Genomic DNA, 84,459 nt, shown 5'->3' on the forward strand with positions numbered 1-84,459 from the left:
CTGTAAGTGCATTGTTTTGCAACATAATTTGCCCCACACCTTTAAGGTAGGGATCCCAAAAATATACTTTATCAGTTTCCATTATGATTTTTATTTAAAAAATTAAGTTATATTAGTCTATCTGCTAGAACAATACTAATGGGCTAACAATTCCGATAAGGAGTTGTCCTGTATTGTTGTTTGATAAGTTAAGAGTGTTTCGGGCATAATCGGAGAAGTTGTTATATCGTCCGACATAAGCTGCGAAAAGTTTTACATTGTAAGGCTTGTATATATGATATTCAAGAGCTGCTGTAAAACCCCATTGAGTTCTGATATGGTCGTCTGCATTAGCATCCGGATTTCCATCCCAATAATTGGAATTTGTCATACCCATAATTGTAGTACTCCATCTGGGTGCAAAGAAATATTCGGCTCTTACCCAATGTTCCATATATTTTACATCTTGAGCTCTGTGGGCAAAATTATATCCTAGTATATCACTTATGACTCCTGTATTATCTAAATCTTCGGTACTGTATTTGAAGTCATATTGTAATGTAAGATTAGGCAGCTTGAGCTGATTACCTAGTGCTAATAAATTCCAGTGTTGATTTTTAGCTAAATTATATATACTATAACTCCACATCGTACTGAATTTTTCGTCAGCAAAGTCTCCTTTCCAGTTTACAGTTCCCCCTAGAGGAGCTCTGGCGGCTTCTATACCCGGAGTTTCGCCATAGCGCATTTCAAACGATCGAGTATTGGAGTTTACTATCTGGAGTGTAAAGTTCTGGTGAGGTACGGCAGTCCAGCTGGCTTTAATACCCGACAAGAAGAAATCTCCATACTGTACCATATCATTATAGGTATACATGTATACCGGATTTATAAATAACTCATAACTACCCCATTCCGATAACATCTTACCGGCAGTAAGAGAAAAGTCAGGAGTTATAGCAAAGGTTGCATGAGCCAAATCTATAGAATGGTTTAGCCTGTCGGTAGTGTTTGCGTCCGTAGAGTTATTGGCATATCTGTCTCGAAAAGTAAAACTAATTTTATCGGTAATTTTTCCTGAAATTTCTAATCGAAATTCATTCATCTGGAATTTAGAATTGTCAAAATTACTATTCGTAAAATTAGTGTTTGATGCAAATCGCATATTTGCAATCATATTTACATCTTTAAAATACTTTCCTTTGTTCAGTGAAATAAGTGGCTGAGGCGAGTCTTCAGACTCAAGTCCCAAGCTTGTATCCTGTGCGAATGTGTAGTTGCACAAAAGGACACTGATAATTATTAAAATAATCTTTTTCATAAAATCATGTATTAATGTTTGTAATCAATCCGAAAAATATATTAGTTGTGAGACGTTAAGATTGTTGGTCACCAATTCCAGAAGAGCATCCCTGCTCCACAGATTGTAACTACCCCTCCTCCTATAGCATACGAGTAACGTTCGAGAACATTTGTTTTTATTAGGGAAAAACCATAGTACCCAAGCAAAACTATACTAAGCATAGTTGCTACTGTGGTTAAGGTGAAAGTCCCTATTATTAATGATATTTCGGTTACAGAGCGTGTAACGCCCGAATAAAAAAGAAGAGGAATAATCGGCTCACTAGGTCCCATGACAAAAATGGCAAGCAAGATCCAGGGAGTCACTTTTACTCTGTTCTGGGGATATACAGTTTCTCCGTGTTTATGTGTGTATACGTAGATATCATCACCATTATATACATCAAAATGCTTGTGAGGTTTGTTGGTATATGCTTTATATAATCCCCATACAAGGTATATACCTCCTAAAATAAAAACGCCCCATGCCGCTATATTTCCTCTGATATCCTGAAACCAGTCGAGTTTAGATAATTGCCAGCCGAGAACTAAAGCTATCAGCCCTATCAGAACCGAACTTAATACGTGTCCAATGCCGCACGCAATTGTCCACATAGCCGTAGTAAACAGAGACCACTTCTTTGCACGTGAAAATACGATGAACGGTAAATAATGATCGGGACCGGCGGCTGTATGAACAAAGCTGATAGCTACTGTTGTTAAGAGGAGAGTCAATAATTCGGGATTCATGATTTTTCAATTTAAAGACGAAACTTTCTTTTGAACTGTAATCAAGTCTTTCTCTACAGTTTGTAGATCTGGAGTATTTAGCCTCCATAGATATTTTTCTATTTCTCTGAATGAGTCGAATAGCTGTTCTCCTCCACTTCCAAGAATTCTCACTATTATAGAATTTGGTGCAGGTTGGGATACGCCATAAATGATACCTTCTTCGAGTGATAATAAATCGTGTATGTGTTCTGCCTGGCTGTTGATATCCCCATTCCGTGTGTTTACATGAAGGAGGGTAGCCTGATGAGTATAGCCTTCGAGTTGCCCTATCGAGTCTATATTCATTAAGGCAGGTTCAATCAGAATATTATCTTTTATTATCATTTTGTTGTTGTAATAAATCTCGGTAAGATTTTGAAACTGTTTAAAGAGGAACACTTCACCCGAAAGTTTTCGGCCACAAGTTACTATCTCACCATAAGTGAATATCGTCTCACTATCCATATATACACTGTTATGTGCTTTGAATATAGACTGTTCGTGAGGTACTATAGGGTGCTGTATATAGCTTATTTCACTTTTTTCATGCAGTTTAATAATCATCTTCTGACTGGCTCCATCCTTCATCTTGAAAAGTCGTTGATACGATTGAGTTTGAAGTTGAAGCCTTGCATTCTTTTCTGTTGTTATCTCGATATCATAATTATCATTATCGAGAATGCCCGGCGACGAACTCATTATCATAAGATAGAGAGCCGGATCGGGACGGTTTTCACCAACGTTTGCCAATCTGAAAGGACGGGTGAAATAAGTATCTTTGAGATACGTCCGTCCGTCTTTATGTCCTATTTTTAAGTCAAGTTTATTGATCATGGTATAAACGTTGTAAGAGATTTCTTTTTATTTACTTCTGTATGTAAACCGGGCAATGTCACTGAGGATAATTGCCCGATTTCTTCTATCTTGATTGCTTATCTGATTAAGCCTTCCGGCTCCGGTGTATTTTCAAGCAATGCGTATTTTTTGATCCATGCAATCACTGTATCCAAACCTTGTAAAGTCATCAGGTTTGTGAAAACAAAAGGAGCTCCTTTTCTCATCTTTTTAGAATCGCGTTCCATTACACCAAGGTCGGCAAGAACATAAGGTGCCAAGTCGATCTTGTTAATAACGAGAAGGTCTGATCTGGTGATACCCGGACCACCTTTTCTTGGAATCTTATCACCTTCGGCCACGTCGATAACAAAAATGGTGACATCAGCTAAATCAGGACTGAAAGTTGCCGAAAGGTTATCGCCACCACTTTCTATAAAGATGATTTGTATATCATCAAACCTGCGTGCCATTTCGTCAACCGCTTCGAGGTTCATACTGGCATCTTCACGTATGGCAGTATGAGGACATCCTCCTGTTTCTACTCCTATAATCCGGTCTTGTGGTAGTTGACTGTTTCTTGTTAAAAACTCGGCATCTTCTTTAGTGTATATGTCGTTTGTGATTACGCCTATGCTGTATTCATTCATTAATCTGCGTGAAAGGCGTTCCAATAGTGCTGTTTTTCCTGATCCTACAGGACCTGCTACACCAACTTTTACGTATTTTCTCTTGTTCATTTTTTTTATCTTTTAAAAGTGTCACTAAATCTTTAATATCTCAATTCTGTATATATTCTGATAATCTTATTTTCACATTACGACATGTATAATCTGGAGTATAGTCTTTCGTGTTCCATACAACGGATATCGAACCCAATATTGCAAAGTCCTACAAGGCTTCTGTCAAGTATTAATACCTGTGATACTGTTGATTGGATTACTTCTTGCATTTTGTATAAAATATCTTGTCCCGAAAGCTGACTCAGTGGAACGAGTTTTACCGCATTAGTAACCATTCCTACTGTTGCATTATAAAGGAAAGCGTATATAACTTCGTGAAGCGGAATTTCAAATAGGGCAGCATATAAACCGAAGGTAATTGAATAATGTCCTTCTGCATCTTGTGAGGCAATTGCTGCCTGATATTCCTTAATAATAGGAGACGTTATTTGTCTGTCGAATATCTTTTGAAGTCTTATCCCTAGTTTACGGCTGGCTTGTTTTATTTCGGAAGGAGCTTTCAATGCTGCGCATTCTTGGTCGAGAGCAATGAGTCCTTCTATATTATTGCTTAATGCAATCTCATACGCCAATTTTACAAAGGAAGCATCATTATAGAGTAGATTATTTGTAATCATGTTGTGGACAAACGTCTCTGTAGAGGCGTCGTCTTTTACAATTTTATGCTGCACATATGTTTCCAGACCATTAGAATGAGAGTATCCCCCAATCGGTAGCGTCGGATCACTTAAGTGCAGTAACTTCCCTAGATAAGCGTTCATAATTGCATCGTTTTAAGTAAATGAAAGTTTTTAATAATATACTTTCGAATTGTAACAGGCTATTGCTGCTTTGCCTACCAAAGCAATAAAAGGTTTTCTACCTTGTTATTTTCCTAATCCCATTATTTTTGAGAAAATAGAATTTCCTTCTCCGTGTGAATGTCCATGGCTGTGTGGCTGTACACTCGCATTTACTATATTCAGTAGTTTTTTATGTACTTTCTCTGTATGATATCCACTTGCGTTCAGCCATTTGAAAATAGGCTCTTCGTAAGGGATAAGTATTAAATCGTCCTGAATAAATACGGGTAAATGTTTATTGCCGATTTCGTAAGCTACACTTCCCATTTCTACCATATTGTGTGGTGTTACCTGTATGGCATCACAAGGAAGAATGTCAATGGCTATTATTTTATCTTCGTCCATATAAATTACATCGTCCTGACGAAGGCGTTGTCCTTCTTTCATAAAACGTATGGCGACTTCTGTTCCTTGATTGGTTTTGCGTCGTTGTATGCGTTTGTTGGCTTCGAACCATTCAACTTGGATCAATTCTACTCTGCGATTAGCTATCTCTATGTCTTTTAGGCTACCTAATATCTGTTCTATTACCATAATCGTTTTAGTCTTTAATACAGCTAATTGTTTATTGGTCGTATAATTTCTTCTTATGTACTCTGATCACGACATTCCAAAGTCATAAATGGAATTGAGATTTTTTAGTAACCGGAATGTTTAACTGCATTCCGGTTATTAATATCTACTTTATTCTGTTTTAGAATAAAAAATAGCGTTGTCCCAATGGAACCGTAGTTGCAGGTTCGCAAGTGATTTTAACACCATCTACTTTTACTTCGTAGTTTTCGGGATTAACTGTAATCTCAGGTGTCTTGTCATTGTGAATCAAGTCTTTCTTGGATACATTTCTACAACCTGAAACAGGAAGAAGTGTTTTTTCCAAACCATATCCTTGTACTGTTCCATTATCGTAAGATACTTTAGAAACGAAAGTGATGCACGATTTATTAATAGCTTTACCATACGCTCCAAACATATTGCGATACATAACAGGTTGAGGAGTTGGTATAGATGCACTTGGATCGCCCATACGTGCAGCAATCATCATACCGCCTTTGATAATTATTTCGGGTTTTGCACCGAAGAAAGCAGGTTTCCACAATACAATGTCAGCAAATTTGCCGGGTTCGATCGAACCTACATATTGAGAGATTCCTTGTGCTATAGCCGGATTGATGGTATATTTGGCAACATATCTTTTAGCTCTGAAGTTATCATTTCCATGACCTTCGTCTTCAGTCAATGCTCCCCTTTGTTTTTTCATCTTATCGGCTGTTTGCCAAGTACGGATAGTAACTTCACTGATACGTCCCATTGCTTGTGAGTCGGAACTCATGATGCTGAATACTCCCATGTCGTGAAGGATATCTTCGGCAGCAATAGTTTCGGGTCTGATACGTGAATCGGCAAATGATACATCTTCCGGAATAGTACGTTTCAAGTGGTGACAAACCATCAACATATCAAGATGCTCGTCTATTGTATTTACCGTGTAAGGACGTGTTGGATTAGTCGATGCCGGTAATACATTAGGGTACATTGCAATCTTGATAATATCAGGAGCATGTCCTCCACCTGCACCTTCGGTGTGGAAAGTATGTATTACACGACCATTGATAGCATTTATAGTATCTTCCAAAAATCCTGCTTCATTCAACGTATCTGTGTGGATAGCTATTTGAACGTCGTATTTGTCCGCTACTGTTAATGCTGTATCAATTGTTGCAGGAGAAGTACCCCAGTCTTCGTGAAGTTTCAAACCCAAAGCTCCGGCTTCTATTTGTTCGATTAATGGTCCTTCAGTAGATGAATTACCTTTTCCAAATAAACCAAAGTTCATAGGAAGTCCTTCCAAGGCTTGTAGCATACGTTCGATATGCCATGCTCCGGGAGTTACGGTTGTTGCATTTGTTCCGTCAGCCGGACCTGTACCACCACCGATCATAGTTGTTGTTCCGCTATATAAAGCGTGTTCAACTTGTTGAGGGCAAATAAAGTGAATGTGTGTATCAATAGCTCCTGCTGTAGCAATTAGGCCTTGTCCGCCATGAACTTCGGTTGAAGCACCAATAATCATATTAGGAGCAACTCCATCCATTGTATCAGGGTTTCCTGCTTTACCTATGCCTACAATTTTACCGTCTTTGATACCCAAGTCAGCTTTTACAATACCTGAGTGGTCTATGATGATGACATTGGTTATTACCATATCTAAAACTCCCTGGTCGCGTGTGGCTACACTCGATTGGGCCATGCCGTCACGGATAGTTTTACCTCCTCCGAATTTATTCTCTTCACCGTATACGGTATAGTCTTTTTCTATTTCGACAATTATCTCAGTATCGCCCAAGCGCACTTTGTCTCCTTTGGTTGGACCATACATTCCAACATATTTGGCTCTATCTATTTTTAGACTCATGGCTTATTTGTTTTTAAAGTTTTTACTTTTTAATAATTCAACACCGCGTTGCTTATTGTACTCAAGTGAAGTATCGCCATCTACTAAATTATTATTTCCAAATGCGCGACGTAGGCCTCCATAGACAACCAATTCTACTTCTTTCTCTTCTCCCGGCTCAAAACGTACAGCCGTTCCGGCAGCGATATTCAGACGCATACCAAAAGCTTTGGCGCGATCGAAACTCATAGCACGGTTTACTTCGAAGAAATGGAAATGTGATCCTATTTGTACAGGACGGTCTCCTGTATTCGTTACTTTTACTTTTGCAGTTCTACGGCCAACATTACATTCAATGTCCCCTTTTGCGATAAAATATTCTCCAGGTATCATAATTTTGAATTTAATTTGTTCAACGTATAGGGCTATGTACTGTAACTAGTTTCACCCCATCAGGGAATGTCGCCTCAATCTGTACATCGGGTATCATTTCTGCTATCCCTTCCATAACATCATTCTTAGTGAGCAGAGTTGCTCCATATTGCATCAGTTCTGCAACTGATTTTCCATCACGCGCTGCTTCGAGCAAGTGGCTCGAAATGTAAGCCACAGACTCGGGGTGGTTTAATTTCAACCCGCGTTGCTTACGCTTAGCTGCTACTTCTCCTGCTAGATGTAGCAACAGTTTTTCAGACTCTCTTGGTGTTAAATGCATAATAGGGTATTTTTTATTAATGTTACAATCAGAGTAAAGTTTTTTGCTAACTTAGAACTCTTTCTTGGCTGTTTATTATAACATTTTTTGAAAGATATTGTTTTCTTATATATTACTTTAATTCTTACATTTTGATTTATTTGTAGTCTTAATGATGTTTTTTTGTATTCTTATACTATTCTGGAATAGGATGCTTGATTTAAAAGGTTTGTTTTTTATATAGATGATAAATAATTAGTTAGGGTGTTTATTGCTTTTGTTTTTCTGTTCCAGTTGAGCTGAGTGTGCTGTTTTTATGTTTTGCAACATATTAGAAAGTAAAAGGAGTTGCTATCTTTTTGTTATTTCGTAACACTTATTGCTTAGCTAATTGTTTAACGTTTTAACTTTAAATAAAGTTAATAATTTTAAAAATGGTGTTTGTTGTAATAATTAACATTTATTTGCATATTTGTGGGTAAATTTGTATTTGTTGCTATGGCTAAAATTCAATTATTCACTTTATGTTCTAAATCTGAATTGTTCTTACTGTAGATACTCTCAATTAGTATCCATAATTCAATTAGTGCGATTAGAAATTATAGGCTACACGTGTTCTGAAAAAGAAAGGAGTACCTGGTGTGAAATGTATTTCCTCTACACTTGTGGCTTCATTTTGTAATCTGGATTCTGTCGCGAATTGGGTTTCTTTCCATTTTGTATCGAATAAGTTCTCTATGCTCATTCCAACGAGTAATCCTTTATATTGATAATTGAGATTAACATCAAATATGGCAAAGCCGTCTGCCATTATTGATTTGTCTTCGTTTGCAGGACGATTATTCATAAAGCGAAACCTTAAACTTCCCGAAAAACCATTCCAGTTATTTAAACCCAGTCCTGCTGTGCTTGTAAAATCAGGAGCCAGAGGTATATAATTTTCTCCTTTGGGCTCGTCGATACTGCGGGCAAAAGCATAATTGGCATCTACATCAAAGAATAACCAGTTGTTGAGTTGATAACGTATTCCGAGATCAGCACCCATTCTGCGGCTTTTTCCGCTGGGTTCTATAATTCCGGCATCGCCTACATATACAAACTCCTGTTCGGAATATAAATACCACAATGCACTGTTAACGATAAGACGAGGGATTGGTTTCCAGATACTACCAAGATCCGAACCGAAAGCCCGGGGAACCGTCTTCCGTTCTTTATCAGTAACAACTACACGAGTATCGTTAGAATGAAATCCGAGTCCTGATTTAAGATAGAATTGCAGATTATTATTTTCACTGTATATAAAGTTTAATTTAGGAGATACCAATGTTTTTTGAACACCTTTATTTTTATAAACAGTATCTAATCTGTCCTGATAATTAAATTGAAACTGATCTATTCTTAAAGCAGGTGCTATAGTTAATTTACCTAGCTCAAATTGGGCATTTGCATAGGCGAATATATTCGATTGGTCTATATCTCCAAGCATCACATGAGAAAGTGTAATGTAGCGTTCTTTAGTTCTCGATAACTCTGAGCCTTTGATTGCATCGGCACGAAATCCAACGCCTCCTTGTATAGAGGTTCTTACATCTCCCAGATCAAGAGTTTTTCCCCATTCGGTATTCAATCCAAAGATGTCTCTGCTTTCCTTTTGCCTGATCTGGTCTCCATTTATAGGATCTTCCAGAAAGAATGTAAAATTCGAATATAATTCAAATTTGTATTTGCTATAGAATGTGTTTGCTTTGAAGTAGGTATTGTCATCAATGGCTTTAAAATAAGCAGCATTGACATTCGTGCGTGAAGTATTTCCTCCTTCAGTGTCATCTACTGCACCGAACCAAGAGATAGTACCGTCATTTACAAGACGCAAAGGTATTTGTCCTGACGCATCCCACTTACTGGTGAAGTGAGAAACTGTTAAAGAGAATTTGCTGTTATCGTTGAATCTGGAAGTGTATTTCCCGAAAAGATTTATTCTTTTGAAGTGCTGAGGGGCGTCGAAAGGACCATCGGTAAGGAGATATTCGGTTGCTATATAAGCGTCTTGGTTGGCTTTGTCTTGATCCAGAATATTAAACATTCCGATGATGCGTTTAGTATTGAACTGTCCTAGCTCTACTCCTACAGTACTTTTATCAAGTTTTTCTTTTGTTTTGAATGCAACATAACCGGCTGTAGCAAAATCTCCTTTATCTGCATAATAAGGGCCTTTTCCGAAGTCTATTTTATCTACTGTTTCCGGTATTAGAAAGTGTAAGTCTGCATAGCCTTGTCCATGAGCATGAGATACCATATTAACAGGCATTCCATCTACCGATATGGCTATATCGGTTCCGTGATCAAGGTCGAATCCACGTAGGAACAACTGTTCGGCTTTACCACCTCCTGCATGTTGTCCAATAAATAATCCCGGTACTTTTCGTAGTATTTCCTGTGACGAGTTTACGGGAGTAACTTTGAGGTCGATGGCTGTAATGAAATTTAAGCCTGCAAGTTTGGGGTGTATGACAACTTCTTCGAGGCGAAGAACATCTTCATCCAGAATAACAGTTTCAGTTTCTGATATATTTGCTTTTATTTCGAGGGTTTTATATCCTAACCCTCCGATTGATAAGATGTCGTTTTGTGCAGTCTTGTCTAATGTAAATACTCCGAATTCATTGCTATGAGTGTGCTGATTTGTTCTGGCATTAAATATCTGGACTCCTTCAATTGGTTTGCCATTTTGATTTGTGATCTTGCCTTTAGCAATTTGCCCTGATGCTGTCACAGCAATTATCAAGAGTATAAATGTCAGAATTGCAGATTTCATAATGTTACCTTTTAAATATTCGTGTTATTCATAACAGATAAACATTATTTATTGTTCAATAAGTGAAATAAGTCTTAAAATTTCAGACTCAATAGCATTGGATTAAATTTAAAGTTTACAGAATGTTTGTTATTGATTGATCCTTCTCTGGAGCAGTAAAAGCAGGTTTTAGAGTATTGAAAGGAGCTAAAGACTAAACTGTTTATATTTTAATCAAAAAATACTAAAGTGTATTTAAGTTATTTATTTATAGTGTTTTGTGTTTTTTTAAAGATATAAGCCAAGCCTATTGAGATAATTAATTATGTTTTATAACATACTCATGCTGTGAACTAAAATAACCTTGTTGATTTAACTGTAGTCCAATTTTCAGATGACTTTTATAGAAGATTATATACAAAGCTTTTAGAAAATAGAATATACAAATATTAACAATCTGGAAGGTGTGATTACTACTTATGCTTAGGCTAAGAGAAGATAAGTTAATTCAGCTTTCTTTATCAAGTTCTTTGAGAAATAGTATCCGGAGATTATCTATATTCTATATAAAACTTATCTAGGTTTAGATCTTGCTTCTATTTTTTGTACTTTTATGTTATTCTTCGACAGAAATATATTTTAAAAAATGAAAAATAAAATACTATCTATACAAAGTAAGGTTGTATATGGTTATGTGGGAAATAATATTGCTGAGTTAGCAATACAATTACATGGATTAGACGTGATTTCGTTTCCAACAGTTTTTTTATCAGCACATACGGGGCATAGACCTATTCATGGTAAAGCTATATCCAAGGAATTCTTTGAAGACTTAATTCAAGGAATAGAGGAGATTGATGTACTGGACAGTATATTTTGTGCTGTTACAGGATATATAGGCTCTGAGGAAATTCTGCTTTCGTCCTCTGAGTTTATACAGAGAATTAAAAAAGCATATCCTGAAAAATTATATATTTGCGATCCTGTGATGGGCGACATAAATACAGGGTTGTATGTTCCCGAAAGTGTTGCCGCAAAGCTGATGGCTACTCTTATTCCTTTTTGCGATATATTGACCCCTAATTTTTTCGAACTTGAATATATTCTACAGCGTAAAATAACTACAATTGATGAGATTGCAGAGTCTATAAAAATAAATTCGCTTTTGAATAAAAAGATTATTATTGCAACGGGTTGTAGATTGGAAGATACACCGAAAGGACAGATTGAAACTATTGTTATAGACGGAGATAAGATAGAGAGGATTTATTCACACAATATAGATATTGATACTGTGGGAACGGGCGATCTTTTCACTGCTATCTTTGCATCCCAGTTGGCTAAAGGTAGAGATATTGTTGCCGCAACTATAATAGCTTCCGAGACAATATGCAGTGTACTTGGCTATATAGTAGAAAAAGGCATGGATGAAATGAATGCCGAATGTTTATTGAAATATATTAGAGAGTAAGCAAAAAATAATTAGAGTAAGGGTAAATATTTATTGTTGCATTTTATAATTATAACTGTCTCTTGTTATTATACATGCCAGAGTGATAAATAGGTCTGAGACCCTAGTATATGTAGGATAACATTTTTCCACTAAGCTGAATTAATGATATTTCGCAAAGCTTAGTATTATATTGTGCTTCTATAAGCCGATCTTCGGCTTCTAATAGACTATTCTGTGCTTCACGTAATTCAATACCTGATAGATCTCCTAATTTATAGCGTTCAAGAGCAATAGTATAATTATCCTGAGCGGTTTGAAGATTTTCTTTCTCAAGATTGGTAAGTTCCATGTTATTTTGGTATGCCATCCACATTTTAGAAAGGTCAGTTCTTAAAGAAAGTTCTACTTGTTGGTATTCCAGTTCTTTGTTTTGAACTTCTATTCTAGCATTTTTACGTTTACGCTCTCTATTAAATCCATCAAAAATATTGAATCCTACCGTCACTCCATAGTTGAACCCTAAATTTTTCTGACGGTCAAAAGAACCTACTTCATACATGTTTTGAGTAAACCCGTATCCTGCATTTACTTTTACATAGGGGAAATATTGGCTTTGTATTGCCTTAAGATCAAGAACACTTATATTCTTATCTTTTTTGTATAATTGGAGGAAAACATTTGAAGCCTGTAAGTTTTGCCAGATGTCATCTTTGTTGAGAAATGGATTAAAATCAATGATAGAATCTGTAATCAATAAGGGATGCTCCACATCGTCCATCGCCATCAGTTGATTAATCTGCACACGTGAAGTAAATATAACTTCATTCTGTTTAATCAGCATCGAGCTATCGGCATTGAAGTCGACTTTTGCCTGTTGCAATTCGAGACGTGATCCTGCTCCTATACTATAGCGGGCTTCAACTATTCTAAGACGTTCTCTCGAAAGTTTCACTGCATACCTTAGGTTGTTCAGCCTTGTCTTTTGCTGTATATAGTTGTAATATTCATTGGAAATATTTGTAACGAAATTCTCAATGGCTAGTCTTGTATTAAGGTCTCCTATTTGTTGAAGCTCTTTCAAACGCCCGTAATTAGCTTGAATATTAAATCCGTCGAAGACAGTCCAATCTAAATTAATACCGGCATTCAGAGCTTGATTATGTACGCCGTTATTTTTAGTAATGTCTCCCGAGGTTAAGCGTTGTTCCGTATTATTTACTGTACCCGAATAGCCACTATTCAAGTTTAGATAAGGCAAGTATCCGGCATTACCTATCGTTAAATTATTGTCAGCTATTTTTTCATCATTACGTATAATTCTGATTTGGTAATTCCGGTCTAAACCTATTTCAATGCAGCGTTTGAGATCGAAAACATCTTGAGCAAACAGACAATAAGGTAGTGCGAACAGTAGTATAATAATGTAATGTCTTTTCATAATTCCAAGAATTCAATTTAATCAAAGCTTTAGGCTTTCTCTTCATTTTTTTTAGGCTTCTTTGTTCTGTCAGTAGATATATATAAATACATTACAGGTACAATAAATACGGTGAGGAACGTGGAGATAGTCATACCTCCAATTACGGCAACACCCATTGCTATACGTCCGTTCGAACCTTCTGCAGTAGCTAAAACCAGAGGTAATAAACCCAGTATGGTTGCGAAACTGGTCATAAGGATAGGACGCAGACGTTGTACTGATGCCCCTTGAATGGCTTCGAGCCTACTCATACCTGTCTCTTGACGTTGGTTGGCAAATTCGACGATAAGTATACCGTTCTTGGCAACCAATCCAATCAGCATGATAATACCTATCTGACTGAATATATTCATGGTGATACCCCAGATGTACATAAAAAGTAATGCTCCGGCTATGGCTAGCGGTACGGTAAGCATTATAACCAGAGGGTCTTTGAAACTCTCGAACTGTGCGGCTAGTATAAGGAATATAAGTACTATAGCTAACAGGAATGCAAACATAAGACTTGATGAGCTTTCTCTAAAATCTTTAGAGTCGCCGGCTAATGCCGTACGGAAATTTTCATCAAGAGTCTCTTTTGCTATACGATCCATCTCGTTCAGTCCGGCACCGATCGTTACTCCCGGCGAGAGACCGGCGGATACGGTTGCAGAGTTGAAACGATTGTAACGATATAGTTGCGGAGGTGCCACACTTTCCTCCAGTTCTACTAAATTGTCTAGCTGAATCATACTGCCATTTAGATTTTTCAGATATATAGACTTCAGATCTAAAGGTGTATTTCGTTGTTGACGGTTGATTTCCGCTAATATCTGGTATTGCTTTCCATTCATGTAAAAGTAACCCATCCGTTGTCCGCTCAATGCATATTGAAGTGTTTGTCCAATATCACGTGTGCTGACTCCTAGTAAGGCAGCCTTATCTCTATCTATTTTAATTCGGGTTTCGGGTTTTGTAAATTTCAGATTTACATCAGCCATCTGAAATAAGGGACTTTCATTTACCTTTTGCATGAACAAGGGAATGAATTCTTCCAATTTCTTAATGTTAGGGGCTTGCAGAACATACTGAATAGGCATACTTGTGCGTCGTCCGCCAAAAGTAGATTGTTGTTGTACAAAAGCACGGGCTTCGGTTTCTTTCCTCAGAGGAGCCGAAAGTTCATCTGCTATCTCCATCTGACTTTTTTTCCGGTCTTGAATATCGGGCAATACAACAGTTATATTTCCGCCTCCACTTCGGGCACGCATAATATTCGAAACTCTTTCGGGTACAACAGAATCCACTATTTGAGATATTTTTTCTACATAATCTCTATAGAATTCGTAAGTTGCACCTTCGGGAGCGCTCACCCTTATGGATACTTGGGATCTATCTTCCAAAGGAGCCATCTCGGATGGTATATTTTTTCCAAGGAAAATGATTCCAATAAATGTTATTATTATAATAGGCCACACCAGAAATTTATGTGCAAGAAAATAGTTTAAACCTTTACTATATGCCGAGTTCATTCCTTTGAAGAAAGGATCGGTAACGCGGTAAAACCATCCGGGCTTGTCGTTCCTTTTTAGCAATTTGGTAGCTAACATGGGGGTGAATGTCAGAGCAACAAAGGATGAAATAAGTACTGATCCCGCAATAACCATACTGAACTCACGGAACAAACGACCCGTCATTCCTTCGAGAAAGACAATAGGGAAAAATACAGCTACCAATGTTATTGTTGTTGAGATAACGGCAAACAGAATTTCTTTTGAACCCTCAATACCTGCTTCCAAAGGAGCCATACCCTCTTCAATCTTGATATAAATATTTTCGGTGACGACAATAGCATCATCAACTACTAACCCCACCGCCAAAACGACGGCTAACATAGACAAGACATTAATAGAATATCCTGCAACATACATCACAAAGAAAGCTCCGATCAACGATATAGGAATCACCACACAAGGTACTAATGTAACGCGCCAGTCACGTAAAAAGAGAAATATAATGATTACTACCAGAAGGAAAGCTATATAGATTGTTTCTTCTACTTCGTGGATAGAGGTTCTGATAAATTTAGTGTTATCGAAGGCTATACCAAGCTGAACATCGTCCGGTAAGTCTTTTTTCATCTGCTCCAATCGGATCATTGTCTCATCTGAGATTTCTATCTGATTGGCTCCCGGTTGAGGGATGATGACGACACTTACCATCGGGATACCGTTTTTACGCATAATATTTCTTGGATTCTCGGTACCCAGTTCGGCTGTTCCTATATTCCCGAATCGAACAACATTATAGTTATCCTCTTTAATAACCAGATTATTAAACTCCTCGGGAGTTTCCATCAACCCCAAAGTTCGGATGGATAGTTCTATTTTGTCGCCTTCTATACTTCCTGAGGGTAATTCAACATTTTCCCTGTCGATAGCACTTTTTACATCCATCGGAGTTATTCCGTAGGCTGCCATTTTTACAGGGTCGAGCCATAGGCGCATAGAATATCTATGTTGCCCCCATATTTCAACCGCACTAACATTCGGAATGGTTTGTAGGCGCTCTTTAATGGTGAGCTCTGCAATCTCACTCAATTCAAGCAACGATCGCTTTCCGCTTTGAACGGTCATCTGTATGATAGGGTTTGCATCGGCATCGGCTTTCGATACAGTCGGAGGGTCGCAATCGTTAGGTAAATATCTTTGAGCACGTGAAACCTTGTCTCGTACATCATTGGCGGCTGTTTCGAGATCGACATTCAGCTCAAATTCTACCGTAATATTACTTGAACCCTGACTACTGCTACTAACAAGTGAACGAATACCGGGAATGCCATTGATATTTTGCTCCAAAGGTTCGGTTATCTGACTCTCTATGATTTCAGCATTTGCTCCCGGATAAGATACGCTTACTGTAATAATAGGATTATCTATATTGGGATATTCACGAACCCCCAAATATGTGTAACCGATCATCCCTAAGATAAAGATGATCAGCATAAATACCGTTGATAGAACGGGGCGTCGTATACTTAATTCCGAAATGGTCATATGGCTGTAAACTTTTGATCGTAATTTGAAAATAACAATTCAGCTATTTTTTCTGTAGATAAGAAACTACAACAAGATAATTGGTGATGCACTTCAATTTATATTATCAAGGGTAACAGGCATTCCATCCCGTAATTGCATAACTCCACTTACAAGAAGGGTATCTCCCAATTTTAGCCCGTCTAAGACCTGAATTGAAGAAGCTGTTCTCATTCCTTTTTTTAATTCTACCTGATGAGCCTTTCCTTCTTTATAGATATAGGCAATATCTCGTCCCATTTCGGCAACCGTTGATAAACTGGGAATAACCAACGTGTTTTTGATTTCCTGTAATTGTATTTCAATATTAGCAGAGTGCCCCGGCTTTAATTTTCCTCCTTCATTTTGGTAAATGGCACGGGCTTTTAAAGTAAGTGTCTGCTTGTCAAGATTGGACTCAATAGCATATACCGAAGCTTTATATTTGTTGAGGTCGTTATCCAAGGTGAAAATAAGGGGAGTTCCTGCCTTTATATCATTAGCTTGTCTTTCGTTGACTGAAAATTCAATTTTAAGAGGTGAGATTTTTGTTAGCTTAGAGATAATTGTTGAGGAGGTAGCGTAAGCACCTTCACTCACAAGGCGTAGTCCGATAACACCTGTAAAAGGGGCTCTTAATTCTGTCTGAGCTATTTTTGATCTTACCAGCTCTATATCGGCGTTTAATTTACCTAATTCGGTGTTTACCGATTCGTATGCTTCCAGACTTACTGCGTCTTTTGCCAGAAGTGATTTTTGCCGAAAAACACGATCTTCAGCCAGAGGTTTTTGGGCTTCTAGTTTTTTTAGTTCAGCTTGTAATGGACTGTCATTTACTTTGGCTAACAAATCTCCCTTTTTGACAGAGGATCCTTCTTTAAAATAAATTTCAGTGATTTTCCCTGAGGTTTCGAATGCTAAATCAACTTCTTCATCGGGAATCAATATTCCCTTTGTTCGAAAAACGTCATTAAGATTCTCAAATTTTAATATTACTGCATTTACATTCAGCGATCTTTGTTCTCTACTTCCTCCTTTATTGCTTCCTGCGATTAGAGAATCTCCTTCTTTTGAAAGTAACATGTTTTTTATATTGGGATAAAATGCCATTCCGGCAATTATCAATACAATAGCAATTATCAGTGCAATTTTAGCCTTTTTATTCATAAATATAATCAGTAAGGGACAAATATGTAACTAACGTAAGTTGTTTGACAAATATAAAAACAAAAGGTTTAATTGGGTATTCGATTTTATTACTTTATTTTATTATTCAGAGTTTATGTTCAAAAAGAAAAGGTATTACGAATATACTTTGTGCCTACATTTTGTGTTCTTTGTGATTTTTATGTTGAAAAAATACATAAAACAAAAACCGCCTGTTATCGGTATTGACAAACAGGCGGTATCATTTATTATATAAGTATATTACACTCCGCTAAAAGCCGAAAAACCACCATCTACAGGAAGAACCACCCCTGTAATAAAACTGGCGGCAGGGCTACATAGAAACTGTACAGCTCCGTTTAATTCGGTAATGTCTCCGAAACGATTCATAGGTGTTTTAGCTAAAACCTTTTGGCTTCGTTCAGTTAAAGACCCATCGGGATTGATAAGTACAGCCCTGTTTTGATCACCGATAAAAAATCCGGGAGCAAGTGCGTTTACGCGAATACCGTCTCCATATTTCAAAGCCATTTCAGTAGCTAGCCATTGAGTGAAATTGCTGATTCCTGTTTTTGCTACCGAATAACCGGGTACACGTGTAATTGCCGAATATGCAGCCATAGAAGAGATATTTATAATGCTTCCGCTTTTTTGTTCGGACATCACTTTTCCGAATACCATCGACGGATACACCGTTCCATTGAGGTTGAGGCTGGTGACTTTTTCCCAGTCTGAAATTTTCATATCGTGAAATGCTTGATCGGGTGCTAGTGTCGCTCCGGGCATATTTCCACCTGCTATATTCAACAGTATATCGATACGTCCCCATTTGGCAAGAATCTCCTGTGCCACTTTTTCTAGGCTTTCTATATCGAGCACATTACCTATAATTCCGATTGCTTCGCCTCCAATATCGGTCAATTCTTTGATTCTTACATCGAGTTGTTCCTGACGTATATCAATGGCTACTACTTTGGCTCCTGCCTCTACAAAACTTTTGGCTATGCTGCCTCCAAGAACACCTCCTGCTCCTGTAATAACAGCTACTTTTCCTGCAATACTAAATATTTCGTTCATCTTATTTTTATTTATTAGAGTTTATATTCATTAGAAACACAAGGAACATCATATTTTAAACGCAAAGACACAAAGACGCAAAGTCTTTTTGCTCCCTCTCAGTAGGAGAGGGTTGGGGTGAGGTGCTCTTTGCATTTAAGCTACATTATTTAATTTTCAAATCATCATTTACAACAGCCATTACACCATCCAGTTGTGCAAGGGCATACATACGCCCATAAAAAGAGTAACCGGGATTATACCCTTTTTCACCATCGTCCAACATCAAACGACCGTGATCTACACGCATGGGTAACGCCGGGTTTTCTTTCTCGAATACTCTGACTACATCTATCAAATGTCCTCTGCCTTCCAAGTGGGGAGCTTCTATAAAATTGCCATCTTTCAGAACGTCCGTACTGCGAAGGTGCACAAAGTGGGTGCGTGAAGCAAATTTTGCAGCCAGTTCGGGTACGCTGTTATGTATCCCTGAACTTAGAGATCCTGCACAGAATGTCAATCCGTTATGAGGATTATCAACAGCTTTCAATATCCAGCTTATATCATCTCCACCGGTCACGATACGAGGGAGCCCCAACATCTGATAGGGTGGATCGTCGGGATGCACACACATATTTACACCGTACTCTTCACAAACAGGCATTATCTGCTCTAGGAAATATTTCATGTTTTGGCGTAATGTATCACGGTCTATGCCATCATAGAGCGAAAGCAGGCGTTTAAAAATAGCTACGGGGTTTTTGTCTCCTTCTTTGATATTACCGTTTATAAAACCTTGTGTCTTTACGATAATGGTATCTATCAAAGCCTCTTTTTCGACTTCGGTTATCGTTTTGCCCAGTTCTTTTACCCGTGCTAATTCTTCGGGTGTGTAATCTTTCTCAGCACCTTCGCGTTGAAGAATATAGCAGTCGAAATAAGCAAATCGGGTTTTGTCGAAATAAAGGGACGAAGTACCGTCTTCCCAAGGATATTCGAGATCGGTACGAATCCAGTCTATTACGGGCATAAAGTTATAGCACACCGTTTTAAGACCTGCTTTGCCCAGATTTGCGAGACTTATCTTGTAGTTTGCGATCAATCTGTCTCTGTCTTCTCCTGCATATTTGATAGCTTCGCTAACAGGTAGGCTTTCTACTACCGACCATCGAAGCCCTGCATCTTCAATATATTTTTTCAGATCGAGAATAGCTTCTAAAGTCCAGACTTCGCCATTGGGTACATCGTGCAGTGCCGTGACTATGCCTTCTACTCCTATTTGCCTGAGCACCGGTAAGGTTATTTTATCTTTCTTACCAAACCATCTCCAAGTTTTTTCCATGATTTTAATAGTAATTATATAATGCTATATTTTTATTAGTCGTGCCAACCCTTAATTGTGATGCTTCATATCCAGTTTTATCTTTTTTAAATCTTCCAGTTTATGTACAGGTGGTTCTATATCGGAAGGGATAGGACGTTTAGAAAATGTTTGAAAATAAAGCAAACATGCATCTTTCCACCAAACGGCATCTTGTGATTGTATTTCTAATTTAGATTTTACATCATTGAAACGTTGTTCGTCGATATAAGGTTGCATTTGCCTCCATGTTTGCTGAAAGCTTCGGGTTTGTTGGACCCCCGAGTTGTATTTATAACACAACTCATCCCACATAATACGTCCGTTTTTCATTTTATAGCTCCAAGGTATATAATGGAACCAAAGTAGTAAATTTTCGGGACAACGGGAAGCATCATTATAAATTTCTTTCAGAGGTGAGAAATATTGAGAAACAGCGTTGCTTCCTGTAATAGAACGATCAAACCCAAGTCCGACAGAGTCGGCATTGTGATAGTACCAAGGCATCCAATCGGGTCGTCCACCCGGCACATCTCCCCAAGGTTCTGGTCCATAGTGATGCCCGAATGCGAAAATATGGTGTAAGCCCATCGGCATCATGTAATCGACAACAGCTTCACGAGATGCCAGCATGATATCTTTTACAGGATTAACGAAACCATTGTCTTTCGAAAAAGTCATCTTTATCCATTCATCCGCAATTTGTTTCGAGGTAAGTTGATGATCCCAAGCCAAACGACCGAATGCGTACCAATTGGATTGTGCGAAATGATGTCCGCACCAGTTGGTATCTTCGCCGATATTGGCAACGGCTGCAATAGCCGTCAGTTTATGAGGACGCAAAGTACCATCCGTTATTTTAGCAATAGTTGAGCCTTTTCCGTTGGCATATGTATCGCTATCGAGCGTTTCTTTGAATAGGGGTGCTAAATAAGCCAGATGATTCGAGAATCCGAGATACTCTTGTGTAATCTGAAATTCTACCATTTCGGGTGTTTTCTGCATAGCTCCAAACAATGGGCTGAACGGTTCACGAGGCTGAAAATCAATAGGTCCGTTTTTGATCTGAATGATTACATTATCGCGGAATTGTCCGTCCAAAGGCATAAACTCCAGATAGGCTTGTTTTGCCCTGTCTTCGTTGCTTGGGTTATAAACAAATGCACGCCACATAACAATTCCGTTATATGGTTTTAGGGCATCAGCCAACATATTAGCTCCATCGGCATGAGTACGCCCGTAATCTTGTGGACCGGGCAATCCTTCGGAGTTGGCTTTTACCAAAAATCCTCCGAAGTCGGGAATGATACTGTATATTTCTTTCGCTTTATCGTTCCACCATTTAATAACCTCTTTATTTAAGGGGTCTGAATTGGGTAATCCTCCCAATTCTTTAGGTGATGAAAAGTTGACAGCCAAGTATACTTTCAAACCATAGGGACGGAATATATCAGCCAAAGCTTTTACCTTATGAAGATATTCTTTACTCAGAATTTGAGGGCTTGCATTGACATTATTCAAGACCGTTGCATTTATTCCTATTGAAGCATTTGCACGTGCATAAGCTTCGTATCGGGGTGATAAAGTATTGGGTAATTCATCCCATTTCCAGAGCGAATATCCGGCGTAGCCACGTTCGACAGTTCTATCCAAATTGTCCCAATGATTGAGTATCCGAATATCATATTTTGGTTTCTCTACGATATTTATAGATGCTGATAATTGATTTGTTTGGATCAACCGCAGAAAATGGAATACTCCGTAAAGTACTCCTATATCTGTATTTGAAGCAATGGTAATACTTTGTTTGCCTCCTTTGTTTATATTTCGGATAATATAGCCGTCATTACCTAAATCGTCGAAATCTTTAGAGGATATAACAGAAGTAATGTTTTTACTTTTTGAAGTACCGATAACCAAAGAACCAGCGTCGGTTGTTTTACTTGTTTGTATGTCCTTTCCTTCAAAAGATTGCCATGCAATATTTAGCTCCTTAAGAGCTTTTTCTAAAGTTGGACTGGTTTCGTCCATCGTTACTGTCGAAAAATCATAAATAGCTTCAGGTGGAGTATACCTTAACCACAATTTGCTACCGTCTTCCGCAAAAAGCGAAGAAGAAAGTATAGCAAGAATAAAGGTGTTTATTATATATTTCATAAGCATTAAGGTTTTAGACCTGTTAAATTGAGAATAGTGGGCAGAGATTTGCCTGCCCATGCTATTAAGAAATTCTAGTTGTAGGGGCAGACCTGTGTGTCTGCCCGCTGTGGGTGAACACATAGGTTCACCCCTACTGAGAACTAGTCTTTAATATAAAAGGTATTTCCTGTAACCTGAACTTCTTTCTGAACCACTTGTTTTGAACTGATAGCTTTGCTGTCGGGCTGTTTTCCACCTACCGAAAGTAATACTTTTCCGTTTGAAACCTGAGCCAGATTTTCTTTGTCACGTCCTGCCATTTGCTTTGGCGTAACGGTAAACTCAACGGTTTTAGTTTCGCCGGCTTTTAAGTGAATACGTTTGAATCCTTGTAAAGCTCTGATTGGCGTTTTCAGTTTACTGTCCGGTAGAGAAACGTATAGCTGAACCACTTCGTCGCCGTCCATTTTGCCTGTGTTTTTCACATCTACCGAAATGGTGATATTGTCTCCAGACTTAATTGTTTCGGGTGCATTTTTGACTGTATATTCGAAAGTGGAATAGCTTAATCCATATCCGAATTCATACAAAGGAGCACCTTTGAAGTAGCGGTACGTTTTACCCGTCATATCATAATCGCTGAAAGCAGGTATTTGCTTGATGTCTTTGTAGAATGTCAACGGCAGACGTCCGGCAGGATTATAATCGCCGAAAATAATATCGGCTAAGGCTGTTCCTCCCTCTTGTCCGGGATACCATGCTTCGATGATGGCAGGCATATTCTCGGCTTCCCAATTAAATGCTAATGCACTACCGTTCAAAAATACCAATACGGTTGGTTTTCCTAATTTATGAATCTCACGAATCAGATCGGTTTGTGTACTTGGCAATTTTATATCCAAGCGGTCGCCACCTGAAAAGCCTTCTACTTTTACAGGCATTTCCTCACCTTCTAATAATGGGCTTAGTCCCATACAAAGCACTATCAGATCCGATGATTTAGCCAAATCGATAGCTTCCTGTTTTAAGTTCGGTTTTGGTGTACCCCAAAGCAGACGCATAATAGCATACTCAGTATTATCCTGAACGTATTCTAAGCGGACATTATAGGCTTTGCCACCTTCGAGTTTCATCAATTCGTATACTTTGCGAGGATGATGTACATCTTTCCATTTGGTTACTAAAGAGTCATTCAAATATAAATTAAATCCAGAAAAACCTTCACCACCTAAAGCATATTCACCCGATGTGGGAGGTACAAGTACCCCTGTCCATCGTACCGAGAATTGATCGTATTTCATATCTTTGAAAGGAGCAGTTGTCCACCAGATAAAATCTATATTCGGATCGACTTGTGTATGTGCAGCTTTTCCCTCCCATTTGATATTGGAGAAATATTCAGCTTTAAGACCCTTTTGCGATTTACTTGCATCCGTAAACAAGTATTCGGAAGGGATAGCTTCAAAGTAGGGGAGTTTTTCAGCTAAAGCACAACCTTGTGCGTATATCACTTCGGCATTCGGCAGTTTTTCACGTAATCCCGTTAATGGTGTTTTAGGTTTAGTAGGGTAGCCGTTGTAGTTTCCTAGCAGTACCTCCAAGTCATCTGCATTTGGTCCTATAACAGCTACCTTTTTCACATCTTTGCTGAAAGGCAAAAGATTATTTTCATTTTTCAACAATACCATTGATTTTCTCGCGGCATCTAACGATAAAGCCTGATGTTCTTTGCTTTCCACCACATCATAAGGTATTTGGGCATATTTTACATCTTTATCGTTATCCATCATACCTAGTTTAAATAAGGCTAGAAGTACACGGTGAACCGAAACATCTATTTCAGCTTCGGTAATTAAGCCTTGTTCAACCGCAGATACCAAGTGTACATAAGTATCACCGCAATTGAGGTCTGTGCCTGCTTTAACTGCCATTGCCGCTGCTTCTTCGGGGGTAGCTACTACATGATGAGCTTTTTCCTCATAAAAATCGCGAATTGCCCAGCAATCTGAAACTATATATCCTTTGAATCCCCATTTTTCGCGCAGCATACTTTCCAGAAATTTATTGCCGCAACACGGTGCTCCCCTGAAACTTTGATAAGCACACATCACCGAATATACATGAGCATCCTGTACGGTTCTTTTAAAATGAGGCAGGTATGTTTCTTCCAAATCGTAATCGTTAGGCCATACATCAAACGAGTGGCGCGTCGATTCGGGTCCGCTGTGTACAGCAAAGTGTTTGGCGGTAGCCACTAATTTAAGGTATTTAGCGTCATCACCCTGCAATCCTTTGATGAAAGGAACAGCCAGTTCAGCCGTTAAATAGGGATCTTCGCCGTATGTTTCCATTCCCCGTCCCCAACGCGGATCACGGAAAATGTTAATATTCGGAGTCCAGTAAGTTAATCCTTGATAAATGCCCCGTTTACCTCTCGAAGCGTATTCGTGATGTTTGGCACGTGCTTCGTCCGAAATGGCATCCGCAATACCGAACATTTCTTCACTATCCCACATGGCAGCCATACCGATTGCCTGCGGAAAAACGGTTGCTTTACCCGAACGGGCGACACCATGCAGGCACTCGTTCCAGAAATTATGGGCAGGAACACCCAGACGTTCTACGCCGGGACAATCGTACCGCAACATATTTACTTTCTCCTGTAACGTCATACGCGATACAAGATCGGTTGCTCTTTCTTCAAAAGAAAGAGAAGTGTCCTGATAAGGTTCAATCTTTTTGCTGTTGCATCCCGTTAATGTAAGGATGCTTAGTGCAAGCAAAAAAGGTTTTAAGTTTTTAAATACTTTCATAATTATCATTATTAAGGTGTGATACCTATTGTTATTTACTGTTTATATCTATATGAATAATAAAAAGGTCTGTGACCTTACCAATTATCTGTTCTGAATGGGCTGGAGGGAAGACTTTCTTTATTCCGTAAGTTAGCTCCTTCGGGATTATCTGCCCAAGCATATCTTACGGCAACGGGATTTTTCACTTTGTCGCTCGATACAATAATTTTATTTCCTTCAATTTTAGCATCTGCCCAAACAAATTGTTTGTCTTTTCCTGCAATAGCAAAGCCTTTGAGTTTTTCGTTAGCGGCAAAACCATTTCCGATTTCTTTAAATGAAAGAATTATTTTATCGCCTTCTATAACCATGTTATTATATACAGGTGCTGAACTTATAATCTTTTTATCTCCGTAAGCGATTTTCATGGCGGGAAGAGCCAGACGGTATCCAACCTCTTTTTTCTTTAAAGGATGAACATCGTTCCATTCCCCTAAATCTATGGTGACTGCCATTCCTGTATTTGGAATTTCTAGTACTTTAGATTGTGCCTCTCTTAACATAGCCCAATTGCTTTCGGAGGGTTGTTTCTCAACTTTCATAAAGTTGGGAAGCTGCGTTATAATGAATGGTAAATCAGGTTTGTTCCATTTTGTCCGCCAATCATTGATTAACGCCGAAAGCATGGTACTATATTCAGCGGGTCTGGATGTATTTGCTTCGCCTTGGTACCAGATAACGCCTTTTATAGGGTAATTAATCAATGGAGCTATCATGCCATTGTATAGCCCCATAGGGTTATACTGGAAAAATGTCTGGGGTTTTAAAGGACTCATTTCCGCCCCTAATTTATATTTCCATTCTCCTGTGAGGTTTATAAGTTCATCTCCTACAATAATTTGATACGGTTTATCTTCTACGAAACCTCCTTTTCCTATGGAATTAATAACACGTAGGGTTACGGAGTTTGTACCTTCGTGAAGAAGCCCCAAAGGGATAGTGTAAATACGGGGAGGGTATTGATAAGAAATTGTTCCTACAAATTCTCCATTGATGTATGTCGAATCGCTATCCACAATACATCCTAAACGAAGTACGGCAGGTTTACCGACCATCGAAGCGGGAACTTCAAAGTCTTTACGAAACCAAAATGATCCGTTTATATTTCCGACTCCTTTATCTGCCCAATATCCGGGTAAACTGATTGTTCCCCAATCGGACGTATTCAGATCACTTTTAAACCAATTGGATACGCCTTTATCATTTTTATTTAAAGTAGAATACCAATTGCTTTCCATCTTTTTTTCTCTGGTTCGAATGCTGTCTATATAGCCGGCTACCGCAAATTGATCGGCTATTTGTAAATAGGACGGGAATTGTTTTAGGGCATCTCTGCTAAGCCATGCTTCAACGGGCGATCCCCCTACACTCGAATTCAATAAGCCGATAGGTACTTTGTATTTATCATATAATTCTTTGGCAAAGAAGTAAGCGACTGCCGAAAAATCGAGTATATTTTCAGGGGTTGCCGATTTCCACGAACCGCCATTTATGTCGTCACTTACTCCTGTGAAGTTGTACTTTAAAGGAGTTTTCAAATGACGGATATACGGGTTGTTTATCAGACTGACTTCATCCTTATACAAATCTAATACCCTGCGGATAGGAGTTTCCATATTCGATTGTCCCGAACACAGCCATACATCGCCAATCAGAATATCATTGATCGAAATATTATTTATTTGCATCTGATATGGACCTCCTGCTTTTTGTGGAGGGAGCGTAACTTCCCATTTTCCGTTTGCATCGGCAGTCGTTTTGTATGACTTGTTCAAGAAGCTAATTTCAATACTTTCTCCTACCGAAGCCCATCCCCAGAGTTTTAGCTCCGTATCTCGTTGTAAAACCATACCGTCGCTAATCAGTGCCGGAAGTTTTACAGATGCTCTGCCGTTAACAACGCAAAATAAGGTGAGCAGCATTAAAAATGCTACCCGCCTCGTTGGTATATATTTATTTATGGTTTTCATTTTATTTTATTTTGATGTCTTACTTTCGGGTGCTCCCAGATAACTAGGTTTTAACCCACCTAGATCGAGCATTATTTTTTGTAAAACAATTCCGGGATCTAATACTCTGAATCGTATGGTATGCAACCCTGTTTTGTTAATTTTATGATTCGTCGTGGATTCAATAATGCTATTGGCAACCCAAACTTCTCTTTCCTTTTCAGTATACGTGTGATTGAAGTTTACTATTTGCTCTTCACTACCATCAATAGATACTGCATATCGCAAGCCTTTATTTGAATTGAAGTTGAGGGTAGGAGAGAGTAAAACAATCAAACGAGCATTACCTGTACTTGTCAGGTTAACATCATATTCCAGATATACGTTATCGCCTTCTTTAGGGATAGCAGTTACAGGAAAAGTAGTTATAGCCGAAAGTGTTTTTCCCAAATCAGGGATTACTTTCCACGATATATTATTTCCGTTTTTTTGACGTGTAAAATGTTCCGCTTGGATAGAGACATATCCATCCGCTTCGGTGAATATTTTCTCTTTGACCTCCATTGTGGTCGCAACATATTTAACACTAGGCATCACACTTTTTTGTGGTTGTTGCCAGTAGGTATATCCAATGCGTATCTGATCCATCATGTGAGCCCATTTACCACCCGAAATATTTTCGTTGTAATGTATTGTCAATAAAGAATCTCTTTCGAAGCATTCTTTAGCTTTATCCGCCCAATAATTTGCCTGAACATCTTGCTTTTCGGCATAATAACGGTTCTTAGCTACAGCAAAGTACATTTCATACAGGTTAGAACACGCATTGATGGGGAATAATACCAATTGATCGAAAGCGTCTTTGTAATTATTGGGAATCAGATTATATAAACGCATGGCATCTATAACCAAATTTCTATAATCGTTGACAACGGTTTCAAATTCATTGTAGTTTTCGAGGCTGTATGTTTTTTCGTTCAGCAATTCGGGTGTAACTCTGCGGTTGTATTTGGTATAAAGATTTATCAAACGAGCCGATTCTTTAGCGTATTTTTCACCGAATTGTTGTGCAGTCCATTGCTCTGTATGTTGTACCAGATTATCGGCATTGAATCGGTTGGGATTCCAAGCCATATTCAAGAAGAAACTGATAGGGTACTCCATTGGTTTAAGATCACCTACATTTACAACCCATATTTTATCGACACCATATTGATAAGTCAGGTTCATTTGTTCCCAGATACGTTGCACTTGGCTAACATTGAGCCATTTATAATTGCGAGGCCCGCCTACGTAATCGAAATGATAATACATCCCGTATCCGCCTTTGCGTTTAGGAGCATCGAGGTCGGGAAGTTTGCGAACGTTTCCCCAATTATCATCACATAACAAGAGCGTAATATCATCGGGAACACGCATACCCTTGTCGTAATAGTCCTGCACTTCTTTGTATAACGCCCATACTTGTGGAACTGTTTCCGCTTTTTTGCCTGTTACTTTTGATATAATATCTCGCTGATCTTTTACTATTTTTTGAAGCAGGTCGATATTGCTTTCTTCACTCATGGGTTCGTCACCATCGCCACGCATACCTATTGTAATGAGAGATTCCCAGTTCTTAGCCCGTTCTATACCAGATGTCCAGAATTTGCGGAGAACATCGCCATTTTTTGTATAATCCCAAGGACCTTCTCCACGTCTTTTCCAATCTTGTTGAGCTAATGCCATTGGTTCATGGTGCGAAGTACCCATCACGATTCCGTATTCATCTGCTAAAGGTCCGTTAAGTGGATCGTCATCATAAAAGGCACTTCCCCACATGGCAGGCCATAGGAAATTTCCTTTTAAGCGCAGGATCAGTTCAAATACCTTTTCATAGAATTGATGATTGTAACCTCCGAAAGTAACTTTGCTCCATCCGGTTAGAGCTGGGGCTTCATCGTTGAGGAAGATACCGCGATACTGAACGGCTGGCTCTTCTTCGGTATATGTTCCGGGTTTTACGTACAAGTCTTTTTTAGTTGACACAGGCACATCTGCCCAGTAGTACCAAGGCGAAACTCCTATTTGTGACGATAATTCATAGATACCGTATATTGTTCCCCGTTTGTCGCTGCCTGCAATTACTAAAGCGGCATCTACTCCGTCGATGGGATTCATTACGGTTTTTATGATATACTTTTCGTTTTTTCCTGTTAAGTCTTTTGCCTCTATTTTCCCTGTTTGTATCAGTTTGTCTATTATTGCCGATTTACCGACAGTACCGATAATTAAGGTAAATTTTGCAGCCCCTTGTTGGGGTGTGTTTCCTGTTACTTTCTGAAAATCTTCTTTCAGATCGTTTACCGCACGTAGTACACCTTTATAGTCCGAATCATCGGTCAGTATAGACATAGGCTTTCCATCAACAGCTAACGGAAAGTAAGAAGCATTTTTCTGTGTGAACACAAATTGTTCTTTATCTAAAGCTGATATTGTATTCGAAAAAACAAAAAACAGCAAAAATATAGTCAGATATAAATTTTTCTTAGTCATAATTTTTATTTATAATCATACAGTTTTACATATTGAATATTCCATTCACCTGTCGGAATACGCAAATGTCTACCCTGGTGGTTTTGATCTCCATTCATGCGGCGGAGCGGTATCATTTTTCCATCTTTGAATTCTACTTCGTCAATAAAACCGATTCCCGTTTCTGTACCGTCTTTTTTTGTGTTACCAAATGTAACGACTATGCCCGTTCCTGCCACAAGATATTCATTTTTTGAGAGTTCTATTATCAATGCCCCTGTTTCGGGCCATTTACTTCCATCTTTTGCCAATGGATTCCATCCTAATGTATAATCGTGTTTGAAAGTGAAGGTATAACCATTCCTTTCAACAGTACGTTCTTTTACTTCACTATCAAACCAAAATCCGTTTGTTTTGTTCTCTCCTTGCTTTTCTGCTAAGAGAGGTAATATTTGACGCAGAACTTTATAGCTCTTTGTCAGAGGATATTCTTCGGGATTTGCAGGGCTTTCTATAAAAAACGGACTGAATCCCATCGCATCGTGTTCACCGAAAGCATAGAAAACTCTTGCTGCATTCCCATCTTCCAGTCTAATTTCTGGTATGAATAAGGGATTGCCGTTTACTTGGTATTGTTTGCACCAATCGGTAAATCCGGGGTCATAAATATCGGGGGCGAGAAAGTCTATCGCAGGTGCCGATGCTCGCCAGATATCGAGTAGATGAGCCAAAGGCCCTGCACTCGGATAAGCTCCGGGTTTGCGTTCTCGACTATTCAATGCTGCGTTGAGATACATGGGTAAATTATAAGCATTTTTACCTGTTTGTGCTACTTCCTGAATAAACAAGCCGTAATTCCAAGCCATAAATAGTTCATCGGTTTCTAATCCTTCCCCAAAAAGTTCGGTCCATATCCCTTTTGTTTTAAAGCCGTTCTTTTCCCATCTCTCTAGAAGCTGAGGGCGAAGGCTTTGTTTATTTTTCACTAAATAATCGGTCAGTTGTTTGGGAACATCCGATGTAAATAGTTTATTGGCTTCCTTGCTGTAATCTCTTGCATCTTCGATCATGCCTATCTCATTTTCGACCTGTACCATAATAATAGTTTGCTGAGATTTATCGACTTCTGCCAAATGGTTCATAAAATGTTTGAATGCACGTTTGTCAATTTCCAGATTATTCTGATTAAAAGCACTTAATATTTCTAATGATTTTCCTGATTTAGTAACGGCTCTAGGGTATTTTAAATAATTTTCTTTTACCCACATCGGAGCATAGCAAGACATACTGTTTTTCCAGACTCCAAACCAGAGGAATACAATTTTGAGGTTGTGCTTCCGAGCCAATTCGATAGCACCGTCAACCAAAGTATAATCGTATTTGCCTTCTTCTGCTTCTATGAGTTCCCAATAGGCAGGTACAAGCATTGTATTCAACTGCATCTTTTGTAGTTTTTCCGATACCCGTTTCATATCCTCTAAGGAGGAAGCTGTTGAATTGCCTAATTCTCCACCAAGTATTAAGAAGGGGTTATCTTCGACTATTAATTGTGTGGCTGTACCTTTTTTTTGTAGATGTGGTATCTTCCGAGCTTCTGCAACAATAGTAAGAAGAAAGAATAAAGCAAAAGCTATACACTTTATCTTCATAGTATTATATTCTTTATGTAACGAGAAATAAGCCGGACGAAACGAATCGTCGGGCTTATTTATATGGTTTATTTATATCCCGGATTTTGATAAGTAGTCTTTTCTGCAGCAGTCATCTCCATTCCATTAAGCTGACCTGTGGGAATAGGACGCAGATAAAGGTATGGTTGAATGTCTCTGGTTACCTTCTCTAACTTATGATTTCCAACACCGGAACCACATATTTCATTACTGGAAGCATACTCTTTCCAGGTTTGAGTGCGTACCAGATCCCACCAACGATAACCTTCACCGAAGAATTCGCGTGAACGTTCAGCTAAAATGTAATCTATAGTGATAGTCGCAGGAGTTGCAGCAATCATAGCAGCACTATTGTCTTGTAATTTAGCCATATTACCATTGTTACTCCAACGCCACTTACCGGCACGTGCACGAAGTACATTCACCAACTCTCTGGCACTTTTACTACCTGTGGCTCCTTTTACTGCCGCTTCGGCTGCTACCAGATACAGTTCGGAGAATTTGGCTATAGGGAAAGGACGGGTGATACTACCGTTCGGTTGTCCGAGTCCGGTGCCATTGTCTGTTCGATAAGTGCCAAGCTTCCAAAGACTCGGATAAGAATAACGGCTTATGGCGCTTGGTGCTACTACAAAATCGGCTCTTCCCGGTAACACGCCGGCACCTACATTGCTTTTGTATTTAGAGTTAGAGTAGTCGATAGGCGTCGCAGGTTCTTCGTCAAGGAAAGTCAGGATTGCATCACCCGGATATACAGGCATACCATTTGCATTATAAAGAACCTCATTTTTTACACCAGCCTTGTTCCAGTTAGCACGGAAGGTTGTCACAAATGTTCCGTCGTAACGTGAATCATTGGCTTTATCGGCAAAAGTCTTGGTTATTGCACCTATGGTGGGGGCTATACGTGTCCATGGACGTCCGTAGGCTTGTGCTGCTTCACGCTGAACAGTTCTTATTTTAGCTCCGCTCCAATCAGCAGTAGTAGCACTTTCCATACCAGTATAATCCCATGTAACCATCCAAACTGCAAAATTTCCCGGAGATGATCCAGTACTGTATCCATGGTCTTGCTCACCATCGTAATATTGGCTTGCTTCAGTATGGTCGGCATATAGTAGCATTTCTTTATTCCGATCATTTTGTGCCAGATTAACATCATAATATGTGTCTTGCAAGCCATAAGGGCCGGGATTGGCAATAGCTGCGGTTGCTATGTCATAAGCTTGCTGATAATACCACTGGGGGTTATGATTGTCAGGATCAGTTCTGGCAGTCTCCGGATAAGTAGGTATGTTTTTTGGGTTTTCAAGCCACCAGCCATAGGTAAGATAAGCTTTGGCTAAAATCAAGCGGGCTAAAGTCTTGCTGACACCGCCGGTAACACGTCCTTTATCCGGTAAATCGTTTATTGCAATAAGCAAGTCCGGAAATACTGCCTTGGTGTATACTTCAGGAACAGTATTGCGGGCAGAAGTCCTGGTAGTAGAAGTGTTGAATTTCAACTCACCTGCTCCTAAATCCAAAGGTACTCCACCAAAAGTTTGTACCAGTGTAAAATAATCAAATGCCCTGAAAAATCTGGCTTCAGCAATTAGTGCTGCTGAAATAGTTTCTATTTGGGTACCATTTTCAATAATACCGCTGGCAGTGTTGATGTCATAGAATGCTCTTCCCCATAATACATCGGAACGGCTGCTGGATGGAGTAAGTGATCCCGTCCCCGAAAGATCCATATCATTGGCATTGTTATCAGCCAGACTCCCGTATGTATACTCATCAGTTGCGGCTTCACACGCGATAAGCCAATATCCGTTTCCATAAACGTAGCGTAGATTAGCATAAAGCGAGGTTACTCCACCAATAACACCATTTTCGGTTTTGAAAAATTCGGGTGTATAAATACCACGTGGAGTTTCATTCAGAATATCGGAACACCCTGTAAAGAGAGATGCTAAAAGAACTGTTGCGATATATTTTTTTATATGTATTCGTTTCATATCGGTCTTTTTTAGAATGTTAGATTTAAACCTATCAGGAAGTTACGTGTTGAAGGGGTATTTGTTCCTATAACCAAAAGACGTTTCTGGTATACGGTGGTAACTGCTTGATTTTCGTTACCAAGAGAGTTTGTTTCAGGATCCATTCCCGACTCATCATGATAGGGCGAAAATAGTACAAACGGATTTTGTATCGTAGAATAAATATATAATTTATTAATACCTAAATTTTTAGATAATTGAGGACTGAAAGTATACCCTAGTGTAATATTGCGTATTTTCAGATATGTTGCATCAAAATAGCCGAGGGTACTGCCATATTTGGGGTTGTCGTTATTTGTTATACCTCCGGGTTTAGGATATTTGGCATTGGTATTTTCGGGAGTCCAATAATCCACTTTCACATTTCCTCTTCGTCCGTTCAACATATTGAGATATCCTGTTGAAGAATAGAGGGAACTAATGAGGATTCCACCTCTCTGGAAAGCTCCGATGACGTTAAAGTCGAAGCCTTTGTAAGCGACACGGGTGTTGAAACCTCCTTGAAAATCAGGATTTACATCTATGACTTGTTTATCGGCATCTCCAATCGCTCTCTTGGGTGAACCGTCCTCGTTAAACTCGCCGGTATATTTCACTTTAATCATACCTGCATTTCCTCCGGGTTCCAGAATATCACGATATTTGTCTCCTTCTTGCCAAAGACCTATCTTCTCATAATCATATATTACATTAATAGGATGTCCCACAAACCACCAGTTATCTCTATCTTCTTCTTGTCTGGAGGTAAGTCCAACCAACTTGTTTCGATTAGTATAGAAATTGACGCCAACATCCCATGACCATCCATTGTGATTGTCTAATATAGTTCCATTAAGTGTAAGTTCAAATCCTTTATTTTGAGATTTTCCGATATTTGCCATATAACTGCCTACGCCTGTTGTTGCAGGTAGATTCACTCTAAACAAAATATCTTTAGTGTTCTGCACATAATATTCTGCACTACCTGAGATTCTGCCGTTTAGAAATGAAAAGTCTGCACCATAATTCCATGTTTCAGAATATTCCCAGCCTAAATTTTGATTTGGCAGCTCGGAAACATAGTACCCCACTGTATACTCATTCCCAAAATTGTAAGGTCTGGTACTTAGAAGTCCAAAGGTTTTGTAGGGATCTATAGATTCATTGGAAGTTTGTCCGTATCCAACTCTTAACTTCAAATTATCCATCCATGTGATACCGTCCATAAATGCTTCTTTCCTGATATTCCAGCCTGCAGATACTGCAGGATAAGTATGCCATTTATTCCCCTGGGCCAATCTGGAGGAAGCATCAGACCTAAATGCCACACTTACCATATAACGATCGTCGTAAGAGTACATGGCACGTCCCATCCAAGACATCAAACCACTCTGGTAATATCCCTGATTAGCGGGACTTACTGTAATTTCACCTGTCGCTTGTCCCAAATTGTAGAATTGAAAGGCGTCATCAGGAATACCCTTTGCCGACATCTGAGATTTGTTATATTGAGTTTCCTCTGCCGAGTATAATGCTACAACGTTTAGTGAATGTTTTTCTGAAAAAGTGCGGTCGTAAGTCACCAGATTTTCGACTGCCCAGTTAGTTGTATGTGAATTAGAGACAGTTGCTGTTGAGGGATTATTCGGATCGTAGCTGAATACACCTTCTCCCGTATAACTACCTGTATTGTTCTGGCGATAGTTTAAACCTAAGTTAAGCCTGTATTTCAATCCTTCCACACCCGGAATTTTTACTTCACCATATACCGTATTGTATGAACCAAATGCTCTGCCTTGATCTATCCATTTATCACCTAGGGCATTTATTGCATCTCTTGAATATGCCCATTGTTCGTCACCTGCCATTTTTACGGTTCTTTTCCATGTACCGTCTGCATTATAAGGGTTAGAGATTGGCGTAAGACTTAAGGTACCGTATGTACCCAAATTACCTCCATTGGAAACAGAATAGTTATTATTTGTGATGAACCCAAATTTCAAACTCTTGCCTATTGCCTGATCAAGTGTACCCCGCATTGAATAACGGGTAAAGTTTTGTTGAGGTATCAAGGCTTCATCACGTAAATAGCCAAGGCTGAAATTATAACTTCCCTGTTCGGTACCACCTAAAATGCTTAAATCGTGATTGGTTACCATACTGTTTTGATACAATAGGTCTTGCCAGTTGGTATTTACGTCATTCGATTCGTCTGGTCCATTTTGATATTTCCCTGCAAATTCACGTAGTTTGGCATACTCTTCTCCATTCATCATCGGATATTTGGAAAAAAGGGTTTTCAGTCCGACAAATCCATTGTAAGATACCGATGCTTTGGCTCCGGTTTGTCCCTTATTAGTGGTAATCATTAAAACTCCATTTGCTCCACGAGAACCATAAATGGCTGTTGCTGATGCGTCCTTTAGAATATCGATACTCTTAATATCACTGGGATTAATGTCGCTTATAGATCCTGGAAACGGAATTCCGTCCAATACAATTAGCGGATCATTACTAGCATTCAAAGAACGTGTACCACGAATACGGATTTGCATGGGTGACCCCGGTTTAGACGAGGTTTGAGACATGTCTACTCCGGCAAGGCGACCATATAGAGCCGACGAAACATCGGTGGCTGCCATTTCCTTAATGGCATCTCCTTTTATGGAAGCGACAGAACCTGTTACAGCCTCTTTACGCTGAGTTCCATAGCCGATAACTACCACCTGATCCAATACTCTTACATCTTCTTGTAGTACGACGTCAACTTTGGTTCTTCCTGAGACATCAATTGTTTGAGTAATGTACCCTAAATAAGAAAAGTCAAGTCTCGCTTTAGAGGAAACATTCAGTGTGTATTGTCCTTCCAAGTCGGTGACGATACCATTAGTTGTACCTTTTTCCACCACACTCACTCCTATAATAGGATCACCTTGGGCATCTTTCACAATTCCTTTTACAGATATATTTTGTGCAGACAACCACAGCGGAATAAAGAGGAATAATAACAAAACCCGTATGGGTTTCTTGATAATAATGTCTTTCATGATGTTGGTAATAAAATTAGTAATTAAGAGGTTACTCTTTTTTAGTTTTAAATAAGTATAGATTCTTAAAATGTGTCTATGGCATTTCTATTCATTCAGGTTTTTATTTAAATTATTTAACATTTTTCTTAACGTTTCGAAATTAGGAATAAATAAGTTATTGACTGCTCTAAAATGTATCTTGTTATTTTGATGCTGTAACATGTTTTGTATGCTTGTTACATTTTGTTTTGTATGTGTTACATCTTATTGTTTGTGATACAATAAGCTCTGTTTTATGAGACTTTATACACTATTTTTTATTTAATAATTAGATTATTCTTTATATTTGGTGCTATAGTAATTATGTATCCTTACGAAATCTAGTATCCCGCAATCCTTATCTTTTGACTTTATCATGAAGTAGAAAGGTTTGTTGTGGAAATATTGAATGAATCAATATATAACCAATGAAAAAATCTGCAATCTTAATACTAATTTTAATAAGTATTTTATTTAATAAGGGAATTACTGCCCAAAACCGTGAATATTATTCTACCGACAATGGATTATCTAACAGCCTTATCAATCAGATTTATCAGGATAAGAAAGGTTTTATCTGGGTTGCTACCGAATACGGTTTAAATAGGTTTGATGGTAGTAATTTTACGATTTATAAGCATATTGACGGAGATTCTACTTCACTTAAACATAACTATGTACGTACTTTGTTTGAAGATAGTTCAGGGAATCTTTATGTGGGAACTATATTAGGACTTATGAAATACGATTGGGCTACAGACTCTTTTGATGATATAAAGATGTATCGTGAAGGAAAGCTTGTACGCCCTCATGTAATTTCGATAATTGAAACTCATAATGGAGATATTTGGCTGACAACTTCGGGGCAAAGTGTTTTTATCCTGAAAAAGGGAACAGATAAGGTTTTGTCTGATCCTGCGTTAACAAAATCTCTCAGTAGTAGTTTTCTAAATTGTATTTTTCAGGATTCAAAGTTTAATATTTGGATAGGTTCCGAAAATGACGGACTCAACCGTTATGACCCCCGAACAAAGACAACCACTATATTTAAAGCTCCGCACGATATTAGCAGCAACAATATATCGGCTATCAAAGAGGATATGGAAGGCAATATCTATGTAGGCACGCTTACGCAGGGTTTGAATAAATACAATCCGCATACACAAACTTTTGAGACCATTTTATACAAGGGAAGCACGCAGTTTCTTGTAAACTCATTAATGATAAATAAAGAAGATCAGTTGTATATTGGAACTGACGGGCAGGGATTGATGCTATATAATCGAGAAAAAAATATAATAGAAGATTATGAAGTCAACTCTCCTCCTTTTGATTTCTCTAAAGGAAAGATACATTCTATTTTGCAAGACAAGGATCAGAATCTGTGGTTAGGAATTTTTCAGAAAGGAATAATTTTCATACCGGTTTTAGAGAATAAGTTTAATTATTACGGATATAAATCATTTAAGAATAACCCTATCGGTTCTAGTTGTGTTACTGCAATTTATAAAGATCGGGAAGGTATCACATGGGTCGGTACCGACAACGATGGTATCTATGGTATAAACAATAATGGTGTGCGGGTTGCTCATTTCTATCGGACGGCTTCTCCCCATTCGGTGCCTAATATTATACATTCTATTTTCGAAGATTCATCGGGCGATATTTGGTTGGGTTCCTATGCAAATGGGTTGGCTAAATTTAACTCGAAGACTGGATACTGTGAATACATTAATCGTTTTAGCAATGAAAGAGTGTACTGCATAACCGAAGAAAAAAATAAGAATCTTCTCATTGGTACATATGGTTCGGGCTTTTTTATGCTGGATAAACAAGGGAAAGAATTGAGCCAGTATGAAACTTCTAAGCAAGAGAATGACAGTCTTTCGATGGACGAATTATCAAATGACTGGGTTAATTATATGATTTGCGACAGTGATGGTTTAATCTGGATAGGGCATTATAAGGGGATTAGTTGTTTTGATCCATCCAGAAAGACATTCCTGCCTTACTTCGGCAGGAATAATTTACTTCCCGGTACTGTTGTTTTGTCTATACTCGAAGATAAAGCCGGAATGATATGGATAGGAACTTCCTCCGGCTTATATTGCTTTGATAAGCAGACTCAGCAGATGAAATCGTATACTACCAAAAATGGCTTATCGAACGATGTTATATGTGGTATTTTAGAGGACGATCAAAATAATATATGGGTAAGTACCTATAACGGGATCAGCAAATTTAATAGTAAGGATAATCGTTTTATCAATTATTATGCAAGCGATGGATTACAGGGGAACGAATTCACCCGGGCGGCAGTATTTAAGGATAGTAACGGAAAACTATTTTTTGGAGGTATCAATGGTGTGACAAGTTTTAACCCGAAAGAAATAGTGGAAGAAAAACGGGAGCTAAATATCTTATTAACGAACTTCTATTTATTTAACCAACCTATAAAGAAAGGGGATAAATCGGGAAATAATGAGATAGTCTCAACATCTGTTTTAGATGCCGACTTGTTTACATTATCATATTCGGATAATACATTCAGCTTTGAATTTTCGACTCTCGATTTTATTAATCCCGAACGGATATCTTACCAGTATATGATTGAGGGTTTAAACACAGAATGGATGAGTACTTCTCCCGGAATCAGTAGGGTAACATATAATAACCTGCCTTCGGGCACCTATACATTTAAGGTAAGGGCTTACGATAATGACAATTATTCACCAGTCAAAACTATTCGTATTGTTATTACTCCTCCCTGGTACAAAACGGTATGGGCATACGGTGCGTATGCACTTTTGTTTATTTTCCTTGTATATGGAATAGTCGGATATCTTTTTTCGAGGATTCGCTACAAACAGGAAATGATGGAAAAAGATCATGCTGAAAAAATAAGTGAAGCGAAATTGCAGTTTTTCATTAATATTTCGCATGAAATAAGAACTCCAATGACACTAATTATTAATCCGTTGGAAAAGTTGATCTCCGAAAATAAGGATGTTGATAAGCAAAAAGTGTATATGATGATTTATCGAAATTCGCAGCGTATACTTAGGTTAATCAATCAATTAATGGATATTCGTAAACTTGATAAAGGGCAGATGCAGCTTAAATGCCGTGAAACGGATATAGTCGGATTTATTGAAGATTTAATGCTGACCTTCGAATATCAGGCGAAACGGAGCAATATAGATTTTACATTTGAACATAAGGATAAGTTGTTGAAAGTTTGGATCGACCTGAATAATTTTGATAAAGTGTTGCTGAATATTTTCTCGAATGCTTTTAAGTATACACCCGAGCACGGAAAGATTACCGTAAAACTGACAACAGGTATAAACACTTCAACAAGAGGGCCGTTAAAAGAATACTTTGAAATTAGTGTGTCCGATACAGGTATTGGTGTTGATAAAGATAAAATAGAAAAGATATTCGAACGATTCTATCAGATAAATAACGATCAGACTAATTCTAATTTCGGTACGGGTATCGGCTTGCATCTTTCGCGTCTGTTGGTCGAATTACATCATGGAATTATCTATGCTGAAAACAGAACCGATAAGCGGGGAAGTCATTTTGTTATTCGTCTGCCTTTAGGTAATGCTCATTTCAATCAAGAAGAACTTCAGATTTTTAATGAAAGTGAAACGTTGCTTGAAAATCGTACGGCAATCAGAACTGAAACAAGTAATAAGTTTGAAGAAGAATTTGAAGAAGATTCCGGAAAACGTATTAAATCAAGGACAAGATATCGTATTCTGATAGTTGAAGACGAAGATGAGATAAGGCAATATATGAGAGATGAACTATCGTCTGAATACCGCATTAAGGAATGTAAGAATGGTAAAGAAGCTCTCGAATACATATTGAAAGAGAAACCCGATTTAATTATCAGCGATGTGATGATGCCCGAAATGGATGGTATTGCCCTTAGTCGCCGAATAAAGCAAAACATCAATATAAACCATATTCCTGTTATACTGCTGACCGCTAAATCGAAAACCGAGGATAAGCTCGAAGGGCTCGAAATTGGTGCAGACGCCTATCTGGTAAAACCGTTTAATACCGATATCTTAAAACAAACGATAAGTAACCTGATTGCAAATAGAGAACGGTTGAAAAGTAAATTTACAGGTAGCCAGCACCAAGAAGATAAGATTGATAAGATAGCGATGAAGTCTGCCGATGAAATTTTAATAGAAAGGGTAATGAAGGTTATCAATGCAGACCTTTCCAATCCCGATCTGAATGTAGAGATGCTTGCAAGCAGCGTTGGAATCAGCCGTGTACACATGCACCGAAAACTAAAGGAGCTTACCAATCAGTCGGCTCGTGATTTGATTAGGGGAATAAGGCTTAAGCAGGCAGCAGCCTTATTGATAAGTAAAAAACTGTCTGTTTCGGAAGTGGCTTATGCTACGGGATTTTCCAATTTATCCCATTTTTCTAATTCATTCAAAGAATTCTATGGAATGTCGCCTTCGGAGTATATTAATTCGAATTTTACGCAGGAATCTGATTAAGGTCGCAGACCTTCTTATTGCTTTGGCTGGGCATAACAATTAGAGACTGTTATGTTGATAAAATATCGCATTAAATATTTAACGCTACTTAATATAATAGGCTTCAAACCCTATTTGTAACAAATAGCAAAATAAATGTTACAAATGAAATAGCTGTGGTTTCGTATTGAAAAGGATGTGTAACAAATATTCTTTGGAAGTTATTGTACTCATTTTACATTTGCATAACATCATATTTGAATCATGTTATGCAGAAAATCTTAAAGCTAATACTTATCACCGCTATCGGTTTTCAATTTAATCCTTTAGTAAATACACCTGTTTCGGCACAAACCAATCAGGCTAAATTTGATTATTTTGAATATAAAGGCAATGACAGCCGATTCAACCGAAAAATCGATTCGAAGAATGAGTATTTTAATCCCATAGTCAGCGGATTCTATCCCGACCCCAGTATCTGCCGCAAAGGAAACGACTACTATATGGTACATTCTACATTCTCGTATTATCCGGGAGTACCCATACTGCACAGTACCGATTTAGTCAACTGGACACAGATTGGTTTTATATTGAACCGTCCTTCACAATTAAAGCTGGATGGCATCCGATTGTCGGGAGGAATATATGCACCCGATATACAATATAATAAGCACAACGATACTTTCTACATGATAACTACGAGTGTAGACGGTATTGGCAACTTTATAGTAAAAACAAAAGATCCGAAGCAGAATAATTGGTCTGAACCTATACCTCTTACCAATGTTGGAGGGATAGACCCGTCTTTGTTTTTTGATGATGATGGTAAAGCATATATTATACATAATGATGCACCCGAAGGAACTCCCGAATGGAACGGGCACAGAGCAATCTGGATACATGACTATGATACGCAGACCGATAAAACATTCGGAGAACGTAAATTGTTGCTTGACGGAGGGGTAGACCGCAGTACAAAGCCTGTCTGGATAGAAGGTCCTCATATTTATAAAGTAAACGGAAAGTATTATCTGATGGCTGCCGAAGGAGGAACAAGTGTAAATCATTCGGAAGTAATACTTCGTTCCGACAATGTAAAAGGTACGTATGTTCCTTATGAAAATAATCCGATCTTGACACAACGCGGTATGTCTGAACCACGCCCCGATATAGTAACCAGTGTTGGTCATGCCGATTTAATAGAAACTCCCACCGGAGAATGGTATGCCGTATTTTTAGGATGCCGCCCTTATGAGGGGAATCACTACAATACAGGACGTGAAACGTTCCTTCTGCCTGTAAAGTGGAAAGATGGCTTTCCAATAATTTTAGATAAAGCAATTCCTGTTCCCACTGTTGTGAAGAAAAAAGGACTTACCCCGAATAGTACAAACTACTTTACAGGTAATTTCACATGGCGAGACGATTTCGAGCTAAATACTTTAGCTAAAGAATGGTTACTTATTCGTCCCCCCCGTGGTGAATGGTGGAATCTGAAAGATGGTAATCTTATACTGAATGCTATTCCACGAAGTATTTACGATGTCGATAATCCTGCTTTTATCGGTCGCCGTCAGCAACATCTTATTTTTGAGGCAGAAACAGAAGTACAATTTACTCCTAAGAATTCTCTCGATTTGGCGGGATTGGTCTGTTATCAGAACGAGGTATTTAATTTTGTCTTCGGGAAAACAATAGAAAACAATAAAGAGGTATTAGTATTAGATCGTTCGGAAAAAGAAAGGAAACGTATAGTTCAAATTCCCATATCTGACGAATATCTACAAAGTCCTGTAAAACTAAAAGTTACAGGTGTAAATGATAAATATAGCTTTTTTGCCTCTTTCGATGCAGGAAACACATGGCAAACGGTTGCCGAAAATGTAGATGCGAAAAACCTGAGTACACAATCAGCAGGTGGATTTACAGGAGTAATGATCGGGATGTATGCCTCTTCGGCAAATGTAATCCCTGCATTGAAAGAGGTATATAAGGATGATTTTCAAATGGGAGTTGCTGTATCGATGAATCATCTTGTGGGTCAGGAGGCTGCCATGATAAAGAAACATTTCAACAGTTTAACGGCTGAAAACGATATGAAACCGGTAAACCTTTTGGTAAAGGGTGGGGGATACAATTATAAGAAAGCCGATCGTATTGCCAGTTTCGCTCGTGACAATAATATGAAACTGCGTGGACATACGTTAGTTTGGCACAATCAGACTCCCGAATGGTTTTTCTTAGATGATAATGGTAATCCGCTTGATTCAATTGCATTATACAATCGTATGGAGAAGTACATGACAGATGTAATGACTCATTTTAAAGATGATGTATATTGTTGGGATGTAGTGAATGAGGCATTATCCGATAAACCCGATGAGTTTTACCGAATCGACAGCCCTTGGTATAAGGCGTGCAAAGAAGCATTTATAGAGCGTGCTTTCAGAACAGCTCATCGTATTAATCCCAATATAAAATTGTTTTATAACGATTATAACCTTGTACAACCTCAGAAAAGAGAGAAAGCCTATCAATTGCTTAAACGTTTGAAAGAGGCAGGTGTACCCATTCATGGAGTAGGTATGCAGGGACATTGGAGTATGGATATCACCCGCGAAGATATTCAGAAGTCGATAGATATGTATTCATCCCTTGGTCTCGAAATTCAGATAACAGAACTAGACCTTACGGTTTATACTACTTATCATGGGGAAGGAGTGAAAAATCAAGTAAAGGAAACCCGTGCATGGACTCCCGAACTGGCTAAACAACAATCTGATATGTATAAAATGATATTTGAAGTGTTCCGTGCCAATAGAGGGAAAATCAGCAGTGTTACTTTCTGGGGATTGGCAGATAACTATACATGGTTGCATAATTTTCCTGTTCTGAATAGACGTGACTATCCTTTTGTGTTTGACACTGACTTAAATACGAAACAAAGTTTTTGGAATATAGTGGAATTTTAATTGTTAATTTCAGGTTTATGTTTTTGGTAGTAGGGGGTGTCCAATCTGGATACTCCCTATTTTATAAGATTATTTCGATAAAGCTTATTTTATTATATTTCGATCTTTAATCCTGCTCCCACTTCATGAATCGGAATGTGCTTATTTATGCGAATCAGTAGTTGAAAAGTTCTACAAAAAAGTGACACTGGCTACAAAAAGTAAACAATTAAGGTGACAAAGGTGACTGCTGAGTGTTACTTTTTACGTTTTTATAATCATATGTATATCAGTTATTAATGTTTTAAAAGGTTACAAAAGTAACAAAAGTAACAGTTTTTTCACGAGTTATTTTTTCCTTGTTTACTGTTCACTGATCTTTACATAGATAGATAAAATAATTTAACTACTGAATTAAAAACTGTAATTTTGAGGATTCAGCTCTAAATTAGATGAAGATGATTATAAGGAAACATACCGACACGGATCGGAAAAGGATAATGGAGTTATTGAGGTTAAATATACCCGAATATTTTTCGCCTAAGGAAGAAGAGGACTTGATGGATTATTTAGATAATCATGCCGATAATTATTATGTTGTTGAGGCAGATAATGTAATAGTGGGTTGCGGTGGCTTTAATTTATCGGAAGATGGCGAAACGGGAAAAATTTCATGGGATATTTTCGATCCCCAAATTCAGGGCAAAGGCTATGGAAGTGCATTGACGAAATTCAGAATTCAAAGAATTAAGGAAATCGAAGGAATCAAGATTATTTCAGTGAGAACATCACAATTAGTCTATCCTTTTTATGAGAAATTTGGCTTAGAGGTTAGAGAAATAGTAAAGGACTATTGGGCAGAAGGATTTGACTTGTATAGACTCGATTCAAATATAAATCTTATTTGATAATTGATAATCAGTAAAAAAACAGAATAAAGAGTTTCTCTTTTGGTGCAAACTTCTACCTTTGCTTTTATATGAAAAATTAACTGTTACATTATTATGATTACTGGAAAAAGGATAATGTTATTTTTACTATCTGTGGCATGCTCTTTACCGCAGATTTTTGCACAAGAAGCACGTTTGTTACGTTTCCCATCTACAAATGGGCAGGAAATTGTGTTCTCTTATGCGGGTGATTTATACAAGACACCGATTAATGGCGGAGAAGCTCAGCGTTTGACTTCGCATGTTGGTTATGAAATGTTTCCAAAGTTTTCGCCCGATGGTAAAACTATTGCTTTTACAGGGCAGTACGATGGTAATACAGAAGTGTTTAGTATTCCATCATCGGGAGGAGAACCACTTCGTTTAACCTACACTGCAACAAATAGGAGAGATGATATTGGTGACCGCATGGGACCTAACAATATTGTAATGACATGGACTCCTGATGGCAAAAATATAGTTTATCGTAATCGTATCAGTGACGGCTTTGTCGGAAACTTGAAGCTGGTTAGTAACCAAGGTGGATTATCGGAGGCTATTCCATTGCCTGAGGGGGGCTTTTGCAGTTATTCACCTGATGGAAAAAAGTTAGCATATAACCGTGTAATGCGAGAATTTCGCACATGGAAATACTATAAAGGAGGTATGGCAGATGATATCTGGATATACGATTCTGCGAATAAATCGGTTGAAAATATAACAAATAACGATGCACAGGATATTATGCCCATGTGGATTGGCGATGATATATATTTTATCTCCGATCGGGATCGTACGATGAATATTTTCGTTTATAATACCAAGACGAAGCAAACTTCTAAAGTTACTAACTTTACTGAGTATGACGTAAAATTTCCTAGTCATCATGGCAATACAATCGTATTTGAAAATGGAGGATATATCTATAAACTGGATGCAGGAAACAAGCAACCGGTTAAAGTAAACATCTCTTTATCTTCTGATAATATTTATGCCCGTAGTGAAATTAAGAACGGTGAAAAATATTTGAATGCAGCAAGTCTTTCTCCTGATGGAGAGCGCTTAGTAATTACTGCACGTGGAGAAGTCTTTAACCTTCCTGCAGATAAAGGTGTAACCAAAAATATAACACGCTCGGCGGGAGCACATGACCGTAATGCACAATGGTCGCCCGATGGCAAATCAGTAGTTTATATTTCAGATAAAACAGGTGAAACCGAATTATTTATACAGGATGCAACAGGATCGGAACCTGTACAACTGACAAAAAATAATGATACCTATATTCGTGATTTCAGTTGGAGTCCCGATTCTAAATCGATAGTTTATACAGACCGAAAGAACCGAATCAATCTGGTTGACATATCTACAAAACAAAAAGCTGTATTACTGACCGATCCTGTTAGTGAACCAAGTGGTGTAACTTTTTCTCCTGACAGTAAATGGCTTACTTATAGCCGTATGGAGTCTAACGAGTTCAATGCAGTATATGTGTTCAATATTGCAGAGAAAAAAGAAACAGCTATTACAGATAAATGGTACGAATCATATAGTCCGGCTTTCAGTAAAGACGGTAAATATTTAATATTCGCTTCTGCCCGTGATTTTAATCCGATTTATGGATCTAAAGAGTGGAATCATGTATACCCAAATACAAATGGTATTTATATAGCTCTTTTATCAAAAACAACACCTTCTCCTTTTATTGAAAAAGATGCACAAGTAAAAGTTGAAAGTAGTACTCCTAAAGCGGATGAGTCAAAAAAAGCACCATCCGAGAAGAAGGATTCTGCGACTGTTGTAAAAATAGATTTTAATGGAATAGCCGATCGGATTGTGAAATTGCCTCTTGAGCCTTTTTATTATTGGGGCTTTTATTCGGATGGAGCAAAAGTATATTATAATAAAGGAGGATCATCTTTTGTTTTTGATTTAAAAACTCAAAAAGAAGAAACAATAGCAGAAGGTGCTACTATACATATTGAGAATTACGATAAGAAAGCTCTGTTCTTAAAGAGTAAACAAGTATTTGTTACTAATATTCCGTCAGGGAAAGTAGACTTGAAAGATCCTGTTAATCTTTCTAATATGAAGATTACTACCGATTATCCTCAGGAATGGGCACAGATATTTAATGAAGCATGGCGTGTTTATCGCGATGGATTTTATGTGGAAAATATGCATGGCGTAGATTGGCCGGCTATCAAAAAGAAATATGCAGTGCTTTTACCCTATGTGAAAAATCGTCTAGACCTCAATTATGTTATAGGAGAAATGATTGGTGAGCTGAACTGTGGTCATGCGTATGTAAATCCGGGAGAAGTAGATCGTGCCGAGCGTATCAACACAGGATTGTTGGGTGCAGAGATTTCGAGAGATAACAGCGGATTTTTCCGTATCGAAAAAATTCTTCAAGGAGCATCTTGGAATAGTAATTTACGTTCCCCTTTGACTGACGCCGGAATAGAAGCAAAAGTGGGAGATTTCATTGTAGCAATTGATGGGATTCCGACTAACAGTGTGAATGATATGTATTCTCTATTAGTTGGCAAAGCAGGTGTTCCTACAGAGATTTCATTGAATAACAAAGCTCAACTGACAGGAGCCCGTAAAATAGTAATCAGTCCTTTGGCAGAAGAATATTCATTGTATCATAACGAATGGGTACAAAATAACCTTAAGAAAGTAGAGAAAGCCTCGAATGGAAAAATAGGTTATATCTATATTCCCGATATGGGAGTTGAAGGGTTAAATGAATTTGCTCGTTATTTTTATCCTCAATTAGATAAAGAAGGTTTGATTATAGACGATAGAGCTAATGGTGGTGGTAACGTTTCTCCAATGATATTGGAGCGTCTTGCACGTGAGCCTTACCGTTTAACAATGCGTCGTGGTTCAACCCGTATAGGTACTGTGCCTGATGCTGTTCAGGTAGGACCTAAAGTTTGCCTGATCAATAAATATTCGGCTTCCGATGGCGACCTTTTCCCTTGGGGATTCCGTGCTTTAGGTTTGGGTAAACTTATCGGTACACGTACTTGGGGCGGTATTGTCGGTATATCGGGTTCTTTACCTTTTATTGATGGAACGGATATACGAGTGCCTTTCTTTACCAGTTATGATGCTAAAACAGGACAGTGGATTATCGAAAATCATGGAGTGGATCCGGATATTCTGATAGATAATGATCCCGTTAAAGAATGGAATGGAGAAGATCAACAGCTAAATAAAGCTATTGAAGAGGTGATGAAAGATCTTAAAACCAGAGAACCTTTAAAACCGGTTCCATCTCCAAGAGTATGGAATAAATAAAGGGAATAGGAGTAAATATAAAATAGGCTTGCATGAAAATGTGAGCCTATTCTTTTATATATATTTCTCAAGACTTTTATAGAGTATATTTTCTATAAAACCGGATGTTTTAAAGGAATAAACAATATCGAACAAAATAATGTTTATCATTGTTTTAAATACAATAGAATTTTTTTTACAAAGCTATTTCCCTATATATTCATCAAAATTATGCGATTATGAAAAATAGAAATTTATTGATTGGTTGCTCAGCATTAGCTATAGGTGCAACTTTGGCTTTCGCTCTTAGTTCTTGTAAAACAATACCTAAGGGTGCTGTAGCTGTAAAACCATTCGATAAGGAGAAATATTTAGGAAAATGGTATGAGATTGCCCGTCTCGATTTTCGTTACGAGAAGAATATGAATAACACATCTGCTGAATATTCATTGAATGAAGACGGTAGTGTTAAAGTTGTTAATAGAGGATATAATTATGTAAAGAACAAAGAAGAAGAGGCTATTGGTAAAGCTAAATTTGTGGGTTCACCGGATGAGGCAAAACTCAAAGTATCTTTTTTCGGTCCGTTTTATGCAGGTTATAATGTAATTGCCATAGACTCCGATTATAAGTATGCTTTAGTTGCAGGCAAGAATCTTAAGTATTTGTGGTTACTTTCACGAAAGAAAACAATGCCCGAAAAGGTAAAACAAGCTTATCTAAAAAAAGCAGAAAGTCTGGGGTATGATGTATCTAAGCTCGTATGGGTAGAACACCGTAAATAAGTTTATTTATATTAAGTAGAGTGTGTTAAGTTTTATCTATTGATAATTGTTGCTGATAGACTGCAAAACTAAATAATATATGGACTATCTTTATATGCTAAAGATTGCATAACAAGATATTGTTGATACTGAAAAAATAGAAGTATGCTAATTATACTTCATCACGATAGTGTTAGATACGTCAATGTCTAGCACTGTTTTATTGTATTGACGAGTATTGTTTATGAGTAGTATAACTAATAAATAAACTAATAAATGTTGAATATAGGATGTCATTTGTCTATATCGAAAGGCTATGAAGCCATGGGTAAAGACGCTTTAAGTATTGGAGCAAATACTTTTCAGTTTTTCACACGTAATCCTCGCGGTGGCAGTGCTAAAGAGATAGACCCGAAAGATGCTGAGGCTTTGGCTCTATTAATGGAGGAAAATAACTTTGCCCCGATATTGGCACATGCTCCATATACATTAAATTTGTGTTCTGCCGAACCCAAAACACGACAGTTTGGTAGAGAAATGATGACTGATGATTTACGAAGGATGGAACAACTGCCCTGTAAACTCTATAATTTTCATCCGGGCAGCCATACTTCTCAAACAGTGGATGTTGCAATCGGTCAGATTATAGAAGCACTCAATAGTATTATAACACCCGAGCAAACTACAATTGTATTACTTGAAACAATGGCAGGTAAGGGTAGCGAAGTTGGCAGAACATTTGAGGAACTAAAGCAAATACTGGATGGCGTAACTTTACAAGATAAAATGGGCGTTTGCCTCGATACTTGTCATGTATACGATGCCGGTTATGATATTGTAAATGATCTGGAGGGGGTTCTTGCCCATTTTGATGCTATAATAGGATTGGAAAGATTATACGCTATACACTTAAATGACAGTATGAATCCCAAAGGAAGCGGAAAAGACAGGCATGCCACTATTGGAGAAGGTACCATAGGCTCAGAAACGATGAAGCGTATAATTAATCATCCAAAGCTGACTCATTTACCTTTCTATCTGGAGACTCCTAACGAGTTGGATGGTCATGCAAAAGAAATTAAATTATTGAAAGAGTTATATCAGACAACAGACTGCGCCACTGTAAAAGTTATCTGATAGATATATAAGTGACCAGTCAAAGTCAGTAAGGATATATTTTCAGTTTACATTAACTCTTTACGAAAAAGATATTGAAACCTTTTAGAACAAATCAAAGGACTTTGTTCTAATTGAGGCGTGAGTTGATTGTTAGTCAATAGTTCTATTAGGTAATATTAAAAGTGATATACCATCTCACCTTTAGCATCTATAAAACCATATTTTACATAAACGGATCTGCCTGCATCTGTAGCATTTAATAAGACTTTCTTATAACCTAGACTTTTAGCTTCATTCATTATTAATGAGAAAAGATGGGAAGCTATTCCTTGCCCCCGAAAGTTTGGTAATGTATACATATTGCTAATATAGCCCACTTTACCATCGGGGTAATCTCTATTGGGAGGCAACAGATAAAGAGTTAATCCGCTTGTTGCAGCAATCTCATTGTTGTCTAAAGCTATCCATGCCACAAAACTATTGTTATTAAGAGCATTTTCGAAGTATACTTTATTATTTATAAATAATTCTTCGCTATCTGTATTTGTACTGATGTTGTTTACTTCATTCAGAAAGTCAACTCTTGTTCTGGTCAGTAAAGAAATGTCATCTGTGGTAGCCCTGCGATATTCTATCATATTCTATTCAATATTTTATAATTATAAGATATAAGGAAGACTAAATATAGGAAGTTTTTGATAATTATTTTAAAAATTGCGACATAGGGTTGTCATAAACTCCATCTATTTTTGTTGTCGATAAGATAATAACTGAAATAAAAACAGACAGTCATGAAATTGAAATTACATTTCATGGTTTTCTCCTTAGAACGTTTTGTACGGTGGTATCTTTCTTTTTTAGATATAGCTAAAGTTTCGTATCCTAAGGAATTAAAAGAAATTATTAAGGCAAAAGTAGCTAGAGTGAAATTATAAATAGATTCTATAGTTTCACTTTAGCTACTTTTATATTTTAAGGTGTCACCCCTAATGCTGTATTTGTAACCCATGCCCATAGATTGGCAATCAACCTCGAAGCATCGCTATTGATAATACCCGTCGTATTCTGAATATAATTATTTGTATTTGCATTATTTCCTGCTAATGCACTAAAAAGGTCAATATCACCGACATAAACTATTCTTCTAGTATAATCAACACCTAACAGAGAGTTTCCGTGAGGTCCTCGTAAGATAGGTGTAATATTCGGATACGAAGTAGTATTAATTTCGCCATAATATACATCATAATTACGGAAACTAAACGGGTTGGTTATCGCCTTGTTCGGATAAGCGGTAAAAGGTCCCGTATTACTAAAATATTGTGTATCACTATTAAACTGCATCGGATAAGTTCCCTGTGTATCTACATAATAAGTTACATTGGTTATCCCTAAAGCATTCAACATATTTGCATTTGTATTTAGGTCATATCCTACAATCAATACCCTTTGAGGATTGCCGTTCAGCCAGTTGAGTGCTGCTGTTGCCCCAGCTGCATTCACATCAGTTACTGCCCCGGGTAAATTCATATAGAGAATATTAATATTAGCCAGAGTAGTAGCATTTAGAGTATGTGGTAAAACTGTACTTTCCGAAAAATTAAAGCCATTCATATTCACGCTGCCGGCCAATCCGAAATTAGCCGCCCTTGTAAGAATGCCTTTTAATCCTTGTGCTCTGGCATCAGCCGTTCCTATGGTCGGTCCGGCCCCCAGAAATGCAAAACCACTGCGTAAAGAGTATACATTCAGAACTGTATTATTAGGAATATTTTGTTGGAAAGGCACAGATATCTGTTCCCCATCCAGATTTTTGACTAAAAGGTTCCCTGTCCGTAATGAAGATGTTGTATTTTGAGTGGCAGTCCATTTAAGAGTGTCCCCTACGCCTGTAGTAGCACTAAACCAGCTTTGATTGCTGATACCTCCCCAAAGGCTACTGCTGGTCACCAGTGCATAACCTGCTCCTCCACTTGCTGATATGATAATAGGGTTTGGAGTAACTTTAAATCTGGGTTGGCTGATAGACAGTAATATACGCATTCCGTATGCTGAAATCAACACATGGTCGTTAAAAGGAAAGGGCAGTGTGTTCTCTGTTAATGCTGTAAATCGGATAGTTGCTCCTCCATTTAATTGTTCTACCCTGAATACGCCATTATCTAAAATCGTGGATGATGGTGATCCATCACCTGTTCCATCCGATTTAGACCATTCCATTGTATACTCGGATACATTTGTATTTACAGTTAAATCACTGAAAGATCCCGGAAGAGATCCGAGTATAACCGAACGGGAAGAAACTTCAAAATAGTAATTACCTTGGAAATTGAGGCTCATACTGTTTATATCCCAATCGAGTACTTGTGCTGTAATTCCCGTAGGCTTATTATTAGCTGCCTCGACAGCTGTTTCTGCTCCGGGCAGACTTATATCATTAACCCTAAATAAGTATTGATAATTGCGAAGTATCTGACCAAAAGGATTTGCAGATGATCCGGGATTAAAATCCATACGATAGTAGGTTATTATGGTACTACCATTAAAATAGCCTCCGATAACTACACAGGTTGCTTCGCTTAACTGATTCGCCACCGTTGGCGCTGCCGATTCGGGAAGATATAATTGAGATGTAGAGGATATATCAGTAGTAGTGGGGGTTATGACCGTTGTATGTATGTTAGCTAAGCTTCCTGACGGAATACTTGGGGCGGTAACCATTACATTTGACATGCTATCGGGTATAAGCTGTACAGAATTATTAACTCGGAAAGCTTGGATACTGACTAATTGAAAGTTCCCCGAGACATTACTCGCATCTACATCTATACGTGCTATAGTACGTAGAAGGCTAATACTGGTTATACTTCCAATGCTTCCGTTTAAACCGTTTGCAGACGAGTATACTCCAAACATCGGAAAATTACTGTTTATCCCACTAGATGCAAATGCAGAAGTTAGCTTTTCTCTTACAGCGGCTTTGCTATCTCCTATTGTCAGCGGATTGTTCACTATAATGTCATCTGCATTAGCCAGAAAATAAATATCTACAGGAGATGAGGTCGTTTGAAAATAGGTATTCAAAGTTGTAACTCCACCTGAACTATTGATGTTTTGAGGAATTGCGGTATATCTATATTCATTATTTTCGAATACCAGGATTGCTAATTCCTGAACATTACTTTCTGCATCGGTCTGGGCACGGGTTTGTAAAGAATTAGATATCGGAGAAGGAGACAGAAGTCGCAGAGTCACTTTAATTTTAGCTCCTTCTTCTATTCTGCTATCCATAGGATCAATATCCTGACAGGAACTGAAAAAAAGAGAGAATATAAATAATAAGCCATAAAAAAGATGTTTTATGGGATTCCTGAAAGCATACTTAACCCTTTCATCCAAACTATCGGATAAAAGATTGCCTTTCTTTGAAGTTGTATGGTAAGAAAGCATATTCTTCTTTTTTTGTATACTGTTCATTGTTTTTTTTAAGTCTTCTTTTTTCATTATTTAAGGTGTCACCCCTAATGCTGTGTTTGTAGCCCATCCCCATACATTACCGATTAATCTGGAAGCATCGCTGTTGATAAGACCTGTTATATTTTGTATATAGTTGTTTGGAGTGGCATTGTATCCTGATCCTGAGCTAAATATGTCAATGTCTCCAACGTATATAACTCTTCTGGAATAGTCTACCCCAAGTAAACAATTTCCATGAGGACCTTTTAGAATAGGAGTAATGGAAGGGTATGCGGCTATCGAAAGTTCTGCATAATTGGCATCATAATTGCGGAAACTGAATGGGTTTTTGATAGGGCTACCCGGATAGGATGTAAATGGTCCCGTATTACTGAAATACGTTGTATTACTATTAAACTGCATTGGATAAGTTCCTGCTACATCTCCATAATAAGTAATATTAGTTACTCCCAGAGCATTCATTATATTTGTATTTGCACTTAGGTCAAAAGCAACAATCATTACCCGCTTTGGATCTTCTTCGAGCCAAGTCACAGAGGCAGCAGCTCCCGCCGTACTGATCTCTGATATGCCACCTACCAGATTTATGTAAAGAATATTAATATTGGCAAGAACCGTTGCATTAAGAGCATGCGGTAGAACTGTACTTTGAGTAAAATTAAAACCGCCACAATTGACTTTACCCGACAAACTGAAATTTGCTGCGTTAGTGAGTATTCCTTTAAGACCTTGTGCTCTGGACTCGGCAGTATTTACTGCAGATCCCAGACCTAAATAGGCAAGTCCACTTCTTAAGGAATACACATTAAGAACAGTATTATTCGGTATATTTTGTTGGAAAGGTATGGATGCCTGTTCACCGTTCAAATTATTAACCACAAGATTTCCTGTACGTAGAGTCGATCCTGTGTTTTGCGTAGCAGTCCATTTAAGAGTATCTCCCACGGAGGCATTTGCAGTAAACCAACTTTGATTGCTGATACTTCCCCAAGGACTGCTGCTGGTGACCAATGCATAACCTTCACCTCCACTGGCTGATATGGTAATTGAACTTGGGATGACCCCAAAGGCTGTCTGTCTAATAGTTATAAATAACGATAAGCTATTATTGTCGTTGCTTCTCAGTAGTATATATTGTACAATATCTGTAGTAAGGCTGTTTGCTGTTAATGCAGTAACCTGAATACTTGTACCACCGTTTATTTGTTCTACACTGAATATACCATTATTTAAAGAGGTGGATGGTGTTCCCGTACCTATTCCCTCTGAGCTGGCCCATTGCATTGTATAAGTAGTGTTTGCATCAATAAGTGAGGTGTTTGTTGAACCTATGCCGGAAGCTAGAAATATCGGATTTTTAGAAATACCAAGATAATATTGCCCGTCGGTAACCATATTGGTGGTATTGCTATCCCAAACTATTATTGAAGAGGAAATTCCTGATGAAGAAGGATTCGTTGCTGCAGCTTCTGCTGTCGGATATCCAACAAGAGATACACTTTCTATATTAAATGTATACTGATAATTACGTAGGATTTGCCCAAAAGGATGCCCTGAAATTCCTGAATCAAAATCCATGCGATAGTAGCTTATTGTAGAACTGCCATTATAGTAACCTCCAATCACTACGCAAGTTGCCTGACTTACTTGATCAGCCTCCGAAGGAGCAGCCGATTCGGGTAAGTAGAGCTGAGATAAAGACGATGCCTCGGTAGTAGTAGGAGTGATTACCGTTGTATTTATATTGGCAGTACTACCCGATGGAATACTTGGTACAGTAGCAGAATTCGACTCTCTGCTTTGTGGTATAATCTGAAGCGAGTTGTTGGCTCGAAAAGCCTGAACACTGGCTAGTCGAAAGTTACTTGTAACAGCATTTGCATTAACATCAATGCGTGCAATACTGCGTAGGAAGTTAATGCCTGTAATGTTATTAGCAATTAATGCATCCAAACCCGAAGGTAAAGAATAGGATGCAAACATTGGAAAATTACCATTGATACCAGCCGCTGAAAATGTATTTTTGAGTTTTACAGCAACCTCACTCTCTGTATCTCCAACTTCCAGAGGTGGATTATTAGCGAGAATATCAGTTCCGTTTGCGAGAATAAAAAGGGTTACAGGAGAAGCTGTAGAATATAATAGTGCATTAAATTCAACATTTCCCGATGAAGTGGTAAGATTTTTTCCTGTAACAGTATATTGATAAGCTCCACTTACAAATACTACTATTTCAATATCATTAATCTCTTTTTCTCCAGATGTTTGTGATCTTAATTTGGGAATACTGAAATTAGAATATTGAATGGTGAAGCTGGCTTTTATTTCTTTTCCTTCTACTATTTTTCCGGTATTCAATGTTTCTTCTTGTTGGCAGGATGCTAACATGAAAATGAAAAATAAGGTATATGGAATAACTTTCATTTTATTAATTGATAAATGATTTATTACCTTAAATTTTCCACATAATATTTTGATTCGGTCAGAATAATACAATAATTGTTCGCAGGGAACAGATGCTCCCTTTGAATGTCGATTATATGTCAACATCTTGTATACGACAATTAATGCATGTGTAATATTCATCTGAATGATTTTTATAATATTTGTTATCACATTTAAGAAAACTCTGAGCTGCAAAGATTTTTTTCTTTCCTATTCAAAAGGTTACAAACAAAATAATAGTGTCTTGGCGACTTTGTGTTTAATATAAGATTTGTCGCTCATTGTTTTCAGTTTAGAGTTCTTGGTCTATATTTACTACACCCCATTGGCTTATTGTAAAGGAAACATTAATTCCTGCTCCTGTTCCCTTCAATATGATAAGAACTTGTAGTAGTTTTCCAGCCTCTAATTTGAAAGGATTTCCATCTGAATCTGTTCTGGCATTATATACCAGTGTTGTCCCCTTGTATATTTCTATTGTTATATATTCATCTGCCGAATGAAAGGTATTAAAAATAGGAGCTATAAAGTTTCCATTAGCCTCGAATAATGTATTAGGTTGGTAATTCACTTTTGTACCTGTCAATTCGGCCTTAAAGTCCATAGAATCATAAGTACTCTTAACTACGTAACTAAAATCGGTATCGTTGGTTCCAACCCATTCTTGCAAGCCTTTTGTAACGATATAGGCACTGGATATTTTACGGGTCAAATTTATTACATGTGTAATAGTTTGTCTGTTTTTTCCAGTCAGATCAATCTCTAAATAACCTTGAAAGAGATCAGCCGGAGAGCGAGCATAACGCATCGAGTTTATTCCTGTGCTTGTTTTAAGAGCTACTCTTGCATCATTTAATGATGAGCCTACATGAGGGAGCGGTATGTTTTGTTCTTCACCAAGGCTGTTTCCCCATCCAACCACGGTTATTTTACTATGATTTGGATAATTCAGTTTTACGATGGCGTTCATTTCAATATCAGCTCTGGTCGATAGGGCCGGTGCATGAACTACTATTGTATCCAGAAACAATTGATTTTCATCAAAGACATATAAGACGGCATCCGAAACACCGACAGCTTTAACCTGTAACAGATGTGTGTCGAGACAATCCTCCGGATCTCCATCTTTGATACAGGATGGCAGAAATAATATTAGAAATATGTATAATAATACATTAATTCTTAAAATACGATTTCTTTGCATATCTTTTTTTATTTCCAGATTGAGAATTATCCCTATACATTATCAGGTGTATAGGGATATGTTTCTTTATAGGGGTTAATTAAATTCCTGATCAATTGATACGATAGGATTCCATGTTGCAGTTGTAATAGTTACATCAATAGCTGCAGGGCTTAAAGGTGCATAAGGATCGGTTGCTCCAAAACCTTTGATGATAGCTCTTACATTATAGATGTTTCCTCTTGTAACGGTAGATGATTTATTTCCACCGTTGGTGCTTCCACCGGGGCCTGTTCCGTTTAAGTCTCCATTAATTACTATCGGATAATAGTATGTATTTCCACTTAATGATCCTTCAATAACAACTATAGTCGGGAAAGTACTCGAATTTTCCCATACATAGAAATAGTTATTTGCAAATCCTTTTCCGGTAGTGACATCTGTCATGTTAAGGATCGAGTTGAAAGAGTTGGTTGCAGGAGGAACCGGTAAATAACTACCCGAAAAAGTGAAGGTGTCTCCCAGCCCATTAAAAAATGAATTTACATGTTGCGTCAAAGAGACATTGGATGCAGATGAAAACCAGTCAGATTCGCTTTTCACATTCAGCAAATAAGCTCTTGTTACCTCAAAACCTGCCATTATCGGTGGCAGTTGGCTTAAATCCCAGTCCATACTAACTCGTGAAGCCACAAAATTAAGATTTACGCTGGCCGTAGCAGGTGACGATACTGTAGCATTACTGGCATTGACACCTAGAGTGAAACCACTCATTGCCAGATTACTTCCATTTTGACTGGTAAGATCAGCTTTACTGGTTAAGTTATACAAATCGGATACTTGTGTTATACTGTGGAAATCAGATAATGTATTATTAGCTACAACATAGATATCACGTGGACCTGCAGTAATGGGTACAAGTACTGTAGTAGTACCTCCTGTAAAATCGAAGGTGGCGTATCCGTCAAGGATATTATTTCCCGCTCCGGCTTTAAATACCATGATGGTTCCCAATCCTATATGCGATTCGTTTATTCTGGTAGGAGTGCCGCTAGCCCGGGTTGAATTCTCAATCAGACTCTTGAGCTCGATTCTTAACATTGCAGGAGTTCCAACTTCAGGGATTCCTGAATCAGAATTAGTCTCTGAGTTACTGCATGAACTCAAGAGTGCCGCAGCTATTAGAGGTAAAAAGAGTAGTTTTAACTTCTTCATGACTTTTACTTTTTTTAATGTGTAAGGGTTAAGGATATTTAGTTTTATAATATGAATTTATATTTCTAAATAAATTATGACGGCTTATAGTAACCATTAGTGATTAATAATGAATATCTCTAGTTTAGTTGTGTGAAAAGTGTTATAAATATGTATTGTAATATTCTTTATTGTTAAATATTACGACAATCTTGATCTTTCTGATAACTTAGTCTATAAATTTAAGTTAAAGTGAATGTTTTTTTATTCTATTTCTTGTATTAAAACATTCCGAACACATTAAAGTTCATTAGATATTAATGTTTTTTTTCTAAACTTTAAGAATAATAATATTACGTATATACAAGAATGAAAAAATGAAATAAAACTTATAATTTCTGAATATAAAATAATTTATTTTGCGATTAGATGAAAATAGGACATTTAAAGAAAAAGACTAAATTCACAACTTGAAATTTGACTCACCAATAATATTAGCAATAAAATATTGACAGATGGAACAGAGAATATACCAAATAGATGCCTTTACAGATAAAGTTTTTTCGGGAAATCCCGCAGCAGTTTGTCCACTTAACAAATGGTTGAGTGATAGTGTGATGCAAAAGATAGCCATGGAGAACAATCTAGCCGAAACCGTTTTTTATGTAAAGCAGGACAATCACTATGAAATAAGATGGTTTACACCTTCAGTAGAAGTTGACCTTTGTGGGCATGCAACTCTTGCTGCTGCTTTTGTTTTGTTTAATTATGAAAGCTATAAAGAGAATATCATTCACTTTTATTCTCCGAGAAGTGGTAATCTTACGGTAGCTAAGCAGGGTGAGTTATTAACTTTAAACTTTCCTACTGATGTATTTGAATCTATACCATTGACAAATGAATTAACTGACGTATTTAATATTACCCCTGAATTTGCCTTTAGAGGTAAGACCGATTATTTGCTAGTATTTACTAATGAAGAGCAAATAAAGCAACTAATTCCGAGATTTGATCGAATTTCAAAACTAGATGGACGGGGAGTCATAGTTACAGCCAAAGGAGATGAGGTGGACTTTGTTTCGCGTTTTTTTGCTCCGCAATCAGGAATTGCCGAAGATCCCGTAACGGGTTCGGCGCATACAACATTGACTCCCTACTGGTCAGATATACTAGGTAAGGATGAATTGACAGCCATTCAATTATCGGAGCGTAGAGGGTATTTGAAATGCAAATATTTGAATGATAGAGTTGAAATAAGTGGACAGGCAAGAATGTATTTAAAAGGCGAAATTTATCTGTGAAAAAGAGTTTGAAAGAAGGATGATTCTATGTTGTTTTTCCCGGATAATATATATTCGAATATATAAGATATCGAACAAAACTTTCTTTCTTCTTGTTTTATAGTAATATTGACAGACTTCTACAATTGGAGTTTACACAATTATTAATTAAAATATTTAGATTATGGAAGGTTATGGAATTATATGGTCGATAATTATTGGTGTTGCCGCAGGAGCCATTGCCGGTTGGATAATGAAAGGGAATGGTTTCGGCTTTATTGTTAATTTGATAGTGGGACTGGTTGGTAGTGTCCTGGGAGGATGGATTTATGGTTTACTCGGTATTACTACAGGAGGAATCTTAGGAGTATTGATAATGTCTGTAGTAGGAGCTGTTGTCTTGCTTTGGATTATATCTCTGTTTCGAAAGAAAAATGTCTGATCATAATAAAGACAAGTAAGTTATATTGATTATAATTTTGAAATATTATACAGAATAGAAAAAGGCAGATTTATCTGCCTTTTTCTATTCTGTATTCTTATTATATTATAAGTACCTAAACGATCTGGAGAATAATGTATATAAGTTTAGTTATCTTCTTTTAATGCGGATATCATTGGATTGAAAGGGGAATACTCATATATTATTTTTATGTTTTTCTAAAAAGGTAAATGATTCAACTTATTTCTTTCGGATTTAGTTAAAGCTTAGAAGCTACTGTCAGAATTAGTATATTTTTTGATTCTTTGTCTTTTTTTTCTATTATACGTGATAATCAATCATATGTATATTAGTTTCATTTAAATATATGTACTCTATGGATTGTTTTGTTAACATATGGATGAGTTTTATTCACATTTCTATCACTAAAGCACAAAACAAAATCATAGGATATTTGTTCTTAAATGAGGGTAGCAAAAAAAGAATATTCGTGTTACTATTGAGAAGTCGGTGTTGAGTTTAAGAAAATAAGTTTAATGTAAATACATGCCGTATCCATGAGGAAAATATTGTTAACTACATTTCTAGCCTTTGTATTATCTTTGTCTTATGTGCATTCTCAAGAAGCACCGTTAGAATCTGATAGCGTTAAAAGTGTTACTCTACTAGAGGTTACTGTAAAGGCTCAGCCCTATAAGAAATACAATTTGGATAATATCTCCAGTAGTTTGAGAATACAAGGAGAATTGCTTAAGGCTCCCCAAAATATTCAGATAATCAATGCTTCCGTATTAAAAGATCAGCTGTCGTTAAATTTAACAGAAAGTGTTACAAGGAACGTAAGTGGAACGTTTCGGGAAGAGTTGCATAACGGAGTTTCTCCTGATATATATACACGTGGAGGGTATATCAGCGCCCAACGTAATGGAGTTGATCTTCGGCCTTTATTGAAAGGTCCGATTGGCGATGATGTTGCAATAATTGAGAGTGTAGAGTTTATAAAAGGTCCGTCGGGTTTTATGAATTCAATAGGCGACCCTGCCGGATCATACAATATTATCACTAAAAAGCCAACAGGCACGAATCGAAAAACTTTCAGAATGATTCAGGGAAGTTTTGGATTGATAAGAGCTGAAGCCGACTTGGATGGTGCGGTAGATGAGGATGGAAAGTTATTATACCGTTTCAATATAATGGGAATGAATAAAAAAAGCTTTCTACAATTCGATAATAATGACCGTATATTGATTGCTCCCTCTCTTAAGTATATAATCGATAATAAAACCTCATTGTCAGTCGATTATATCTACCAACGATTGAATTATATGTTTCTGAGTGAAGCACAAATTTCACCTAATGGCTTTGGTTCATTACCGGGAGATTTTAGTATAAGCGACCCAAGTTTGAGACCATATAGAGCTAACGATCATAATATTTTTGTGAATTTTCAAAGGAAATTCAATGAAAATTGGGCTTTTACTACACAGGTATCAAATATAAATAGTCAATCGGAAGGAACTATTTTTTGGGTATATGGGAAAAATGAAACAGACCCCGATATTCTCGACCGCTATTATGTTTATGATGGTATGAAGTATAACATCTTTTCTACACAGGCTTTTACGCAAGGTAAATTTTCGACCGGACAAGTAAAGCATGCATTTCTTGCTGGCGTAGATTTTAACCACAAACGAAACAAAACACAAGATACCTGGAATACGGCAACTACTATCTATCCATTAAGCATGTCTAATCCGATATATTCCAATGTCATTAATAATAATGGGATAGGGGGCGATTTTGATTCGGAAAATGGAATTGATGCTCCTGAAAATTTGACTGACAGCAGATTGTATTATACTTCTGCATATGTGATGGATGAAATATCTCTGTTACGTGATAAGTTGAAAATTACGGCAGGATTAAGAATGACTCAATCGGATGCCGATTTCAATCAGTATGGAGAAGAGACTGACGCTTCAGATTGGGTGCTTACACCAAGATTAGGAGCCAATTTCCTTTTAACGGAATCTTTCAGTGTTTATGGATTATACGATAATACTTTTATTCCTCAGGCAGGGATCGCTTATGACAAAACTGCATTGAAACCTCTCCGGGGAGTGAGTTATGAGGCGGGATTGAAAAAGGATTGGTATAATAAAGCGTTGAGTACAACTCTGTCTTTTTATCATATTACGCGTAGTAATAATATTGTTAAAGACCCTGTGAATAATGATTTCTATCAATCGGGCGAAAACGAATCAAAAGGAATAGAATTTGATATTCGTGGGCGTATTGCAAGAGGTCTGAATGTAATTATCAATTACGCTTATACCGATTCGAAGATTACTAAAGATGATAAGAATCCTGCTATGGTGGGAATGGCTACACCTAACCGCATCAAGCATATACAGAATACTTGGGTTAACTACGAATTACCATTTAAGGCACTTAATAGTTTTAGCCTGTCTTTAGGGTATCAATATATGGCAGGAAGAGCTGAAAGGTTTACGTCTATTGATCCTCAGGAATTAAAAGACTTTTTCAGAATGGATGGCGGAATTGCTTTTACCAAAAAGAAATTCAGTGTAAACCTGATGGTGAATAATATCTTGGATACACATCAATATTCGACAGGTTGGAAGAAAAATGATATGTATTATTGGGTACAATTACCTCCAATCAATTACCGTTGCTCAGTAACTCTAAACCTTTAAACTATTTATCATGCGTATTATTTTTCTATTCTTAAGCTTAATACTTCTGGCAGGTTGTAATAATCAAAACTCGAATGACAAAAAATCGGATAGTTCTTCTGCTATTTCGGTGACAGATATTCAAGGAAATGAGATTAATTTGGCTAAGCCGGCAGAAAAAATTGTATGCTTGTTCGATCCATCGGTAGATGTGATTTATATGTTACAAGCCCAAGACAAACTGATCGGAATACCTGCTGAAACTTATTTTGACAGTGAATTATATGATTATTACAAGCATATTGATTCCCGTATTTTAAATAAAGAACTGGCCACACCGGGAAGTAATGAGTTGGCGAGCTTAGAAAGTATTATTCAATTGAATCCCGATTTAGTTATTGCTCAGCAATTGCCCGAAAGCGTGATTAAAACCCTTCAGGGAATGAATATTCCGGTCTATATTGCTGCTGCCGCAAGATATGAAGATTTGGTGAAAGAAATGAAAGACATTTCTATTCTGACAGGTAAAGCAGAAAGAGGAGAGGAGTTAATTACTTATGCAAAAAATAAAATAAAAGATTTAGAGGAGCGTACAGCTTTACAAGGAGCATCACCTCACAAATCAGTATATTTTACTTGGGCAAATGGAAGAATCTTTTCTACTGCCGGTCGTAATAGCATGATGAATGATTGCCTCGATTTAGCGGGAGTAGAAAATGCTTGCCCATTCGAAATGGATAAGCCGAACATTAATCCGGAAACATTGATTGATTGGAATCCTGATATGATCGTTATGTGGAACGATAGTCCCGACTTGTTTTACAATAAAAAAGAGTTAGGAGGTATTACCGCAATTAAAGAAAAACAAATTCACAATCTCATGCCTATGTTCTATTACAATCCCCATACATTTAAGTCGCTATGTGCAGCAGTTGCTATTCATAATTGGGCTTATGATTCCAAAGATGGAACAAATGAGATAAAAGAAATACTTGCAGAGCTTTACGGAACAGAAACCAGTGAAAAACTTATAAAATATTTATAATGATAACAGAAATAGCTAAATATTGGGACAAACAGAGTGCCATCTGGAGTGAAGAAAAGAAAGAAGCATGGACTTTGCCCGAAACCACATATTGGTTAGAATATTTTAAATCGCTTTTACCTAATTTACCCGGTAACAAGGTTTTGGAAGTGGGAACAGCTTCGGGTTATTTTGCAAATATTCTCCACCTTGCCGGATACGAAGTCACAGCAGTTGATTTATCTCCTAATATGGTTGAAGAGGCACAGAAAGTTTCTGCAGATCTGGGTCTTTCAATTAACTATCATGTTATGGATGCACAAGAACTGGAGTTTTCGGAGAATCAATTTGATTTGGTATTTACACGCTTAATGACTTGGACAACTCCCGATGTAGAGAAGTTTTATGCTGCAAGTTTCAAGGTTTTACAACCAAAAGGCTTGTTCTTAAACTTTGATGGGGATTTTGGTAACATGCGTTTTTCGCAAGAAGGTCATGAAAAATATCCTGCCGGAATAATGGAAGAAGCTAACGTTATTAAAAGCAAGTTGGATATAAGTAAGTACAGCCGTCCCAAAAGAGATCTTGAATTATTAGAGAAGGTCGGATTTAGTAAAGTGGAGGTGGACGAGGAAGCACAAAACCGACTTTTACACAAGCCGGAAGATAATTCGTCCCTGTTTCAGTTAACGGCTATTAAACCTCAATCTTAACACCCTAAATATATCTGCTTTGAATAGGAAAATTGCTAATATAATCTGTTTTGGACTGCCTTTGCCTATGTTGGTAATTTCCTTGTTCATTGGCTCATCAGCCCAAGTTAATGTTTTTGACTATTTACCTTTATTATACAAAAAATTGGCTGATGGCATCATGAATGTAGATGAAGCTGCACAATATGAAATGATTTCAAATATCCTTTTCAATGTGCGAATGCCGCGAATTTTGCTTACCTTTTTAGTAGGTGCGGCTTTGTCTACATCCGGTGGTGTATTGCAGGGAATATTCCGCAATCCTTTAGTAGATTCCTATATTCTGGGTATTTCATCGGGTGCAGCTTTTGGAGCATCATTAGCAATTGTTTATTCATTAAGTTTCGTAAATGTTTATGCGTTTGTGGGTGGCTCTATAGCAGTTGTTCTAACTTATATGATTGCCGGTTCCCATAAGCAAATATCTACGGTCTCCATTATTCTTTCGGGGATGATAATTTCCGGAGTCTTTATGGCTCTGCTTACTATGGTTCAGTATATAAGTAATCCTTATAAATTACAGGCGATTGTGCAATGGGCAATGGGCAATTTACATGCGGCTTCCTGGATAGAGCTAAAGCAAGCTTTTTTGCCGATACTGATTTGTTTGATTATTGTTTTTGTATATCGTTGGCGAATAAATTTATTAGCATTAGGAGATGATGCCGCTAAATCGGTAGGTGTAAATCCTGCTTTTGATAAACTTATTTTGATTATCTGTGCTACCTTAATGACTACTACAACCGTTGCCGTTGCAGGTATTATTAGCTTTTACGGGTTGTTCTTACCGCATATAGTAAGAATGTTATTGGGTTCGGATAATAGTAAATCTATTCCGGGAAATATTTTCTTAGGAGGAAGTTTTCTTTTATTAATTGACAACTTATCGAGGGCTTTATTTGTTTTTGAAGTACCAATAGGAATTTTTACAACTATACTGGGTGGTGCTTTCTTTGTTTTTTTAATGAGAAAAAATAAACTTAATTGGAATTGATTACAGAAGCTATACATATTGAAGACCTGCACTATGCATATGGCGACAAACCAGTGCTTAATGGTGTGAATGCTATATTCCCCGAAAATAAATTTTCGGTTTTGCTTGGTATTAATGGGGGAGGGAAGTCTACCCTGTTTAAAATCATTGCCGGTTTACTGAAAGGTGATCAAGGTAGTATTCGTATCTGCGGTCAGGAGATTGATAAACTGCGTTTCAAAGATCGGGCTTCATTAATAGGCTTTCTTCCTCAATTTACACAATCGGTTTTTTCGTTTACAGTCGAAGAGATTCTATTAACAGGACGTACTGCTTTTTCCGGTTTTGCTCCTAAAAAGGAAGATCGCTTGTTAGTTGATAAAATATTAAAGGATTTATCCATTACACGATTAAAGGACAAACCCTTTACTCAGCTCTCGGGAGGTGAACAGCAAATTGTTATGATTGGGCGTTTATTGATGCAAAAGCCAAAAATCTTACTTTTGGATGAACCAACTAATCATTTAGATGTTTATTATCAACATTACTTAATGGAAAAACTGAAAGACTACTCAGAGAACGATTTTACGGTAATTGCTATTATGCATAATCCGACTCTTGCTTTTCAGTATGCAGACCATTTTTGTTATTTGCATCATGGAAACATATATACTCCAAGCAATCCGAAAGAACCTAATGTTGAATTGCTTGAAAAGGTATATAGTATGAGCTTTGTGGAGTTTATGAGAGAGGGTAAAAAATTTATGTTGCCCTTTGGTGAGATTCACTGAGTTAAGTAATTGTAAATGTTTATTATTACATTTTACAGCTATAACTATCTCTCGTTATCATACTTACCAAAGAAATAAATAGGTCTGAGACCTTATCTCAAGGTTAGAAAAAATATTTAGAAAAAAATAAAGCAATGAAAGTAGTTCGATTTGGAGTATCCGTAGAGAAAGATGTATTGGATTTATTAGATAATTATATTATCAGCAATAAATTTCCTAACCGCTCACAAGCTATTCGCCACCTGATAAAAAAAGTAGAAGTTGAAAGTCAGTTGGATTCCGATAAAATTGTCGGTGGTTCTATCACTTTGTCATTTGACCACCATAAAAGGGAGTTATTGGATAGAATAACGGAGATACAACACCATTTTTATCATGTCATCCTTTGCTCTCAACACATTCATCTTGATCATGATATTTGTATGGAAATTATTGCACTGAAAGGAAATGCTTCGGTACTGAAAGATTTAGCGAATCAGTTGACTGCTGTAAAAGGTATTATTCATGGAGACTTATCAATAACAATGGTATAATAAGAAAGGTTAGCTGAGCGGATGATTGATATTTAAACCTAGCCTTCAATCTCACTATCAAAGCACTTGCAGATTCCATTTATCTGTGATGAGTAAAACCGTTATCCTCAGAGAATTTATTTTAACTACTGATTCGTATTATTAATTATTTGCTTGATATATTCAGACGGAGGCATCCCGAATTCTTCTTTGAAACATAGCCTGAAATAAGTCATACTATTTATGCCGACCATATAGGCAATTTCGGTGATGGTATATTTTCCGGTCAGTAATAGTTGCTCTGCATTGCTTATTCTGATTTTTCTTATAAATTCATTTACTGATATACCTGAAAGAGCCTTGACTTTCCGATATAGTGTCGAATGGCTCATATTCATTTTGTCAGCTATGAATGCGACATCAATTTTATCGGAATCCAAATTCTCTTCTATTATGGAAGTTATCTTTGCGATAAATTCGTTATCAATCTTATTTAAAGAGTCTACTATAATTGCATTTTTATTTGTTGTGTTCTTATTTATCATTTCGGCTTGTTTTCTTCTGGCTTCAAGTAGGTTGAATATGCGGCTTTGTAATAAATTTGCACTAAATGGCTTAGTTATATACGATTCTACTCCAATGGTATAGCCTTCTGTCCGATCTTGAATAGAGTCTTTTGCTGTTAGAATAATAATGGGGATATGGCTTGTTCTGACATCCTCTTTTAATATTCTACTTAATTGAAAACCATCCATTTCAGGCATCATAATATCACTTATAATAATATCAGGTATATAAGCGTATGCTTTTTCCAAACCATCTCTCCCATTAATAGCTGTGTATATTATATACTGTTCGGATAACGAATTATTAATATAATCCAGAATATCTCTGTTGTCTTCAATAACCAGAATAATTTGTTTGCTATTTGTACCAGACGCAGTATCTTTCTCAAGGTTTCTTTCTAAGATATCCCGGGGTTTAGTATCCATGTGTAAGGCATTGGGGTAAACATTGTCCGACTTGATTCTGAAACGGAAACAGGTTCCTTTTCCGAGTTCACTATCCACGAATATTTCTCCCTCGTGTATAGATACTAAATTGTAAACCAGAGCCAATCCGATACCTGTTCCCGATACTTGCCGGTCTCCGGCGGCTTGATAATAACGGTCAAATATTTTTGATATAGAATCAGCAGAAATACCTCTGCCTGTATCTCGAACTTCAATTTCGGTATACTTAATATCTTTTTCTTTAGTATCTCTCAAGGTCAGTATAATATTACCCTCTTGTGTATATTTGAATGCGTTTGATAAAAGATTTTCCAATATCGTTGTTATTATATCAGAGTCAAAACATAGTTTTTTATCAGGGGTATCTATAATAATCTTAAATGTGATTTTTGCATTGGAATTCAGCTCTTTATATTTTAATCCGACTTCTTGTATCAATTGCGAAAGATTACTTTTAGATACGGAAAGTTTTTTATTCTGAGTTTCGGTTTTCCGAAATTCAAGAATCTGATTTATAAGAATTAATAAGCGGGTAGCACTCCGATAAATCAGCGATATTTTAGCAGAATGTTTATCTGAAAGACCGGTATCTATATGTAAATCCTCCAGAGGCCCCAAAATCAAAGTCAAAGGTGTTCGCAGTTCGTGGGTGATATTAGTGAAAAAGCGGAGTCTTTCATCGTTTAATTTTTGCTCTTGCATGTGATTTCTTTTCTCTAGGGTAAGAGAATTTTCAAGGTCAAGCTTGCGTTTATAAAAGCGTATAATAAGAAAAATTATTGCCAGAATTATAATTGAGTAGCATGTTTTAGCCCACCATGTTAACCATAGTGGTGGCTTTATTATGATTTTTAAAGAGGTAATATCTCCCGTCCATTCCTGATTCTTGATTCGGGATTTTATTAATAGTTCATATGTCCCGGACGGGATATTACGAAATGTAATGGAATTCTCTCCCTGAGTGTTGTACCATAAATTTTCCAATCCTTTAAGCATATACGTATAATCGACTAATTGATTGAGGGCGTAATCTAAAACGTTGAAAGAGATACTGAATGTATTCTGATTATAATCTAATTTAATAGTGGATGTTATTGGCATATCAATTTCGTTCTCGGACAACTTTAATTGATTGTTGTAAACTTTAAAATTAGTGATAATAATTGGAGGTAAATCTATGTGGGTTGGAATCGATTTGGGATCAAAATAACACACCCCATTTTGTGATCCGAAAAATATTTTGCCTTTTGAATCCTTGGTAACCGATCCACTCATAAATTCACCCAAAGGAACTCCATGATAGCGATTGTAGTTATAGAACTTGCTACCCTCGGCTATAAAACGACTAATACCTCCGTTAGTGCTGAGCCATATATTACCATCCGAATCTTCGGTTAAAGCTCTTATATGTGCATTGTTAAGTCCGTCTTTTTCGTTAAATACAATATATTCACGGGGATTGAGTGGTGTTTTAAAACAAACTAAACCTTCGCCGGTTGCAATCCACATTTGCCCCTTTTTATCTTTATATATATGATTTACCGTATTGGATGGTAATCCTTCCTCAATTTTCAGACGTCTAACGGTTTTCATATTCTTATCAAGAATAACTAAGCCTTCTCCGAAAAAGCCAATCCATATTTGCCCATCATTATCTCTCGAAACCGCACGAACGAGGTTATTAGGTAGTTCCGAATTTTTCTTAGAAAATAGCTGTCCTTTATTTGTTTCTATATTATAACGATATAAGCCGTTGGAATATCCTATCCACATGTTTTTTTCGTTGTCTTCGTAAAAACATCTGATATCTATGCTTTCTCCATCGATCAAAAATTGTGATATAGCTTTATTTTTAGGATTAAAGATATTTATACCTCCCCTGAATGTTCCAAACCATAAATTATTATTTGAATCTCTGATTGCTGCTAAAATAGCATCATCAGTTAGCTTATTGTTTTTATTATCAATAATCTGTATTCTTTCACCATTTTCGAAGACATTGATTCCTCCCCCGTCTGTGCCAACCCATATGCGATCATTTTCATCTGTGCACATGCCCCATGCTATGGGGTATGTTAAGATGTTATCCAATGTCGGAACAGGAGAATAAGCCCATGTATTAAAATAAGGAGGATGGTGGCTTATAAAGTTAACTCCACCTCCATATGTGGCCACCCATATATTCTTGAACGAATCCTGATAGATACTTCTTATCGTACGATTTGAGACTCCTCTGTTGTCATCGCTGTAAGTAATATTATTAAATGAGACATTTTGGGGAATCAAAAACATACTCTGATTGATATCTAAAATGCTTATTCCTCCTTTCTCAGTTCCTATCCATAGTTTGCCATCATGAAGCTGATTTATAGTGAAGATGTAATTGGAGAGAAGAGATTTATTGTTTTGGGCATTATGTCTGAAAACAATAAAAGACTCCTTCTCTCTATTGAAAAGAGCCAGTCCGTTATTCGTGCCCACCCATATATTATCGTTTTTGTCAATATAAATTGTTCTGACCTCGTCTCCGGGTAGACTATTATTATCAAGAGGATTATGTCTGAAATTTTTTATCCTTTTGTCTTTTAATGAAAGAACACTTAGTCCCGAAGTTACATGGCCAATGTATAGAAAACCTCTATTGTCCTCATTTACCGACCATACATTATCACTGACCATATTGCGGATAGTGACCTTATTGTAATGTTCAAATGCTTTGTTTTTTTTATTAAAGTATTCAATACCCCTGTAAAATGTTGATATCCATAAATTGCCGTCTTTAGAATTTATAATATCGGTAATATCATCGGTTACGATTCCTGATGGATTATTAGCATCATGCCTGTAATGGGTAAAAGTTTCCGTGTTGCAATCAAACATATTTAAACCTTCACGCTGTGTTGCTATCCATACCAGATTGTCATATGCATCAGCATATACTTTGTTCAGTTCATTCCCACTTATGCAATTTGTAGCCAGTGGATTGTTTTTTTTATAAACTTTAAATTTATTGCCATCAAATCGGTTAAGACCCGATTCTGTTGCAAACCATAAGAATCCCTTCTTATCTTGGGTTATACTTACTACATAATTATTAGAAATTTCATGTTCGATTCCAAGCTTTTTGATATCGAAGTTTTGAGCTTGTATAAAAAAAGGAAAAATAAAAATAAGCCAGAAAAGTGGTTTCATAGATTAAATACATTACTAATAATTCAATCAAAAGTAGCGGTTATCCCGCATGTATAAACAGCCAAACTGGCGATTGACCGATTCCGTGTTTATTAATGACTAATTTGAGCCTGTCTATAATCTCTCCCCCTATATACATTTGTGAAATAATTACAAAAAGCTTTAAATTATTACATAAACCTTAAAATCTGATTTCATGAAGACAAAAAAAAGTTTTGGCTAACTGCTCATCTTTCCGTGTATATCTATTCCTATTACTATAATGTAGGGGCGATTAAATGTTGATGGATACCTTCCGGTACACTTTAAATTATTAATCATGGCAATTAATCACGGGTGTGAGTTTTATAATAAGATTAGACGATAAAGACAAACCCTGTTCGATCACTCTCGTATCAGCTACTAATGCTAAGAATGGACATAATTTTACAAATTGAATCTACCAAAAAATGAAAAAACCGTTTCTCCAATATAAGATATAATCTCCCGTGGAGAACACAAAAAAGAAACCTTAAGGAATAAATACGAACTACAAAAAGGATAAACCCTATTCGTTAATTTTAAAATTAATATTTATGAAGCATCTTAAAATTATTTTTATGTGCACCCTTTTGTTGTTGATCCCAACAATGGTATATGCACAAAGTAAAATCACGGGCAAGGTCGTGGATATAAAGAATGATCCACTAATTGGGGTCAGTGTTCTTATTAAAGGGACATCTAACGGTACTGTTACCGATGTAGATGGAAATTTCTCATTGAATGCCGATAGTGGCATACTGACTATCAGCTATATCGGTTATAGATCACAAGAGATACCGATAACCGGTAAAACTAAATTTAATATTGTTCTGGAAGAAGATTCTAAAATGTTAGAAGACATTGTAGTTGTAGGGTATGGTACTCAATCGAAAAGAAATCTGACAGGTGCTGTCAGCGACATTAAATCGGATGAGTTGACCCGTACTGCTTCCACAACTACAGCAGGAGCGTTAGCCGGGAGAATACAGGGAATATCTGTAAGGGCAAAAGATGCCAGACCCGGAAGAGGAGCTGTACTTGAAGTTCGTAATATGGGTAATCCTCTGTTTGTAATCGATGGTATTCCATATGGAGGGCAGACAGGAGGAGACTGGGTACAATCGTCGAATGTTTCGGGTACTGATATTTTCAATTCACTCAATCTGGAAGATATAGAGAGCATATCTATATTGAAAGATGCCTCGGCTGCTATCTATGGGTTGCGTGCTGCGAGTGGAGTTGTGCTTGTAACAACAAAGAAAGGGAAGAATGACGAAAAAGTCAGAATTAATATAAACGGGCAGTATGGCTGGCAAAACTTAACCCGGTTTCCCAAAATGGCAAGTGCGGCACAATATACCAGAGGATGGGTAGAAGCTGAACAAAATGCAGGAGTAGATCCCAGTAAATATACATATAGCCCCGAAGAATTGGCAAAATGGCAGGCAGGTACTGAACCCGGATATAAAGGCTATGATTATTATGATCTAACGATGAGGAAAAACATACCTCAGTATCAGATTAATGCAAATGTGACCGGAGGCTCCAAGAACTCCAATTATTTCCTATCGGTTTCGAACACCGGTCAGGATGCTCTTATGGAGGATTTTTCTTATGAAAGAACTAATGTACAGGCAAATCTTGAGGCTAAACTACTTAAGGGGTTGACAATTGGTACACAGATCAGTGGAAAACAGGAGAATAGCAAGGATGTCGGTCTTCCGGGTGGAGATGGTTATTTTGCGGCTATACTTGGCATGTTTTCAAACCGTCCTACGGTAGGGCCTTATGCAAATGATAATCCGAATTATATTAATCATACGAACGATTTTTCCCGCAATCCTGCATTATTCCATCGGGATATTGCCGGATATAAAGACAACCTTTATCGAAATGCCAATATAAATTTATATGCTCAATATAAATTCGACTTCGGGCTTTCTGCTAAAGGAACTGTTTCGTACAATTATACCAACAATAAATTTGACGGATTCCAATATACTTACGATGTATATACTTATAATAAAGGAAATGACAGCTACGATCGTACTGGAGGCTCCGATGCCGGTTGGAGATATCAAACCGAAAGGGAGGTTGTTTCCAGATACGGACAATTCCAACTGGATTATGCTAAACAGATTAATAATCATTATTTTTCGGCAACCCTTGCCTATGAAAGATCGGATTATGACAAAAACTACCTGTCGATGGGTACTAACCCATCCAATAATTACCTGCCTGCATTAGAATTCGATAAAATGAATTCGTTTGGAGATGATTGGTCTTACGAGGCTAGAGCAGGTTATATAGGCAGGCTTAATTACAACTATCAGGGCAAATATCTGGTTGAGTTGCTTGGGCGTTACGATGGTTCTTATTTATATGCAGCCGGTAAAAGATGGGGATTCTTTCCGGGAGCTTCATTGGGTTGGCGTATTTCGGACGAACCATTCTTCAAAGGACTAAAAGGTGCTGTAAACGACTTGAAGATCAGAGCCTCTATTGGTCAAACCGGATTGGAACAAGGTGTAGGTATGTTCGGCTATCTGGGTGGATATACATGGAACCAGGGAAATGCTGTTTTAGATGGCAATTTCGTAACCGGAGTGAGCCCCAGAGGATTACCTATTACTAATTTGACATGGGTGAAAAACACCAATTCGAATCTTGGTATCGATATAGCCATGCTTAATAATAAGCTTACTATTACCGCGGATATCTTCAAAATAAAGAGAACCGGAGTACCGGCTGCAAGATATGATATTCTTTTGCCAAGCGAAATAGGCTATACGTTGCCGAATGAGAATCTGAATGAAAACGGATATTACGGTGCTGAGGGTATAATCACATACACCGATAAAATAGGAAACGTAAACTACACGGTAAGTGGTAATGCTACTATGTCACGCTATAAAGAAATAAAATCGTACAAGCCTCGTTTCGGTAATTCATGGGACGAATATCGCTCGTCTACAGAAGATCGTTGGGGTGGTATCTGGTGGGGATATCAGGTAGTTGGTCGTTTCCAATCCGAAGACGAGATCAAAAATTATACTGTTGATATAGATGGTCAAAATAACCGTACGCTTCTACCCGGTGATTTCATATATAAAGACGTGAATGGAGATGGCATTATTAACTCGATGGATGAACGTCCTATCGGATATCCGACAGGCTGGGCTCCTATGGTTACATTTGGCGGACATATTGGTTTGGAATGGAAGGGTATAGATATAAACCTCGACTTTGCCGGAGGAACCATGCAGTCGTGGAATCAAAACTATGAGCTCAGAAACCCATTTCATGGAGGAGGAAATTCACCCGAATACTTGTTGGAAGACAGGTGGCACCGTGCCGACCTTTATGATCCCAACAGTGAATGGATTCCGGGCTATTATCCGGCTATCAGAAATGGTAATACAGGCCCTAATGCCCGAAACAGTGATTTTTGGCTTACTAATATTCGATATTTAAGATTTAGAAATATGGAATTAGGTTATAGCCTGCCTAAAAATCTGCTGACTAAGATAAGGGCTGAGAAAATACGCTTGTTTGTTAACGGTGCTAACCTGATTTCAGCGGATAATGTAGGAAAATATCAGATAGATCCGGAAATCGAAGCAAGTGCCGCTGTAACCTATCCTCAGCAACGTACTGTATTGATTGGTTTTAATGTCACATTTTAAAAGAGAATATAGTTATGAAATATCTATTTATAAAAATATCAATATTTGTCTCCCTGTTTTTTGTTAGCTGTAACCATGATAGCTGGCTGGAAAGAGATCCTCAAAATATCATCACAGACGAACAGCTCTGGAATGATCCGAAGCTTATTAAATCTATACTGGCAAATTACTATGACAGGCTGCCTAGTCTTCATGGAGTTTTTAATACAGGAGGCATGAGCGAGTTAGACGATGCGATGTGGTCGGGTCATCATGATCAGAACGGACGAAACGATTTTCAGTACGGCGATGATTATGGCAGATATTGGGATTATGGTTTCATAAGAGACCTCAATCTGGCATTGGAAAATATAGATAAATACAGTGTCAGTATTGACGAGGGGCAAAAGAACCTTTTTAAATCGGAATTGAGATATATACGTGCTTCTGTTTATTTTGAGTTGGTAAAACGTATGGGAGGTGTTCCGTTGGTAACCAAGCAACTGATTTACGATTTTAGCGGAGATCCTACCCCCTTACAAGTTGCCCGTTCTAAAGAATATGAGGTATATGATTTTATCTACACTGAGTTGGAAGAGATAAAGAGTCTTTTAGCTGATAATAATGACAGTCAAACCAGAGCAAATACGTATACTGCACTGGCATTGGAAAGTAGAGCTATGCTTTATGCCGCCTCTATAGCCAAATACAACAATCTGATGGCTTCACCCATTACTACACCCGGGGGCGAAATAGGTATTCCCGCAGATAAAGCAAATGATTATTATACTAAATCTCTAAATGCATCAAAGGCTATTATTAGCGATTCACGTTACAAGCTTTATAACGAAAATGCAGATAAAGGAGCCAATTTCTATGATATGCTGAATAAAAAGGGTAGCAGTGAGGTGATTTTTGCTAAAGACTTTAAAGTAAGCCTCAAGATACATTTCTTCGCTTATGACAATATTGTCAAAAGTATTACCGAAGATAATGAAGGTTCATCCACTTTATCTCCGTCGTTAAGTTTGGTCGAAAGTTTTGATTATCTGGATGGCAGTAAAGGTACTATACACAACAAGGATGCTAAAGGTAATTACACTATTTATGATAATATATCTGATGTTTTCAAAAATAAAGATGCACGTTTATATGGCACAGTTGTGTATGCAGGAACTTCCTTTAAGGGTACTCCCGTGAATATTCAGGCAGGTGTAGCAGTTTGGGAAAACGGAAGTTACAGACTTAGTGTTTCTCCTAATTTGGGAGCAAAGTACACTGATAATGGTCTTTGGACAGGGTTTGATGGTCCTGTAGATAATGAACAGTTTGTGAGTAATACGGGCTTTTATCTGCGTAAATTGGTAAGTGATGCGTCTGCTGCGAGTACCAGAGGAACAGCTGCCGAGAACTGGTGGCCTTGGTTCAGATTGGGAGAGATATATTTGAATGCGGCTGAAGCAGCATTCGAACTGCAACAGGCAGATGCAAAGAATTATATAAATACGCTTCGTGTACGTGCAGGCTTCCCCGAAAATAGTATAACCACCTTAACAACGGATATTATTCGTAATGAGCGCCGTGTTGAATTAGCCTTTGAGGATCACAGGTATTTCGATCTGAAACGCTGGAGAATTGCCCATGAAGTATGGAACGGAAGTGATACCAGTGAAGATGCCGTAGTACATGGCTTATACCCTTACAGGATAGTAAATCCGGGTCATGAGGATAATAATAAATATGTGTTCGAGAAAATAAGACCTAATCGCTTTAAAAGAGCCAGATTTTTCCGAATGGCAAATTACTATTCTTCAATCGATCAGAACGTACTTAATAACAACCCGAAATTAGTTAAGAATCCTTTCCATTAATATTATAGTTATGAAAAAGAGTATATTATTCATTATATGTATTTGCAGCCTTGTATTTACCGGATGTGGCTATGATAATTACGATGAACCCGAATCGACGCTGTCCGGTAAAATCGTATATGAAGGTAATCCCGTTGGCGTCCGTACAAATGCTGTGCGATTAGACATATGGCAGGATGGTTATGCTGTGAAAAAGAGTTTTACTGCATACATTGCTCACGATGGCACTTATTCGGTGACTTTGTTTGACGGTCAGTATAAAGTAGTGCGTAGAGGAGGGGCTCCGTGGGAAGATCAGCCAAACGATACCATTATTGTGAATGTTAAAAATAAGGCTGTAGTAGATATACCGGTAAAACCCTATTTTATTATTAAAAACGAAAGTTTCCAAAAGGGAAGCGGTACTATTACAGCAAAATTTACCATTGATAAAATACTTGCATCAGCCAATGTCGCAGAGGTCAGGTTATATTTGGGTAAATCGATACTCACAGATCAAAATAAAAATGAAAAAGCTGTGAGTGCGACTCTATCGACTATAACAATTGGTCAGGAAGCTACTCTTGCTGCCGAAATACCCGCAAATCTGGTTGGTCAGGATTATTTGTTTGCCCGTGTTGGTGTCCGGTCGACAGTTTCAAGTGAATTTTATTATACGCAAATTCAGAAAATTAGTTTAAAATAACTTGATGATACGCACAGCCTTTCTCGAATACAAAGAGTCAGGCTGTGCTTGTATTTTTGAATTAAGGTCTCAGACCTTTTTATAGTTAACTTAATTATGCGAATCAGTAGTTGAATAGGCGGTAATAAACGCTCATTTTACTGACGCACCTCTGCCGAGGTTTGTCTTTCATTTTGCCTTGATGCAAAACGAAACAAAAGATCAAGACTGTGTCTCCTTGCACGACCCGATACGTGATCCGAAAGCGAAAACAAAAAAATACGTTTAACACTGATTCTTTTTTGTTTTTTACGCTTTCCTCCCACATCGGGTACCCCGTGCAACCGCCAAGGTCGGAAGCCTGACGGGCGTAAGCAAAGCCGACGTTTACTTCGGGGGTGAGGCATCCGTTCAACGAAGCAGTCGATAAGAATAAAATGTAAAGAGTCCGACAGGACGGCTTATTTTATTCCGACGGCAAGTTGTTAACGGATCACCACCGTAGTGGTCGGCAAAGACTTTTTGGTTCCTTTTGCGGCTTTGGGCAAAAGGAACACAAACAATCTTTGATTGTGCGTAGGAAATTAATAAATTAAATGAGCGTTTTTTTAGAGACCAGTCAACTACTGATTCGTATTAGTTATAAGTTACGAGCAGATAAGTATTGTAATCTGATAACTAAAATATAAATGGAAACACGATTATCAATTTATTTTCTAAAAAGGATATTATCTTTATCAAGGGAGATTTTACGATAGTAAATGACAAATTTCATTTGAACCTTAAATATTTAATGACGATGCAAAGATCAATTTTCTTAATCATTATTATGCAGTTTCTCTTTCATTCTGCATATTCAAATAGCTATGAAATAAAGAACGAGCCCGATTCGGCTTATATTTTTGCATATGCAACAGTTCGGAATAACAATCACAACGGTCTTCATTTTGCATGGAGCCTCGATCAGAGAAGCTGGCATCCGATTGGCTCGGAACATAGTTTCCTTAAATCTGATTATGGCCCTTGGGGAGCAGAAAAAAAAATGTTCAGCCCTTATCTTTTTCTCGATAAGCAAGGTTTATGGCATTGCATCTGGAGTTTAAACGAAAGGGATGGAGCATTTGCCCATACACAGTCGAAAGACCTTATCTATTGGGAATCCCAGTCGTATCCTGTAATAACCGAAAAGAATTGCCTTTCTCCTGTCATATCATATGACAAGAGTATCGGAAAATATATAGTAATATGGACAAGCGAAGATAATTCGCTCAAAGAAAAATACTTTGTAACGAGTGACAATTTTAAAGCCTATACACAATCTGAAAAATTGTCGGAAGCGAAACACTCATCTATCCCCGATTTAAGGCAAACGATTATCGTCTCGGGCAATGAGGAAATCGGGACTATTCATAAAGTATCTTGGAATATTGTCGACGGATTGATAAAAGCTCAGCAATTGTCGGCTTATAAGAATAAAATATATGCTGAAAATTCGGGCGATGATCTTCTCAGATTCTCATCACTGGAGCCTGTGGAAGCTAAAATTACACTGAGTGCCTCAGATGGTAAAAGAATAAGTGACTTGATGATGGGTATTTTTTTCGAAGATATTAATTATGCTGCCGATGGTGGTTTGTATGCGGAATTAATACAGAACAGAGGTTTTGAATATAATATGGGGGAAAGAAGAGGCGATAAAAGCTGGAATAATACTAAAGCATGGATTGTGAATGGAGATCAGGGAACATTAACCGTTGATACTCTTGCACCTATACATCCGAATAATAAACATTATGCAGTTCTGAATATAACAGGCACAGGTGCCGGAATTATTAATGAGGGATTTGATGGCATTCCTGTCAAAGCAGGAGAAAAATATGATTTCTCGGTCTTTGCACGTTCTCCCGAATCAAAAAGAGGAAAACTACTAGTTCGGTTGATCGGTAAGAATGGCGAAGTATGTGGAGAGACATCTACAAAGTCAATATCCGGCGATTGGCAAAAGTATACGGTTGTATTAACCGCAAATAAAACAATCAATGATGCCCGAATAGAGATTATTCCTCAACAAACGGGAAGGGTCGATCTGGATATGGTTTCGTTGTTTCCTCAAAAAACATTCAAAGGACATCAAAATGGTTTGAGAGCTGATTTGGCTCAAGTCATAGCTGACATGAAACCTCGTTTTGTACGATTTCCGGGAGGATGTGTTGCTCATGGAGATGGATTAGATAATATGTACCGTTGGAAAAATACGATAGGTCTGTTAGAAACCCGTAAGCCACAACGAAATCTTTGGGGATATCACCAAAGTATGGGACTTGGTTATTTCGAATATTTTCAGTTTTGTGAAGATATAGGAGCCGAACCCGTTCCTGTACTGGCGGCAGGCGTACCTTGCCAAAATTCAGGACACAATGAGTGTAGGATAGCAGGGCAGCAGGGAGGAATACCAATGTCACAAATGGATGAATACATACAGGAAATACTTGATCTTATAGAGTATGCCAATGGAGATGTAAAAACAGAGTGGGGTAGTAAACGAGCCAAAGCAGGACACCCTGCCCCGTTTAACCTGAAATATATTGGCATTGGAAATGAAGACCTGATTACAGACATATTTGAAGAACGATTCACTATGATCTATAATGCAATCAAAAAGAAATACCCTGAAATGGTTGTGATCGGTACAGCAGGACCATTCTATGAGGGTACCGATTATGTAGAAGGCTGGAAAATTGCTGCAAAATTAGGGGTGGAAATGATAGACGAGCACTATTACAATCCTCCGGGCTGGTATATCCATAATCAGGATTTTTATGATAAATACGATCGTTCGAAGGCAAAAGTATATTTGGGAGAATATGCTGCACATCTGCCGGGAAGACCCAATAATGTAGAAACAGCACTTGCCGAGGCATTTCATCTGGCTAATATAGAGCGTAACGGAGATATAGTAGCTATGACCTCTTACGCTCCTTTACTGGCTAAGGAAAACCATACTCAATGGAATCCCGATCTGATTTATTTTAATAATACAGAGGTAAAGCCAACTGTAGGTTATTATGTTCAGAAATTATATGGGGAAAATTCCGGAAACGAGTATTTACCAAGTAAAATTGAATTTTCGACCGATTGGGATGCTGTAACAAAAAGAATAGCAAAATCGATTGTCCGTGATGATAAAACAGGAGATATTATTGTTAAACTAATAAACCTCCTGCCCAAAGAGGTAAATATAACATTGGATTTAAATGGTATCGATAATCTAAAACCGTTGGCTGTAAAGACCGTGCTAAGTGGTAAACCCGATGATAAGCAAGCTAAGCCTGTTCAGGAAACAATAGATATAAGTACTGTTTCGACCTGTAAATTGCCTGCTTATTCATTTACTGTAATACGAATACAAACAAAATAATTTAATAATGAAAAAGATTAGACTTATTTTATGGATTAACCTGTTTTTATCCTTCTCAGCATCTATTTTTGCTCAGGAGTATATATCCCGCCCTGCGGAAAAAGATTATGCAGGATATTTGTTTGCCTACTTTAAAGGCAATAATGTCGAAGATGAAGTTGTATGTTATGCCATTAGCAAAGATGGATATAATTACAGGACTCTAAACAATAATAACCCCGTACTCGACTCCAAAAAGATAAGTTCGACGGGTGGAGTGCGTGACCCTCATATCCTTCGGGGTGAGGATGGCAGGACTTTTTATATGGTACTTACCGATATGACTTCTTCCAAAGGTTGGGATTCGAATCGTGCCATGGTATTGCTCAAATCCAATGATTTAATAAACTGGACATCCAATGTGGTTAATATCCAGAAAAAGTATTCGGGGCAAGAAAATCTTAAGCGTGTTTGGGCTCCGCAGACGATATTTGATAAAGAAGCGGGTAAGTATATGATTTATTGGTCTATGCAACATGAAAATGGTCCTGACATTATCTACTATGCTTATGCCAATAAAGATTTTACCGATTTAGAAGGAGAACCTAAAGTACTTTTTTTACCTAAAAGCAGAAAATCGAGTATTGATGGAGATATAATAAATAAGAACGGAATTTACCATCTATTCTATAAAACCGAAGGACACGGTAATGGAATTAAGCTGGCATTGACCGATTCCTTGGCATCGGGTAAATGGATCGAACAACCGGGTTATAAACAACAAACCCGTGATGCCGTGGAAGGTTCCGGTGTTTTCAAATTGATCAATAATGATACATATATAATGATGTATGATGTATATATGAAGGGTAAATATCAATTCTGTGAAAGCAAAGATCTCGATGTATTTAAGGTGATAGATCAGGGTATTTCTATGGATTTCCATCCACGTCATGGCTCGGTAATTCCGATTACCCGACGGGAAATGAAAGCTTTAACGGATAAATGGGGTATTCCTCAAGGTTTTGAAATGCCTGTAGCAAACAACCCTGTACTCGAAGGTTATTATGCCGATCCTGACATTTTGTATTCAAATAAGACGAATAAATATTATCTCTATCCCACAAGTGACGGTTTTGATGGTTGGAGCGGATATTATTTCAAAACATTTTCATCGGAGAATCTAAAAGACTGGAAAGATGAAGGTGTTATTATTGACTTGAAAAAAGATGTATCGTGGGCAGATCGTAATGCCTGGGCTCCATGTATAGTTGAAAAGAAAATAAAGGATACATACAAATACTATTATTATTTTACAGCAGCACAAAAAATAGGGGTAGCTGTAGCTGACGATCCTGCGGGTCCTTTTGTCGATTCGGGAAAAGCTCTTATCGATTTTAAACCCGAAGGTGTGAAAGGTGGACAGGAAATAGACCCCGATGTATTTACCGATCCGAAAACAGGTAAAAGCTATCTTTATTGGGGAAATGGATATATGGCTGTAGCCGAACTGAATAAAGACATGATATCTATCAAAAAGAATACTGTAAAGGTGATGACTCCTGATAAAACTTTTCGTGAAGCTATTTATGTTTTTTACCGTAACGGGCTTTACTATTTCCTCTGGTCGGAGGACGATACCCGCAGTGAAAATTACAGGGTACGCTATGCAACTTCCTTATCGCCTACAGGACCATTAACTATTCCTGAAAACAACCTGATTCTGGCAAAAGACCCTTCAAAGGGTATTTACGGAACAGGGCATAACTCAGTTCTACAGATTCCCGAGAAAGATGAGTGGTATATTGTATACCACCGTTTTAACCGTCCTAATGGAATTAAGATGGGCGATGCCGCCGGTTTTCATCGGGAGGTTTGTATAGACAAGATGGAGTTTAACGAGGATGGTAGTATCAAGCCTGTTATTCCGACATTATAATTGTTATTCAAGTTGTTTCATGAATATAACTTAAAAAGGATAGTCGGAAGATTTCTCTTCTATGACTATCCTTTTTAATGTATTTTATCTGTAGGGGTATATTAACTCTCTGCAATTTCAGAACTGGTTATCTTGTGCTTGTCGGCATACGAACTGAGAAAAAGAGTAAGTGCACCATCACTCTATGTTTTTTACCGTAACGGGCTTTACTATTTCCTCTGGTCGGAGGACGATACCCGCAGTGAAAATTACAGGGTACGCTATGCAACTTCCTTATCGCCTACAGGACCATTAACTATTCCTGAAAACAACCTGATTCTGGCAAAAGACCCTTCAAAGGGTATTTACGGAACAGGGCATAACTCAGTTCTACAGATTCCCGAGAAAGATGAGTGGTATATTGTATACCACCGTTTTAACCGTCCTAATGGAATTAAGATGGGCGATGCCGCCGGTTTTCATCGGGAGGTTTGTATAGACAAGATGGAGTTTAACGAGGATGGTAGTATCAAGCCTGTTATTCCGACATTATAATTGTTATTCAAGTTGTTTCATGAATATAACTTAAAAAGGATAGTCGGAAGATTTCTCTTCTATGACTATCCTTTTTAATGTATTTTATCTGTAGGGGTATATTAACTCTCTGCAATTTCAGAACTGGTTATCTTGTGCTTGTCGGCATACGAACTGAGAAAAAGAGTAAGTGCACCATCACTCGTGATATTATGGGTAGTACCAAAACTATCTAATAGAGCAAAAATAGATATCATTAATGCTGTTCCTGCATCGTCAATTCCTAATACGACATGAATCAATCCTAATGAAGTGATGAGAGTTCCACCGGGCAATCCGGGTGCCGCAATCGCAAAAATACCAAGCAAGGGTATGAAAATTAGCATCTTATCGAGCCCCGGCATAGTGCCGTATAATAACTGAGACACAGCAAGTGAAAGAAAGACAACATCTAAAATAGAGCCGACAAAATGTATATTTCCAAACAGAGGAATGGAAAAGTCTCTCACATCGTTTCTCAGTACGGGGCTCTTTTTAGTTTGTTCTATGGCAATACTCAGACTAGCGGCTGAAGATTGAGTACCTAGAGCAGTAAGTACTACCGGACCATAATATTTAAGAACCTGCCACGGGTTCTTTCCTGAATATATTCCGGCCGAGCTGTAAAGAATCACCATCCATGTAATATGGCATAAGATAGTAATAATCAGTATTGCAAAAAAGATCGGAAGCCTCGAAGCCAATGCTCCCTCATAAGCCAATACGCTAAAATTTGTAGCTATAAACAGCGGTAATATGGGGATTAAGAATTTTTTCACCATCGTGAATACGAGACTCTGAAATTCGTATAATGCACTCTCTATTTTATCGGCTTTGGTCCAGATAATAGATAATCCCAGCATAAATGCTAAAACCAATGCACTTAATACCGACATCAAAGGAGGAATATCCAATCTGAATATCATTTCGGGAAGCTCTTTTAATGTCTCCGTAGTGGGAGCAATATTTAAGAGGGGGATTGTTTTGTAGCCTACTACAGCGGCTAAGGATGCACTGCCGATACACGATACATAAGCCAGGATTAATGACACGCTTAATAATTTCGATGCATTCTTCTTTAAACGTGTAATTGATGGAGTAATAAATCCAAATATGAGGAGAGGGATCAGGAAAAATATAATTTGCCCCAATACATGCTTTAAAGGTAGAATAATACTGATTACCTCTTTACTGGCTACTTGCCCGATCAGTAATCCTATAAGTACAGCTAAGAATAATCTGAAAGTAGTATTTGAAAGTATATTTCGCATCACAAGTTTAACTTTATTATCGGCTATTAATTTTCATGTAATTTTACAATACAAATTTATTACTTGTTAACCAAATACAAAATACCTTACTTGTGGTATATTTTATTCTATCCTGTTTTCAACTTTATTTAAGGTCGCAGACCTTTTTATGGCTTTGGCTAGCTATAAATAATTAATAGAGCAAATCAGTAATCATTTTATCTATTAATGCGAGGATCAGTCATCAGTCGATAAGGAGAAAATAAGTGAGTAAAAAAGTGTTACTTTTGCTCAGTACATGACAAAAATTTACACGGGTCTATATTCTGCTTGTAATAAGCCTTGTAAAGGTATTCAAAAATATAATCGAGTCCATATTTGAA

Annotated in this window: 51 protein-coding genes and 1 pseudogene (1 of these 52 cut by a window edge); 21 read left to right on the top strand and 31 right to left on the bottom strand. The window is 37.5% G+C overall.

The annotated features are described in order from the left end of the window. The 11 genes from CLV62_RS06480 to CLV62_RS06530 all read right to left on the bottom strand — a co-directional run. A protein-coding gene (locus CLV62_RS06480) for an urea transporter (protein ID WP_110309972.1) crosses the window boundary here: on the bottom strand, positions 1 to 82 show its start. Its footprint begins 809 nt before the window's first position; 82 of the gene's 891 nt are visible here — the first part of the coding sequence; the start codon lies at positions 80 to 82; its stop codon lies off the left edge, out of view. A gap of 42 nt (positions 83 to 124) precedes the next feature. Continuing rightward, entirely contained in the window at positions 125 to 1,300 is a 1,176-nt protein-coding gene (locus CLV62_RS06485) for a porin (protein WP_110309973.1), read from the bottom strand. Between the two features lie 68 nt (positions 1,301 to 1,368). Beyond that, the gene (locus CLV62_RS06490) at positions 1,369 to 2,070 is read right to left on the bottom strand and encodes a hypothetical protein (protein WP_110309974.1); all 702 of its coding nucleotides are present in this window, start codon (positions 2,068 to 2,070) and stop codon (positions 1,369 to 1,371) included. A 6-nt stretch (positions 2,071 to 2,076) separates the two neighbouring features. After that, entirely contained in the window at positions 2,077 to 2,925 is an 849-nt protein-coding gene (locus CLV62_RS06495) for an urease accessory protein UreD (RefSeq protein WP_110309975.1), read from the bottom strand. 98 nt (positions 2,926 to 3,023) lie between these two features. Further along, positions 3,024 to 3,665 carry an urease accessory protein UreG gene (ureG, locus tag CLV62_RS06500; RefSeq protein WP_110309976.1) on the bottom strand — a complete coding sequence of 214 codons (642 nt, stop codon included), beginning with the start codon at positions 3,663 to 3,665 and terminating at the stop codon, positions 3,024 to 3,026. A 77-nt stretch (positions 3,666 to 3,742) separates the two neighbouring features. Then, on the bottom strand, positions 3,743 to 4,429 hold the full coding sequence (locus CLV62_RS06505; RefSeq protein WP_221409220.1) for an urease accessory protein UreF: 687 nt from the start codon (positions 4,427 to 4,429) through the stop codon (positions 3,743 to 3,745). 105 nt (positions 4,430 to 4,534) lie between these two features. After that, the gene (gene ureE / locus CLV62_RS06510; RefSeq protein WP_110309978.1) at positions 4,535 to 5,044 is read right to left on the bottom strand and encodes an urease accessory protein UreE; all 510 of its coding nucleotides are present in this window, start codon (positions 5,042 to 5,044) and stop codon (positions 4,535 to 4,537) included. Between the two features lie 160 nt (positions 5,045 to 5,204). Then, a complete protein-coding gene (ureC, locus tag CLV62_RS06515; protein WP_110309979.1) occupies positions 5,205 to 6,926 on the bottom strand; it encodes an urease subunit alpha in 1,722 nt (573 codons plus the stop codon). Positions 6,927 to 6,929: 3 nt separating this feature from the next. After that, on the bottom strand, positions 6,930 to 7,298 hold the full coding sequence (gene ureB, locus CLV62_RS06520; protein WP_110309980.1) for an urease subunit beta: 369 nt from the start codon (positions 7,296 to 7,298) through the stop codon (positions 6,930 to 6,932). A gap of 19 nt (positions 7,299 to 7,317) precedes the next feature. Beyond that, positions 7,318 to 7,620 carry an urease subunit gamma gene (gene ureA, locus CLV62_RS06525; RefSeq protein ID WP_110309981.1) on the bottom strand — a complete coding sequence of 101 codons (303 nt, stop codon included), beginning with the start codon at positions 7,618 to 7,620 and terminating at the stop codon, positions 7,318 to 7,320. A 571-nt stretch (positions 7,621 to 8,191) separates the two neighbouring features. Then, on the bottom strand, positions 8,192 to 10,414 hold the full coding sequence (locus tag CLV62_RS06530) for a TonB-dependent receptor (RefSeq protein ID WP_110309982.1): 2,223 nt from the start codon (positions 10,412 to 10,414) through the stop codon (positions 8,192 to 8,194). Positions 10,415 to 11,039: 625 nt separating this feature from the next. Here CLV62_RS06530 and pdxY point away from each other — a divergent pair. After that, complete coding sequence (gene pdxY / locus CLV62_RS06535) at positions 11,040 to 11,864, top strand: pyridoxal kinase (RefSeq protein WP_110309983.1); 825 nt, start codon at positions 11,040 to 11,042, stop codon at positions 11,862 to 11,864. A gap of 103 nt (positions 11,865 to 11,967) precedes the next feature. Here pdxY and CLV62_RS06540 read toward each other — a convergent pair whose 3' ends face one another. From CLV62_RS06540 to CLV62_RS06595, 12 genes are all read right to left on the bottom strand, one after another. Continuing rightward, positions 11,968 to 13,284 carry a TolC family protein gene (locus CLV62_RS06540; RefSeq protein ID WP_110309984.1) on the bottom strand — a complete coding sequence of 439 codons (1,317 nt, stop codon included), beginning with the start codon at positions 13,282 to 13,284 and terminating at the stop codon, positions 11,968 to 11,970. 29 nt (positions 13,285 to 13,313) lie between these two features. After that, a complete protein-coding gene (locus tag CLV62_RS06545) occupies positions 13,314 to 16,361 on the bottom strand; it encodes an efflux RND transporter permease subunit (RefSeq protein WP_110309985.1) in 3,048 nt (1,015 codons plus the stop codon). Positions 16,362 to 16,454: 93 nt separating this feature from the next. Further along, a complete protein-coding gene (locus tag CLV62_RS06550; protein ID WP_110309986.1) occupies positions 16,455 to 17,546 on the bottom strand; it encodes an efflux RND transporter periplasmic adaptor subunit in 1,092 nt (363 codons plus the stop codon). 261 nt (positions 17,547 to 17,807) lie between these two features. Further along, positions 17,808 to 18,623, bottom strand: coding sequence for an SDR family oxidoreductase (locus CLV62_RS06555; protein ID WP_110309987.1), 816 nt, complete (start codon positions 18,621 to 18,623; stop codon positions 17,808 to 17,810). A gap of 145 nt (positions 18,624 to 18,768) precedes the next feature. Continuing rightward, complete coding sequence (gene uxuA / locus CLV62_RS06560) at positions 18,769 to 19,944, bottom strand: mannonate dehydratase (RefSeq protein WP_110309988.1); 1,176 nt, start codon at positions 19,942 to 19,944, stop codon at positions 18,769 to 18,771. A 51-nt stretch (positions 19,945 to 19,995) separates the two neighbouring features. Further along, a complete protein-coding gene (locus CLV62_RS06565) occupies positions 19,996 to 22,119 on the bottom strand; it encodes an alpha-glucuronidase family glycosyl hydrolase (RefSeq protein WP_110310024.1) in 2,124 nt (707 codons plus the stop codon). Positions 22,120 to 22,262: 143 nt separating this feature from the next. Beyond that, on the bottom strand, positions 22,263 to 24,914 hold the full coding sequence (locus CLV62_RS06570; RefSeq protein WP_170120022.1) for a glycoside hydrolase family 3 C-terminal domain-containing protein: 2,652 nt from the start codon (positions 24,912 to 24,914) through the stop codon (positions 22,263 to 22,265). 77 nt (positions 24,915 to 24,991) lie between these two features. Beyond that, a complete protein-coding gene (locus CLV62_RS06575) occupies positions 24,992 to 26,926 on the bottom strand; it encodes a sialate O-acetylesterase (RefSeq protein WP_221409221.1) in 1,935 nt (644 codons plus the stop codon). Positions 26,927 to 26,932: 6 nt separating this feature from the next. Then, complete coding sequence (locus CLV62_RS06580) at positions 26,933 to 29,440, bottom strand: glycosyl hydrolase 115 family protein (RefSeq protein ID WP_110309991.1); 2,508 nt, start codon at positions 29,438 to 29,440, stop codon at positions 26,933 to 26,935. A gap of 5 nt (positions 29,441 to 29,445) precedes the next feature. Next, on the bottom strand, positions 29,446 to 31,068 hold the full coding sequence (locus CLV62_RS06585; RefSeq protein WP_110309992.1) for a GH35 family beta-galactosidase: 1,623 nt from the start codon (positions 31,066 to 31,068) through the stop codon (positions 29,446 to 29,448). A 68-nt stretch (positions 31,069 to 31,136) separates the two neighbouring features. Beyond that, on the bottom strand, positions 31,137 to 33,089 hold the full coding sequence (locus tag CLV62_RS06590) for a RagB/SusD family nutrient uptake outer membrane protein (RefSeq protein WP_110309993.1): 1,953 nt from the start codon (positions 33,087 to 33,089) through the stop codon (positions 31,137 to 31,139). 11 nt (positions 33,090 to 33,100) lie between these two features. Beyond that, entirely contained in the window at positions 33,101 to 36,157 is a 3,057-nt protein-coding gene (locus tag CLV62_RS06595) for a SusC/RagA family TonB-linked outer membrane protein (RefSeq protein WP_110309994.1), read from the bottom strand. A gap of 449 nt (positions 36,158 to 36,606) precedes the next feature. On the opposite strand from CLV62_RS06595, the gene CLV62_RS06600 reads away from it, so the two are divergent. The 6 genes from CLV62_RS06600 to CLV62_RS06625 all read left to right on the top strand — a co-directional run bounded on the left by CLV62_RS06600 (position 36,607) and on the right by CLV62_RS06625 (position 49,761). Further along, positions 36,607 to 40,710, top strand: a complete 4,104-nt coding sequence (locus CLV62_RS06600) for a hybrid sensor histidine kinase/response regulator transcription factor (protein ID WP_110309995.1) — start codon at positions 36,607 to 36,609, stop codon at positions 40,708 to 40,710. Positions 40,711 to 40,958: 248 nt separating this feature from the next. After that, a complete protein-coding gene (locus tag CLV62_RS21675) occupies positions 40,959 to 43,661 on the top strand; it encodes an endo-1,4-beta-xylanase (protein ID WP_170120023.1) in 2,703 nt (900 codons plus the stop codon). 437 nt (positions 43,662 to 44,098) lie between these two features. Beyond that, positions 44,099 to 44,548, top strand: a complete 450-nt coding sequence (locus CLV62_RS06610; protein ID WP_317048073.1) for a GNAT family N-acetyltransferase — start codon at positions 44,099 to 44,101, stop codon at positions 44,546 to 44,548. 117 nt (positions 44,549 to 44,665) lie between these two features. Next, a complete protein-coding gene (locus tag CLV62_RS06615; protein ID WP_245904032.1) occupies positions 44,666 to 47,881 on the top strand; it encodes a S41 family peptidase in 3,216 nt (1,071 codons plus the stop codon). 218 nt (positions 47,882 to 48,099) lie between these two features. Beyond that, the gene (locus tag CLV62_RS06620) at positions 48,100 to 48,645 is read left to right on the top strand and encodes a lipocalin family protein (RefSeq protein ID WP_110309998.1); all 546 of its coding nucleotides are present in this window, start codon (positions 48,100 to 48,102) and stop codon (positions 48,643 to 48,645) included. Between the two features lie 255 nt (positions 48,646 to 48,900). Next, positions 48,901 to 49,761: a deoxyribonuclease IV gene (locus tag CLV62_RS06625; protein WP_110309999.1), complete on the top strand. Its 861-nt coding sequence runs from the start codon at positions 48,901 to 48,903 to the stop codon at positions 49,759 to 49,761. A 158-nt stretch (positions 49,762 to 49,919) separates the two neighbouring features. On the opposite strand, the gene CLV62_RS06630 is transcribed toward CLV62_RS06625, so the two are convergent. The 5 genes from CLV62_RS06630 to CLV62_RS06650 all read right to left on the bottom strand — a co-directional run bounded on the left by CLV62_RS06630 (position 49,920) and on the right by CLV62_RS06650 (position 58,063). Continuing rightward, positions 49,920 to 50,381 carry a GNAT family N-acetyltransferase gene (locus CLV62_RS06630; protein WP_110310000.1) on the bottom strand — a complete coding sequence of 154 codons (462 nt, stop codon included), beginning with the start codon at positions 50,379 to 50,381 and terminating at the stop codon, positions 49,920 to 49,922. Positions 50,382 to 50,715: 334 nt separating this feature from the next. Beyond that, the gene (locus CLV62_RS06635) at positions 50,716 to 53,220 is read right to left on the bottom strand and encodes a fimbrial protein (protein ID WP_221409222.1); all 2,505 of its coding nucleotides are present in this window, start codon (positions 53,218 to 53,220) and stop codon (positions 50,716 to 50,718) included. 30 nt (positions 53,221 to 53,250) lie between these two features. After that, entirely contained in the window at positions 53,251 to 55,806 is a 2,556-nt protein-coding gene (locus tag CLV62_RS06640; protein ID WP_110310002.1) for a BACON domain-containing protein, read from the bottom strand. Between the two features lie 151 nt (positions 55,807 to 55,957). Next, the gene (locus CLV62_RS06645; protein WP_110310003.1) at positions 55,958 to 56,869 is read right to left on the bottom strand and encodes a FimB/Mfa2 family fimbrial subunit; all 912 of its coding nucleotides are present in this window, start codon (positions 56,867 to 56,869) and stop codon (positions 55,958 to 55,960) included. A 75-nt stretch (positions 56,870 to 56,944) separates the two neighbouring features. Beyond that, on the bottom strand, positions 56,945 to 58,063 hold the full coding sequence (locus CLV62_RS06650; protein ID WP_110310004.1) for a fimbrial protein: 1,119 nt from the start codon (positions 58,061 to 58,063) through the stop codon (positions 56,945 to 56,947). Positions 58,064 to 58,557: 494 nt separating this feature from the next. Here CLV62_RS06650 and CLV62_RS06655 point away from each other — a divergent pair, with 494 nt between their 5' ends. The 8 genes from CLV62_RS06655 (at position 58,558) to nikR (ending at position 66,533) form a co-directional block, all read left to right on the top strand. After that, positions 58,558 to 59,343, top strand: a complete 786-nt coding sequence (locus CLV62_RS06655; protein WP_110310005.1) for a PhzF family phenazine biosynthesis protein — start codon at positions 58,558 to 58,560, stop codon at positions 59,341 to 59,343. A gap of 163 nt (positions 59,344 to 59,506) precedes the next feature. Continuing rightward, positions 59,507 to 59,764: a GlsB/YeaQ/YmgE family stress response membrane protein gene (locus CLV62_RS06660; protein ID WP_110310006.1), complete on the top strand. Its 258-nt coding sequence runs from the start codon at positions 59,507 to 59,509 to the stop codon at positions 59,762 to 59,764. Between the two features lie 557 nt (positions 59,765 to 60,321). After that, positions 60,322 to 62,481, top strand: a complete 2,160-nt coding sequence (locus CLV62_RS06665; RefSeq protein WP_110310007.1) for a TonB-dependent siderophore receptor — start codon at positions 60,322 to 60,324, stop codon at positions 62,479 to 62,481. 10 nt (positions 62,482 to 62,491) lie between these two features. Beyond that, complete coding sequence (locus CLV62_RS06670) at positions 62,492 to 63,505, top strand: ABC transporter substrate-binding protein (protein ID WP_110310008.1); 1,014 nt, start codon at positions 62,492 to 62,494, stop codon at positions 63,503 to 63,505. Beyond that, the gene (locus tag CLV62_RS06675; protein WP_110310009.1) at positions 63,505 to 64,197 is read left to right on the top strand and encodes a class I SAM-dependent methyltransferase; all 693 of its coding nucleotides are present in this window, start codon (positions 63,505 to 63,507) and stop codon (positions 64,195 to 64,197) included. Before CLV62_RS06670 ends, CLV62_RS06675 begins: the two co-directional genes overlap by 1 nt. 19 nt (positions 64,198 to 64,216) lie before the next feature. After that, entirely contained in the window at positions 64,217 to 65,230 is a 1,014-nt protein-coding gene (locus CLV62_RS06680; RefSeq protein WP_221409223.1) for a FecCD family ABC transporter permease, read from the top strand. Then, the gene (locus CLV62_RS06685; RefSeq protein ID WP_221409224.1) at positions 65,221 to 66,000 is read left to right on the top strand and encodes an ABC transporter ATP-binding protein; all 780 of its coding nucleotides are present in this window, start codon (positions 65,221 to 65,223) and stop codon (positions 65,998 to 66,000) included. The genes CLV62_RS06680 and CLV62_RS06685 overlap by 10 nt, the downstream gene beginning before the upstream one ends. A gap of 134 nt (positions 66,001 to 66,134) precedes the next feature. Beyond that, positions 66,135 to 66,533 carry a nickel-responsive transcriptional regulator NikR gene (gene nikR, locus CLV62_RS06690; protein WP_110310011.1) on the top strand — a complete coding sequence of 133 codons (399 nt, stop codon included), beginning with the start codon at positions 66,135 to 66,137 and terminating at the stop codon, positions 66,531 to 66,533. Between the two features lie 125 nt (positions 66,534 to 66,658). Here nikR and CLV62_RS06695 read toward each other — a convergent pair whose 3' ends face one another. Then, positions 66,659 to 70,717 (bottom strand): hybrid sensor histidine kinase/response regulator transcription factor, encoded by a 4,059-nt coding sequence (locus tag CLV62_RS06695; RefSeq protein ID WP_110310012.1) that lies wholly within the window; start codon positions 70,715 to 70,717, stop codon positions 66,659 to 66,661. 575 nt (positions 70,718 to 71,292) lie between these two features. Here CLV62_RS06695 and CLV62_RS06700 point away from each other — a divergent pair. Genes CLV62_RS06700 through CLV62_RS06710 form a run of 3 tightly spaced genes read left to right on the top strand, consistent with a single transcriptional unit; the run spans position 71,293 to position 76,959 of the window. Next, positions 71,293 to 74,424: a SusC/RagA family TonB-linked outer membrane protein gene (locus CLV62_RS06700; protein WP_110310013.1), complete on the top strand. Its 3,132-nt coding sequence runs from the start codon at positions 71,293 to 71,295 to the stop codon at positions 74,422 to 74,424. 14 nt (positions 74,425 to 74,438) lie between these two features. After that, the gene (locus CLV62_RS06705; protein WP_110310014.1) at positions 74,439 to 76,274 is read left to right on the top strand and encodes a RagB/SusD family nutrient uptake outer membrane protein; all 1,836 of its coding nucleotides are present in this window, start codon (positions 74,439 to 74,441) and stop codon (positions 76,272 to 76,274) included. A gap of 10 nt (positions 76,275 to 76,284) precedes the next feature. After that, positions 76,285 to 76,959 (top strand): DUF3823 domain-containing protein, encoded by a 675-nt coding sequence (locus tag CLV62_RS06710; protein WP_110310015.1) that lies wholly within the window; start codon positions 76,285 to 76,287, stop codon positions 76,957 to 76,959. Positions 76,960 to 77,096: 137 nt separating this feature from the next. On the opposite strand, the gene CLV62_RS21480 is transcribed toward CLV62_RS06710, so the two are convergent. Next, positions 77,097 to 77,345 carry a hypothetical protein gene (locus CLV62_RS21480; protein WP_146212710.1) on the bottom strand — a complete coding sequence of 83 codons (249 nt, stop codon included), beginning with the start codon at positions 77,343 to 77,345 and terminating at the stop codon, positions 77,097 to 77,099. 392 nt (positions 77,346 to 77,737) lie between these two features. Between CLV62_RS21480 and CLV62_RS06715 the strand changes: the two genes are divergently transcribed. The 3 genes and pseudogenes from CLV62_RS06715 to CLV62_RS06725 all read left to right on the top strand — a co-directional run. After that, positions 77,738 to 80,356 (top strand): alpha-L-arabinofuranosidase C-terminal domain-containing protein, encoded by a 2,619-nt coding sequence (locus CLV62_RS06715; RefSeq protein ID WP_110310016.1) that lies wholly within the window; start codon positions 77,738 to 77,740, stop codon positions 80,354 to 80,356. A gap of 7 nt (positions 80,357 to 80,363) precedes the next feature. Further along, positions 80,364 to 82,274, top strand: a complete 1,911-nt coding sequence (locus CLV62_RS06720; protein WP_110310017.1) for a family 43 glycosylhydrolase — start codon at positions 80,364 to 80,366, stop codon at positions 82,272 to 82,274. 183 nt (positions 82,275 to 82,457) lie between these two features. Beyond that, a pseudogene (locus CLV62_RS06725) lies at positions 82,458 to 82,808 on the top strand (family 43 glycosylhydrolase); the annotation flags it as partial. Between the two features lie 101 nt (positions 82,809 to 82,909). Here the strand turns inward: CLV62_RS06725 and CLV62_RS06730 are convergent. Next, on the bottom strand, positions 82,910 to 84,097 hold the full coding sequence (locus tag CLV62_RS06730; protein WP_110310018.1) for a cation:dicarboxylate symporter family transporter: 1,188 nt from the start codon (positions 84,095 to 84,097) through the stop codon (positions 82,910 to 82,912). Between the last annotated feature and the right edge of the window lie 362 nt (positions 84,098 to 84,459).

Origin of the sequence: Indolivaga alginatilytica, assembly GCF_003201355.1 — a bacterium.
Taxonomy (GTDB): domain Bacteria; phylum Bacteroidota; class Bacteroidia; order Bacteroidales; family Dysgonomonadaceae; genus Dysgonomonas_A; species Dysgonomonas_A alginatilytica.

Bases quoted from the DNA above. Each gene is read 5' to 3' on its own strand.
- CLV62_RS06585 (WP_110309992.1), bottom strand. From the start codon at position 31,068: ATGAAGATAAAGTGTATAGCTTTTGCTTTATTCTTTCTTCTTACTATT.
- CLV62_RS06665 (WP_110310007.1), top strand. From the start codon at position 60,322: ATGAGGAAAATATTGTTAACTACATTTCTAGCCTTTGTATTATCTTTG.
- CLV62_RS06495 (WP_110309975.1), bottom strand. From the start codon at position 2,925: ATGATCAATAAACTTGACTTAAAAATAGGACATAAAGACGGACGGACG.
- CLV62_RS06630 (WP_110310000.1), bottom strand. From the start codon at position 50,381: ATGATAGAATATCGCAGGGCTACCACAGATGACATTTCTTTACTGACC.
- CLV62_RS06710 (WP_110310015.1), top strand. From the start codon at position 76,285: ATGAAAAAGAGTATATTATTCATTATATGTATTTGCAGCCTTGTATTT.
- CLV62_RS06485 (WP_110309973.1), bottom strand. From the start codon at position 1,300: ATGAAAAAGATTATTTTAATAATTATCAGTGTCCTTTTGTGCAACTAC.
- CLV62_RS21675 (WP_170120023.1), top strand. From the start codon at position 40,959: ATGCAGAAAATCTTAAAGCTAATACTTATCACCGCTATCGGTTTTCAA.
- CLV62_RS06565 (WP_110310024.1), bottom strand. From the start codon at position 22,119: ATGAAATATATAATAAACACCTTTATTCTTGCTATACTTTCTTCTTCG.
- CLV62_RS06705 (WP_110310014.1), top strand. From the start codon at position 74,439: ATGAAATATCTATTTATAAAAATATCAATATTTGTCTCCCTGTTTTTT.
- CLV62_RS06655 (WP_110310005.1), top strand. From the start codon at position 58,558: ATGGAACAGAGAATATACCAAATAGATGCCTTTACAGATAAAGTTTTT.
- CLV62_RS06615 (WP_245904032.1), top strand. From the start codon at position 44,666: ATGTTATTTTTACTATCTGTGGCATGCTCTTTACCGCAGATTTTTGCA.
- CLV62_RS06700 (WP_110310013.1), top strand. From the start codon at position 71,293: ATGAAGCATCTTAAAATTATTTTTATGTGCACCCTTTTGTTGTTGATC.
- CLV62_RS06555 (WP_110309987.1), bottom strand. From the start codon at position 18,623: ATGAACGAAATATTTAGTATTGCAGGAAAAGTAGCTGTTATTACAGGA.
- CLV62_RS06670 (WP_110310008.1), top strand. From the start codon at position 62,492: ATGCGTATTATTTTTCTATTCTTAAGCTTAATACTTCTGGCAGGTTGT.
- ureC (WP_110309979.1), bottom strand. From the start codon at position 6,926: ATGAGTCTAAAAATAGATAGAGCCAAATATGTTGGAATGTATGGTCCA.
- uxuA (WP_110309988.1), bottom strand. From the start codon at position 19,944: ATGGAAAAAACTTGGAGATGGTTTGGTAAGAAAGATAAAATAACCTTA.
- nikR (WP_110310011.1), top strand. From the start codon at position 66,135: ATGAAAGTAGTTCGATTTGGAGTATCCGTAGAGAAAGATGTATTGGAT.
- CLV62_RS06580 (WP_110309991.1), bottom strand. From the start codon at position 29,440: ATGACTAAGAAAAATTTATATCTGACTATATTTTTGCTGTTTTTTGTT.
- CLV62_RS06730 (WP_110310018.1), bottom strand. From the start codon at position 84,097: ATGCGAAATATACTTTCAAATACTACTTTCAGATTATTCTTAGCTGTA.
- ureE (WP_110309978.1), bottom strand. From the start codon at position 5,044: ATGGTAATAGAACAGATATTAGGTAGCCTAAAAGACATAGAGATAGCT.
- CLV62_RS06635 (WP_221409222.1), bottom strand. From the start codon at position 53,220: ATGAACAGTATACAAAAAAAGAAGAATATGCTTTCTTACCATACAACT.
- CLV62_RS06545 (WP_110309985.1), bottom strand. From the start codon at position 16,361: ATGACCATTTCGGAATTAAGTATACGACGCCCCGTTCTATCAACGGTA.
- CLV62_RS21480 (WP_146212710.1), bottom strand. From the start codon at position 77,345: ATGCCTCACCCCCGAAGTAAACGTCGGCTTTGCTTACGCCCGTCAGGC.
- ureA (WP_110309981.1), bottom strand. From the start codon at position 7,620: ATGCATTTAACACCAAGAGAGTCTGAAAAACTGTTGCTACATCTAGCA.
- CLV62_RS06505 (WP_221409220.1), bottom strand. From the start codon at position 4,429: ATGAACGCTTATCTAGGGAAGTTACTGCACTTAAGTGATCCGACGCTA.
- ureG (WP_110309976.1), bottom strand. From the start codon at position 3,665: ATGAACAAGAGAAAATACGTAAAAGTTGGTGTAGCAGGTCCTGTAGGA.
- CLV62_RS06650 (WP_110310004.1), bottom strand. From the start codon at position 58,063: ATGAAGAAGTTAAAACTACTCTTTTTACCTCTAATAGCTGCGGCACTC.
- CLV62_RS06550 (WP_110309986.1), bottom strand. From the start codon at position 17,546: ATGAATAAAAAGGCTAAAATTGCACTGATAATTGCTATTGTATTGATA.
- CLV62_RS06645 (WP_110310003.1), bottom strand. From the start codon at position 56,869: ATGCAAAGAAATCGTATTTTAAGAATTAATGTATTATTATACATATTT.
- CLV62_RS06490 (WP_110309974.1), bottom strand. From the start codon at position 2,070: ATGAATCCCGAATTATTGACTCTCCTCTTAACAACAGTAGCTATCAGC.
- pdxY (WP_110309983.1), top strand. From the start codon at position 11,040: ATGAAAAATAAAATACTATCTATACAAAGTAAGGTTGTATATGGTTAT.
- CLV62_RS06695 (WP_110310012.1), bottom strand. From the start codon at position 70,717: ATGAAACCACTTTTCTGGCTTATTTTTATTTTTCCTTTTTTTATACAA.
- CLV62_RS06595 (WP_110309994.1), bottom strand. From the start codon at position 36,157: ATGAAAGACATTATTATCAAGAAACCCATACGGGTTTTGTTATTATTC.
- CLV62_RS06715 (WP_110310016.1), top strand. From the start codon at position 77,738: ATGCAAAGATCAATTTTCTTAATCATTATTATGCAGTTTCTCTTTCAT.
- CLV62_RS06600 (WP_110309995.1), top strand. From the start codon at position 36,607: ATGAAAAAATCTGCAATCTTAATACTAATTTTAATAAGTATTTTATTT.
- CLV62_RS06575 (WP_221409221.1), bottom strand. From the start codon at position 26,926: ATGAAAACCATAAATAAATATATACCAACGAGGCGGGTAGCATTTTTA.
- CLV62_RS06540 (WP_110309984.1), bottom strand. From the start codon at position 13,284: ATGAAAAGACATTACATTATTATACTACTGTTCGCACTACCTTATTGT.
- ureB (WP_110309980.1), bottom strand. From the start codon at position 7,298: ATGATACCTGGAGAATATTTTATCGCAAAAGGGGACATTGAATGTAAT.
- CLV62_RS06640 (WP_110310002.1), bottom strand. From the start codon at position 55,806: ATGAATATTACACATGCATTAATTGTCGTATACAAGATGTTGACATAT.
- CLV62_RS06530 (WP_110309982.1), bottom strand. From the start codon at position 10,414: ATGAAATCTGCAATTCTGACATTTATACTCTTGATAATTGCTGTGACA.
- CLV62_RS06720 (WP_110310017.1), top strand. From the start codon at position 80,364: ATGAAAAAGATTAGACTTATTTTATGGATTAACCTGTTTTTATCCTTC.
- CLV62_RS06660 (WP_110310006.1), top strand. From the start codon at position 59,507: ATGGAAGGTTATGGAATTATATGGTCGATAATTATTGGTGTTGCCGCA.
- CLV62_RS06590 (WP_110309993.1), bottom strand. From the start codon at position 33,089: ATGAAACGAATACATATAAAAAAATATATCGCAACAGTTCTTTTAGCA.
- CLV62_RS06570 (WP_170120022.1), bottom strand. From the start codon at position 24,914: ATGAAAGTATTTAAAAACTTAAAACCTTTTTTGCTTGCACTAAGCATC.
- CLV62_RS06675 (WP_110310009.1), top strand. From the start codon at position 63,505: ATGATAACAGAAATAGCTAAATATTGGGACAAACAGAGTGCCATCTGG.
- CLV62_RS06620 (WP_110309998.1), top strand. From the start codon at position 48,100: ATGAAAAATAGAAATTTATTGATTGGTTGCTCAGCATTAGCTATAGGT.
- CLV62_RS06625 (WP_110309999.1), top strand. From the start codon at position 48,901: ATGTTGAATATAGGATGTCATTTGTCTATATCGAAAGGCTATGAAGCC.
- CLV62_RS06610 (WP_317048073.1), top strand. From the start codon at position 44,099: ATGATTATAAGGAAACATACCGACACGGATCGGAAAAGGATAATGGAG.